This window comes from Sporosarcina sp. SAFN-015 (assembly GCF_051966875.1).
In the GTDB taxonomy this organism is placed as follows: domain Bacteria; phylum Bacillota; class Bacilli; order Bacillales_A; family Planococcaceae; genus Sporosarcina.
Genome location: NZ_JBQCKP010000001.1, coordinates 319,326 through 434,668, shown reverse-complemented (window position 1 = coordinate 434,668; position 115,343 = coordinate 319,326). Strand labels below are relative to the sequence as shown.

Annotated in this window: 112 protein-coding genes, 1 tRNA gene, 1 pseudogene and 1 riboswitch (1 of these 115 only partly in view); of the genes and pseudogenes, 84 read left to right on the top strand and 30 right to left on the bottom strand. The window is 47.2% G+C overall.

Features of this window, described 5'->3' with window-relative positions; genetic code table 11:
- The 6 genes from ACTHPA_RS01980 to ACTHPA_RS01955 all read left to right on the top strand — a co-directional run.
- Nucleotides 1-500: the end of a sensor histidine kinase gene (locus ACTHPA_RS01980; protein ID WP_440498379.1), read on the top strand. It extends 568 nt beyond the left edge of the window; only the last 500 of its 1,068 coding nucleotides appear in the window; its start codon lies off the left edge, out of view; the stop codon is at nucleotides 498-500.
- Nucleotides 497-1,144: a response regulator gene (locus ACTHPA_RS01975; protein ID WP_440498378.1), complete on the top strand. Its 648-nt coding sequence runs from the start codon at nucleotides 497-499 to the stop codon at nucleotides 1,142-1,144. The genes ACTHPA_RS01980 and ACTHPA_RS01975 overlap by 4 nt, the downstream gene beginning before the upstream one ends.
- A gap of 15 nt (nucleotides 1,145-1,159) precedes the next feature.
- A complete protein-coding gene (locus ACTHPA_RS01970; RefSeq protein WP_440498377.1) occupies nucleotides 1,160-1,687 on the top strand; it encodes a hemerythrin domain-containing protein in 528 nt (175 codons plus the stop codon).
- Nucleotides 1,688-1,752: 65 nt separating this feature from the next.
- The gene (locus ACTHPA_RS01965) at nucleotides 1,753-3,243 is read left to right on the top strand and encodes a nitrate/nitrite transporter (protein ID WP_440498376.1); all 1,491 of its coding nucleotides are present in this window, start codon (nucleotides 1,753-1,755) and stop codon (nucleotides 3,241-3,243) included.
- A 68-nt stretch (nucleotides 3,244-3,311) separates the two neighbouring features.
- Nucleotides 3,312-4,331: a ThiF family adenylyltransferase gene (locus tag ACTHPA_RS01960; RefSeq protein WP_440498375.1), complete on the top strand. Its 1,020-nt coding sequence runs from the start codon at nucleotides 3,312-3,314 to the stop codon at nucleotides 4,329-4,331.
- A 15-nt stretch (nucleotides 4,332-4,346) separates the two neighbouring features.
- Nucleotides 4,347-4,859, top strand: a complete 513-nt coding sequence (locus tag ACTHPA_RS01955) for a MogA/MoaB family molybdenum cofactor biosynthesis protein (protein ID WP_440498374.1) — start codon at nucleotides 4,347-4,349, stop codon at nucleotides 4,857-4,859.
- Between the two features lie 11 nt (nucleotides 4,860-4,870).
- Here ACTHPA_RS01955 and moaC read toward each other — a convergent pair whose 3' ends face one another.
- A complete protein-coding gene (gene moaC, locus ACTHPA_RS01950) occupies nucleotides 4,871-5,368 on the bottom strand; it encodes a cyclic pyranopterin monophosphate synthase MoaC (RefSeq protein ID WP_440498373.1) in 498 nt (165 codons plus the stop codon).
- A 61-nt stretch (nucleotides 5,369-5,429) separates the two neighbouring features.
- Here moaC and ACTHPA_RS01945 point away from each other — a divergent pair, with 61 nt between their 5' ends.
- From ACTHPA_RS01945 to ACTHPA_RS01895, 11 genes are all read left to right on the top strand, one after another.
- Nucleotides 5,430-6,686: a molybdopterin molybdotransferase MoeA gene (locus ACTHPA_RS01945; protein ID WP_440498372.1), complete on the top strand. Its 1,257-nt coding sequence runs from the start codon at nucleotides 5,430-5,432 to the stop codon at nucleotides 6,684-6,686.
- The gene (mobB, locus tag ACTHPA_RS01940) at nucleotides 6,674-7,195 is read left to right on the top strand and encodes a molybdopterin-guanine dinucleotide biosynthesis protein B (protein ID WP_440498371.1); all 522 of its coding nucleotides are present in this window, start codon (nucleotides 6,674-6,676) and stop codon (nucleotides 7,193-7,195) included. The genes ACTHPA_RS01945 and mobB overlap by 13 nt, the downstream gene beginning before the upstream one ends.
- Complete coding sequence (locus ACTHPA_RS01935) at nucleotides 7,182-7,628, top strand: molybdenum cofactor biosynthesis protein MoaE (RefSeq protein ID WP_440498370.1); 447 nt, start codon at nucleotides 7,182-7,184, stop codon at nucleotides 7,626-7,628. The genes mobB and ACTHPA_RS01935 overlap by 14 nt, the downstream gene beginning before the upstream one ends.
- Nucleotides 7,625-7,858 carry a molybdopterin converting factor subunit 1 gene (gene moaD / locus ACTHPA_RS01930; protein WP_440498369.1) on the top strand — a complete coding sequence of 78 codons (234 nt, stop codon included), beginning with the start codon at nucleotides 7,625-7,627 and terminating at the stop codon, nucleotides 7,856-7,858. The genes ACTHPA_RS01935 and moaD overlap by 4 nt, the downstream gene beginning before the upstream one ends.
- Nucleotides 7,858-8,430: a molybdenum cofactor guanylyltransferase gene (gene mobA / locus ACTHPA_RS01925; RefSeq protein WP_440498368.1), complete on the top strand. Its 573-nt coding sequence runs from the start codon at nucleotides 7,858-7,860 to the stop codon at nucleotides 8,428-8,430. The genes moaD and mobA overlap by 1 nt, the downstream gene beginning before the upstream one ends.
- 5 nt (nucleotides 8,431-8,435) lie before the next feature.
- On the top strand, nucleotides 8,436-9,446 hold the full coding sequence (gene moaA, locus ACTHPA_RS01920; RefSeq protein WP_440498367.1) for a GTP 3',8-cyclase MoaA: 1,011 nt from the start codon (nucleotides 8,436-8,438) through the stop codon (nucleotides 9,444-9,446).
- An 85-nt stretch (nucleotides 9,447-9,531) separates the two neighbouring features.
- Nucleotides 9,532-9,666 (top strand): hypothetical protein, encoded by a 135-nt coding sequence (locus ACTHPA_RS01915; protein WP_440498366.1) that lies wholly within the window; start codon nucleotides 9,532-9,534, stop codon nucleotides 9,664-9,666.
- Nucleotides 9,667-9,691: 25 nt separating this feature from the next.
- A complete protein-coding gene (locus tag ACTHPA_RS01910) occupies nucleotides 9,692-10,654 on the top strand; it encodes a 2-hydroxyacid dehydrogenase (RefSeq protein ID WP_440498365.1) in 963 nt (320 codons plus the stop codon).
- A 193-nt stretch (nucleotides 10,655-10,847) separates the two neighbouring features.
- Nucleotides 10,848-12,590 carry a carbon starvation CstA family protein gene (locus tag ACTHPA_RS01905; protein WP_440498364.1) on the top strand — a complete coding sequence of 581 codons (1,743 nt, stop codon included), beginning with the start codon at nucleotides 10,848-10,850 and terminating at the stop codon, nucleotides 12,588-12,590.
- A gap of 18 nt (nucleotides 12,591-12,608) precedes the next feature.
- Nucleotides 12,609-12,866, top strand: coding sequence for a cory-CC-star protein (locus ACTHPA_RS01900; RefSeq protein ID WP_440498363.1), 258 nt, complete (start codon nucleotides 12,609-12,611; stop codon nucleotides 12,864-12,866).
- 14 nt (nucleotides 12,867-12,880) lie between these two features.
- A complete protein-coding gene (locus ACTHPA_RS01895; protein WP_440498362.1) occupies nucleotides 12,881-13,807 on the top strand; it encodes an ArsA family ATPase in 927 nt (308 codons plus the stop codon).
- 58 nt (nucleotides 13,808-13,865) lie between these two features.
- Here ACTHPA_RS01895 and hutG read toward each other — a convergent pair whose 3' ends face one another.
- Complete coding sequence (hutG, locus tag ACTHPA_RS01890) at nucleotides 13,866-14,798, bottom strand: formimidoylglutamase (RefSeq protein ID WP_440498361.1); 933 nt, start codon at nucleotides 14,796-14,798, stop codon at nucleotides 13,866-13,868.
- 29 nt (nucleotides 14,799-14,827) lie between these two features.
- Here hutG and ACTHPA_RS01885 point away from each other — a divergent pair, with 29 nt between their 5' ends.
- Nucleotides 14,828-16,315, top strand: a complete 1,488-nt coding sequence (locus ACTHPA_RS01885; protein WP_440498360.1) for a helix-turn-helix transcriptional regulator — start codon at nucleotides 14,828-14,830, stop codon at nucleotides 16,313-16,315.
- A 53-nt stretch (nucleotides 16,316-16,368) separates the two neighbouring features.
- On the opposite strand, the gene ACTHPA_RS01880 is transcribed toward ACTHPA_RS01885, so the two are convergent.
- On the bottom strand, nucleotides 16,369-16,944 hold the full coding sequence (locus ACTHPA_RS01880) for an ECF transporter S component (protein ID WP_440498359.1): 576 nt from the start codon (nucleotides 16,942-16,944) through the stop codon (nucleotides 16,369-16,371).
- Nucleotides 16,945-17,147: 203 nt separating this feature from the next.
- Here ACTHPA_RS01880 and ACTHPA_RS01875 point away from each other — a divergent pair, with 203 nt between their 5' ends.
- From ACTHPA_RS01875 to ACTHPA_RS01855, 5 genes are all read left to right on the top strand, one after another.
- Complete coding sequence (locus ACTHPA_RS01875) at nucleotides 17,148-17,993, top strand: pyridoxamine kinase (RefSeq protein WP_440498358.1); 846 nt, start codon at nucleotides 17,148-17,150, stop codon at nucleotides 17,991-17,993.
- Between the two features lie 196 nt (nucleotides 17,994-18,189).
- A complete protein-coding gene (gene hutU, locus ACTHPA_RS01870; RefSeq protein WP_440498357.1) occupies nucleotides 18,190-19,854 on the top strand; it encodes a urocanate hydratase in 1,665 nt (554 codons plus the stop codon).
- A 5-nt stretch (nucleotides 19,855-19,859) separates the two neighbouring features.
- Nucleotides 19,860-21,113, top strand: a complete 1,254-nt coding sequence (hutI, locus tag ACTHPA_RS01865; protein WP_440498356.1) for an imidazolonepropionase — start codon at nucleotides 19,860-19,862, stop codon at nucleotides 21,111-21,113.
- Between the two features lie 89 nt (nucleotides 21,114-21,202).
- The gene (locus ACTHPA_RS01860) at nucleotides 21,203-22,522 is read left to right on the top strand and encodes a YjiH family protein (RefSeq protein ID WP_440498355.1); all 1,320 of its coding nucleotides are present in this window, start codon (nucleotides 21,203-21,205) and stop codon (nucleotides 22,520-22,522) included.
- 248 nt (nucleotides 22,523-22,770) lie between these two features.
- Nucleotides 22,771-24,594 carry a tetratricopeptide repeat protein gene (locus ACTHPA_RS01855; RefSeq protein WP_440498354.1) on the top strand — a complete coding sequence of 608 codons (1,824 nt, stop codon included), beginning with the start codon at nucleotides 22,771-22,773 and terminating at the stop codon, nucleotides 24,592-24,594.
- A gap of 152 nt (nucleotides 24,595-24,746) precedes the next feature.
- Here ACTHPA_RS01855 and ACTHPA_RS01850 read toward each other — a convergent pair whose 3' ends face one another.
- Both ACTHPA_RS01850 and ACTHPA_RS01845 read right to left on the bottom strand, forming a co-directional pair.
- On the bottom strand, nucleotides 24,747-25,544 hold the full coding sequence (locus ACTHPA_RS01850; protein WP_440498353.1) for a TIGR00266 family protein: 798 nt from the start codon (nucleotides 25,542-25,544) through the stop codon (nucleotides 24,747-24,749).
- 61 nt (nucleotides 25,545-25,605) lie between these two features.
- Nucleotides 25,606-26,481, bottom strand: coding sequence for a TetR/AcrR family transcriptional regulator (locus tag ACTHPA_RS01845; protein ID WP_440498352.1), 876 nt, complete (start codon nucleotides 26,479-26,481; stop codon nucleotides 25,606-25,608).
- A 197-nt stretch (nucleotides 26,482-26,678) separates the two neighbouring features.
- Here ACTHPA_RS01845 and ACTHPA_RS01840 point away from each other — a divergent pair, with 197 nt between their 5' ends.
- From ACTHPA_RS01840 to ACTHPA_RS01785, 12 genes are all read left to right on the top strand, one after another.
- Nucleotides 26,679-28,208 (top strand): DHA2 family efflux MFS transporter permease subunit, encoded by a 1,530-nt coding sequence (locus ACTHPA_RS01840; RefSeq protein ID WP_440498584.1) that lies wholly within the window; start codon nucleotides 26,679-26,681, stop codon nucleotides 28,206-28,208.
- A 170-nt stretch (nucleotides 28,209-28,378) separates the two neighbouring features.
- Nucleotides 28,379-29,857, top strand: coding sequence for an aldehyde dehydrogenase family protein (locus ACTHPA_RS01835; protein WP_440498351.1), 1,479 nt, complete (start codon nucleotides 28,379-28,381; stop codon nucleotides 29,855-29,857).
- Nucleotides 29,858-29,993: 136 nt separating this feature from the next.
- Complete coding sequence (locus tag ACTHPA_RS01830; protein ID WP_440498350.1) at nucleotides 29,994-31,160, top strand: saccharopine dehydrogenase C-terminal domain-containing protein; 1,167 nt, start codon at nucleotides 29,994-29,996, stop codon at nucleotides 31,158-31,160.
- Nucleotides 31,161-31,188: 28 nt separating this feature from the next.
- Complete coding sequence (locus tag ACTHPA_RS01825; RefSeq protein ID WP_440498349.1) at nucleotides 31,189-32,379, top strand: acyl-CoA dehydrogenase family protein; 1,191 nt, start codon at nucleotides 31,189-31,191, stop codon at nucleotides 32,377-32,379.
- 513 nt (nucleotides 32,380-32,892) lie between these two features.
- On the top strand, nucleotides 32,893-34,140 hold the full coding sequence (locus ACTHPA_RS01820; protein ID WP_440498348.1) for a serpin family protein: 1,248 nt from the start codon (nucleotides 32,893-32,895) through the stop codon (nucleotides 34,138-34,140).
- Between the two features lie 70 nt (nucleotides 34,141-34,210).
- Nucleotides 34,211-34,333 (top strand): RAxF-45 family protein, encoded by a 123-nt coding sequence (locus tag ACTHPA_RS01815; protein ID WP_440498347.1) that lies wholly within the window; start codon nucleotides 34,211-34,213, stop codon nucleotides 34,331-34,333.
- A 113-nt stretch (nucleotides 34,334-34,446) separates the two neighbouring features.
- Entirely contained in the window at nucleotides 34,447-36,309 is a 1,863-nt protein-coding gene (abc-f, locus tag ACTHPA_RS01810) for a ribosomal protection-like ABC-F family protein (RefSeq protein WP_440498346.1), read from the top strand.
- A 196-nt stretch (nucleotides 36,310-36,505) separates the two neighbouring features.
- Nucleotides 36,506-36,871 (top strand): DUF2089 domain-containing protein, encoded by a 366-nt coding sequence (locus ACTHPA_RS01805; protein ID WP_440498345.1) that lies wholly within the window; start codon nucleotides 36,506-36,508, stop codon nucleotides 36,869-36,871.
- A gap of 12 nt (nucleotides 36,872-36,883) precedes the next feature.
- Nucleotides 36,884-37,267: an SHOCT-like domain-containing protein gene (locus tag ACTHPA_RS01800; protein ID WP_440498344.1), complete on the top strand. Its 384-nt coding sequence runs from the start codon at nucleotides 36,884-36,886 to the stop codon at nucleotides 37,265-37,267.
- A 15-nt stretch (nucleotides 37,268-37,282) separates the two neighbouring features.
- A complete protein-coding gene (locus ACTHPA_RS01795; protein WP_440498343.1) occupies nucleotides 37,283-37,549 on the top strand; it encodes a hypothetical protein in 267 nt (88 codons plus the stop codon).
- Nucleotides 37,550-37,644: 95 nt separating this feature from the next.
- The gene (locus ACTHPA_RS01790) at nucleotides 37,645-38,217 is read left to right on the top strand and encodes a TetR/AcrR family transcriptional regulator (protein ID WP_440498342.1); all 573 of its coding nucleotides are present in this window, start codon (nucleotides 37,645-37,647) and stop codon (nucleotides 38,215-38,217) included.
- A 70-nt stretch (nucleotides 38,218-38,287) separates the two neighbouring features.
- On the top strand, nucleotides 38,288-40,489 hold the full coding sequence (locus tag ACTHPA_RS01785; protein ID WP_440498341.1) for a YhgE/Pip family protein: 2,202 nt from the start codon (nucleotides 38,288-38,290) through the stop codon (nucleotides 40,487-40,489).
- A 370-nt stretch (nucleotides 40,490-40,859) separates the two neighbouring features.
- Here the strand turns inward: ACTHPA_RS01785 and ACTHPA_RS01780 are convergent, their stop codons facing one another.
- Nucleotides 40,860-41,738, bottom strand: a complete 879-nt coding sequence (locus ACTHPA_RS01780) for an SDR family oxidoreductase (RefSeq protein WP_440498340.1) — start codon at nucleotides 41,736-41,738, stop codon at nucleotides 40,860-40,862.
- Nucleotides 41,739-41,868: 130 nt separating this feature from the next.
- On the opposite strand from ACTHPA_RS01780, the gene ACTHPA_RS01775 reads away from it, so the two are divergent.
- From ACTHPA_RS01775 to ACTHPA_RS01765, 3 genes are read left to right on the top strand one after another with little or no spacing between them, the layout of a single operon-like run.
- Complete coding sequence (locus tag ACTHPA_RS01775; RefSeq protein ID WP_440498339.1) at nucleotides 41,869-42,648, top strand: hypothetical protein; 780 nt, start codon at nucleotides 41,869-41,871, stop codon at nucleotides 42,646-42,648.
- Nucleotides 42,645-43,952, top strand: a complete 1,308-nt coding sequence (locus tag ACTHPA_RS01770) for a glycosyltransferase family 2 protein (protein WP_440498338.1) — start codon at nucleotides 42,645-42,647, stop codon at nucleotides 43,950-43,952. Before ACTHPA_RS01775 ends, ACTHPA_RS01770 begins: the two co-directional genes overlap by 4 nt.
- Before the next feature lie 36 nt (nucleotides 43,953-43,988).
- Nucleotides 43,989-44,591 (top strand): pyroglutamyl-peptidase I, encoded by a 603-nt coding sequence (locus ACTHPA_RS01765; RefSeq protein WP_440498337.1) that lies wholly within the window; start codon nucleotides 43,989-43,991, stop codon nucleotides 44,589-44,591.
- Nucleotides 44,592-44,637: 46 nt separating this feature from the next.
- Here ACTHPA_RS01765 and ACTHPA_RS01760 read toward each other — a convergent pair whose 3' ends face one another.
- Together ACTHPA_RS01760 and ACTHPA_RS01755 are read right to left on the bottom strand one after the other, a co-directional pair.
- The gene (locus ACTHPA_RS01760) at nucleotides 44,638-46,122 is read right to left on the bottom strand and encodes a DASS family sodium-coupled anion symporter (protein ID WP_440498336.1); all 1,485 of its coding nucleotides are present in this window, start codon (nucleotides 46,120-46,122) and stop codon (nucleotides 44,638-44,640) included.
- A gap of 162 nt (nucleotides 46,123-46,284) precedes the next feature.
- Entirely contained in the window at nucleotides 46,285-47,598 is a 1,314-nt protein-coding gene (locus tag ACTHPA_RS01755; protein ID WP_440498335.1) for a short-chain fatty acid transporter, read from the bottom strand.
- A gap of 138 nt (nucleotides 47,599-47,736) precedes the next feature.
- On the opposite strand from ACTHPA_RS01755, the gene ACTHPA_RS01750 reads away from it, so the two are divergent.
- Complete coding sequence (locus ACTHPA_RS01750) at nucleotides 47,737-49,893, top strand: beta-propeller domain-containing protein (RefSeq protein ID WP_440498334.1); 2,157 nt, start codon at nucleotides 47,737-47,739, stop codon at nucleotides 49,891-49,893.
- 181 nt (nucleotides 49,894-50,074) lie between these two features.
- On the opposite strand, the gene ACTHPA_RS01745 is transcribed toward ACTHPA_RS01750, so the two are convergent.
- Nucleotides 50,075-51,727 (bottom strand): EAL domain-containing protein, encoded by a 1,653-nt coding sequence (locus ACTHPA_RS01745; protein ID WP_440498333.1) that lies wholly within the window; start codon nucleotides 51,725-51,727, stop codon nucleotides 50,075-50,077.
- A 131-nt stretch (nucleotides 51,728-51,858) separates the two neighbouring features.
- Here ACTHPA_RS01745 and ACTHPA_RS01740 point away from each other — a divergent pair, with 131 nt between their 5' ends.
- The 3 genes from ACTHPA_RS01740 (at nucleotide 51,859) to ACTHPA_RS01730 (ending at nucleotide 56,477) form a co-directional block, all read left to right on the top strand.
- Nucleotides 51,859-52,779: a DMT family transporter gene (locus ACTHPA_RS01740; protein WP_440498332.1), complete on the top strand. Its 921-nt coding sequence runs from the start codon at nucleotides 51,859-51,861 to the stop codon at nucleotides 52,777-52,779.
- A 145-nt stretch (nucleotides 52,780-52,924) separates the two neighbouring features.
- Nucleotides 52,925-54,667, top strand: a complete 1,743-nt coding sequence (locus tag ACTHPA_RS01735; RefSeq protein ID WP_440498331.1) for an ABC transporter ATP-binding protein — start codon at nucleotides 52,925-52,927, stop codon at nucleotides 54,665-54,667.
- A complete protein-coding gene (locus ACTHPA_RS01730; RefSeq protein ID WP_440498330.1) occupies nucleotides 54,648-56,477 on the top strand; it encodes an ABC transporter ATP-binding protein in 1,830 nt (609 codons plus the stop codon). Before ACTHPA_RS01735 ends, ACTHPA_RS01730 begins: the two co-directional genes overlap by 20 nt.
- Before the next feature lie 49 nt (nucleotides 56,478-56,526).
- Here ACTHPA_RS01730 and ACTHPA_RS01725 read toward each other — a convergent pair whose 3' ends face one another.
- A complete protein-coding gene (locus ACTHPA_RS01725; protein ID WP_440498329.1) occupies nucleotides 56,527-56,997 on the bottom strand; it encodes a YusW family protein in 471 nt (156 codons plus the stop codon).
- A gap of 301 nt (nucleotides 56,998-57,298) precedes the next feature.
- A complete protein-coding gene (locus ACTHPA_RS01720) occupies nucleotides 57,299-58,318 on the bottom strand; it encodes a DUF2804 domain-containing protein (RefSeq protein WP_440498328.1) in 1,020 nt (339 codons plus the stop codon).
- Between the two features lie 67 nt (nucleotides 58,319-58,385).
- Between ACTHPA_RS01720 and ACTHPA_RS01715 the strand changes: the two genes are divergently transcribed.
- The 5 genes from ACTHPA_RS01715 (at nucleotide 58,386) to ACTHPA_RS01695 (ending at nucleotide 61,334) form a co-directional block, all read left to right on the top strand.
- Nucleotides 58,386-58,458 (top strand) — tRNA-Ala (locus ACTHPA_RS01715).
- A gap of 211 nt (nucleotides 58,459-58,669) precedes the next feature.
- Nucleotides 58,670-58,990: an ArsR/SmtB family transcription factor gene (locus tag ACTHPA_RS01710; RefSeq protein ID WP_440498327.1), complete on the top strand. Its 321-nt coding sequence runs from the start codon at nucleotides 58,670-58,672 to the stop codon at nucleotides 58,988-58,990.
- Nucleotides 58,991-58,993: 3 nt separating this feature from the next.
- The gene (locus ACTHPA_RS01705) at nucleotides 58,994-59,386 is read left to right on the top strand and encodes an SRPBCC family protein (protein WP_440498326.1); all 393 of its coding nucleotides are present in this window, start codon (nucleotides 58,994-58,996) and stop codon (nucleotides 59,384-59,386) included.
- The gene (locus ACTHPA_RS01700; protein ID WP_440498325.1) at nucleotides 59,387-60,094 is read left to right on the top strand and encodes an FAD-dependent oxidoreductase; all 708 of its coding nucleotides are present in this window, start codon (nucleotides 59,387-59,389) and stop codon (nucleotides 60,092-60,094) included. It abuts the gene before it with no gap.
- A 457-nt stretch (nucleotides 60,095-60,551) separates the two neighbouring features.
- Nucleotides 60,552-61,334: an alpha/beta fold hydrolase gene (locus ACTHPA_RS01695; RefSeq protein ID WP_440498583.1), complete on the top strand. Its 783-nt coding sequence runs from the start codon at nucleotides 60,552-60,554 to the stop codon at nucleotides 61,332-61,334.
- Between the two features lie 101 nt (nucleotides 61,335-61,435).
- Here ACTHPA_RS01695 and ACTHPA_RS01690 read toward each other — a convergent pair whose 3' ends face one another.
- Nucleotides 61,436-61,936 (bottom strand): c-type cytochrome, encoded by a 501-nt coding sequence (locus tag ACTHPA_RS01690; RefSeq protein ID WP_440498324.1) that lies wholly within the window; start codon nucleotides 61,934-61,936, stop codon nucleotides 61,436-61,438.
- A gap of 268 nt (nucleotides 61,937-62,204) precedes the next feature.
- Between ACTHPA_RS01690 and ACTHPA_RS01685 the strand changes: the two genes are divergently transcribed.
- The 3 genes from ACTHPA_RS01685 to ACTHPA_RS01675 all read left to right on the top strand — a co-directional run bounded on the left by ACTHPA_RS01685 (nucleotide 62,205) and on the right by ACTHPA_RS01675 (nucleotide 65,894).
- On the top strand, nucleotides 62,205-64,001 hold the full coding sequence (locus tag ACTHPA_RS01685; protein WP_440498323.1) for a diguanylate cyclase domain-containing protein: 1,797 nt from the start codon (nucleotides 62,205-62,207) through the stop codon (nucleotides 63,999-64,001).
- 17 nt (nucleotides 64,002-64,018) lie between these two features.
- Complete coding sequence (locus ACTHPA_RS01680; protein ID WP_440498322.1) at nucleotides 64,019-65,341, top strand: ABC transporter substrate-binding protein; 1,323 nt, start codon at nucleotides 64,019-64,021, stop codon at nucleotides 65,339-65,341.
- Between the two features lie 67 nt (nucleotides 65,342-65,408).
- On the top strand, nucleotides 65,409-65,894 hold the full coding sequence (locus ACTHPA_RS01675; protein WP_440498321.1) for an amidase domain-containing protein: 486 nt from the start codon (nucleotides 65,409-65,411) through the stop codon (nucleotides 65,892-65,894).
- Nucleotides 65,895-65,932: 38 nt separating this feature from the next.
- Here the strand turns inward: ACTHPA_RS01675 and ACTHPA_RS01670 are convergent, their stop codons facing one another.
- A complete protein-coding gene (locus tag ACTHPA_RS01670) occupies nucleotides 65,933-66,532 on the bottom strand; it encodes a class I SAM-dependent DNA methyltransferase (protein ID WP_440498320.1) in 600 nt (199 codons plus the stop codon).
- 86 nt (nucleotides 66,533-66,618) lie between these two features.
- Nucleotides 66,619-67,464: a DegV family protein gene (locus tag ACTHPA_RS01665; RefSeq protein WP_440498319.1), complete on the bottom strand. Its 846-nt coding sequence runs from the start codon at nucleotides 67,462-67,464 to the stop codon at nucleotides 66,619-66,621.
- 180 nt (nucleotides 67,465-67,644) lie between these two features.
- Between ACTHPA_RS01665 and ACTHPA_RS01660 the strand changes: the two genes are divergently transcribed.
- Nucleotides 67,645-68,238 (top strand): nitroreductase family protein, encoded by a 594-nt coding sequence (locus ACTHPA_RS01660; RefSeq protein ID WP_440498318.1) that lies wholly within the window; start codon nucleotides 67,645-67,647, stop codon nucleotides 68,236-68,238.
- Nucleotides 68,239-68,666: 428 nt separating this feature from the next.
- On the opposite strand, the gene ACTHPA_RS01655 is transcribed toward ACTHPA_RS01660, so the two are convergent.
- Nucleotides 68,667-70,064, bottom strand: a complete 1,398-nt coding sequence (locus ACTHPA_RS01655; protein ID WP_440498317.1) for a dipeptidase — start codon at nucleotides 70,062-70,064, stop codon at nucleotides 68,667-68,669.
- Nucleotides 70,065-70,229: 165 nt separating this feature from the next.
- Here ACTHPA_RS01655 and ACTHPA_RS01650 point away from each other — a divergent pair, with 165 nt between their 5' ends.
- From ACTHPA_RS01650 to ACTHPA_RS01640, 3 genes are all read left to right on the top strand, one after another.
- Nucleotides 70,230-71,483: a hemolysin family protein gene (locus ACTHPA_RS01650; RefSeq protein WP_440498316.1), complete on the top strand. Its 1,254-nt coding sequence runs from the start codon at nucleotides 70,230-70,232 to the stop codon at nucleotides 71,481-71,483.
- A gap of 270 nt (nucleotides 71,484-71,753) precedes the next feature.
- Nucleotides 71,754-72,299, top strand: coding sequence for an RNA polymerase sigma factor (locus tag ACTHPA_RS01645; protein WP_440498315.1), 546 nt, complete (start codon nucleotides 71,754-71,756; stop codon nucleotides 72,297-72,299).
- Between the two features lie 162 nt (nucleotides 72,300-72,461).
- Nucleotides 72,462-73,913: a phospholipase D family protein gene (locus ACTHPA_RS01640; protein ID WP_440498314.1), complete on the top strand. Its 1,452-nt coding sequence runs from the start codon at nucleotides 72,462-72,464 to the stop codon at nucleotides 73,911-73,913.
- 167 nt (nucleotides 73,914-74,080) lie between these two features.
- Here ACTHPA_RS01640 and ACTHPA_RS01635 read toward each other — a convergent pair whose 3' ends face one another.
- Together ACTHPA_RS01635 and ACTHPA_RS01630 are read right to left on the bottom strand one after the other, a co-directional pair.
- Nucleotides 74,081-74,263, bottom strand: coding sequence for an SE1832 family protein (locus tag ACTHPA_RS01635; protein ID WP_440498313.1), 183 nt, complete (start codon nucleotides 74,261-74,263; stop codon nucleotides 74,081-74,083).
- Nucleotides 74,264-74,287: 24 nt separating this feature from the next.
- Nucleotides 74,288-75,343 (bottom strand): PseG/SpsG family protein, encoded by a 1,056-nt coding sequence (locus tag ACTHPA_RS01630; RefSeq protein WP_440498312.1) that lies wholly within the window; start codon nucleotides 75,341-75,343, stop codon nucleotides 74,288-74,290.
- Between the two features lie 135 nt (nucleotides 75,344-75,478).
- Between ACTHPA_RS01630 and ACTHPA_RS01625 the strand changes: the two genes are divergently transcribed.
- From ACTHPA_RS01625 to ACTHPA_RS01585, 9 genes are all read left to right on the top strand, one after another.
- On the top strand, nucleotides 75,479-77,428 hold the full coding sequence (locus ACTHPA_RS01625; protein ID WP_440498311.1) for a cation:proton antiporter: 1,950 nt from the start codon (nucleotides 75,479-75,481) through the stop codon (nucleotides 77,426-77,428).
- A 93-nt stretch (nucleotides 77,429-77,521) separates the two neighbouring features.
- Complete coding sequence (locus ACTHPA_RS01620) at nucleotides 77,522-78,085, top strand: NADPH-dependent FMN reductase (protein ID WP_440498310.1); 564 nt, start codon at nucleotides 77,522-77,524, stop codon at nucleotides 78,083-78,085.
- A gap of 369 nt (nucleotides 78,086-78,454) precedes the next feature.
- A complete protein-coding gene (locus tag ACTHPA_RS01615) occupies nucleotides 78,455-80,623 on the top strand; it encodes a DNA topoisomerase III (RefSeq protein ID WP_440498309.1) in 2,169 nt (722 codons plus the stop codon).
- A 208-nt stretch (nucleotides 80,624-80,831) separates the two neighbouring features.
- The gene (locus ACTHPA_RS01610) at nucleotides 80,832-81,431 is read left to right on the top strand and encodes a hypothetical protein (RefSeq protein WP_440498308.1); all 600 of its coding nucleotides are present in this window, start codon (nucleotides 80,832-80,834) and stop codon (nucleotides 81,429-81,431) included.
- A 58-nt stretch (nucleotides 81,432-81,489) separates the two neighbouring features.
- A complete protein-coding gene (gene ybaK, locus ACTHPA_RS01605) occupies nucleotides 81,490-81,981 on the top strand; it encodes a Cys-tRNA(Pro) deacylase (protein ID WP_440498307.1) in 492 nt (163 codons plus the stop codon).
- Between the two features lie 93 nt (nucleotides 81,982-82,074).
- Nucleotides 82,075-82,713 carry a YczE/YyaS/YitT family protein gene (locus ACTHPA_RS01600; RefSeq protein ID WP_440498306.1) on the top strand — a complete coding sequence of 213 codons (639 nt, stop codon included), beginning with the start codon at nucleotides 82,075-82,077 and terminating at the stop codon, nucleotides 82,711-82,713.
- Nucleotides 82,710-83,882, top strand: coding sequence for a hypothetical protein (locus ACTHPA_RS01595; RefSeq protein ID WP_440498305.1), 1,173 nt, complete (start codon nucleotides 82,710-82,712; stop codon nucleotides 83,880-83,882). Before ACTHPA_RS01600 ends, ACTHPA_RS01595 begins: the two co-directional genes overlap by 4 nt.
- Before the next feature lie 72 nt (nucleotides 83,883-83,954).
- Nucleotides 83,955-85,145 carry a glycine C-acetyltransferase gene (locus ACTHPA_RS01590; RefSeq protein WP_440498304.1) on the top strand — a complete coding sequence of 397 codons (1,191 nt, stop codon included), beginning with the start codon at nucleotides 83,955-83,957 and terminating at the stop codon, nucleotides 85,143-85,145.
- Nucleotides 85,146-85,279: 134 nt separating this feature from the next.
- On the top strand, nucleotides 85,280-85,564 hold the full coding sequence (locus tag ACTHPA_RS01585; protein ID WP_440498303.1) for a DUF6958 family protein: 285 nt from the start codon (nucleotides 85,280-85,282) through the stop codon (nucleotides 85,562-85,564).
- Nucleotides 85,565-85,630: 66 nt separating this feature from the next.
- Here ACTHPA_RS01585 and ACTHPA_RS01580 read toward each other — a convergent pair whose 3' ends face one another.
- Both ACTHPA_RS01580 and ACTHPA_RS01575 read right to left on the bottom strand, forming a co-directional pair.
- A complete protein-coding gene (locus ACTHPA_RS01580) occupies nucleotides 85,631-85,801 on the bottom strand; it encodes a hypothetical protein (RefSeq protein WP_440498302.1) in 171 nt (56 codons plus the stop codon).
- A gap of 3 nt (nucleotides 85,802-85,804) precedes the next feature.
- Nucleotides 85,805-86,461: a hypothetical protein gene (locus ACTHPA_RS01575; protein WP_440498301.1), complete on the bottom strand. Its 657-nt coding sequence runs from the start codon at nucleotides 86,459-86,461 to the stop codon at nucleotides 85,805-85,807.
- 190 nt (nucleotides 86,462-86,651) lie between these two features.
- On the opposite strand from ACTHPA_RS01575, the gene ACTHPA_RS01570 reads away from it, so the two are divergent.
- Complete coding sequence (locus ACTHPA_RS01570) at nucleotides 86,652-87,596, top strand: L-threonine 3-dehydrogenase (protein WP_440498300.1); 945 nt, start codon at nucleotides 86,652-86,654, stop codon at nucleotides 87,594-87,596.
- Between the two features lie 109 nt (nucleotides 87,597-87,705).
- Here ACTHPA_RS01570 and ACTHPA_RS01565 read toward each other — a convergent pair whose 3' ends face one another.
- The 4 genes from ACTHPA_RS01565 to thiD form a co-directional block, all read right to left on the bottom strand.
- A complete protein-coding gene (locus tag ACTHPA_RS01565; RefSeq protein WP_440498299.1) occupies nucleotides 87,706-89,058 on the bottom strand; it encodes a YjiH family protein in 1,353 nt (450 codons plus the stop codon).
- A gap of 175 nt (nucleotides 89,059-89,233) precedes the next feature.
- Nucleotides 89,234-89,917 (bottom strand): bacillithiol biosynthesis deacetylase BshB2, encoded by a 684-nt coding sequence (gene bshB2 / locus ACTHPA_RS01560; RefSeq protein WP_440498298.1) that lies wholly within the window; start codon nucleotides 89,915-89,917, stop codon nucleotides 89,234-89,236.
- 28 nt (nucleotides 89,918-89,945) lie between these two features.
- Nucleotides 89,946-90,296, bottom strand: a complete 351-nt coding sequence (locus ACTHPA_RS01555) for a YojF family protein (protein ID WP_440498297.1) — start codon at nucleotides 90,294-90,296, stop codon at nucleotides 89,946-89,948.
- A 454-nt stretch (nucleotides 90,297-90,750) separates the two neighbouring features.
- Nucleotides 90,751-91,584, bottom strand: a complete 834-nt coding sequence (gene thiD / locus ACTHPA_RS01550; RefSeq protein WP_440498296.1) for a bifunctional hydroxymethylpyrimidine kinase/phosphomethylpyrimidine kinase — start codon at nucleotides 91,582-91,584, stop codon at nucleotides 90,751-90,753.
- 254 nt (nucleotides 91,585-91,838) lie between these two features.
- On the opposite strand from thiD, the gene ACTHPA_RS01545 reads away from it, so the two are divergent.
- From ACTHPA_RS01545 to ACTHPA_RS01520, 6 genes are all read left to right on the top strand, one after another.
- Nucleotides 91,839-92,597, top strand: a complete 759-nt coding sequence (locus tag ACTHPA_RS01545; RefSeq protein WP_440498295.1) for a DUF4230 domain-containing protein — start codon at nucleotides 91,839-91,841, stop codon at nucleotides 92,595-92,597.
- A 5-nt stretch (nucleotides 92,598-92,602) separates the two neighbouring features.
- Nucleotides 92,603-93,289 carry a uracil-DNA glycosylase gene (locus tag ACTHPA_RS01540; protein ID WP_440498294.1) on the top strand — a complete coding sequence of 229 codons (687 nt, stop codon included), beginning with the start codon at nucleotides 92,603-92,605 and terminating at the stop codon, nucleotides 93,287-93,289.
- A 16-nt stretch (nucleotides 93,290-93,305) separates the two neighbouring features.
- Nucleotides 93,306-93,482, top strand: coding sequence for a uracil-DNA glycosylase (locus tag ACTHPA_RS01535; protein ID WP_440498293.1), 177 nt, complete (start codon nucleotides 93,306-93,308; stop codon nucleotides 93,480-93,482).
- A complete protein-coding gene (locus ACTHPA_RS01530) occupies nucleotides 93,479-93,739 on the top strand; it encodes a YwdI family protein (protein ID WP_440498292.1) in 261 nt (86 codons plus the stop codon). Before ACTHPA_RS01535 ends, ACTHPA_RS01530 begins: the two co-directional genes overlap by 4 nt.
- Before the next feature lie 282 nt (nucleotides 93,740-94,021).
- Complete coding sequence (locus tag ACTHPA_RS01525; protein WP_440498291.1) at nucleotides 94,022-94,402, top strand: DUF423 domain-containing protein; 381 nt, start codon at nucleotides 94,022-94,024, stop codon at nucleotides 94,400-94,402.
- A gap of 283 nt (nucleotides 94,403-94,685) precedes the next feature.
- Nucleotides 94,686-95,732: a beta-carotene 15,15'-monooxygenase gene (locus ACTHPA_RS01520; RefSeq protein WP_440498290.1), complete on the top strand. Its 1,047-nt coding sequence runs from the start codon at nucleotides 94,686-94,688 to the stop codon at nucleotides 95,730-95,732.
- 50 nt (nucleotides 95,733-95,782) lie between these two features.
- Here ACTHPA_RS01520 and ACTHPA_RS01515 read toward each other — a convergent pair whose 3' ends face one another.
- On the bottom strand, nucleotides 95,783-96,133 hold the full coding sequence (locus ACTHPA_RS01515; protein WP_440498289.1) for a spore coat protein GerQ: 351 nt from the start codon (nucleotides 96,131-96,133) through the stop codon (nucleotides 95,783-95,785).
- A gap of 19 nt (nucleotides 96,134-96,152) precedes the next feature.
- A pseudogene (locus tag ACTHPA_RS01510) lies at nucleotides 96,153-96,466 on the bottom strand (cell wall hydrolase).
- A gap of 86 nt (nucleotides 96,467-96,552) precedes the next feature.
- Between ACTHPA_RS01510 and ACTHPA_RS01505 the strand changes: the two are divergent.
- Together ACTHPA_RS01505 and ACTHPA_RS01500 are read left to right on the top strand one after the other, a co-directional pair.
- Entirely contained in the window at nucleotides 96,553-97,404 is an 852-nt protein-coding gene (locus tag ACTHPA_RS01505) for an aminopeptidase (RefSeq protein WP_440498288.1), read from the top strand.
- A gap of 85 nt (nucleotides 97,405-97,489) precedes the next feature.
- A complete protein-coding gene (locus tag ACTHPA_RS01500) occupies nucleotides 97,490-98,263 on the top strand; it encodes an alpha/beta fold hydrolase (protein WP_440498287.1) in 774 nt (257 codons plus the stop codon).
- 147 nt (nucleotides 98,264-98,410) lie between these two features.
- Here the strand turns inward: ACTHPA_RS01500 and hemQ are convergent, their stop codons facing one another.
- A complete protein-coding gene (gene hemQ, locus ACTHPA_RS01495; protein WP_440498286.1) occupies nucleotides 98,411-99,160 on the bottom strand; it encodes a hydrogen peroxide-dependent heme synthase in 750 nt (249 codons plus the stop codon).
- Nucleotides 99,161-99,352: 192 nt separating this feature from the next.
- Here hemQ and ACTHPA_RS01490 point away from each other — a divergent pair, with 192 nt between their 5' ends.
- Nucleotides 99,353-100,186 (top strand): lipoate--protein ligase family protein, encoded by an 834-nt coding sequence (locus ACTHPA_RS01490; protein WP_440498285.1) that lies wholly within the window; start codon nucleotides 99,353-99,355, stop codon nucleotides 100,184-100,186.
- A 22-nt stretch (nucleotides 100,187-100,208) separates the two neighbouring features.
- Here ACTHPA_RS01490 and ACTHPA_RS01485 read toward each other — a convergent pair whose 3' ends face one another.
- Entirely contained in the window at nucleotides 100,209-100,844 is a 636-nt protein-coding gene (locus tag ACTHPA_RS01485; protein WP_440498284.1) for an RsfA family transcriptional regulator, read from the bottom strand.
- 186 nt (nucleotides 100,845-101,030) lie between these two features.
- Between ACTHPA_RS01485 and ACTHPA_RS01480 the strand changes: the two genes are divergently transcribed.
- Both ACTHPA_RS01480 and ACTHPA_RS01475 read left to right on the top strand, forming a co-directional pair.
- Nucleotides 101,031-102,326, top strand: coding sequence for an HD domain-containing protein (locus tag ACTHPA_RS01480; RefSeq protein ID WP_440498283.1), 1,296 nt, complete (start codon nucleotides 101,031-101,033; stop codon nucleotides 102,324-102,326).
- Between the two features lies 1 nt (nucleotide 102,327).
- Complete coding sequence (locus tag ACTHPA_RS01475) at nucleotides 102,328-102,837, top strand: YwgA family protein (protein ID WP_440498282.1); 510 nt, start codon at nucleotides 102,328-102,330, stop codon at nucleotides 102,835-102,837.
- A gap of 68 nt (nucleotides 102,838-102,905) precedes the next feature.
- On the opposite strand, the gene ACTHPA_RS01470 is transcribed toward ACTHPA_RS01475, so the two are convergent.
- Both ACTHPA_RS01470 and ACTHPA_RS01465 read right to left on the bottom strand, forming a co-directional pair.
- Nucleotides 102,906-103,241 carry a hypothetical protein gene (locus tag ACTHPA_RS01470; RefSeq protein WP_440498281.1) on the bottom strand — a complete coding sequence of 112 codons (336 nt, stop codon included), beginning with the start codon at nucleotides 103,239-103,241 and terminating at the stop codon, nucleotides 102,906-102,908.
- 60 nt (nucleotides 103,242-103,301) lie between these two features.
- Entirely contained in the window at nucleotides 103,302-103,487 is a 186-nt protein-coding gene (locus tag ACTHPA_RS01465; RefSeq protein ID WP_440498280.1) for a 2-hydroxymuconate tautomerase, read from the bottom strand.
- A gap of 68 nt (nucleotides 103,488-103,555) precedes the next feature.
- On the opposite strand from ACTHPA_RS01465, the gene ACTHPA_RS01460 reads away from it, so the two are divergent.
- Nucleotides 103,556-104,086, top strand: a complete 531-nt coding sequence (locus ACTHPA_RS01460) for a YwhD family protein (RefSeq protein ID WP_440498279.1) — start codon at nucleotides 103,556-103,558, stop codon at nucleotides 104,084-104,086.
- Between the two features lie 485 nt (nucleotides 104,087-104,571).
- On the opposite strand, the gene ACTHPA_RS01455 is transcribed toward ACTHPA_RS01460, so the two are convergent.
- Nucleotides 104,572-106,629, bottom strand: coding sequence for a transglycosylase domain-containing protein (locus tag ACTHPA_RS01455; RefSeq protein ID WP_440498278.1), 2,058 nt, complete (start codon nucleotides 106,627-106,629; stop codon nucleotides 104,572-104,574).
- 162 nt (nucleotides 106,630-106,791) lie between these two features.
- Here ACTHPA_RS01455 and ACTHPA_RS01450 point away from each other — a divergent pair, with 162 nt between their 5' ends.
- From ACTHPA_RS01450 to ACTHPA_RS01415, 8 genes are all read left to right on the top strand, one after another.
- Nucleotides 106,792-107,217: a DUF1934 domain-containing protein gene (locus tag ACTHPA_RS01450; protein WP_440498277.1), complete on the top strand. Its 426-nt coding sequence runs from the start codon at nucleotides 106,792-106,794 to the stop codon at nucleotides 107,215-107,217.
- Nucleotides 107,214-108,881, top strand: coding sequence for an arginine--tRNA ligase (gene argS / locus ACTHPA_RS01445; RefSeq protein WP_440498276.1), 1,668 nt, complete (start codon nucleotides 107,214-107,216; stop codon nucleotides 108,879-108,881). The genes ACTHPA_RS01450 and argS overlap by 4 nt, the downstream gene beginning before the upstream one ends.
- A 340-nt stretch (nucleotides 108,882-109,221) precedes the next feature.
- Nucleotides 109,222-109,404: riboswitch (cobalamin riboswitch) on the top strand.
- A 121-nt stretch (nucleotides 109,405-109,525) separates the two neighbouring features.
- Nucleotides 109,526-110,503 carry an ABC transporter substrate-binding protein gene (locus ACTHPA_RS01440; protein WP_440498275.1) on the top strand — a complete coding sequence of 326 codons (978 nt, stop codon included), beginning with the start codon at nucleotides 109,526-109,528 and terminating at the stop codon, nucleotides 110,501-110,503.
- On the top strand, nucleotides 110,496-111,488 hold the full coding sequence (locus ACTHPA_RS01435) for a FecCD family ABC transporter permease (protein ID WP_440498274.1): 993 nt from the start codon (nucleotides 110,496-110,498) through the stop codon (nucleotides 111,486-111,488). Before ACTHPA_RS01440 ends, ACTHPA_RS01435 begins: the two co-directional genes overlap by 8 nt.
- 1 nt (nucleotide 111,489) lies before the next feature.
- A complete protein-coding gene (locus ACTHPA_RS01430) occupies nucleotides 111,490-112,956 on the top strand; it encodes an adenosylcobinamide amidohydrolase (RefSeq protein WP_440498273.1) in 1,467 nt (488 codons plus the stop codon).
- Entirely contained in the window at nucleotides 112,956-113,912 is a 957-nt protein-coding gene (gene cbiB, locus ACTHPA_RS01425) for an adenosylcobinamide-phosphate synthase CbiB (RefSeq protein ID WP_440498272.1), read from the top strand. The genes ACTHPA_RS01430 and cbiB overlap by 1 nt, the downstream gene beginning before the upstream one ends.
- Nucleotides 113,899-114,969, top strand: a complete 1,071-nt coding sequence (gene cobD, locus ACTHPA_RS01420) for a threonine-phosphate decarboxylase CobD (protein ID WP_440498271.1) — start codon at nucleotides 113,899-113,901, stop codon at nucleotides 114,967-114,969. The genes cbiB and cobD overlap by 14 nt, the downstream gene beginning before the upstream one ends.
- Before the next feature lies 1 nt (nucleotide 114,970).
- On the top strand, nucleotides 114,971-115,343 hold a 373-nt coding region (locus ACTHPA_RS01415), incomplete at its 3' end, for a hypothetical protein (protein ID WP_440498270.1).

Sequence of the window (115,343 nt, the reverse complement as noted above, 5' to 3'; positions counted from 1 at the left end):
AAGTGCAGCAAACAGAAGGTTCGCTCATGCGGTTATTGGATGACATTCGCCACCTATCCGTCGAGCTGCGTCCTGCCACTCTGGATGATTTAGGGCTGGAGGCGGCTTTCCGTACTCATTTCAAATGGGTGGAAAAAAATTACGGACTCGTCATCCATTTTAATCCGGAGCTCGAATCAAAACGGTATGAAGGCGAAATCGAGACGGTCGTCTACCGGATCTGCCAGGAAGCTGTATTCAATGCGTTAAAATATGCAGATGTCGATGAAATGGTTGTCCGCTTGTACGAAACGGAAGGGTTGCTTCATTTATTGATCATGGATGAAGGAAAAGGATTCGAGCTGAAAAATACGGATCCGAAAGGTACGGGTTTAGGTCTCTATAGCATGAATGAGCGTGCAGAACTTGTTGAAGGGCGCCTTCAAATCCGTTCCGAGATCGGGAAAGGGACGGTCATCCAATTGGAAGTCCCGATTGCTAAAGGAGGGGTTGACGATTGAAGATCATCATTGCAGATGATCATGCGGTCGTCCGCAGCGGGTTCATGCACATTTTGAATTATCAAGACGATATGGAAGTCGTAGCGACCGCCGCTGATGGATTGGAAGCGTATGAACTAGTGGCGAAGCATCGCCCAGACATTTTGCTCATGGATTTGAGCATGCCTCCCGGGGAGAGTGGTTTGATTGCCACAGGGAAAATTAAAGAGGATTTTCCTGAAACGAAAGTCGTCATTCTGACAATGCACGATGACGAAGAATATCTTTTCCATGTATTGAAAAACGGAGCTTCCGGGTATGTATTAAAAAACTCTCCCGACGAAGAACTGCTTTCCGCGTTACGAACTGTATATGACGGGGGGACTTACATCCATCCTTCGATGGCGACCTCTCTCGTGCGTCAATTCGTAACAAAGGATTTCAATGAAGCCGAAACGGATCCTTATAAAATCCTTTCGAGAAGGGAAATCGAAGTCCTTCCGTTAGTCGCGAAAGGCTATGGGAATAAGGAGATTGCAGAAATGCTGTATATCTCCGTCAAGACAGTTGAGGCGCATAAATCGAAGATCATGGAAAAATTGGATTTGAAGAGCAGGCCGGAGCTTGTGGAATATGCATTACGCAAGAAGTTCCTGAACTTCTAACAGGAGGTGCAAAGTTTGACGACAGCGAAACAATTCAAATTTGAACTGCCTGCATTGCGGGTGCTCGAAAACGAACATAATTATTTGTCTTATTTAATGGATGGCTGGCATGCAATCGTCCTTGGTTTCGAGAGGGATATTTACAATGCGGAAGAAGCGAGGGAAGCTTTGCAGACGTTGCGAAAACTTATCATTGAATTTATCGATCCGCTAAAAAATCATACGGAGAAAGAAGAGGAGTTCCTTTTTCCGATGCTATCAAAATATATCGGAGATGAGCAAGGCCCAATCCTGGCGCTAGAAGAGGAACATGAAGAGATCGATGCGTATATCGGCCATTTCCTCCATCATACACGCGGGAATCTTGAAGAATTGTCCTTGCAGGAAATGAAGGACGTCGTCAAGGATGCCGGTGAAGCGTTTGAAGTGATTACGATCCACTTCGTAAAGGAACAGTCGATCGTCTTCCCGATGGTTATCAACACGCTTCGGATTACGGAGCAGGATCAGCTATTCAATGAACTGTACACATCCATCATTTGATTGTCGGTAAGCCTATGAGCCAATGGTTAAAGTAGTTCACTACTTTCAGAAATGGACTGATTTACATGAATAAAAAAATCCAATTACCTTTACAAACAGCTAACTTAGTAGTCGGTTTCATGGTATGGGTATTGATTTCCTCCCTCTTGCCATTCATTACAGAGGATATCTCCATTCCGCCTGAAAGACTGGCAATCGTAACAGCCGTCCCAGTAGTGTTGGGATCCATTTTACGGATTCCTCTAGGATACTATGCAAATATTTTCGGAGCAAGAATCATCTTCATGATCAGCTTCATCCTCCTTCTGTTCCCGGTGTTTTACATAAGTGAAACGTCTTCATTCACCGGGCTCATTATCGGGGGAACTTTCCTCGGAATCGGGGGAGCCGTATTCTCGGTAGGTGTAACATCCTTGCCGAAATATTATCCGAAAGAGAAGCACGGACTCGTCAACGGAATTTACGGGATGGGGAATATCGGTACAGCAGTATCGACGTTTGCCGCTCCCGTCATTGCGACGCAAATCGGATGGTCAATGACCGTTAAACTCTATTTGGTGCTATTGCTCATTTTTGCCGTCTTGAACTTCATTTTCGGCGATAAGCAAGAAACAAAGATTAAAACTCCGATTGTTGAACAGATCAAAGGCGTCTATAAGAATGAAAAGCTATGGTTCTTCTCTTTGTTCTACTTCATCACATTTGGCTCGTTCGTTGCATTTACAGTGTTCCTGCCGAATTTCCTTGTAACGTATTTTGGATTGGAAAAAGTCGATGCAGGTATGCGGACAGCAGGTTTCATTGTCGTGGCGACATTGCTTCGTCCTGTAGGCGGTTGGCTTGCGGATAGATTCCAGCCGTTGTTCCTATTGATGGGCGCTTTCGCAGGACTGACGTTGGCGGCGATCGTCTTGGCATTCTCGCCTGGCATCGGTCTCTATACAGTCGGCAGCATCTTAATTGCGGCTATGGCGGGGATCGGCAACGGTGTCATCTTCAAGCTCGTCCCATTCTATTTCAATAAACAAGCAGGGATTGTGAACGGGATTGTTTCCATGATGGGTGGACTCGGCGGATTTTTCCCTCCACTCTTGCTTGCAACAATCCATTCCATCACAGGTTCCTATTCGATCGGATTCATGGCTTTTTCCCAAGTCGCGCTAGTGAGCCTTGTCCTCGTCATCTGGCTGTATTATATGGATCGGTTGACGCTTGCAAAGGAAGTTTTTGATTCGACAGGACAAGGGATTCTTGTTACGAGTCCGAATGGTACAATATTGTCAGTAAATCCTGCATTTACACAACTTACAGGCTATACTGAAGAAGAGGTGATCGGCAGCAATCCGAATGTCCTCAGTTCCGGAAGGCAATCCAAGCAATTTTACACTACTATGTGGAGCATCATTGGTGAAGAGGGGTCTTGGCAAGGTGAAATTTGGAACAAGCGAAAAGACGGAACGGAATATTTGGAACTGTTGACAATCAATGCCGTTAAAAACGATGCGGGTGAAGTCGAGCGGTATGTCGGTACTTTCAGTGATATTACACCTTCATGATAAAAGGGCCGCCAAAGAAGGCGGCCTGCTTAAATTAGATATAGAGAATGTAAGGGAGTGAAGGGGAAGTGGGAACGAGATATTCACGCCAGACGCTTTTTAAGCCGATTGGCGAAGAAGGGCAAGAACGTTTGAAACATGCACACGTCATAGTCATCGGCTGCGGGGCGCTCGGATCCCCTATTTCCGAGACGCTAGTCAGAGCCGGAGTCGGCAAGCTGACGATAGCTGACCGCGATTATGTGGAAATGTCCAATTTGCAAAGGCAGCAAATGTTCACTGAACAGGACGCGCTAGACGGTGTCCCGAAAGTCGTCGCTGCGAAACGCAGATTAAAAGAGATTCGGCAAGACTGCGAAATACGGACTGTGCTTGATCATGTCGACGGTCCGTTGCTTGAACAGCTTACGGAAGATGCCGATTTGATCATGGATGCAACAGATAACTTTGAAACGAGACTACTTATGAATGATGTAGCCTGGAAGAAGGGAATTCCTTGGATTCATGGCGCGTGTGTCGGCAGTTCGGGAACTGTATTTCCATTCGTCCCGGGACGGTCGGCTTGTTTCCGTTGTCTGCTGCCAGTCCTCCCTTCGGTAAATGAAACTTGCGATACTGCTGGCATTATTGCACCTGCTGTCCAAATTGTAGCCGCTAGGCAGACCGCGGAGGCACTGAAGTGGCTGACGGGCAATAAGAATGCGATGATGACGAAACTGCTGCATTTCGATGTTTGGAATAACACACAAGTGGAAGCAGGCATTTCGCGGATCCGCAACGAACATTGCGAAACTTGCGGAGAATCACCTACATATCCTTCATTGAATCAACCGGAAGGAACGCATTATGCCATCCTATGCGGTAGAGAGACAGTCCAAATCATACCCGACAGCAGCCGGACGTTGTCTGTCGCGGACGGAGTGCAAGTGGCGGAACGACTGGGTTCAACATATCGGACAACGCCATTCTTCGTGGAATTCCATGCGGAAGGGTATCGATGTGTTTTATTCCAAAACGGTCGTTTGCTCATTCACGGGCTTAAAGATATGAAGCAAGGACGGAAGCTATACCATCAATTTTTCGGCTAATAGGGGGTGGATTGGATGTCGAATCTTACGGATAATGAAAAAAAGAAATCGATCGCCATCGCCGTCTTGACGGTGAGCGATACGCGGGATAAAGATACGGATAAAAGCGGGGGGACGATCATCCAGATGGCTGAGGATGCAGGTCACCATATTGAGGATTACCGGATTTGTACGGATGAATCGGTGGAAATCGCTCGAAACGTGGAGGAATGGCTAGGCAATTCCTCAATTGAAGCAATCATTATAACGGGTGGTTCAGGAATCGGCTTCCGCGATGTCACAATTGAGACGGTGACGCCGTATTTCACGAAGACGATCGATGGATTCGGGGAATTGTTCAGGTTCTTGAGCTACACGGAAGACGTGGGGTCAAAGGCGTTGCTGAGCCGAGCGACTGCGGGGTCGATCGACGAACATGTTTTATTCGCATTGCCGGGATCGTCGAAAGCGGTGAAATTGGCGATGGAAAAACTGATCCTTCCGGAGCTTCATCATATCGTGCATGAACTGACGAAGCATCGGAAGTAACCTAAAAGTTCTCATTCCATCGGAGATCGTTCGAAATCGCCGTTTTTTCCGCCGGTCTTTTTCAAAAGCATCGTCTGGCCGATGACCATCTCTTTGCCGGCCGCTTTACACATATCGTAAATCGTGAGGGCTGCTGCAGAAGCGGCGGTCAATGCTTCCATTTCAACGCCGGTCAGGCCTTTCGTCTTCACTTCGGCTTCGATGAGCACTTCGTAATGCGCCTTTGCTTCGTCGATTTGCCATTCAAAGCGGACGTCGACGCCGGTAAGGGCGAGCGGGTGGCACATCGGAATGATGGAAGATGTATTTTTCGCAGCCATAATTGCAGCGACTTGGGCGACGGCGAAGACATCGCCTTTTTTATTCGTCCCTTCCGTAATTTGGGAGTGGATCGTTTCATTCACGATGATGGAAGAAGCGGCGATGGCGGTTCTTGTCGTCACCGACTTATCGGAAACGTCAACCATCTTAGCGCGTCCCTGCTCGTTGAAATGCGTCAATTCGGACATTGGATTCAATCCCTTCAAACATAGTACATTTAGTATAGCAGAAGATAGGAGAGGAAACGTAATGGTGGAAATGAGAAAACCGATCCCCGTGGCAGAAGCTGTCAGGCTCGTAATGGAGCACGCAACACCTGTAGGGACAGAAATGATCGACCTCGAGCACGCATACGGAAGGATACTAGCTGAACCGATAATTGCAAAACACGATGTACCTCCTTTTGACCGATCACCTTATGATGGATTTGCAATTCGGTCGACCGATTCTGAAGGAGCATCTGGCGACAACCGGATTTCATTCAAAGTCATCGGGGAAATCGGCGCCGGTTATGTCGGAGACAAGCCGATCGGTGAAAAGGAAGCATATCGAATTATGACAGGCGCAAAAATTCCAGAAAATGCGGATGCTGTCATCATGCTTGAGCAGACAGTCGAAATGGAAGACGGATTTACGCTGCGGAAACCATTTGAGGCTGGCGAAAACATTTCGTACAAAGGCGAGGATGCGAAGGAAGGGGAGCTGCTAATCGAAGCAGGCTCACTCATCCATCCGGGGACTGTCGCATTGCTAGCAACGTTCGGGTATGCAAAAGTGGAAGTGGCGAAAAAGCCGGTTGCAGGAATATTGTCGACAGGGACAGAATTGTTAGAGGTGACGGATGAACTAGTGCCAGGAAAAATTCGGAATTCAAACGGTCCAATGATCCGCGCACAATTAACACGGATGGGCATCGAATGCCGCTCATATGGCATGATGGCGGACGACTTGGATGCATGTACGGCTGTCGTCGAGAAGGCGATTGCTGAAACCGATCTTCTGATTACGACGGGCGGTGTGTCGGTCGGTGATTATGATTATTTGCCCGCCATTTATGAACGGCTCGGCGCGAAGGTTTTATTCAACAAAGTCGCAATGCGTCCGGGCAGTGTAACGACTGTCGCAGTGCTTGGAAATAAATACTTATTCGGTCTTTCGGGCAATCCATCCGCTTGCTTCACAGGGTTTGAACTGTTTACTAGGCCTGCAATTCTTGGGATGATGGGAGGAGCAGCCCCTTATATGCCGAGAATGACGGCGAAATTGGGCGAGGACTTTACGAAGCCGAATCCATTTACGCGCTTCATCCGTGCGACTTGGAAATTGATGCCGGACGGAGTTGTTGCGGTGCCTGCGGGATTCAATAAATCAAATGCTGTATCGTCGATTGCACGAGGAAATTGCCTGATTGTCTTGCCTAGTGGAACGAGAGGATTTTCCGAAGGCGATGAAGTCGATATCCTGTTAATCGGCAGCGAACAAGGCGTCAGCGAATGGACGCTATGAAGACGTTGCACGTCGTCGGCTATAAAAATAGCGGAAAGACGACGTTGATTGCGAGATGGGTTTGTTTATTGAAAAAGAACGGTTTGTCTGTCGCGGTGCTGAAGCATCATGGGCATGGCGGGAAGCCGGATATGAGTGATTCCACAACCGACACAGCTCAGTTTTTAGCAAACGGAGCGGATGCGACGCTCGTAGCGGGTGGCGGAGCGATTCAATTCAGTTGGAATGAAGAGCCCGATTTTGAAAAACTTAAAGAATTAGCGACGATCGGAAAGCCGGATGTGTTATTAATTGAAGGATATAAAGGCGAGGTTGGAGATAAAGTAGTTTTGCTGCGGGATGAGGAAGATTGGGATACGCTCTGTCATTTGCAAGGGCGGCAGCTCGTGGTCGGGTGTCCGGAAATTTTAACGGATTACCCCCATATTCATTCGCGAGAGCAGATTGAACAGATTGACGAATGGTTTGTGAAGTGGATAGAAAGGGGAGATGGCGATGAAACAATATGAAATCGTAGAAACTCCGATAGAGGTTCAAAAATATATGGATTATGTGCTTCATCCTTCAGCCGGCGCAGTCACAGTTTTCACAGGCAATGTTCGGGAGTGGACGCACGGGGTAAAGACGCTTTACCTGTCGTATGAAGCCTACGTCCCGATGGCTGAAAAGAAAATGGCGGAAATCGGGGCGGAGATGGAAGAGAAATGGCCAGGTGTACGTGTCGCAATCGCACATCGAATCGGAGAACTACAAATATCAGATATTGCTGTCGTCATTGCTGTTTCTTCACCACACAGAAAAGCCGCTTACGAGGCGAATGAATATGCTATCGATCGCATCAAAGAAGTCGTGCCTATATGGAAGAAAGAAATTTGGGAAGACGGGGAAGAATGGATCGGTGCTCAGAAGAAATATCCTGAAAAGGGGGTAGAACAGTTATGATCAAAGTGAACTATTTTGCAAGGCTGCGGGAACTGACGGGAAAAGGTGAAGAGATGCTTAACCGTGATTCGATGACGGTATCTGAGTTGCTTGATTGGGCAGAAACGACTTACCCTGGCTTCGGAGCGGATAATGTCCAAGTGGCAGTGAATGAAGAATATGCATTGAAAGATGATGTCATAGAGTCAGGTGATGTTTGTGCATTCATTCCTCCGGTGAGCGGTGGCTGATGAAGACGGCTGGAATTGTTCTTGCTGGAGGTTTGTCAAGACGATTCGGTTCTCCAAAGGCATTTGCCGAGTGGGAGGGGCGTCCTTTCTATGAGTGGTCTCTGGAGGCTTTGTCTCCGTTTTGCGAAGATTGCATTGTCGTGACGCGCCCTGAATTGGTGGATCGTTTCCCTGAAAGCCTGCTTGTCACGACAGATAGGGAGCCTTTTGTGGGGCAAGGTCCGATTGCAGGAATTTTGTCTGGGATGGAAAGGCTGCCCGCCGAACGCTATCTCGTTCTTCCATGTGATATGCCTTTCATGACAGCTGACGTGATCAGGAGGTTGCTTGACTGTCATAGTTCTGGTGTGACTGCCGTCGTATTGGATGGAAAGCTTCACCCGCTCGTATCGGTGTGGGACGCTGTTGTCCTCCCGGATCTGCGCGAAGCGCTTGAAAATGGGAGGCGACGGGTAATGGATGTTCAAGAGAAACACGGTGTCCGGTGGATTGAAGGTGGATTGTTGACAGAAGACGACGCTAGTAAGGTTTTCATGAATGCGAACACTCCGGATGTCTTGGAAAGGAGTTGACGAGGATGAATCCGATTGTAGATAAATTAGGCCGGCCGATTCGAGATTTGCGAATTTCGGTGACAGACCGTTGTAATTTTAGATGCACATATTGCATGCCAAAAGAGATTTTCGGTGATGATTATATGTTCTTGCCAAAAAATGAGCTGTTATCATTTGAAGAAATGGAGCGATTCGCAAGGTTATTTGCGTCGCTCGGTGTGAAAAAGCTTCGATTAACAGGCGGAGAGCCTTTAATGCGGCGCGACCTTCCCGACTTGATTGGGAAGCTGACGAAGATTGAAGGAATCGAAGACATCGGATTGACGACGAATGGTGTTCTGCTCGGTCAATATGGGCAACCATTGTATGACGCGGGACTCCGTCGGTTGAATATGAGCCTTGACGCGATGGACCCCGAGCTGTTCGGGAAAATGAATGGGCGCGGCATTAAACCTGAGCTTATCTTAAAGAATATCGATCGCGCGAAGGAAATCGGCTTCACGATTAAAATGAATATGGTCGTGCAAAAAGGTGTGAATGAAAGCGAAATCCTTCCGATGGCGGCATATTTCAAGGAACGTGGCATTACATTGCGTTTCATCGAGTTCATGGACGTCGGCAATGACAACGGCTGGAGCTTCGAAAAGGTCGTGACGAAGAAGGAAATTTACGAAATGTTGCGCGTGGAATACGAAATGGAACCTGCCGAAGAGGAGTATTACGGCGAAGTGGCGAAACGGTACCGCTATTTGGACAACGGGGCTGAAGTCGGCTTTATTACATCGGTCTCGGAATCATTCTGCTCAACTTGTACGCGGGCACGGCTTTCATCGGATGGAAAGCTGTACACTTGCTTGTTCGCTTCATCCGGTTTTGATCTTCGGGAATTGATCCGCAGCGGCATGTCAGACGAAGAGTTGCTCGAAGCGATTACCGGCGTTTGGCAAGGCCGCGGCGACCGTTATTCTGACGAACGTACGGAACAGACGGTGAAAAATCGGAAGAAGATCAATATGAGTTATATTGGTGGATAAATGTAGGTGCTTCGCTGACGGCGGAGCACTTTTTGATTGTTTTCAAGTAGGTCTTAGGTCATGAAATGACAATAACTCTAGGGAAATGATCGATAACTGTTGGGAAATGAACGATAAGTCGGCTGAAATGACCGATAAAGATGTGAAAATGACCGATATCCGTCAAGAAATGACCGATAACTTTATGCAAGGCAAAAAAGAACTGACTGAATTATGCTAATATAAGTGAAAAAGGAGGGTTTGCGATGAAACCTACTATATTTATTACAAGAAAGCTGCCCGATGAGCTCGTGGCACCATTAAAAGAAAAGTTCACTGTCCGGATGTGGGATTCGGAAGATGTGGCGGTGCCTGCCGAGGTATTACGAGAAGAGATCGTGCAAGCCGATGCGCTTTGGACGATGCTTTCAGATACGATTGATCGCGATATGCTGGAAAGCGCAACTAACTTAAAAGTAATTTCCAACTTGGCGGTGGGCTTCAATAATATTGATATAAAAGCGGCTGAGGAGAAGGGCATCATCGTGACGAATACGCCTGATGTATTGACGGAAACGACTGCAGACCTTGCATTCGGCTTACTGCTTGCCACAGCGCGCCGCTTCAATTCAGCGGAAAAGGAATTGCGGGAAGGCGGCTGGCTTTCGTGGACGCCGATGGGCTATACCGGTATGGATGTGTACGGGACAACCATCGGCATTATCGGAATGGGGCGGATTGGCGAAGCGGTCGCACGCAGGGCAAAAGGGTTCAATATGCATGTGCTCTATCATAACCGTAGCCGAAAGCATGAAACTGAAGACAAGTTTGGCGTCAAATATGCTGAATTGGACGACCTATTAAAACGGGCCGATCATGTTGTGATTCTCGTGCCTCTTACCGAAGAGACGAAAGGGATGATCGGCGAACGGGAGCTGTCGCTTATGAAGAAAACGGCGACTCTCATCAGCGTCTCACGCGGAGGCATCGTCGATGAAATCGCCCTCTATGACGCGTTGAAAAATAATACGATCTTCGCAGCGGGGCTGGACGTTTTTGAAAAGGAGCCGATTCCTCTCGAGCATCCACTGCTCACCTTAGCGAATGTCACGGCAGTCCCCCATATTGGAAGCGCAAGCGTGCAGACGAGGCGGGCGATGATGGCATTGAACGCACAGGCGATCATTGATGTTTTGGAGGGAAATGAACCGAAGAACCGTGTAAATTGAATACAGTTCTGCAAGGCAGCTCGTTCCTGCCAACCATCCGTTACGTATATGCATTCCCGTCACAATCTTTTTGGAATGGTCATAAGCAGTTGTCCCTGACAATAGATTGTACTAGCTGATAATAAGGGAAATACCTTCGTTTTGAGCTACTCGGAACGAAGTGCAAATAGAAACGGAATGGAGGAAAGGGAAATTGAGTGCAATTGTAGTTGCAGTGGCAGGGATGATTGTTTTTGCGTTGGGATACCGGTTTTATTCAAAATTTGTCGCTGAAAAGATCTTCAGGTTAGATCCGAATTATGTGACGCCAGCGCATCGGTACAAAGATGGGGTCGACTTTGTGCCGACGAATAAGTTTGTCCTATGGGGGCATCATTTCACATCAGTCGCAGGTGCAGCTCCGATACTGGGGCCTGCAATCGCCGTCTATTGGGGCTGGTTGCCGGCTTTGCTATGGGTCGTTCTCGGAACTGTATTCGCTGCTGGTGTCCATGACTTCGGAACTTTGGTGTTATCCGTTCGCCATAAAGGCCAATCGGTTGGTACGTTAGCGAACCGCCTCATTGGACAACGGGCAAAAATTCTGTTCTTGTTCATTATCCTCATTTTAGTGTTGATGGTGAATGCGGTATTTGCTTGGGTCATCTCTAATTTGTTCATTAAATTCCCAGCAAGCGTTTTACCGGTTTTCATTCAAATTCCTCTGGCGATTTGGATTGGCACTGTCGTTTATAAGCGGCAGAAAAAGATGCTTGTTCCTTCGCTCATCGCTTTGGCTGTTATGTATATTGCAGCAGTTGTCTCCAGTAAAGTGGGATTCTTGCAGATTGATCTTGTGAAGTACATGGGCGGGGCGGAAGGAGCCGGTCTGTTCGGACTTGGTGCTGTATCAACGGCCTTCTTCATTTGGATTGTCATTTTGATGGTGTATGTCTATTTCGCTTCCACACTGCCGGTTTGGCGACTGTTGCAGCCGCGTGATTTCATCAACTCACACCAATTGGTAGTCGGACTTGGCATTCTCTACTTAGGCTTGCTTTTCGCAAATCCTACGATCACGGCTCCAATGACGAATGCAACATCTGACGTATCATGGTTCCCGCTTCTGTTCATTACAATTGCATGCGGAGCGATATCAGGTTTCCACGGACTCGTTTCGTCAGGAACTTCATCGAAGCAGTTGAATAAAGAGACGGATGCCCGATTTGTCGGCTATCTTGGAGCAGTCGGCGAAGGTATTTTAGCACTTGTCTCTATTATTGCGGTCATCACCTTCTTCCCGAACAAAGATGCATTCCTCGCAACCTACAGCAGCTTCGGTGCGGCAAATGGCTCCGGCCTGACTGTTTTCGTACAAGGGGCCAGTAAATTGGCGACAAGTTTGTATATACCGGCTGATGTGGCAACGACGATTGTATCGATTATAGTCATTAGCTTCGCAGCAACAACATTGGATACTTCGGTCCGGTTAATGCGATACATCATTGCGGAATTGGGCATGGAATACAACATGCCGAAGCTTTCAAAGAAACATGTGGCGACATCGGTTGCGGTTTTATCAAGTGCCGCGCTTGTGCTTTTGCCAGAAGGGCCGAATGGATTCGGATCGGGCGGATATTTGCTCTGGCCTTTGTTCGGAACGGCGAACCAGTTGTTGGCAGGCATCAGCTTGCTGCTGATTGCGGTTTGGCTCAAGCGGCTTGGCAGGAACTATCTTGTGGCCATCATTCCGATGATCTTCCTGCTTTTCATGACACTGTTGGCGATGTTTAAGCAAGTGGTCTATGAATGGTCATGGTTCGGGTCAAGCTCGAACTGGCTGCTCTTCATCTTCGGCGCAATCATTTTCGTCTTTGCGGTTTGGATCATATTGACTGCATTCTCCGCCTTGTCCGGCAAAAATAATCAGCACATATCAACGGACTTGGAAGAGTAGTAGGGGGAGAGAGTTACTATGATTGATTCCCTGAAAAAGCTGATTTCGTACTACGAAGAAGTCATTAGTTTGCCACACCGCCGGGAAATTGCTTCAGAATTGAGGGATGAGGAGGATCTCTTTTTCCTCCTCCTTTATTCCGAAATGATCGGCATTCCGAATCCGGCGTATTATTACACATTGGAACTCTATCCGCATATGATTGAAAAATTCCACGAATGGCATTTGCGCATGGGCATGGAGAAGTCTCCGATGCTTGGCATCCGCTGTTGCTGAAATGAGGGGAAACGATGGACGTATTGACGAAACAAATCATTTTTGTTGGCGGAAAGGGCGGAGTAGGCAAATCGACAACAGCCGCGGCCATTGCACACCGCTTATCCGCATCCGGGAACCGCACACTTTTAGTATCAACGGATCCAGCCCATAATGTCGGTGATATATTTGGCCGGATGATCGGCGGCAAACCGGTGGAGGTGGCGGATCGGTTAGTGGCACTGGAAATCGATCCACAGCTTGAGACGGAACGGTATATTGCTGGGGTGAAGGACAATATTAAGGGCGTCGTCCATTCCAGTATGATGGAGGAAGTGCATCGCCAGTTGGACACGGCAAAAGCATCGCCAGGAGCGGACGAGGCGGCCCTTTTCGATAAACTGATCACGATTATTTTGGAGGAACGCGAGCATTTTGACAAAATTGTGTTTGACACTGCGCCAACTGGTCATACAATCCGTTTGCTGTCGCTTCCTGACCTAATGGGTGTGTGGATTCATGGCTTATTGGAAAAACGAAAAAAGGCGAATGTTAATTACTCGCGTCTGCTTAATGACGGTGAACCGGTGGAAGATCCGATTTTTGAAGTGTTATCAGTGAGGCAGCAACGCTTTACCCGAGTCCGTGAACTATTAATGGATCAGCAGACGACAGGTTTTATTTTCGTTTTGAACCCGGAGCGGCTGCCAATTTTGGAAACGGAAAAAGCGATCCAATTGTTGAACCGGCATTCACTTCAAGTGAAGTCAATTGTCGTCAATAAGATGCTCCCTGCACAGGTCGAAGGTGAGTTTTGGAATGAACGGAAAGAGCATGAGCGGAAATATGTAGAGCTGATAGAGAGGACGTTCAAGAACCAAGACATCCTTTATGTCCCTCTTTTTCAGAGAGATATTACTAGCTTTGAGGACTTGGCTCAGTTTAGTGAACAATTAGCGTAGGAAAAGAAGGCAATCTTAGTGGGGAATTAACCTAAGATTGCCTTTTTGCTTAACGAAATTAATTTTTCATGAACCCCGCAATCGCTTCATTCACAAAATAAGCGCCGAGCTTCACGGTTTTTCCATTTTCGTCCAGTGCAGGATTTACTTCACAAATGTCGAAGGAATGCGTCTTCGTATGCCCTGCGACCTTTCGGATAATCGCGCGCACGGTCGACGGCTCAATACCGAACGGGGAAGGCGCGCTTACACCAGGGGCAAACGCCGCGTTCAAGACGTCAGTACATAATGTCAACATCACAGCATCATGCTTGTCCATGAAGGCATCCAATAAATCCATCAGGTTCTCGAGCTGGCCGGGTATCATTTCATCCTCATGCACGTATGTTACGCCAAGCAGTTCTGCGCGGTCAAACAGTTCCTGCGTATTCCCGTACCGCTGGATGCCCGCGACGAAATAGCTCGCATTCTCATCACTCTCCAAAATCTGCCTGAACATTGTGCCTGAAGAAGACTGTTCGTCGTATGGTCGCAGATCGAAATGAGCATCGATGTTGACGATGCCGAGAGAGGCGTCCGGACCTAAAAATTCACGCACGCCGAGATAATGGCCGTACAGCGTTTCATGCCCGCCTCCGAGAATGATCGGCGTTGCACCGTTTGAAAGGAGCATTCCTACCGTTTTTCCGAGTTCTTGCTGGGCCGTTTCCAATTCTTCGCCTGTACAAGCAACATTGCCGACATCGAATAGCCGAGCAGTTTCCCCGAACCTCCACGGCAGATTTGCTAGCCCAGTGCGCAATGCATCCGGTGCTTTAGCAGCACCGAGCCGCCCTTTATTCCGCCGGACGCCTTCCTCGCATTCAAATCCTATGATTACGCATCCGTCCTTCGCCGTCTGCAAATCTACCGCTTCGACAATCTGATGATAACGAAAAGCCGTGCGATTTACGGCATCATCGATCCTTCCTGTCCAAATGGATTCATTCATAACCCTCATCCCTTCCCAAAGAAGACTTCTTGCCTTCAGTATATAGCTGGATTATGATTATTCCAACTATCGATTGGGAAGAAGGCGAAATTATGAACATCCAACTGCTCATCAAAGACCCTCTCGAAGCGCAAGGGCTCAAATGGCTGCTCACCTCCCAGTGGACCGACATGGAAGTGGAGATTGCAAGGAAGGCGGAAGGGCTAGCCGACACATATCTCTACATCATCGACATGGATACCATCCTGCAGGATGAAATTGAGCTGCCCCCGCAAGCCATCTGGCTCGCCATCTCATCGGAAAGAACATTCCAAACCGTCTACAAAGCGCTCTCTCTGAAAGCGGAAGACATCCTTTTCAGACCGTTTCCGCCCGAGCGGCTCCTTAAACAAGTCCAGCAAATCCGCTTCAGGTGGCGCAACGAACAGGCGCAGCTCAAAAACCCTGTCCGGCAGAAGGAAGGCCGCGTCATCTATGAAAACCTTCTCCTCGGGGATGCGCGTACAGAACACCCAGTGCTTTTGAGTTTAATCGCGCCATCGCGGCCAGAAGATCTCGACCATCTTGTCCGCGAACTTGAATTGCATGATTTTCCGACGGCTTATGACATTTTTCCGTTTTCAGATTTTGTGTTAGTCGTCCATAAATTGCAAAATCTTCATGTTCTCCAAGAAGCATACTCGATGTTTTTCGCACAATGGAAGCGCCAGTCGGATGCGCTGTTGACGATTTATTTATATACAGCTGAAATCGGAGAGGGCTACCGGGTGCTGTATAAAAAGATGCGCCGTTTTCACGAGAAGATTTTCTATGACGGCTACGATATCGTGACAATAGAAAAAGAGGATCTCCATTGGAGGGATATGGATCCTTTCCTGTCACCGCTTGAGCAGCGGAAGTGGGTGGAGATGCTCGAGAAACAGCAGGTGTCGGAAATCCGAGATTGGATGGAGCAGGATTTTCTCACACTTGAATCACCATTCCCAGACCCCGAAATGGTCCGTGTGCGGTTGACAAGCATACTGGCGCAAATCCGCCGGTACATGACTGCGAAATCATTGAAGTCGCAACCGGTGGAGCAGGCTTACCATTCCCTCTTCGAAACGGTCATCCGCGAGCCGGTTATGTACCATATCATACAATCTTTCATCGGGTTCATCGTGGAATTGCTTCAGTCTTCCGTCGGCCGATCGAATCAGGTAGGCAGCTTAGTCGACAAAGTTCGGGAAAGGATTGCAGCAAATTATTGGGATGCTTCCTGGAGCTTGGCGGCATGCGCGGACGAGCTGAAGCTTCACAAAAGCACGTTGAGCCGCAAGTTTGCGAAGGAGGCGGGGCAGCCTTTCAGTGAAGCATTGCTGAAAATGCGGATAGAGGAAGCAAAGCGTTTATTGACAGAGACTGACTTGCCCGTTGCAGAAGTTTCACGGTCTGCCGGGTTTACGCATTCCACGTATTTCAGTCGGCGGTTCAAAGAGGAGACGGGCATGACGCCCTATCAATTTAGAATGAGATAGAGATATAAAAAAAGCAGTGAGGAATGAGATAGATTTTCCTCACTGCATATTATTTAAAATTTCTTCCGGAAAAACGGTGTCTTTTTCAAAGTGAGGCAAAGCGGTATGGCAATAAGCAGACCGACGACGCTTTGAATGAGGTCACCCGGTATGGATGCAAGTGGTGCCACCCAGTTGTTGTACATAATTCCTTGCCCGATGTAGTAGACTGCAAGCATGACAGGCGTCGAAGCAACGGCAGCCCAGATGTTGAGGTTGACGTTATCACCCCGGTGACCTTTCGACCAAGCGATTTTCCCGACGATATAGCCCTGCAAGGCGCGAGCGACGATGGTCGTTGGCGCCCAAATGGCCCAACCGCCAAAGATATCAAACAAGCCCATTCCGATGGCTCCTGCAAGTGCTCCCTTTTTCGGTCCAAATAAAATGGCGACGATAAACAGCATCGCTGTTCCTAGGTGAATCAAACCGCCTTGCCCAAATGGAAGTTTTATATTGATCATCGTTGCGATAAGTACAAATGCCGACAAAATAGCGGTAAGCACTAAATCGAAAGTTTTCGTACGCGTTTGGCGTTGTATAATTACTAAATTAGTATCCGGTTGTTTTTTACGCTGTATGATTTGCATTTGCGAATCCACTTCCTCACTTCATGGAATTTTGAGTACTTTCATTTTACTGGAGATCTGACCATCACAAAAGTGCCAGTTCGATGAAAGTAATAGGGGTCAGTTGAGTGAGGCAGAAATTGTCGGTCTCTGTATTCTTGCTTTTCCCTTCTTGTGGTACGATGGAGGAAATGCTAGTACCGACGAGGTAGGTGGGAAGTGTAATGAGAAAAGTTGCGGTGATCCAAGATATGTCATCCTTCGGAAAATGCTCGCTTACAGCGGCCATCCCGGTCTTATCCGTCATGGGAGTGCAAGCAGTGCCGCTGCCGACTGCCATTTTGACGTCACAGACAGAGTATCCGAGCTATTATTGTGAGGATTTGACGTCGAAGATGCATCATTTTATAGACGAGTGGAGCAAGTTGGGCGCTGCTTTTGACGGTATTCATACGGGGTTCGTGACAGGAAAAGAGCAGATTGAAAATATTTTTTCGTTTTTAGATACGTTTTACAAAGAAGAGACAACGTTGCTTGTCGACCCTGTCATGGGCGATCGGGGAGAGATGTATGAGGCTTTGTCAGGTGAGCTGATTGATTATATGAAAGAGCTGGCGAGGCGCGCGGATATTATCACGCCGAACGTTACGGAGTGCTGTCTACTGACGGGAGTGCCGTTTGAAAAGCTGCAAAGTTATCGGGCGAACGAAGATTATTTATCCGCGATTGAGGAGGCGGGCCGACAGTTGCAGTCAATGACCGGCGCGAAAGTCATCGTTACCGGCTTAAATCCGCCAGCCATATCGGAAACAAGACAAGTTGGCAATATGTATATCGACGATTTCCGAACGTTTCACAGTCTTCAGGAATATAACGGTATGAGCTATTCGGGGACAGGTGATTTATTTGCATCGGTCATCATGGGCGGAATGATGCGCGGCCAAGACGTTGCAGAGACAATGGAGCTTGCAGAGAAGTTTTTATCTTCCGCAATCGAAGCGACCGTGAAGGAACGAATTATAAGCCAGGACGGCGTGAATTTTGAAACATTTTTAGGGATGTTGCTTTAAAAGGGTGAACTGTTTCTTGATGCAGTCAAGGAATGGTTCGCTCTTTTATTTGGTAGCAACAGGAGTTATATTCATCAAAATTATTCAAAAGTTTATTATTTATTAGTCAATAAAGTGTAATATTATTATCATTTCATAAACAATTATCTGAAACTTCCCTATAGAATGATAGTAACGAAAGGGAGGTTGTTATAAAATGAAAGCGGATACAGTGGAGAAGGTCGTTCAATATACAGGTACAGAATTGAATACGAAGGGGTGGCAGCAGGAGGCGGCACTTCGGATGCTCATGAACAATTTGCATCCTGACGTAGCGGAGCATCCTGAGAAGCTCGTCGTTTATGGGGGAATTGGGAAGGCGGCGCGTAACTGGGAAAGCTTTGACGCCATCGTTCGTTCTTTGAAGGAACTTGAAAATGATGAAACATTATTGATTCAATCGGGTAAACCGGTTGCAATTTTCAAATCACATACAGATGCACCTCGCGTATTGATTGCCAATTCGAATATTGTCCCGGCTTACGCCAATTGGGACACATTCCATGAGCTCGACAAGAAGGGCTTGATGATGTATGGGCAAATGACAGCGGGCAGCTGGATTTATATCGGATCGCAAGGAATTGTGCAAGGGACGTATGAAACATTTGCGGAGCTTGCAAAGCAACATTTCGGGGATTCGTTGAAAGGGACGATCACATTGACGGCTGGCCTCGGCGGCATGGGCGGTGCGCAGCCATTGGCAGTTACGATGGCGGGTGGCGTGTGCATCGGCATCGAAGTCGATGAAACACGGATCGATCGCCGTATTGAAACACGTTATACGGATGTAAAAACGGACTCCTTGGATGAAGCGATTCGTCTGGCGGAAGAGGCGAAGGCGGAAGGGAAGGCGCTGTCGATCGGTCTTCTAGGGAATGCGGCGGATTTATTGCCAGAAATGATTGCACGTGGATTCAATCCGGATGTATTGACAGATCAGACATCTGCGCATGACCCACTGAATGGTTATATTCCATCCGGCATGTCGCTTGAGGAAGCTGCGGATCTTCGCGCTACAAATCCGGATGAGTACGTGAAACGGTCGAAAGCTTCCATGGCGAAGCATGTCGCGGCAATGATCGAGATGATGGATAAAGGCGCCATCACATTCGACTACGGAAACAACATCCGTCAAGTGGCGAAGGATGAAGGCGTTGAACGGGCATTTGAATTCCCGGGATTCGTTCCAGCGTATATCCGTCCGCAATTCTGCGAAGGGAAAGGACCTTTCCGCTGGGTGGCGCTTTCGGGAGACCCGGAAGATATCCGGAAGACGGACGAAGTCATCTTGCGTGAATTCAGCTATAATACACATCTTTGCAATTGGATCAGAATGGCGCAGGAGAAAATCCAATTCCAAGGGCTTCCTTCACGGATTTGCTGGTTAGGATACGGCGAGCGTGCGCGTTTTGGAAAAATCATCAATGATATGGTCGCAAGCGGTGAATTGAGTGCGCCGATCGTCATCGGACGCGATCACCTCGATTCAGGTTCAGTTGCATCTCCTAACCGTGAGACGGAAGCGATGAAGGATGGCTCGGATGTTGTTTCTGACTGGCCGATCTTAAATGCAATGATCAATGCGGTCGGCGGGGCGACTTGGGTATCTGTCCATCATGGCGGCGGCGTCGGGATGGGGTATTCACAGCATGCGGGCATGGTTATTGTCGCGGACGGAACGAAGGAAGCGGAAGCGCGTCTTGAGCGTGTGTTGACTTCGGATCCTGGAATGGGCATCGCTCGTCACGTCGACGCGGGCTATGATCTCGCTATTCAGACAGCGAAGGAAAAAGGGGTTAACATCCCGATGATGGAAGGATGAGATTCTTGAAACCAATTTGGATCAAACATGCAGCACAACTTGCGACAATCGCGGGCAAAAACGAGCCGCGTAAGCGTAAGGAAATGTCTGACCTAGGTATTATCGAAGACGGCAGTGTTTGGATTGAAAATGGCGTCATTGCAGCAATTGGGGCGACTGAGGAATTGGAGCGCGAGTACGGAGACCGGGCTTCAGAAGCGGACATCATTGATGCGACAGGACGACTCGTGACGCCTGGCCTCGTCGATCCGCATACGCATGTTGCTTATGGCGGAAGCCGCGAACGGGAATTCGAAATGCGTCTCGAAGGTGCGACGTATATGGAAATCATGAATGCGGGAGGCGGCATTCATGCGACGACACGAATGACGCGTGAAGCGACGGAAGATGAACTCGTGGAGCAGACGTTGCGCAGATTGGATTCATTCCTGAAGCATGGTGTGACGACAGTTGAAGGGAAAAGCGGTTATGGGCTCGATCTTGAAACGGAGCTGAAGCAGCTTCGGGCGATGAAGCGGTTGAATGACATCCATCCGATCGACCTTGTGCCGACATTCATGGGTGCGCATGCCGTCCCGCAAGAATATAAAGGCAATGAAGATGAATATATTGATAGCATTATTAATGACATGCTTCCTGTCGTGGCAGAAGAGAAGCTTGCAGTTTTCAACGATGTGTTCTGCGAAGTGGGCGTGTTTACCCCCGAGCAGTCCGAACGCATTTTGGAGGCGGGGAAGAAGTTTGGGTTGATTCCGAAAATCCATGCTGACGAAATTGAGTCATACGGAGGGGCGGAGCTTGCGGCGAAAGTCGGTGCCATATCGGCGGAGCATCTATTAAAGGCATCTGACGAAGGCATCAAACAGATGGCGGAAGCAGGCGTGATCGCTTGTTTATTGCCGGCAACTGCTTTGTACTTACGTGAGGAAGCTGCCAAGGGACGTCAAATGGTCGATGAAGGCGTAGCTGTCGCTATTTCGACGGACTGCAATCCAGGCTCGTCACCGACGACTTCAATGCCTCTCGTCATGAACTTGGCGTGCATTTCGATGCGTTTGACGCCTGCCGAAGCGCTTGTCGCGGCAACGATGAATGCAGCTTGCGCGATCAAGATGGAGGACAAAGTCGGGTCGCTCGAAGTCGGGAAGCAAGGGGATGTCGTCATATGGAACATCTCGAACTATCAGGAGCTTCAATATTTATTTGGCGTGAATCACGTCGATAAGGTTTGGAAAAAGGGAGAACAGGTCGTAGGGTAATGCTTTGCCGTGAATGAACAGATAGGGGCTTCATTCACGGTTTTCTTTCAATTGAAGTTATTGGAACATTAGGAGAAGGGGGAAAGTTTATGGCGCAAGTAGGGGAGAAAGTGAAAGCGCAATCAAATCCTGGCATGTGGAAGTTTTTTGTCTTTAGCGCAATCGGGGCATTCATGTTTTTCGTTCCGGTCACAATCGGCGGAAAGAATTCGATCATGCTGGATCATATTGTCACGTGGATTCAAACGTATGGCAGCGGGGCGCTGCCGTATTATGCGTTGCTCGTCATTTTAGCCGGTGCGGTCTATCCGTTCGTTTCAGGTACTTGGAAAAAATCGACCGTCAATATGGTTTTTTCGTTTTTTAAAGTAATCGGCTTGGTTGTCGGAATCATGCTTGTCTTCAATGTAGGACCTGGATGGCTTTTTGATCCAAGCATGGGGCCGTTCCTGTTGAATAAACTCGTTATACCTGTCGGGTTGTTAGTCCCGATCGGTGCAGTGTTTTTAGCTTTATTAGTCGGATACGGCCTATTGGAATTCATCGGCGTTCTCGTGCAGCCGATCATGCGCCCGATTTGGAAGACGCCGGGAAGGTCTGCAATCGATGCCGTCGCTTCATTTGTCGGTTCGTATTCGTTAGGACTGTTAATTACAAACCGTGTATATAAAGAAGGGAAATATACGGCGAAGGAAGCCGCTATCATCGCGACGGGATTCTCAACGGTTTCTGCGACTTTCATGGTTGTCGTTGCGAAGACGCTCGACTTAATGAGCATGTGGAATTTGTATTTCTGGGTGACGTTACTTGTCACGTTTATCGTCACGGCAATTACGGTGCATTTATGGCCGTTGCGTTCGATTAAAAATGAGTATTATGAAGGGTCGACGCCGCAGCCTGAAGTGAAACCGGAAGGGAAGCGCATCGCGACTGCGTGGGAAGAAGCAATGGAGACGGTTTCGAAAGCGCCGACGCTCGGACAAAATATCGTAATGAATGTTAAAGACGGACTCCTCATGGCAATGGCAATCCTGCCATCGATTTTATCCATCGGACTGTTAGGCCTTGTGTTGGCAGAGTTTACGCCTGTATTTGATTGGATCGGATATATTTTCTATCCGTTCACATGGGCATTGCAGCTGCCAGAGCCGATGTTAGTCGCAAAAGCGAGTGCGCTCGGTATCGCGGAGATGTTCTTGCCAGCATTGCTCGTTGTGGAATCGGCATTAGTCGTCAAGTTCGTCATCGCAGTCGTATCGGTTTCGTCGATCATCTTCTTCTCGGCGGTTGTGCCGTGTATCGTTTCGACGGAAATTCCTATTTCCATTCCGCAACTCATTGCAATTTGGGTGCAACGTGTCATTTTGACAATCATCATCGTGACGCCAATCGCGTATTTATTGCTATAGTTTGTGTGGAAACACCCGGGGGAGCCCTGGGTGTTTTTCTTATCGGTCATTTCCGGAGGTTTATCGGTCAGTTGGAACAAGTTATCGGTCACTTCTGAGAAGTTATCGTTCAGTTGGGGCGAGTTATCGATCGATTTCACAAAGTTATCGTCATTTCAGGACTTTCGACCCCTACAGAAGTAGAGCAAAGCGACAGCCACTCACCGTATTTGTTATGATGAAGGAAAGCATCAATAGGGGGTTGTATGATGATTGGCAGAAATGATCCTTGTACATGCGGAAGCGGGAAGAAATATAAGAAATGCTGTGGAAAGAAGGGTCCTGATTTAGTCGGTCTGCTTGTGAATGAAGAGCTGGATCAAATCCTTGGCAATTTCTTTGAGCTCTATCCAAAAGGGGAAGACCGGAAAGAGATGATCCGGATAATGCGGGAGTGGCTTCTTCGTCTTTCGGACAGCTGGACGAAGGACGATATTGAAGAGGCAGCAGGTGAATTTTATTTATTCGTATATAATCCGACAGGCTGGCATGAATACATAGAGGAGCAGATAAGGATAGCGAAGCGTGAAGCGGTCGTTTCAGTTTTGAAGGCGTGGGACGAGCCGTTTATGCTGCTCGCGGAAGTGGTTGGCGCAGAAACGAGCATGCTGAAAGTCCGTCAGCTGTTCACTGGAGAAGAATATTATGTCACCCGCAATGAAGGAATGCCGGTCGATGAAGGGACATTACTGTTCGGGGCGGTGCTGCGTGATCCGAGAAAAAGGGAAGACGCAATCGCGCCTGTTTCTTCGATGATGTTCCTCGCAAAGTGGAGCAAGCAGACGAAGCGGTCGTTGATGGAATTGCGCGAAGCTAATGAAGGGAAGACGTTGGAGGAATTTGTGCGTGCACATGCGCTCGATATTTATGAGCTTTTCATTAAACGGAGCCTAGCTTCACTGAATGAATTGGTTGAGGAAGTACTCGTCCCTTCGCAATTGGATGCATTGAAAGCGTTGGAAGTGGCGTTGCGCGAACTCGGACAAGACACGGATACAAGGGAAATTATGCATAAATTAGCGGTCGCGTACTTCATGAATATTCAGCAGGAGATTCCGTCGGTGAATGATTTTGTCTCGGCAGCCGTTTGGACGGGGGCGAAACACGGCGTCGTAAGAAATCTTAAAGATAGCGAGGAGGAAATTGCGTCCCGATACGAAGCATCTCTTGAAGGGATGAAACCGTTTGTGGATGATTTATCCTCTCTATATGAAGAAATGATGGGCAGCTTCGACGAACCGATGGCGAATGTTGTATTCGATATCGGAACGGATCCGCGGCCGACAGAAAAAGGACTTTGGGAAACGGCGATGACGACGGCTGGTGTCGTTGAGCCGGAACGGAAGCCTGATGTCGATGAAGGAAGGGCGCAAATGCTAGCGTATGAAGCGTATGCGGCGGAAAGCGAAGAGGAACGGCGGGACCTCGCTGAGAGAGCGTCAGCAATTTCATCCGAGCTTCCGGATGCGCTATTGCTTGAGGCGGAAGTAGAAGGCGATGTGAAGAATGCGTCCGCTCTATACGAAAAGGCAATTCGCAATGCAAGCAAGATGTTCGAGCCGGGTGAAAATCCGTGGATGAACCTCCCAAACCGGCCATTCATGCGTGCGGCTTTCGCGTATGGCGTCCATTTGTTCAAACAAAGAGAATTTGACGAAGCGGCAGATGTATTCAAGGATCTTGTCCGAATGAACCCGACGGATAATCAAGGTGCACGTTTTGAAGCGGTTGCTTGTTTGATTCATGCCGAGCGATTTAACGAAGCTGCTGAACTGATGGTTCGCTATGAAAAAGGTTCGCAAAATGATGCGACGTATTTATATCTTGACTGGAAATTGGAGCATGAAGCATCTGGCGGGAAATCGGAAGATGCTAGAGAAATGCTTGATAAAGCGGCGAAAGCGAATGGCCATGTCATGCATTTGATGACGTTCAAGGCGAAAACGATCGATTATCCGAAACAGATGAATATCCACCCGGGAAGTGAAGAGGAAGCGCGTTATATATGGCTGTTGTTGAATGGCGCAAATTAAGGTAATATGTCCGTTTATGCGCGAATAACGGCATTTATGAGCGATATGGGCGGTTTATGTTTCAATTTGGGGATTTATGCGTGATTTTACAACTTTATGAGTGGTTCGAGCATGAAAAAACCGGGACGCCGAGGCGTTCCGGTTTTACTTTCTTATTTTCCACCAAGCATATTGAACAATCCGCCTGCGATGCTTCCTTCGTCACGTGAACCGCCGCCTGGAGTTTGCGGTGCTGCTGCAAAGACGCGGCTTGCAAGTCTTGAGAACGGCAATGATTGGATCCATACTTTTCCCGGACCTTTCAATGTTGCGAAGAATAATCCCTCGCCGCCGAATAAAGCGGTTTTTACGCCTTTTACCATTTCAATATTGTAGTCGACGTCCTGTGTCATGGCGACGAGACATCCCGTATCGACGCGTAATGTTTCACCTGGAGAAAGAGTCTTCTCAATAATTGTTCCGCCGGCATGTACGAAAGCCATGCCATCCCCTTCAAGTTTCTGCATAATGAAGCCTTCGCCGCCGAAAAAGCCTACGCCGACTTTCCTTTGGAATTCAACCCCTACGGAAACGCCTTTTGCGGCTGCTAAAAATGCATCTTTCTGGCAGATGATCTTGCCGTTATATTCACTTAAATCCATCGGAATGATTTTGCCGGGATACGGAGCTGCGAAGGAAGCGTGCTTTTTACCTGAACCTTCATTCGTGAACGTCGTCATGAAGAGACTTTCCCCAGTTAATAGACGTTTGCCGGCCCCCATTAATTTGCCCATAATTCCACCGCCTGAGCTGCCTGAGCCGTCTCCGAAAATCGTCTCCATTTCAATTCCGTCCTCCATCATCATTAAGGAACCGGCCTCAGCGACGACTGTTTCGCCTGGATCGAGTTCGACCTCTACAAATTGCATATCGTCTCCGTACAGTTTGAAATCGATTTCGTGGTTGTTCATAAATAGCCTCCTCCAATTTAGTTGCTGATTAATTGTACGGCGGACGTCTTCAAAAGTTTCATTACTTTGTATTAATTGAATCGATATATTTCCATAGAAGATATAAGACTTCGTTCACACGATCAGCAAGCTTCGTGCCGTTGCCAGCTTCTCGGAATGAACGGCTGACAGCTTCCAAAAGGTACACCCTTGGTTTATCGGATTGCAATTCCGTTAATAGGAAGGTTGTATATTCCAAACTGCTGTCATCCAGCTCGGGCTCCTTTTTCAGTGCGAGAAGTTCGTCTTGAATTTTTACTTTCAGTTCTTTGGAAGAGAGCCTTAAAGGTGTAATCATATGATTTTCAAGTAAGACATCGTTCTGTTCAATCAAGTCGGACATAAGGGCGTCCATCCTCCGAAACGTGAAGTGGACAAGTTTTCCAATGTCCGGTTCCTTGGAGGAGCCAACTTTCCAAAAATGGTTCAGTTGTTGGATCATCCCAAGGGTCATGACCGAGCAGTCGAAAGCGTGGGGCTCCGCTTCCTTGCCATAAACATCGATGAGCCGACTGGCAATCCATTTCAACTCGTCAAGATGGTACCCCTTCACGAAATTACGGAGCTCTTCATCATTGGAATAGAAAACTGCCTCGTAAATCGGAAGTAAATTTAACTCGCGGTTTACTTGCATCCTGACGAGGATTTGCTCTGCCAATATGTCTTTATCTTTTTTATTCCGCCCGGCGAGAAGTTCGCGTCTCCGAATGACAGACTCGTTATGTGCAACTTCCAATATGGCCATGAGACACTCGTTTTTGGAAGTGAAATAATTATAAAATGTCCCTTTGGAGATTTTCGCCTCTTCTAGGATGTCTTGGATGGAAGTGGATGTGAATCCCTTCTCAATAAACAGCTTTTTCGCAGTCAACATGACTTGGTGTTTACGGTCATTCATCTATATCACCCTATATCATTATTTAATATTGGACTGTAAGTACAAATTTATTTTATCAAACAAAGAGCTGATATAACAGTGTTTAAAACTTTTTTTGTATGAAAACGTTTTCCTTCGTTGCGTATTTTGAACTAAGAGTATAAAATGTTTAATTGTGTATGGGAGATTAGAAATTGAATGGAGGAATTCTATTGGAAATGGATATAAAGAAAATGCACGAAAAGCCTCCTTATGGAATGATAGCGATTTTATTCTTCGGGGCGTTCGTCGCGATTTTAAACAATACATTATTGAATATTGCCTTGCCTTCTATTATGAATGAGTTTGCGGTGAAGCCGTCTGCGGTTCAATGGCTGACGACTGGTTATATGCTCGTGAACGGCATCATGATTCCGGCAAGTGCTTTCTTTGTCCAAAAGTTTACGAACCGTAGACTATTTTTAACGGCGATGACGTTATTTACGATTGGAACGGCTTTAGCCATCTTTGCGCCGACGTTCGGTCTGCTCGTTGCGTCGCGTATGATTCAAGCATCGGGTTCCGCATTGATGATGCCGTTATTAATGAACGTTATGCTTGTCGCGTTTCCGATTGAGAAAAGAGGATCGGCGATGGGGATGTTCGGGCTTGTCATGTTTACGGCGCCTGCAATCGGGCCGACATTGTCGGGTTGGATTGTCGAACATTATTCATGGCGTACACTTTTTGAAATCGTGTTGCCGTTTGCGATTGTTACGATCCTCTTTGCGCTTTGGAAGTTGAAAGATATTACGCCGAATACGTCTGTGAAACTAGATGTTTTCTCCCTCGCTTTGTCGAGCATCGGTTTCGGCGGTCTGCTGTATGGATTCAGCTCAGCGGGAGATAAAGGATGGGGCGCTCCTGTTGTTTACGGAACAATTGCAATTGGAGCGATCTCACTAATTGTCTTCATCCTTCGGCAATTACGTATGGAAGAACCTATGTTGGATTTTAGAATTTATAAGTACCCGATGTTTGCACTTGCATCGGTCATTTCGATTGTTTTGTCAGTAGCGATGTTCTCAGGGATGATCCTTACGCCGCTTTACGTTCAGGAAGTTCGAGGGATTTCGCCGTTTGAAGCAGGAATTTTGATGCTTCCTGGTGCGGTGCTCATGGGAATCATGTCGCCGATTACTGGCCGCTTGTTCGATAAATATGGTGCTCGAATCCTTGCGATCGTTGGACTGCTCATTACGGTTGTTACGACGTTTTATTTGAGCAAACTTGAATTGCATTCAGGATATTACTATTTGATGGCGCTTTATACAATCCGGATGTTCGGGATGTCCATGGTCATGATGCCGATTATGACAAACGGTTTGAATCAGTTACCGATGAAATCAAACCCGCACGGAACAGCGATGAATAATACGTTGCAACAAGTTTCCGGCGCGATCGGTTCGGCGATTCTGCTTACAATTATGACGAAGCGGATGGAAAAATCGGGGGAATCCCTATTTAAAGATGCAGCGGCAAGCGGAAACATACCTACGGATAAAGGCGGAATGGCGGCATTGGAGCATGAAATCGGCTTGAAGGCGATGCTGGACGGCATCAATTATTCCTTCTTCGTTGCTACCATTATTGCTGTTGTTGCCCTGATTCTCACATTGTTCATTAAAAGAGTACTACCTCCGAAATATGAAGACATGAATCCACCGACTGCGGAAAGTTCAATTGAAACGAAGACTGTAAAAGAATAAAAAAGGTGTAGACAACTCGTCTACGCTTTTTTTCATATTTTAAAAGCTTAGTTTTAGTGGATTTTTCCATATTTAATTTTAATAAAAGAAGGAATTCGGAAGGATAATGTCGAAATAGATAGACTGTAAGCGGTTTCAAAAAGTACGTGTTGGAAAGGGGAAATGAGGACATGCAATTAAACAACTTTATCGGAGGTTCCTGGCAAGATAGCGGGGGTGCGAAATATACGGCTGTCACGAATCCGGCAAATGGAGAAGAGCTGGCGCAAGTGCGTTTATCGACGAGTGAAGACGTGGATCTGGCTGTGAAGGCGGCGAAGGAAGCGCAAAAGAAGTGGGCGCTTGTACCGGCTCCGAAACGGGCGGATTACTTATATGCAATCGGCAATCTTATGAAGGAACGAAAAGAGCATTTGGCTCAAGTATTGACACGTGAAATGGGGAAAGTGATCGAAGAAGGCCGCGGCGAAGTGCAGGAAGGGATTGACATGGCTTTCTATATGGCGGGAGAAGGTCGGAGGCTGTTTGGGGAAACAGTTCCTTCTGAGCTGCAGGATAAATTCGCGATGAGCGTCCGTGCACCGATCGGGGTTGTCGGATTGATCACGCCTTGGAACTTCCCGGTGGCAATTGCGACGTGGAAGTCATTCCCGGCAATTGTCGCGGGGAATACATTCGTTTGGAAGCCAGCTACGGAAACACCGATGATGGCGTATGAAATGGCGAAAATCTTTGAAGAAGTAGGGCTTCCGGCAGGCGTTGCCAACATCGTTTTCGGCTCGGGGTCTGAAGTCGGGACGGCAATGATCGAGCATCCGGATGTCCGTGTCATTTCATTCACGGGATCGACGGAAACGGGCCGTCACGTAGCTGAAACAGGCGGGCGTCATTTGAAGAAAGTGTCGCTTGAAATGGGTGGAAAGAACGCGGTCATCGTCATGGATGATGCGGATATCGACTTGGCAGTGGAAGGGATCCTTTGGAGTGCATTTGGAACGGCGGGCCAACGATGCACCGCATGCAGCCGGGTCATCGTGCATAAAGATGTAAAGGAAGAGTTGGAAACGAAATTATTGGCGTCGATGAAGCATTTGACAATCGGGGACGGGTTGGACGAGTCTGTGAAAATCGGACCGGTTATCAACGGAAAGGCATTGGAGAAAATCCAAAGTTATGTTGAAATCGGGAAAGAGGAAGGCGCGAAACTGTTGGCAGGGGGAAGTGTGCGGACAGATGGCGACTTTGAGAAAGGTCATTACTTCGAGCCGACTTTATTCACAGACGTGAAATGGGATAGCCGATTGGCGCAGGAGGAAATCTTCGGCCCGGTCGTGTCGCTCATTGAAGTCGAAAGCTTGGACGAGGCGATTGAAGTGAACAACAGCGTCGTTTATGGCTTGTCCAGCTCCATCTTCTCGCAGGATGTGAATAAAGTATTCCGGGCTCAACGGGATCTTGATACGGGAATCGTTTATGTGAACGCTGGAACGACGGGAGCGGAAATCCATCTTCCATTCGGGGGGACGAAGGGAACTGGCAATGGACACCGCGATTCAGGTGTTGCTGCGCTTGACGTATTCACAGAGTGGAAGAGCATTTACGTCGATTTCAGTGGAAAACTGCAACGGGCACAAATCGACACGGACTAAAGTGCAACTTCAATCAGTGACGTTTTTCCACTGATTGTTAGTTGAACCAATCGGGCAATTACTGGCTGTTGCCCCCTAGCAGGGGGGCTTACAGCCAGTTAATGCGGGATAATCTTGGGTAAAAGGGGATGTTCATATGAAAGTGGTTGTACTTGGAGCAGGTTTAATGGGGAAAGAGGCAGTACGCGATCTAGTGAAAAGTGATGACGTGACAAAAGTGTATTTGGCGGACTTGCATCTAAGAGCGGCTGAAGATTTTGCAGAGCAGCTCATGTCCGACAAATTGGATCTGTTGCAGCTAGATGCGACGAATGACCTTCAGCTGCAGGAAGTGATGGCACTTGGGGATGTCGTCATCAATGCGCTGTTCTATACATTCAATGAAAAGGTTGCGAAAACTGCTGTTGATATCGGCGTCCATTCCATCGACCTTGGCGGACATATCGGCGGTGCGACTGATGCAGTATTGGAGTTGGCAGAAAAAGCTGAAGCGAAAGGCGTAACGATCATTCCGGATCTTGGAGTGGCGCCGGGAATGATCAATATTTTGTCAGGCTACGGGGCGAGCAAACTTGATAAGGTGGAAAGCATCAAGCTTTACGTAGGAGGGATACCTGTAAAGCCGGAGCCTCCGCTTAATTACAACGTAGTGTTCTCGTTGGAAGGGGTATTCGACCATTATACTGACCCGTCCCACGTAATTCGTGATGGACAGCTGCTGGAGGTTCCATCATTATCCGAAGTGGAAACGATCCATTTCGATGAATTCGGTGAACTCGAGGCATTCCATACATCAGGCGGCACATCTACATTGACGAAGACATTCCCGAACGTCCAAACATTGGAATATAAGACGATCCGTTATAAAGGACACGCCGAAAAGTTCCAACTGCTTGTCGATCTCGGCCTGTTGTCGCGCGACAATAAAGTAACAGTCGGCGATAAGCAAGTGAAAGTCCGTGATGTCATGCGCGAACAGCTTTCCCCGCAATTGCGACTGGGCGACAAGTCTGATGCCGTCCTTCTTCGAGTCATTGTGAGCGGCGAAGCGCACGGAATGCCAGCGACGTATGAATATAACTTAGTGACGAAAAAGGATCTGTCGGTGAATGAAACGGCGATGGCTCGGGCGACAGCAAATACAATCTCAATCGTCGCTCAAATGATTGGTAACGGGACAATTACGAAACGCGGTGTTCATCCGCCGGAAAAAATCGTTCCTGGGGCTGAATACATTGAAGAGATGAAAAAACGCGGAGTTGTCATTGAAGAAACAGTAAAAACACAGGAAGCACACGTGTAATAGCTAGTTAGGGAAAGGGGTTGGGGAAGTGGATTTTATGTTCACAGAAGAACAGCAAATGCTGCGCAAGACGGCACGCCAATTCGTAGATGAGGAGATCATGCCTCATATCCAGCGATGGGACGCAGAGGGCGGATTCGATCCGGCCATTTGGAAAAAGCTCGCGGACTTAGGGTTCATGGGTGTCTGCGTTCCTGAACAATACGGCGGCAGCGGGATGGATTATAACTCGCTCGCCATTCTTTGCGAGGAACTGGAACGCGGGGATACGGCATTCCGGACGGCGGTTTCTGTCCATATCGGCTTGAATTCCATGACGCTCATGCAATGGGGGACGGAAGAGCAGAAGCAGAAATATTTGGTTCCACAAGCGAAAGGCGAGAAAATCGGTGCATTCGGATTGACAGAACCTGGTGCGGGCTCTGATGTTGCAGCGATGGCAACAACTGCAGTGCGCGATGGGGATGAATATGTCATTAACGGACAAAAGACTTGGATTTCTCTTTGCGACGTTGCGGACCATTTCCTTGTGTTTGCTTACACGGATAAATCGAAGAAGCACCATGGCATCAGTGCGTTCATCGTCGAGCGAACGACGCCTGGCTTTTCATCAAAAGCGATCAAAGGGAAATACGGCATCCGTGCGGGCAATACGGGCGAATTGTTTTTCGAAGATATGCGCATCCCTGCAGAAAACTTGTTAGGCCAGGAAGGCGAAGGCTTTAAAATCGCGATGTCTGCGCTCGATAACGGTCGTTTCACCGTGGCGGCAGGCGCAGTCGGCTTGATAATGGGTTGCATCGAAGAAAGCGTAAAGTATTGCCACGAACGCGAAACGTTCGGCAAGCCGATCGGCAAGCACCAGCTCGTCCAGCAAATGCTCGCCAATATGGAAGCGGGATACCAAATGAGCCGCCTCCTCGTCTACCGAGCGGGTGAGTTGAAGAATAAAGGATTGCGTAACACGCGCGAAACATCCCTTGCTAAGTGGCAAGCATGCGATTTTGCCAATAAAGCTGCAGATGACGCTTTCCAAATCCACGGCGCGTACGGCTATTCGGATGAATATCCGGTCGCACGCTTCCTGCGTAACTCGAAAGCGCCGGTCATCTACGAAGGAACACGTGAAATCCATACGATCATGCAAGCGGAATATGTATTAGGCTACCGTGAAGATAAAAAGTTAAGCCATATGCTGCCGGAATGGCCGTTTGATTAATAAGGTAATGGGAAACGCCAAGAGCCATTGAGCTCTTGGCGTTTTTCGTAGGGAGGCGGATTTCGAGATTTATGAGCGGATTTCGAGATTTATGAGCGGATTTCGAGATTTATGAGCGGATTTCGAGATTTATGAGCGGTTTTCGAGATTTATGAGCGGTTTTCAGGATTTATGAGCGGATTTCGAGATTTATGAGCGGTTATCGAGATTTATGAGCGGTTATCGAGATTTATGAGCGGTTATCGAGATTTATGAGCGGTTTTCAGGATTTATGAGCGGTTCGTCAAATTTATGATCACATCCGATGTTCCATAAGCGAACTTGTAGAAGTTGAATTAGGTCAAGAGTCACGAGGTAATCATAACTAGGTCAAACTCGCGCATATCTCCCTCCAACTTGCTCATAACTCACAACTCGCGCAAATCACCGCTCAACTCGCGCATAACTCGCAAAACATTCGACTGTAACTTTTCCAATCGGATAAAGTCTAATGACCAAAGGATGGTGATCATCTTGAAACGAAAAATTACTGCCTCTCTTATGGGAATGAGCCTTCTGCTTCCTTTGACCGGCTGTGGAACGAGTACCCATCAAAACAATCTTCAAATTTCTGAAGGAGTTGAATTCGGAGAAATGGATTATGAAACAATCGTTGAACCGAATAATGAATTGGGATTCAAATTAATAAATGAAATTACCCCGGATGATAACGGAAATCTATTCATTTCCCCGACTAGTCTTTTAATGGCATTGGCAATGGTTTATAACGGAGCGGATGGCGTGACGAAGGAAGAAATCGCGCAAGCCTTGCAAATGGAAGGAGTCGACCCGTTGGATTTGAATAAAGCGAGCGCCTCCCTTATGACGATGTTAAATAAAGACACAAACGAAATCGAGCTTCAAGTCGCCAACTCTATATGGCTGAACGATCAATATAAGTTCCAAGATGAATTCGCCAATCAATCAAAGGATTATTTCAACGCAGAAATCGAGGAAATCAACATCACGAGCAATGATTCGCCGAAACGGATCAATGACTGGGTGGAAAAGGCGACAAACGGTAAAATCGATAAAATGGTTAACGGGCCGTTGGACGAAGATCTTGTAGCCATGCTGTTGAACGCTATTTATTTCAAAGGGGATTGGCAGCATCCGTTTAAAAAGAAAGATACGGAGAAGAAGGCTTTCCATCTCGATAATGGAAATGAAATAGACATTCCGTTCATGAAATTACAGGAGGAGTTGGCGTATACAGCAACGGACGACTATCAAGCCATCGGGCTGCCATATGCAGACGGCGAAATGAGCATGACGATCGTACTTCCGAATGAAGGACGTGGCGTAAAGAAATTTCAAGCCACCCTTTCCAATGACAAATGGAAAGCTATTCATTCGGAAATGAAGACCCAAAGAGGCACTATCCTTCTGCCGAAATTTAAACTTTCCTATGAAACAGAGCTAAACGGGGCGTTAAAAGCGCTCGGCATGACGGGCGCATTCAACGCGGACGCAGATTTCAGCAAGATGATTGAAGAAGACGAGCCCCTTCTGATCAACAAAGTAAAGCAAAAAACATACATCGATGTGAATGAAGAAGGAACCGAGGCAGCTGCAGTGACTGGCGTGCAAATGGATGCCGGGTCCGCCCCTCCTGACGACCCATTCGTCATGGAGGTGAACCGCCCATTTTTCTTTGCGATTACGGATGAGGAAACCGGGGCTGTCCTGTTCATGGGCCTTATCGCAAAACCTGAAATGTAGAAAAAATCAATTGTGGAAATGAACTAACCATGCTACACTATTCTTACTATTAATCGGACGGAGGTGAGGAATGATGTTGGACACTGTGAATGCACGTGAAGTTTTATTAGAATATTTAGCCACTTCATGTGCGATTACTCATGAAATTGCCGTCAACGGGATACGTATGCCCTTTTTTAGACAATTTCAGTAATCACACAGCTGTTTAGCACATCATTCCTTACATTATTTTTGGGGAAGGCTGCTTAAACGCAGTCTTTTTTTGTGCGCTTCTAGCTGTGAAATCAGAGAGGAAGCGGAAAAATTATGATTTGTACAATACAACAAGTAAGCAAAATGTTAGGTGGCAACACCATATTTGAAAATTTTTCATTGGAAATTAAAACAGGTGACAAGCTCGGCGTCGTCGGACGGAATGGAAGCGGGAAAACAACATTATTCAAACTCATTGCGGCTGTCGAACAACCGGATGCTGGACGCATTCATTTTAAAAAGGGAACCAAAATCGGATATTTATCGCAAATTCCTTCATTCGAACAGCCGATGACCGGATATGAAGTGCTCCGGAGCGCATTCGATGAACTAAGATCTATTCAGAAGCAGCTTTCCGAAATGGAACTGCAATTATCGAATCCGGATACTACGGATATGGATCGCCTGCTTCACCAATACGGCCAATTGCAAGATGAATTCGTCCGTCGTGACGGTTACGCGATGGATTCGGAAATTGAAAAGATCATCAACGGTCTTCAATTACGATCGTTTGTCGAACAGGAATTCAGCCAGATGAGCGGCGGTGAACAGACGAAAATTATGCTAGGCAAACTTCTGCTAACCCAACCTGATTTGCTTCTTTTGGATGAACCGACGAACCATTTGGACTTATTCGCTGTCGAGTGGCTAGAGGCCTATTTGATGGATTATTCAGGGACAGTCGTCATCATTTCGCATGATCGCTATTTTCTCGATAATGTCGTGAAAAGGATAGCGGATCTTGAAGATGGGGAGCTCTATTTGTATTTCGGTAATTACAGTTCATTTGTTCAACAAAAGGAAGAACGGCTACTGCGCGAATTCCAAGATTATGAAGAACAGCAGAAGAAGATCAAGAAGATGAAGGAAGCGATCAAACGGCTACGGATATGGGCGAATGAAGCAAATCCGCCGAATGCTGGTCTGCACCGGCAAGCAACAAATATGGAGCGGGCACTGGAGCGGATGGAGAAGCTTCGGAAGCCATTGATTGATCCACGGAAAATGGCATTGTCGTTTGAGGCGGCTCCGCGAAGCGGCAAGGAAGTCGTCATCATGCAAGAAGCTGTAAAATCATTCGGTGGAAATGAATTATTGCGCAGTGCGAATCTCCAAGTTCTTTGGAAAGACAGGGCGGCGATTGTCGGACGGAATGGAAGTGGGAAAACGACCGTACTGAAAATGCTTCTAGGCGAACTTACCCCCGACGAAGGTGTATGCAAATTGGGTGCAAGTGTAAAAGTGGGCTTCTTGTCGCAACACTTCGCGATTGATGAACCTAAAGCCCGTCTGATTGACGTTTTTCGTAAAGATATTGGCGTCGAGGAAGGCGAAGCACGGCATATACTCGCGAAATTCATGTTTTACGGACCGGATGTATTCAAAAGGATTGGCGATTTGAGCGGAGGAGAGCGTACAAGACTGCGGCTTGCGCAGCTAATGCATCAGGACGTGAACTTCCTCGTATTGGACGAACCGACGAATCATTTGGACATCGAATCACGGGAAGTGCTCGAAGACGCATTGGAAGATTTTCCAGGAACGCTTCTTGCTGTTTCACATGACCGGTATTTCCTGAATAAATTATTTTCCCGTACCGCGTGGCTTGAGGACGGAACGATAACAATGTTCGAAGGTCCTTTCGACTGGGCTCGGCAAAAATGGGTTGAAATGCAGGAGTCATTAGTCGCTGAATCTCCAAAGCAAATACCTGTTAATAAGAAGCCGAAGCTGAGTAAGGAAACAAACATAGAAGAGGAAATCGCTTCTTTGGAAATTCAAATAGATCGTTTGGAAAAGAATATAGCTATTGAAACCGACTGGAGTGATTACGAATCCAAGACGGCGAAAATTACTGCATTGCAGAAAAAGTTGGATGAGTACTATGAACAATGGCTGATTGAAAGCGAATCGTAAGCATAGATTTATCGACAAAGCAGGTGAAGGAGCTCGAGCTCCTTCACCTTTTTAAATACAGGATTAAAAATAACGGAGAAATCAAAGTTCGTGATTAACATTATTAATATTATAATTGAAATAATTAATTTTAAACTTGCTATTTGGAAATAGATGAGATATGATGAATTCAAATGAAAGGGGAATTCAGATAATTATGGCATATCCCGTTATAAGTCATTGTCCTGTTTGCGACGAAACGCTGAAAGTTACAAAACTTCATTGCAACCGATGCCATACGTCTATTGAAAATGAATTTGAGCTTTCCAAATTGGCTGCGTTGTCTGGGGAACAACTCCATTTTGTCGAAGTGTTTTTGGCATGCAGGGGCAATATTAAAGAAGTTGAAAAAGAGCTTGGAATTTCGTATCCGACTGTCCGAGGCAAGTTGAATGAAGTTGTCAGCTCGCTCGGCTATGAGATAAAAAAGAAAAGTGAGGTGGATGAGAAGAAAGTCGTTGCCATGCTAGAAAGCGGAGAAATCACTCCGGAAGAAGCGATTAAACTGTTAAAAGATGAATAGGGGGAATTCGTGATGAAAACGGAAATTGAAAAAGTGTTGACGCTTGTACAAGAGGGGAAAGTGGACGCGGAGAAAGCGTCAGAGCTAATTGAAGTATTGAAAAATAGGGATTCAGGAAGCGCATCATCTAAGCCGACTGCATATACAGATAAGACATTGAAAATCCGGGTCGTATCAGCGGATAACGACAATGTTTCTGTCAACTTGCCAATCAAGCTGATCAAAGTCCTCTTAAAGGCGGGACATAATATTGCGGGGAACATTCCTCAATCAGAGAAATACGTGAAAGACATTGATATCGAAGTGCTGATCGAAGCGATTGACAATGAATTGGACGGACAAATCGTTGACGTCAAATCGGCGGACGGCGATACGGTTTCCGTGTTTATCGAATAAATGATGCGAGTCAAAGTGAAGGCAGATAAGGTGCGCTTGTTCATCCCGATCCCGTATGTATTCCTGACAATCGGCATCATGATCCTATCTTCAGAACGGTTTCAGCAGCTCATTAATAAATGGATTGTCGATCATTCTGAAGACAAGGAAAAAGCGTTTGCAATTCCACCGTTGGATAAAAATGAACTAAGAAGTATTGTGTCAGAGTTGAAGAAACATAGAGGACTTGGATTAGTGAACGTCAAAGCGAAGGATGGCACAGAAGTTATCGTGAAACTATGATAACTTCTTTTTTTGTTGCAATCCGGCATACATGGGTGTAATATAATGACTGGATGACCAAAAGTGTATTTTGGTCAATGAAGCGAGGTGGGGAAGTGGATCGCAGACAAGAAATTTTGGAGGCAGCTGCCAAATCATTTTCGTTATTCGGCTATAAAGCGACGACGATGGACCAAGTCGCCAAAATAGCGAATGTAGGAAAAGGGACGATCTATACATTTTTCGCAAACAAAGAAGAACTGTTCAATGCAATCGTCCTGCAAATGGTCGAAGAAATGCGAGCGGCATCTGACGCGGCAACCGTCGAAGGTGCGTCCTTTGAACGAAATGCCCATGCACGGCTTATGCAAATGTTGAAATTCCGAGAGACGCATCAATTGTACGCCAAATTGATCGATGAAGGAAAAGAATTGCGCACACCTGCCGTCATTGAAGTGCTTGCTCAAATTGAAAATGAAATCGTCTCTTATATTAAAGCGAAAATTGAGCGGGCAGTCGACAAAGGCGAATTAAAGCCATGCGACAGTGAGCTTATCGCATTCCTTCTATTCAAATCGTATTTGGCGCTTGTCGTCGATTGGGGGAAAACCCATGAGGACGAAGAGTTGTCCGAAGAACGGATTGCAGGATTATTAAGCAACACTATTTTTACAAGTCTCTTAGCTTGAGACTCTTTTTTTATTCACGATTGACCATATGAGGATTTTGGTCAATTAGTACAAATGGAGGAATGAATGGATGAAAAAATCAATGATATTCGCGGAATGGAAACAGCTTCTCCGTACAAGAAAATTACTTGTACCGATGATCGCTATTCTTTTCATTCCAGTTTTATATGCAGGAATGTTCTTATGGGCATTTTGGGATCCATATGCCAATATGGATGCATTGCCTGTAGCGATCGTCAATTTGGATGAAGGTGCAGAGTTGGAAGGAAAACAGCTTGCGCTAGGCGATGAATTAGTCGATAAACTGTTGGATGGAAATAATTTTAACATCCAGGAAGTTTCCAAGGCGGACGCGGAAGCCGGCTTGAAAAATCAAGACTACTATATCGCGATTGAAATACCGGAGAACTTTTCGCAGCACGCTACGACATTGCTGGATGAAAATCCGGAAAAGTTGACGATCGTGTATAAGCCGAATGAGGGCTTTAACTTCTTGTCTGCCCAAATTGGGGAGACGGCGATGGAACGGATTCGTGCGGAAGTGAATGATAAAGTTGCTTCTACTTATGCTGAGCAGTTGTTTGACTCCATCAATGAGATGGGTACAGGCTTCGGCGATGCTGCGGATGGTGCGGGTGAATTGCATGATGGTGCAAGTGAGCTGGCAAAAGGCGCGGATGATTTGAAAGGGTATTTGGAAACGTTGGCGTCCAGCACAATCACGTTGAAGGACGGTTCCGACAAGTTGGCGCAAGGGACTACGGAAGCCGCGAAAGGTGCTGCGGATTTGAATAAAGGAATCGGTGCGCTTTCAACTGGTGTCGAAGATCTTCGCACGGGTGCAAGTAAAGCGAGTACGGGCGCATCCGATTTGCAGTCGGGGATCACAGATTATACGGCTGGTGTTGAGAAATTGAGAGCTAGCTATGCGCAAATTGCGGAAAAAGAAGCCGAGTTTGGAAAAGCGGTTGGAACAATCAAAGAAAAAACAGCTGCATTGAATGGGTCTGCTCAAAAACTTGCAGATGCTTCGAAAAATGTAAATGCGGGCATCAATGATCTATCCGAAAAATTGGCACCTGTATTAGCTTCATTGCCGGAGGATCAACAGGCCGGTTTGAAAGTGGCATTAAGCCAATTGCAACAAGGAAGTGCTGAACTATCGGGCGGTATGAGTGAGCTTTCCTCTGGAACTGCGGCGCTTAGCGATGGAACTGCCCAATTGAACAGCTCAGCTAGTCAGTTGCGCGACGGCCATGCGCAAGCACTTACAGGTCTGAATGAATTAAATGGATCTTCCGCTAAGCTCGTTGCAGGGTCTTCAGCTCTTACAGAAGGGAACGGTGCGTTAGCAGCCGGTCTTGATCAGCTGTCTGAAGGCGTTGTAAAAGCACAGAAAGGATCTTCTGATTTGGCTTCTGGCTTGAATGAATTGAATGCCGGCACGGGAACGTTGAAAGAAGGAACCGGTACGCTTGCTTCGAAATCGAAAGAGCTTGCGGACGGCTCGGCGAAGTTGACAGACGGCATGAATGAGTTGAATGAAGGAACAGTGACATTGCAAGAAAAACTAGCGGAGGCCAATGCAACCGCGGGCGAAGTGAATCCAAACGAGAAGACGTATGAAATGGCGGCATCTCCAGTTGATGTCCAAAAAGAGGGCATCAATGAAGTGCCGAACTATGGTACAGGATTCGCGCCGTACTTCCTGTCACTCGGCTTGTTTGTCGGGGCATTGTTAGTGTCAATTGTCTTCCCGCTCGTCGAACCGGCGATCAAACCGACAGGCGCATTCGGATGGATGGCGAGCAAGGTATCCGTCTTGGCGATCGTTGGACTTGTGCAAGCCTTAGTCGCAGTCGGCATCATTAAAGGAGCACTTGGAATGGAAACGGTCAATTTGCCGTTGTTCATTTTGACAGCGATTATTACGAGCTACACGTACATCGCAATCGTTCAGATGTTGGTGTCGTTGCTCGGAGATCCAGGCCGCTTCGTTGCGATTCTTGTATTGATATTGCAGTTGACAACGAGTGCAGGAACGTTCCCGTTGGAATTAATTCCTGAACCTCTTCAAGTGTTTAATACGTTGTTGCCGATGACATATTCCGTCCAAGCTTTCAAGGCGGCGATCTCCACTGGTGACATCGCGCATCTGTGGGCAAGCAACGGTGTGTTGATCGGCTTCATGGTCGCATGTTTGGCAATTACGTTCGGTTATTTTGCATTGGTGTTCAAAAAACGGTATTCAAGAGATACTGTAGAAGCATAAGAAAAAGCGATTTGCAGATGAATTTCTGCAAATCGCTTTTTTAATATGTGAGAGACTTTGGGCGCGCTCAAGAAATGAGTTTGGCGCTCAAGAATCGAGTTTTGCGCTCAAGCATCGAGTTTTGCGCTCAAGAATCGAGTTCTACGCTCAAGAATCGGAATCTGCGCTCAAGAATCAGGTTCTACGCTCAAGAATCAGGTTTCTGCGCTCAAGAATCAGGTTTGGCGCTCAAGAATCAGGTTTCGCGCCCAAGAATCGGGTTTGGCGCTCATGAAATGAGTTTTGCGCTCAAGAATTGGATTTCGCGCCCAAGAATCCGAATTCGCGCTCAAGATTCAAGCCCTGCACTCAAAGCGTCATCCCTTAACAATCAAGAACCTACATAATCCCCGCCATCAACATGGATCGTCTGGCCCGTCATATAGCTGGAATCGCTAGATGCAAGGAAGACATACGCCGGTGCGTTCTCCGCCGGCTGTCCTCGGCGCTTCACTGGTGTATCCGCTCCGTGCTGCTCTACTTTTTGTGCATCGAATGTCGCTGGAATCAATGGCGTCCATATTGGACCAGGGGCTACTGCGTTAACGCGAATGCCTTTGCCTGCCAAGTTTAATGCAAGTGAGCGGGTGAATGTTGTAATGGCGCCTTTCGTTGCCGAATAATCAATCAATCCCGGCGAGCCGTTATACGCCGTGACCGAAGATGTATTGATGATGCAATCGCCATCCTTCATATGAGCTAGCGCCGCTTTCGATAAATAGAACAAGCCGAAGAAATTGGTGTCGAACGTTTCGCGCAGTTGATCGCTTGAAATTTGAGAGATGTCGTCTTGCGGGAACTGCTTTCCGGCATTGTTCACGAGGATATTCAAACTGCCGAATTCCTGGACGACATCGTCAATCAGCTTCTCGCAATTTTCCTCTTCACTAATATCGATGCGAATTTTTTTTGCTTTTCCGCCGTATTGTTCAATCAACTCAACGGTTTTATTTGCATCGACATCTTCGGCTTCATCCAAGTATGCGATCGCCACGTTGGCGCCTTCTTTCGCAAAAGCCACGGCGACGGCGCGGCCGATTCCGCTATCCCCGCCAGTAATCAGGGCGTTTTTCCCTTTTAATTTACCGGACCCTTTATAGTTTTCATCGTCATAGAGGGGAGGTGGAGTCATTTCTGCTTCAATTCCCGGCTGATGATTTTGTGTCTGCGGTGTCACTTGTTCATCTTTTTTTTCATACTTGTCATTCATTGTCATATTCCTCCTCGAAAATATCGTTTACAATGAGATATTCCCTGTAAAGGAACCATTAAACTTTCGAGATGTGACTCGGTTTTTAATAAAAAAAACAGGGAATTAAGAGACCAGGGGGTGTGGGTATATGCACAGATCCACAATTTGGGATCAAATGAAATTGCCTGTCGTAGCAATTGTTTGGCTGATTTCAATGATTGTCCTTGTCATAGGAACCTACAATGCGATTTCAATTAGTACATATTCTATTTTTGCAGTGATTGCAATTTTATTTTTTATCGGGTCCGATCGTCTAGCCTTCTTCTTTTATATTATCTTGACTGTGGGGACGGTATTTGCCCTTTTAGTCATTGCGTTCAGGGATAATTGGAGCCCGCTTGATCAAGGGTTGGCAATTGTTTTGCATTTTCTGTTTCTTGTCCATTTATTTGCCCTATATAGCTTATCCAAGTATGTTTACCAGTTTCGAAGCGAGAATTATTTTTTGAAGGAACGGATTTTGCATTTGGAAGGTTTTATTACGGAAGAAGGTGTTTTGCCTCGGAAGGAATTTGAAAAACAGGCGGCATTCATTTTAGCGACGATGGCTAGACGGAACGAAACGGGCTATTTCGTGCAAATTGACTTGTCGGAATTGCCGAGGATGACGAAACGGACTGCATTATCGTTAGTAGGAAGCATTTTACATACGGAAAGTAGACAGCATTTTGATATTGTAGGAAAAACGGGTGAATTCAAGTTGACGATTCTTCTACAAAACACGGATGTCGACGGGGTGTCGGTTGTAAAAGGCCGAATTGAAAAGAAGTTGAAGGAGACGTTCCAAGAGAATGTGCTGGAGAAGATAGAGTGGACAGCAACACGGGTGGAGGGGCAGACGGCTTTGCCTGAAGGGGTGATGTCATGAGACGTCGAACAGTCCTCTTATTGCTAGTATTCCTCTTGTTTATAGCAGCCATTATTATAGGAGCGGTCTACAATATCGTCTACGTCTTATTGTTTACGACTGCCTTATTCTTATTGCTCCTATCCTATTATTCTCTATTGCTCGTTGCGGGTTTGTACAACCGTATTAAGATGGAAAGAGCGCCAACCCCGTCACTTGAATCCTATCCCGGAGTCGATATCCTCATTCCGGCTCATAATGAAGGGGTTGTCATGAAAGAAACGATCGAAGCGATGGTTAGCATAAAATATCCGGGTGATTTGCAAATATACGTATTGAACGATAATTCAACGGATGAAACGGCGGAAATTGCTCAAATTTTTGATGATACATATAAAAATGTGCATCATATTCAAGTGCCTCCCGGCGAACCCCGGGGCAAGTCACGAGTGCTGAACTATGGTTTAAGCATATCCTCGAATAAATATTATTGCGTCTATGATGCAGACAATCAACCAGAGCCTGATGCGCTGATCAAACTCGTTGCCACAGCCGAGCAGAACGAGCAATCGGCAGGAGCTGTTGGATATGTGCGTACGATGAATGAATCTGCAAACTGGCTGACCCGCATGATTTCAATTGAGTTTCAAGTATTCCAGCTCCTCATGCAATCAGGCAGATGGCAATTGTTTAAAACGGGTTCATTGACAGGGACAAATATGCTCGTCAAACGGTCCGTCATTGATGAGTTGGGCGGATATGACCCTTACGCCATCGCGGAAGATGCGGAATTGACGTTGCGAATCACCCAAAACGGGTATTACCTGCCGATCGTTCCCGATTCCATCACTTGGGAGCAGGAGCCTGAGACACTATCCGTTTACGTCAAACAACGTACACGCTGGCTACAGGGGAATCTGTATATCGTTGAGAAGACGCTATTGGAGCCAGGCTATTTCCGTGGGAAGTTGATTGTCCATTCCGTCCATCAGCTAATGGTTTACGTGATTTTTTGGCTATTTTTGATTGTGTCATATGTCTGGTTCATTCTCGGTATTCTCGATATTTTTGCTGTGCAATATAGCTATCCATTGCTGTTTATCTGGTATCTTTCCTATATTATCTATACGGCGCAGCTGTTTGCCGCACAGGCAACCCAACGGACATTTACGCCGATCAATGTATTTATTAGCGTCATCATGTATTTCACATATGCCCAACTGTTCACGTATTTATTTATACGAAGCTCGATTCGATATATAAAGGCGAAGAAAAATCAGCAAGTTATCGGCTGGGACAAAACTGCTAGATTTAAATCGAAATGATGTGCGTTATAATGGGGAAAAGGGGGATGTGTAGAAATGAAGAGATTGCTGTTAACGGGCTTTGAGCCATTTTTGAATTATCCCGTCAATCCAACCGCGCGGATTGTCGAAGAATTGCACGGGCTGGAAATCGGGAAATACCAGATTCATAGTGAAGTGCTGCCGGTCGATTTCAGTGTATCAGGCGATCGCATCATTTCTCATATTAAAAATGTGAAACCTGACGCAGTCCTGTCGCTCGGTTTATCCGGCGGTCGATTCAAAATTACGCCCGAACGGATCGCCATTAATGTGAACGATGGAGCGAAGGACAATAGTGGCCATGCCCCTGTTGATGAGCCAATTGTTGATGGAGGAGCGGACGGTTATTTCACGAATATGCCAATTAGGAAAATGGTCGATGCATTGAAGGGAGCCGGACTGCCTGCGGAAATTTCCAACACGGCTGGCGCTTATTTATGCAACCATGTCATGTACCGCGTCCTTCATTTTGTAAATGCACAACGTCCGGACATGCTTGCGGGTTTTATTCATATTCCTGCTTCCCATGAGCTCGCCGTCGAGCACGGACGAGTGCCAAGCTGGTCGCATGAAGACTTGAAACGGGCTATTGTGATGTGTATTGAAACGTTGGATTGAATGAAAAATGCTGGGAGAATGGATCTCCCAGCATTTTTTTGACACTTTACAATAATCCTATCCATTTCCAATACGTTGCACTGAACAAAAGAATGAGCAAATAGCCGATGACGGTGAGCGGTATGCCAGACTTCAGAAAATCCTTCACCGTAAATGCGCCTGTCCCATAAGCGAGCATGTTTTGCGGAGCGCTCACAGGGAGAAGGAAGCCAAAGCTAATGACGAATTGCTGGATCAGGACAAAACCAACATTGTTAGCATCAATTGCGATTGTCGTCGTCAAAGCGATGAAAATCGGGATGAGGGCGGACGACAAGCTTGTCGCGCTAGCAAATCCGAGATGTATTAAAATATTGAACAACGACAATAAAGCGATCGTCGCAAGCAGTGGCATATTTTCAAGCCCCATTGCGCCGAATACTTTGTCTGACAGCCATTGAGCACCGGTCGTATCGAGTAGGATCGTTCCAAGGGCGATGCCGACCGCAAAAACGATAATTGTCCCCCAAGGAATGAGTCGTTCAACCGTTTTCCAGTCGAAGACGCCGATTTTCGGCGATAATAGAATGGCGATCGCAACAAGTGTCACTGTTGTCGTATCAAGTGGATGCAGCTTTTCTTCTGTAGCCCACAGGAAAAGGAGAGCGACGGAAACGATGATGAGCCGTAGTTCCGAAGATTTCATCGGACCGAGTTCTTTCAACTGGTCTTTGATCAATTCCTTCCCGCCTTCAATTACTTGTGTTTCGGGTTTAATTAATTTCATCATGACGAAGTAAAGGACGACTGACATGATGATAGACCATGGTGCCGCGTATAAGAACCATGAGCTCCATGCCACAGAGACGCCGAATTCTTTTTCGATGAACCCTAAAGCGACCATATTTTGTGCAGCCCCGGTTTTGATACCGATATTCCAGATGGAGACGGATTGCACGGCAGTGATGACCAGTAGTGCGCCGAGGCGGCTGTTTGGCTGCAGACCGAATGCCGCCACCATTCCGAGTAAGATTGGTACAACCGCCCCTGCCCGGGCTGTTGCGCTCGGTACGAAAAAGGCGAGCACGATGGAAACAAGAATTGCTCCAAACACGATTGCCCCCGTTTTCACCCCGACTTTCGATAATATAAAGAGTGCGAGCCGCTTATGCAAATTGGTCGCCTGCATGGCAGATGCAAGGAACAAGGCGGCCGCAACGAGTGCCACGGCTGAATTGGAAAAGCCGCCAAGCGCCATCTTCAGCGCGGCTTTTGTACCAACAATCGTATCGGGATTCACCATATCCGGTGCAAAGCCGACCAGCAAGGCGACAAGTCCAATAATCATCGCAGCGCTGACAGGATAGGAAACCGCCTCCGTCACCCAAAGGATGACCGCAAAAGCCAATATGGCCAATGCCCGTTGACCTATCACAGGCAAGTCGTCCGGAGTCGGAAGTAGGACGATGGCAATCATAACGATAAAAGCTAACGCAATCCAAATAGGCTTTAAATTGCGTTTCGGAGTTTCCGCTTCAGATGCTTTAACCATTCCGATTCAATTCCTTCCTAGGTAATCTAGTTTTCCTTCATACTAGATTACCCCCGTGCCAAGCCCGCCAAACGGCCAAGAAAGATTGTCTAGCAAGGAGTGAAAAGGAGAAAAAAATATCCGGAGCCGCCAAATTGGCACTCCGGATGCTGCTTGTAGCAATTAGAAGAAAAAGAGCCCGATACTGACAACAATTCCGCTCAATATTAATACGAACACACAGTAGCCCATAATATCCTTTGCGCGCAATCCGGCAATCGCTAGCGCCGGCAATGCCCAGAATGGCTGAATCATATTCGTCCACGCGTCGCCCCATGCGATCGCCATAGCAGTTTTTGAGTAGCTGACGCCTAGTTCTTGAGCCGCTCCAAGCATGACCGGCGCTTGAACTGCCCATTGCCCTCCGCCTGACGGTACGAAGAAGTTAACGAGCCCCGCCGCATAGAAAGTGAAAAGTGGGAAAGTCGATTCAGTTGAAATGCTAACAAACCATTGGGACATAACCTTCGCTAATTCTGAATCCACCATCATGCCCATGATTCCTGCGTAAAACGGAAACTGGATAATAATCCCGCCCGACGTCTTCACAGCATTTGCAACTGCCGCAAGAAAACGCTTTGGAGTTCCGTGGAAAATGATGCCTAGAATAAAGAAAATCAGGTTGACAATATTCAAATTCAAATCGAAGCCTTTGCTGACAAAGTGCTGCACAAGATAAACGACACCTAATGCACCAATGAGCATTGATAAAATCACACTGTTTTCAAGGCGTGCCGCAGGCGTTTTTTCTTGTGCCTCGTCTACTTCAAATTCCTCTTCCAACAGCTTAGGGTCGACGGTGACCGTATCCTCCGGTTTTGGCATCATAAAACGATTCAACAACGGTAAAGTTATAAAAATGACAGCGATAATAAATAGATTATACGTTGAAAAAATCGTTTCGGACGTTGGAACGACACCCATCATTTTTTCGTATGGATGACCCTCCGTTGCAATTGACAACGGAATTGACCCGCCTAGCCCTCCGTGCCAAATGATAAATCCGGAATAAGCGCTTGCGATTAACAGCCGATAATCGACCGTCGTCACTTTCTTTGCAATCTCTTTAGCAAACAATGCTCCGATGACTAGACCAAATCCCCAGTTGATCCAACAAGCAATCAGCGATACGACTGTGACGAGTAGAATAGCCGTACCCGGTGACTTCGCCAATCCTGCCAGCGAACTTAATAATTTCTTGAAGAAAGGACTGCTTGCCAATACATGTCCTGCGACTAATACGATAACCATCTGCATCGTAAATGCAAGAAGACCCCAGAAACCATTCCCCCAGTGGGCCGTCATTTCGAGCGGACCCGAATCCGTTAGACCGATACCGAGCAAAAAGACGACAAGAGTCAGAATGGCAACGAATATGTATGGATCCGGCAAGTACCTTTCCATGATCGTGTTCGACCATCTTGTAAGTGTTTTCATTCCCATTACCCCCTATTTTTTCTCACACCCTATTAGACTACCATATTCAAATTAATGTGCAAAAATGTTTTTTCCGAAAAGTGAAACGTAATTGATTCCAAGAAGTCTACTTTGTAAAGAGGAATTTGAGGAAAGGTGATGAAATTGAGGAAACCGGTTATATGGTTTGCTGTTGCTATGATTATGGTCATGGTCGTTGCAGGAGTCACAATGTTCATGGAGAAGGTGAATGTTTTCGCAGCAGGTACAGCTCTTAGTGACAATGGATGGAAAGCGCATTTTTCCGAACCTTTGGCGAAAGGGGCCATTCATGATGGTTATGTTTATGTAACCGATCAAAATGGCGCGAAGGTGGAAGTGGGGTTGGAATTAATGAACGATGGCAGGACATTGCAAGTAGCAGGGCTTCAACCGGGCAACTATGCATTGCGGATGGAGCAAAAAGCGGTGAGCAGCCAATTCAAGTCGCTCAAGCGTAATAAAATCGAATTCACAATTTATGATTCAATTGAATCAATCAGCTCTGCAGCTGACTTGAAAGCGTATTTTGAGAGAGCGAAGGATATGCAGTCTGTAGCGGTATCCTATGAAGCGGTTGAAGAAGAATCATCTGCAAAAGCTTCGATGGATAGTGCGAAAACATCGAATGCGGTTGGCGGTGGCGACCATTCATCGACAAATATTCAAGTCGAAGGCGTGGACGAATCGGATATCGTAAAGACGGACGGCGATTATGTGTACTCCATTTTCGAGGGGACGTCCGTAAAAATCGTCGATATCCGAAATCCTAAAAAGATGAAAATCGCTGCTGAAATTAATCCGAAAGACGATTATTATCCATCACAGCTATTTTTACATGATGACTTGCTCATAGTGCTTGGCGAAAAAATGCAGCGCTATCCGGATAAAACGAATATGATGGATAAAATCATGCCGATGAACAGCTTGACGACTGTCCGTCTATACAATATTGCGAAGCCGGAAAAGCCGGTTTTCGTCCGCGAGCTTGGTGTGGAAGGCTATTTAAAGAGTGCGCGAAAGACAGATGGCATGCTGTATCTCGTGACAAATGTGTTTCCGGATTTCTGGGCGATGGAAGAAATCGAAGGGGATGCACTGCGTCCACGCGTGTTTGATTCGAATGAAAAAGAGAAGAAATTCATGGAATTCGGAGACATTGCCATTTTACCTGGCGCAACCGACCCTTCCTACTCCGTCATTACGGCAATCGACTTGACGTCTCCAAAAACTTCCGAACTTAAAACGAAAGGGTTTCTTGGAAGCAGCGACCAAATGTACATGACGAAGGACCATCTCTATTTGACGGCATTGAAATACGAAACAACAACAAATTCACGCAGTGCCGAAATTATGATTTGGAATCCGGGTAAAGCAAATACTGAAATCTTCAAGTTTACGCTCGACGGGGCTGATATCGAGTTTTACCGTTCGGCTGAGCTGGGCGGGACGATTTTGAATCAATTCTCCATGGATGAATACAAAGGGAATTTCCGCGTTGTCATGACGGAAGGAAATATGTGGGATGAGAAAAACCCTTCTAAAAACCATCTGTATATTTTGAATGAAAACATGAAAACGACTGGCTCGGTGAAAGGCCTCGCGAAAGGGGAACGCATCTATTCGGCGCGCTTCATGGGAGATAAAGCATATATGGTGACATTCAGGGAAACTGACCCGCTATTCGTTATAGATGTCGCTGATCCTGCCAAGCCGAAAGTGTTAGGCGAGTTGAAAATCCCAGGTTTCTCGAATTATTTGCATCCATTAGATGAAAATCATTTGATCGGCTTCGGATATGATACAGTGGCGAGGAAGAATCCGTCGGGAGGCGAGCCGCTGATTTTGACGCAAGGTATGAAAATCTCGTTGTTCGATGTAACGGATTTTCATAATCCGAAAGAGAAATTCACGGAAATCATTGGAGGGCGGGGAACGTATTCACCTCTCCAATACGATCATAAGGCGCTGTTCCAGCATAAACAGAGGAATCTCTACGGTTTCCCGATAAGCATCTATGAAGAGGGAAAAAAGGAGTTTGATGTGGACTATAAAGGTTCCGGAGCTCTCGTTTATGAAATCACTCCAGAAAGCGGAATTGTGCTGAAAGGCGATTTGGTGAATAAGAAAGCTTCTGGCGAACAGTATGAAGATTGGGAGAAGCAGATCCAGCGGCTGCTGTACAGCGGAGATAGCTTGTTTACATTGTCTATGAATGAAATGAAAAGCTATAAGCTCGACTCCTTTAAGGAAATCGACACGTTGAAGATGAAATAAAAAAGGAGCCGCACCCGTGCGGCTCCTTTCAGCCTGTTGACAAACGCTCGCATCCGTTGTTGCTCGTCTCGCTCGTCCGCTCATGAACTTTAGTTCTATTCGCGTCTTCGCTCGACTTCGCGCCTAGGCTGGCAAGCGTTTTCAATCAGTCTGAGGAAATTCCTGTCCATTGCCACTTGCTTTAAAATGAAATCTCATTCCCTTTTACAGGTTCTCCGATATAATAGCCTTGGATGGCATCAATGCCCATTTCTTTCAATGCCTCGAACTGCTCCTCAGTCTCGACGCCTTCCGCAATGACGTAGAGGCCCATCGATTTCCCGAAAAGAATCATCCCTTCGACGAGCTGCCGTGTTTTCGGCATCGTCAGCAAGGAATTAATGAACACTTTATCAATTTTCACTTTGGAAATTGGCAATTGCTGCATGTATCGGAAAGAGGCATATCCCGTACCGAAATCATCGAGGATGAATCGAATGCCTGTCTCTTCAAACGCTTTCATTTGTTTAATGATTGTCTGTTCCTGTTCAGCTTGGAACGCGAATTTTTCCGTTATCTCCAATTCAATCTTATCCGCAGGGCACTTCGTTTTCTCTAAAATGCCTGTCAGCTTTTCCTTCATCTGCGAAGAGTCGCCGAATTCCCGTACCGATGAATTGACGGAAATGCGGATATCGGGTTTATCGGCCATCAGCTTGACTGCAAGAGTAGCAGCTTCTTCGAGCACGTAAGCTCCGATAGCATGAATCAACCCATTCTCCTCCGCAATCGGTATCAGTTCATCCGGCTGAATATGCCCGATTTCTTCGTCCTCCCAACGGACAAGCGCTTCATACACAAGAACGTTGCCCGTCGCTATATCCAACTGCGGCTGATAGACGACTTGCAAGTTATTACGATCTAGCGCTGTCAGCATTTTCTTGTCGATGAGGGAACGACGATTCAATATTTTATGGGACTCTGCGGATAAGGAGGAAATACGCCCTCCGCCTTGCTCGGTAATCGCTTTCATCGCTGCTAACGCTGCTTTGTAAAGATGTGAATAGGAAAGCTGGTCTTCCGGATATCGGACGATGCCTCCACTTACCGATAACGGTAATGAATGGTTCTCGATGTAGATAGGCTGCTCTTTCAAAAACTCTAGAAAGCCTTGGACGAACCAATCCCCGAAAGACGTCAGAACGACAAATTGGCTGACGCCGACTCTTGCGATTGAGTCTCCTTGGAAATACCGTTTCAATCTGTTCGTAAATTCCTGGATCAAAACTGATTCTGAATCATACGATTGGAGATCTTTCAGTGTATAATAGTGATCGATTGCTATGTACACGAACGAAAAATGCCTATTCTCTTCAATATATTCATTGACAAGCGTCTCTAATTTGTGCCGACTCATCAGTCCGGTCTCAAAATCGATGAAGGCAATTTGCTGGAGCTTCTCCTTTAACTCGACGTCTTCTGTAATATCAAGCTCTAAAAAAGTACTAGATTCAAGCGTTCCGTTCGCATCTAACGTAGGGATAGCCATCATTTTTACATAATAAGGTTCGCCATGCCGTGTCATTTTTTCGGCTGTTCCGAACCAAGATTTCCCGCTTGATAGACGGTTCCAAATCGCGTGTGCTTGCGCCTGGCTATGTTCATCCTCGGAAAACATTTGCCAAAAGGATTTTCCGAGAATTCGTTTTGGTGTCCAATTGCTTGAAGCTAAGAAGTTATGATTCGTGTAAGTTATCAAGCCTTCACCATCCGTACGGGTCACCATTAAGAACTCTACAAGACTGTCCATGACAATCGGTAGTTCGGTTCTATCTGTTTGGTTTGCCGGTTTCATCTTTTTGTCCCCTTTCGGATGTCATATGTATTTTATTATATAGGAAGTTCAGTAAATATACAGTACATCTTTTATGACATAACAAGCACATCTAAGAAGTTATTACACAAAACAAAAGGTCGTGGATTAATATGGAAAGAGCAAAAGGGATTTTCATGATTATCACAGGAGCTATGCTCTGGGGTGCGACGGGACCGATGATGGAATGGATTCTGGATACTGGTAAAATGTCCGTCTCCTTCATGCTTATCGTCCGGCTGGTGCTAGCAGGACTCGGGCTCCTTCTCGTCTTAAAAATAAAAGGCGTACATATTACGCGCCCGCTCCGCCAAAAAGTATGGCTTCGTCAAATGGTCATTTTCGGCATCATTGGCATGCTCGGCGTGCAATTTTCATTCGCTGGATCGATTCATACGAGCAACGCAGTCATCGCGACACTATTTCAATTTCTAGCGCCAATTTATATCATCCTATTCGTCTCAATTAGGCAAAAGGAATACCCGCCAGCTGCTCAAGTGATCGGAATGGCTGTCACGATGGCGGGCCTTTATCTTCTTCTGACGAACGGAACGCTATCCGGCTTCGCTTTGACGAAGGAAGCACTTTTCTTCGGGCTTGCCGTCGGATTCACATTTGCCTTTTACACACTGTATCCTGTTCGGCTTATGAATGAATGGGGAGTCCTCCTCGTCGTCGGATGGGGCATGCTGATTGGGGGATTTACGCTTCTCTTTTTAAATATCTTGACGTTCAGACAAGAAATCGATGTACTTGCTGAGGTGAAATTATCCTCCATGCTGCTGCTAGTCATTATTGTCGGGACGGTCGCATTCCTTCTATTCCTCGGCAGCATGAAATATATTTCCCCGGTCGAAACGAGCATTCTTTCAAGCTTCGAACCGCTGACAGCGATGATTATTTCCGTCATCTGGTTCGGCAGTGTATTGGGCTTATGGCAAATAGTCGGCGGTGCCATTATGCTTGTTGGCGTCACGGGCCTTTCGATAGCGGGAAGCAAGGCGAAAGAAGAAGGTATACCACCGGAATCCTGAAGAAGGTTCCGGTTTTTTGACGTTCATCGATGTCAGAACTTCCGAACTACTCAATATACGCCCTATACAGAGATAGCGACCTGTGTCATAATGGTGACAATAAAAAATAATTCGTAAAACGAAACAGTTTTTGGGGGTCCGTAAGATGAAGACAGTTTTTTCATATGCAAAGCCGTATAAATGGCCGATTCTCATTGCCTTGTTCCTCATGCTGACAGAGCTGATGGTAGAGTTGATTCAGCCATTATTGATAGCGAAAATCATCGACGACGGCATATTAGCGGAAGATGTCAGTGTCATTTGGACATGGGGAAGTGTCATGATGGGTCTGGCGTTCGTCGCATTCTTTTCAGGTGCGATTAATTCTTACTTTGCTGCTCATGCCGCGCAAAGCTTTGCGTTTGACTTGCGCCAGGCGCTATTCCGCCAAGTGCAGTCATTCTCCATGGCTACCTTTTTACGATTTCCGACAGCGGGATTGATTACCCGCTTGACGAGTGACGTGACAATGGCGCAAAACGTCCTGTTCATGTCGCTCCGGATTATGCTACGGGCACCTTTGCTAGTGCTCGGCAGCTTGATTATGGCATTTCTCGTCAATGTGAAGCTAGCGCTCTACCTCGTCATCGGGGCACCGATCCTGTTAATTTTCCTGTTTATTATGGCGAGAAAAGGGGTCGGCTATTTTGCAACCGTGCAACGTAGGCTTGACCGGGTGAACCGTGTCATTCAAGAAAACTTGCAGGCGGTTCGTCTTATTAAAGCTTATTTACGTGGAATGTACGAAGCAAGCCGGTTTTCAAAAGTAGCAGGGGCACTCCGCAAGGATACCGTCAAGGCAATGCGCATGATGGAGCTCATTTTGCCCGTTCTGCTATTCGTCATGAATGTCAGTCTTATGGCTGTCCTTTGGTTTGGTTCCGTCGAGATTGGGAATGGAAACGCACAAGTCGGCGAGCTTGTCGCGATTGTCAACTATGCGATGCGGATGACAGGCGCATTTTCGATGTTTGCCTTCATTATAAGTGCATTCTCCCGCGCGAAAGCATCCTCTGAGCGGATGGAGGAAGTGCTGCTTGCGGATGAGGATTTGGAAAACCACGACATGGAAAGCTCGGGGCTGGGCAGCCTGGAAGGTGATCTCCGTTTCGAAAACGTTTCCTTCCATTATCCAGGGAAGCCGGAACCGATTTTGGATAAAGTGTCTTTCCACGTGTCTCCTGGCGAAAAGCTCGCCATCATGGGGGCGACCGGATCAGGAAAATCGACGCTTCTCAATCTTATACCAAGGATGTTCGAACCGACGGAGGGGAAAATCTACGTCGGCGGAATCGATGTGAAGGAGTGGGCGCTGAAAGATTTGCGTGATACGATCGGGCTCGTCCCTCAGCAGTCGATTCTTTTCACGGGGTCCATTTTGGAAAACCTTTCATGGGGAGACAGCGATGCGGAGCCGGATGAACTGATCGAAGCGGCTATGAAAGCACAAATCCACGAATCAATCGATTTATTCCCGCAGAAGTACGGAACGCGGGTCGGACAAAAAGGAGTCAACTTGTCGGGCGGACAAAAGCAACGGTTATCCATTGCGCGGGCGCTCGTCCGGAAACCTTCGATCCTCATCCTTGACGACAGTACGAGTGCATTGGACGTCAAAACGGAAAATGCCTTATGGGAAGCGCTGAAAGGAGAAGCGGCGACGATGCTTGTCGTTACGCAGAAAGTGCAGACGGCGAAAGGTGCGGATCAAATTCTTCTATTAGATGAAGGGAAGGTCGTCGGATACGGCAACCATGCAGATCTCATGAAGCAATCAGCATTGTACCGGAAAATAGCCGAATCCCAATCGGAAGAGGAGGTGGACGCTGATGTTGCGAACAATTCGTAAGCCATTCGGATATGAACCGATTATCAAGAAAGAAGACATTAAAGGTCCTGGCAGAAAGAAAGTAGAGCGGGCAAATGATTGGAAATCGGTATTGCTAAGAATTTGGAAGCTTGTCGATGAACAACGGGGGCTGCTTATACTCGTGCTCGCCCTCGTACTCGTCAGCTCGGGTCTCGCATTGCTCGGCCCATTCCTGATCGGGCAAATAATTGATACGCATATTATTCCGATGCAGTTTGACGGATTGGGATCCAAGATCGGCTTGCTGATCGCAATCTACGCGGGATTATCGCTTGCGACTTATTTCCAAAGCTTTTGGATGGTCGGCATCGCGCAACAAACGATTTTCAGGTTGCGGACGAGTCTGTTTACTCATCTTCAGAAGCTGCCTGTCACATTTTTCGATAAAAGGCAGCATGGAGAATTAATGAGCCGTGTGACGAATGACATTGAAAACGTCAGCCAGACGTTGAATTCATCATTCATCCAAGTGTTCTCAAGTATTTTGACATTGTCAGGAACACTTGCGGTCATGCTATATCTCAGCCCGATTTTGACATTGCTGACGATGATCATCGTTCCGGTCATGTTCATCGCAATTCGGTGGATTACCCGACGAACGGGATTGCTGTTCAAGGAGCAGCAGCAAGCGGTCGGACAATTGAATGGGATGATTGAAGAAACGATTTCAGGACAACGGATCATTAAAGCGTTCTCGCAAGAAGAGCGTGTCATGGAGGAATTCGCGGAAAAGAGCGATCGACTGCGCAGAACGGGGTTCTGGGCATTGACGTATTCCGGATTCATTCCCAAAGTGATGAATATGTTGAACAACGCGGCGTTTGCGATTGTCGCAGGTGTCGGCGGATTGCTTGCACTTAAAGGGGATGGCATTGTTACTATTGGAACAATCGTCATCTTCTCCGAGTATGCACGCCAATTCACACGACCGCTCAATGATCTGTCAAACCAATTCAATACCGTCCTTTCCGCGATTGCGGGGGCGGAACGGGTATTCAATATTATGAATGAGCCGATCGAGCAGGATGATGCGGTCGGACATAAGGACACCGTCTTAACAGGTGATGTCCAATTCAAAAATGTCTCATTTGGCTATGCGGTCGGTACGGACGGTTATACGGTTGAAGACATTTCCTTTCACGTAAAACCTGGCGAAACAGCGGCATTCGTCGGAGCGACCGGAGCAGGGAAGACGACGATTATGCAGCTGCTTGCCCGCTTCTATGAGGCGAATGAAGGGCAGATCCTCATTGACGGAATTCCGATTAAGGAACTGCCGCGCCAAACATTGCGGAGCCAGACAGCATTCGTCCTCCAAGATCCGTTTTTATTCGAAGCCACCGTCATGGAAAACATTCGGTACGGCAAGCTCGACGCCACGGATGAAGAAGTGATCGAGGCGGCGAAAAAGGCGAATGCACATAGCTTCATTTTGAGGCTTGAAAACGGATATGACACCGTTCTGACAGCGGATGGCGGCGAAATTTCACAAGGACAGAAACAGTTGCTCTCAATTGCAAGGGCACTCGTCGCAGACCCTGTATTGCTTCTACTCGATGAGGCGACAAGCAGCATCGATACCGTCACTGAACTCGAAATCCAAGAAGCGCTAGACCGGTTAATGGAAGGAAGAACGAGCTTCGTTATCGCCCATAGGCTGAATACGGTTCGAAAAGCCGACATCGTCTACGTCATGGGGCAAGGCAAGCTCATCGAATCCGGCAGCCAAGAGGAATTGATTGAAAAACAAGGGGTTTATTATACGATGTTGAAGGATTCGAAAATATAAGCACAAAAACAGGCGAGGAAAATGTTCCTCGCCTGTTTTATTCAAATCGTTATTTTCGATCTTCAATATCCAACTTCGTACCATCGTCGAAGTTCACTTCCAAATCGAACTTCGTATATGAGTCGAGTCCAAACCATTCCATAATTCTATTAGTAACATCTTCGTTCGACATATCATGCGTCAGCATAATTTTCGTGAAGAACTCATCCAGCTTATCGAACGCTTCCTGATCCTTCAAATTTAAATTCGCTAATCTATTCACATACTTTGCATCACTGGCTTCATTCACATCATACTCTGCATCAACGGCATCTTTCCCATCGACCTCAATCTCCAAATCGAACTCATTGAAGCCATAGCCGTCGCCCGTATTCATCGTGCCGCCTTCTTTTTCATCCTCGTAAATAATCGTCGCATCTTCCCGCGCCGGATCATCTGCATTTTTGCTTGCATTTCCACAAGCGCCAAGGACGAGAACAGCCATTAAAAGAAGCATGACGACCTTCATATTATCCCTCATGTTCGCAAACCTCCTGTTGTAGTCTCTATTTATTGATTTCCTACATTCTGCGAAATTAAACACAAAGACCATTTTTGGGAATCGCGTCAGCGAAAGTGGTAGGAATGGAATTGGCCCGCATTCATTTTATCGGGGAACGCGGGAATTTGTGCGAGTCGGTGATAACGGTCAGAGAGTCGGTGATAAACTCGTTTAAGTCGGTGATAAAGTGTCAAGAGCCGGTGATAACATCCACTAAGTCGGTGATAACAACATATTTGCGGCTAATAAAAAACAACCGGGCGCTTGCACCGGTTGTTTCTTACCATTTCGCGCGGTGATCTTCCGCGCTGCCAAGCATTTGACGGATTCGTAAAATCGAGCCGTCGTTCAGCTTGACACGGCCGTTGAAATAGCCGACGAGCTGATTGACGTTCGTTTGGACGAGCTGCGCATTCGTCTTGGAAACCCGCTCAAAGAAAGGGGAAAACGTCAAGTCGACTTGGTCAGAAAACTTTGTTCCGATATGCCAAGGATGCATGAAATTGTCCTTGTCATACGTGAAGATGACATCTTCATGCAGCTTCGTCATGACACCGTCTACGAATACTGCATTTTCCGTCATTCCCGTACCATCCGTCCATTTTCCGCCGAAATTCAGACCGATTCTCCGACCACCTAAACGTTGGGAAGCCATCGCCCAATTCCACTCCGCTTCGCGCGGCCAAATACCGCGTCCATAATCGAGCACGGCAAAGCTATAATCAGGATTGAAATTATACCGTTTCTCCCCGATCTTCACGAAGCCCGCTGTCGGCAATGTATGGTGCTTTGCTGTGAATTGGAACCGATCCCGGTTGCGGGGGATAACGACGTTCAACGAATCATCTTCGTCCGGATGCGCGATGTGAAGATCGGCATGAAGCACTTCATTATCAAAATCGGGTATCGTCACAGATAGATGGGTTTCTCCTTGTATATGCACGAGCTGGACGGACATCCGCTCGTTGACGAATTTCACACTGCCAAGAACATCCTCCGGCATCTTCACCTTTCGCCCAACCGGCAGCACGACTTGCTTCTCATAGAACCGCTGCGTTTCATAATCGAGCAAATAGACAAAGCAGACAGCCGCATAATCCAAATGGCTGATCGTCGCAGAAAATAGAAGATCCTCACCGAACACACACCAATAATTCCATTTCTTCTTCCGCATGAAATGGCCCTTTAAATTGCTTATAATGATAGGACGGCGGGCAAACCCAATTGCTTCGGGATTCAACATCCCTTTCTGATCGCACAGAAACACCGTGTCCTTCAGTTCTCTTTCAGCATGTTGCAAGGAGATCTCCCCCGATCTATTGTCTTTTTAATGTGACATGTTATAATCTATATTGTATCAGATATACGGGGCATTAGCTCAGCTGGGAGAGTGTCACGCTGGCAGTGTGAAGGTCACCGGTTCGAACCCGGTATGCTCCATCATTAGGAACCTCATCAAATTAACATTTGATGAGGTTTTTTATATAGGCACCTAGTAAATCCAGGAACGCAATAATAAAATTTAGCACGGGGATGGCATCGGTAAAAGTTCGATATCTTTTCCGTTTTTTTACGATTGACACGACACCAATTAGTGTCGTATTATAGTGACACCGAACAGTGTCCAATCTTTAGGAGAGGGGGAAGGATTTTGATTACGACTGACCAAGAGCGCGATGTTTTTGTAGCCATTGCAGATCCGACGAGACGAAAGTTGATATGGTTATTGGCAGGTTCCGATGAGTTGGCGCTTTACGAATTAACCCCTCATTTTCAGATGGGACGTACTGCAGTTTCTAAACATTTAGCAATTCTGAAAGAAGCTGATTTAGTGAAAAACCGTAAAATTGGCAGAGAAACAAGGTATCGGTTAAACGCAGCTCCCTTGCAGGAAGTTAAAGACTGGTTATCGTTTTATGAGGATTTTTGGACGGAAAGTGCGGCGAAACTAAAGAACTTATTGGAGGAATAGATGATGGCGGATTTATCATTGGATTTTCAATTTAAAAGTCCTATCAATAAAGTATGGGATGCATTAACGAACTCAGAAATTCTTGCGAAATGGGTGATGGAAAATAATTTCAAACCGATTGTCGGATACAAATGTCAGTTTCGGAATGAGGCAATCGGTTTAGTTGTAGAGAGTGAAGTATTGGTTGTTGATGAGCCTACTACATTATCGTACACATGGGTCGGTGGACCGATCGATACGATTGTCACATGGACATTAAAACAGGAAGGTGAAACAACCCACTTACATCTGGCTCACACTGGATTTGAAGAAGAAAATCGGGCTGCGTTCAATGGCGCGAAATATGGTTGGACAAGTATGGTTGACGAGTTGAATAAACTGGTAGGAGAAATGTAAATGGTTTTTTTTCAAGATGCAGTAGCAATCTTCAAAAAGAGAGACTTAGTATTCATTGAGAGCTACAAAGAATCAGATGGTGTATATACTTTTCGATTTGAAAAAGAGAAGAATTTAACGTGGAAAGCGGGACAACATGGGCTGTTTACGATTACTCATAAGAAAATAAAAAATGGTATACGTCCAATAAGTGTGGCATCTGCTCCTGCTGAGAATATTGTTCAACTAACGCTAGGAATTAGTGATGATCCAAGTGACTTTAAAATGGCGATGTTAGAATTAAAACAGGGCATGAAAGTAAAAATGAGCGGGCCAGTAGGGTCGTTTTATTTAACCGATAACGGTCCTTCCATCTTTATTGCGGGCGGTATTGGAATTACACCATTCCGGTCGATGCTAAAGCAGATTGAGGAGGAAGGGAACGTAGGCGGAAAGCAAATACATCTACTTTATATAGATAGCAAAAAGTCATTTGTATATAAAGATGAACTCGATGAAATTGCTAATAATACTGCGGCAACTGTAACGTACCTCGATCAGAGGAACGACTTACCTGAGGAAATAAATAAGCTGTCCAACTTATATCAGAACGATGGCAACTACTATATTGCAGGTCCTAAGGCGATGGTAGAATCCATTTCCGCTCATTTACAAAGTAATGATATTTCGAAGAAGAGTATTAAAAAGGATGTCTTTTTTGGTTATTAAAGAAACCCCATTCTATGGGGTTCAAGAGTGTAGACAAAGTCGTTTTTGGACTTTGTCTACACTCTTTTTTAAGGCAAGTGGCAATGGGCAGGAATTTCCTCAGCCTGATTGAAAACGCTTGCCAAGGAAGGCAACCTAAGATCGCCACGTCCTGTGGCAACGGTTGCATGACTCGCTTCCTGCGAGCCCGCGCGAAGTCGAGCGAAGACGCGAATAGAACTAAAGTTCATGAGCGGACGAGCGAGAAAGGAAGGCATCCTAAGTGCGCCGCGTCCTGCGGCAACGGATGCATGACCTACTTCCTGTAGGCCTCAACAACGGATGCGAGCGTTTGTCAACAGGCTGAAACCCCATTCTATGGGGTTTTTTTGAATTGCTTTGTTAATGGGAGGGGCACATATACATACAAAGTTGAATATCTTATAGGCGAAGTCATTATAACGACGGAGGAATCGTTATCGGTTATTTGGTTACTGTAGAGTCAGGTGTAAATCTGTATGTTGAAGATCTTAATCCGGAGGGCAGCAAGACCATTGTATTTATACATGGATGGCCGTTGAGTCATAAACAGTTCGAATATCAGTTTAATGTGCTTCCTACAATGGGGTATCGATGTATCGGCATAGACTGGAGAGGCTTTGGAAATTCGGATAAACCTCTCGATGGCTATAACTTAGATAGATTGGCTGATGATATCCATGTAATTGTCGGTACACTTCAATTAAAAGATTTTGTACTTGTAGGTCACTCGACGGGTGGGTCTATTGCGATTCGGTATATGACCAGGTATAACGGTTATGGGGTGTCTCGGCTTGTTCTTGTTGACGCCGCTGCCCCAATAGGCTTCTCAGAAGAGACAGCTAATCGGTATTTGGAACAATCGTTAAATGATCGCCCAAAGCTGATGCAGGAAGTAATAGACGGCTTTTTCTTTCAATATATATCGAGCCGATTCTCAGATTGGTTCTTTCAAATGGGAATGCAAGCTGCGGGATGGTCGACGGCTGCAATCATTGTTTTATTAAGAGAAATGAATTTGTCTGAGGATCTTCCGAAAATTGTTGCCCCAACGTTACTTATTCATGGTATCCATGATAAAGTTATTCCCTTTTCACAAGCTAAGGAAGTAAATAAATTAATCTCGAATTCGCAGCTAGTCCCCTTCAAATATAGCGGCCATGGTGCTTTTTGGGAAGAGCGTGATAAGTTTAACGAGTTATTAATTCAATTCATTCATTAATAAAACAAAAAAATTGCCCTACACTTAATTGTGAGGGCAATTTTCATTTTTATATCATTTATCCTTCCCAAGAACCTTCTCCCAATCAATTGTCCCGTCCTTCACTTGATCGCGAAGGGGATTGGGACGTCTTCCATTTCATTTTTACCAAGCCATTCAAGCTCTGCTCCAATTGGAATCCCTTCTGAAATATACGTCAAATAAGCGACCATGGCGTTCAGGTCCTCATCGCCTTCCTCAAAAGGCTCGCCGTTCATGCTGCGGACCATGCATCCATTAATACGATCTTCAAGAGTAAGCACTTTGTCTGCCCTCTCATTATATTGTGGATAAACGGCCGTAATGCCGACAAGAGAAGAGGTGTCTTGATCGAGTCCGTCTCCAGCGTGGCAGCTTGTACATGATAATTCATTCACAAGATGCTCACCGTCCTCCACAGAAGATGCCTTTGCGCGTATTGCGTTGGATGTGTCATTAATTAATTCGCGTCCTCTCAAAATCGCTTCTCCCATCGGTCCTTCAGGCACATCGTCGAGGGAAGGCGGATTATACGCAATCTCCTCTCCTTTTTCTTCTGTAACAGCTGGAGATTCCCCATCCATGAGGGCTTTATCGTTTTTCAGCTGATTCGCTAACAGGACGATGATTCCTAGAGATATAAGAAATAAGAATCCGATAGTTAGTGTAGTGATCTATTCACCTGTCTCCCTCTCTTTCTCTAACTATAGTATCCCTGTACCCTTTGTATATTTTGGTAAACGGGTGTAGACGGTGAGTAGTGTGTAGTAAAAAAGGTCCAATCTAAAGATTGATAAAATTAGAAACCTTCCTGTATACTTAGTAGGAGTTTGAGTGAGAGGTGAGGCTTTAATGAAAAAACAGAAATATTTGCCGATTGCTGTCTATGCAGCTCTTTTGGCTATGGCCATTGCGGCGAATATCCAACCTATATTATTGGATTTTGGTCTCACCTTCATTATTCCGACAATCTTTTTACTGCTCATTCTATCATTATATGGCTTTCCGATAGGGATCCTGTCAGCGTTCATAACGGCGGGAATCGGATTATATATTGACGGCTCCATCATCGGTGCAGTATTGCTTATGACGGAAATTGCGGCAGTAGGTCTATTGTTGAAATACCGCAAATGGGGCGTATTATATAGCGCACTTCTTTATTGGGCTGTCATCGGACTGCCGATGTATGCAATTTATGTATATATGCATAACGAATTGGACGGTTGGTTTGCCATATTGGCATTGATCAGCAAATTGATCAATAACATCCTTTGCGCGCTCGTCGCTGAAATACTTCTAACGTATATCCCTTTTAAAAGATGGATCTATGGGGATGAAAAGAATACATATTCATTCCACTACTTGATTTCGCACATCGTTCTTATGGCAATTGCGCTTCCGTATTTGATTTTTTTAATCGGTGACATTCATTACACAGAGAACCAAATTGAGCGATCGATGAGCAGCCAGCTGCAAGGGCGAGTGAAAATCATTACGAATGAACTGAGGGATTGGGATGAGTATTCTATTTTAGCATTGCGTCTTCAGGGCGTTTTGCAAGTTGCGAAAGTGGATTCATTGATAGGGAACATTGATGAGCAAAATATGCACATCTATGTATTGGATAAGGACAATCGTATGTTGTATTCGAATTCACAATCCACTTTGGACAGTACAATTGCGAAATTCAGCGGTGAAGGGCATTTCACGGAAATCGGGACAAATAGTTATCGATGGGTGCCAAGAGATCCGAATGGGATGGACGATGCCGCTATCATCGGACAGACAAGCTATTTATCCACCGTTGAATTTAATAAGAATTCGATGCGTGTCCTCGTTGAGGTGCCTTTGAGAATTATGTTCGAAGAGGAAGTTAAAGGATTTGCGTTGGAATATGCAAACCTCTTGTTGTTCATCGTCATCGGAATTGGTTTTACCGCAGTTTTGAAGGCATATATTGTGCGCACTTTCGGCAAGTTATCCGATACGACGACGGGCCTTCCGAGAAAGCTGAAGGAGTCGGCACATATTAAATGGCCGAAGACCCGGATGATTGAGTTCAACAAGCTGACGGAAAACTTCAAGGAAATGTCTTTTGAGTTGACGGATATGTTCGAGGAGTTGCAAGAGTCAAGGAACCGCCTGCATCATATGGCTTTCTATGATTCGCTTACCGGTGTGAAAAACCGATCCCATTTCATGGAGATTTTGAAAGAGTCGGTCGAGACGGCTGAAAAGGAAAGCCCGCACGCATTGATGTTCATGGATTTGAATGGCTTTAAAGGCGTTAATGACACATATGGGCATGACGCGGGGGATGCAGTCCTTCAACAGATTGCAAAGCGATTGACAGAGGTATGCGGTGAAGCGGGGTCACTCGCAAGGCTTGGTGGGGATGAATTCGTTGTACTGTTGCCGAATTCTTCAAGGGAAATGGCTGCCGAAATGGCCAAGTCCATTATGAAACAGATCGAAAAACCGGTTCATTTTAATGGTCATTTGCTACAAGTCGGCATTAGTATCGGCATCAGTTTGTATCTACACGATTCACATACCGTTGATGAAATGATGCATCATGGCGATATGGCGATGTATGCATCGAAGGCCTATGGAGGTAGTCGTTTCACCTTCTATGACACGATTTCGTAAGAAGGGCATGAAAATATATGAAGAAAATAGTTTACGTTTCTATTATGCTGATGCTTTCATGTATTCTCGCAGCGGCATGTGATTCTGCCGAGGAATCTGCGCCGTTCGATTTGAATGTGAAAACAACCGGGAATCCCGATCATGAACGGGAAAGTGACAATTTGATCGTTTGGTCTGATATTACGATCGGAGATGAGCTCATTCGGGAGTTTGAAAAGGTGAATCCGGGAGTATCTGTTGAAGTTGTAGAGAAGCCTTTGGAAGCACAGCTGAAAGGTTATATGGAAGCGATTGTCGACAACGAACCTGTAGATATATTTGTAATGGACAGCTCATTTCTTGGAAAGTTTTCGACATTGCAAGGCTTCGAGGACTTAAATGCGGAACCGTATCGGGCCGGGCGTTTTAAAGAAGGCATCTCGGAAGCAGTATGGAATAATTATATATCCAGAAACGATGAAGGGATGTTTGCGCTGCCTGTCGCCCTGAGTCCTACTGTCCTTTATTACCGAGCGGATTTGATGGAGAAATACGGATACCCTTCTGATTCGACAGCGTTGGGCGTTTATTTGGAATCGGAAAAAAATCTGTTTTCGCTTGCGGAAAATATGAAATCGCATGGCCATTCGATTTTCCTGTGGGATTCGTTTGCCATTGACTTATATATTTCGCAATTTGGCTTCCTCAATGATAACTATGAAAATAATATTCCGGCAGAAGAATTTACTAAGCTCACCCAACTTACGGACACAATCATCCGAAACCGTTTTGCGATCAATAAAGACATTTGGCTTGAGGAAGGGAAGCGAGCGATTCGGAATGATGAAGTCATCATGTTGGCGTTAGGGAGCTGGGGAGAGAAATATTTGCCGGAATTTGCACCCGGCCAATCGGGAAAGTGGAGAGCCACTAAGCTTCCACTAAGAATGAATGGCTGGTCGAGCAGTACAGCCCTTGCCATCCCATCACATAGCGAAAAGAAGGAGCTCGCCTGGAAATTTATCGAATTCACGATGGAGAAAGGGATGGATTTCAAGGAATGGCCGCTCATACCTGCCTATGAACCTGCCCGAATGGAAAAAAGGCGAAGTGAACAGGCCAATCCTTATTTCGGAAATCAAAAAACGTATGCCTTGTATGATGATCTGTTGAAAGAGACGGACATGCATGGAGTGACACCATTCGATGATGAACTATATGTAACAATGTATAATGTCATCCTCCCAGGGCTTGATAGGGGGCAGGAATCCGAAGATATCTATAAAAATTACATCAAAACAATAAATGAAAAATACGGAGAGCAGATAGAGGTTCTAAGAAATATTGACTCAACGAAGTAATCTTTCTTGTTCGGCATGACACCTACCCAATTTTCATACGATTGGAATACGGGGGTGTTTATGCAAATTGTATAACCGGGAAGCGGCGGTACGGTATGCGGATGAATGGTGGAATGGCAGGAACCCGGCATTCCCTTCATTTGATGTCGACTGCACAAGTTTTATTTCACAATGTTTGCTAGCTGGTGGGGCACCGATGTATGGATATCCGAACCGTGAACGGGGATGGTGGCTGCAAGGGGGGACGTGGAGCTTTAGTTGGTCGGTTGCCCATTCGATGCGGTGGTATTTGGCGGGCTCGAAGAGGGGTTTGACTGCACGGCAAGTCGGCTCGCCTGAGGAACTCGATCTCGGTGATGTCATTTGCTACGACTTCCAAGGGGACGGCAGGTTCGATCATACGACGATCGTCACGGCGAAGGACGGTGCGACGCCGCTCGTCAACGCCCATACGTATGATGCGTACCATAGGACGTGGGACTATAAGGATTCCTATGCATGGCGGGAAAATGCAAAGTATGTTTTCTTTAAAATTAATGATCAGTTCAGTTGAAAATGAGAAAAGACGGAGCCGTCAAGGCATTCCGTCTTTTACTTTTTTATGCTTGTTGAAATAAACATGGAGGCGTCTTGATGCATAAAAATACGTTCTCCGTGATGGAATGTCTTCATTTTAATTGATGTAAATCCAACTTCGGACAAACTATTTTTCAGTCCTTCATGCGAAAAGCCGTTATGAACTTTCGGGTGATTTACATTATCGTTCTTGTCAAAATCAACAATGATCAGCTTGCCGCCATCGTGTAATGTATTGTAAAGTTCTTGCAGGATTTTTTCAGTATCTGGTATATGAAGAAGGACGAGCGACAGTAAAATGATGTCTGCTTTCATTTCAGGAGTTTCTTGCGTGAAGTCTGAATAAAGCACTTTTGAATTGGCGATCCCTTTGTGGGAAATTTTAGCTTCCGCAACCTCCAGCATTTGTCTAGACGAATCAACGAGCAAAATAGAATCTACTACATCGGCTAACTCCAAACTGACTAAACCAGTTCCACTGCCGTAATCAAGTAAAGAGCTTGATTTGCTGTTTTGTAGTTCTTGTCTTACTTCCTTAACAATAACTTTTGCTAATTCAATTCTTTCTTCCGTGTCATACCGTTTTGCCATCTGCTCAAAAACGTTATTTTCCATATTCCGCTCCCTGTTCGTAAATTTCAGCTACATGGTGAACATTATAGCAAAATTGAAACAGGAAGGCATGATTGTGCTCTTAACCTTCAGTCATACCATAACACGGCTATCGTCCCTTCGCCTGCGTGGACGGCGAGAGTGGAACTGATGTCGCCGACTTCAACGCTAAGCCCTGGTACTTGGCTCAGGATCATCGTTTTTAATTCTTCGGCTTGCTCGGGAACATTGCCTTGCATTAGATAGATTTTCCCTTTTCCTTTCGGGTGTCCTTCCGCTACTTTATCGACCAAATATTGAAGTGCTTTCTTTTCGGAACGTACTTTTTCGATCGCTTCCAATTTTCCGTCGGACATAATTTGGATAATCGGCTTCACCTTCAATAGGCTGCCGAGGAAGAACTGGACACCATTCATCCGGCCGCCTTTGTACAACTGCTCCAATTGGCCAATGTAAATGAAGTTTTTCAGCTTTCCTGCCATTTTTTCAACAGTTTCTTTGATTTCCGGTACGGACACTCCTGCGTTTTGCAATTCCATTCCTTTTTCAATCAACCCGGTGATCCCATAGGAAACGGAGCGAGAGTCGATGAAAGTGATCGGGAAGCCTGAGATTTCTGCTCCGGCCATGGAAGAGGCAAGAGTACCGCTCAATTCGGCTGATACGTGAATGGCGATTGCCTGCTCATAGTCTTCCGCTATTTTCTTAAACTGCTCGGCGAACTCGCCGGCTGATGGTTGGGATGTTTTAGGGAACTCCGTTGCATTTTTTATGTTTTCATATAATTGGGTTGGCGTCAGATCAACACCATCAACAAATTGCTTTTCCCCGAAATGTATATTTAACGGGATTGAGAAGAAATCAGGGTGATTTTTCAACTCGTCTGTAATATAGGCAGTGCTGTCAGTTATCCATGCTATCGGCTTTTTCGTCATTTGTAAGTCATCCTTTTCTAAACATTCACTTCTTTCATTACTATACTACAGAAAGTAATCTCTTGAAATGCAAATCGGAAGAAATAGTTGGGAAGGCTGCTAAAATGATGGAGATGTCCACAGCTGACTGCTTTTCGTGTATAATGGTCGTCAGTACGATACAAAGGGGAGTTCGTTATTATGAATGAACAGGCACTTTCAGTAAGGGAAGCGATCATCGGTCGCCGCTCGGTTAAAAACTTTAATGGGCAGCCGGTTGACCTTGAAAATATATTATCGGTTTTGGAAGATGCTAGATGGGCACCGACTCATGGCTTACGTAATCCTTGGCGTTTCATCGTCGCGGCAAATAAGGAATATGTGAAATTCCAAGACGTTTTAAAAGAATATGGCATACCAAAGTGGAAAGAACTGTCCGAAGAGGAATTAGAGAAGCAAATGAAGAAATTCCGCACGCCGGGTGCTGTCGTATTTGTCGTCGTCCAAGAGGATGTCCGCCAGAAAGAACGGCTTGAGGACTATGCAGCGGCAAGCGCTTTGATTCAAAATGCAATGCTTCTCGCTTGGGATCAAGGAATCGGGACGTGCTGGAAAACACCACCTTTCATCGATAATCCGAAATTCCGAGAAGAACTAGGCGTGAAAACTGGAGAGCGAATCATCAGCATGCTGCAATTCGGTTATTACGATGACATTCCAAAAGGCCGGGTGCGCACGCCGCTTGAAGACATTGTCACATTTTATGGAATGGAAGACGAGCAAGAAGAGGAATAAGAAAAAGAACTGTCCGGAAAGTCGACACAATGACTTTCCGAGACAGTTCTTTTTTGTAATAAAGAAGGGCTGTGCTCAAGCAAGCTGCTTCGCGCTCAAGAAATCGGTCCCGCGCTCAAGAAATCGTCCCTCGCGCTCAAAAACTGAAATCCGCGCTCAAGAAGTCGCCCCTTGCGCTCAAGAAATCAAGTCCGCGCTCAAGAAATCGTCCCTCGCGCTCAAGAAATCAAATCCACGCTCAAGAAGTCGGTCCCCGCGCTCAAAAACTTGGATTCGCGCTCAAGAAATCGGTCCCGCGCTCAAGAAATCGTCCCTTGCGCTCAAAAACTGAAATCCGCGCTCAAGAAGTCGCCCCTTGCGCTCAAGAAATCAAGTCCACGCTCAAGAAGTCCATCCCCGCGCTCAAAGCAAGCTGCCGCACATCCAATTTACTTCTTCAAATCGTCTTTTGAAAACTGTGCAAGCTCGTTATAATAATCCCCAATTACACGCAAGCCTTTGTCGAAGTTCTCCAAATGGAAATGCTCGTTAGGCGCATGGAAATTCTCGCTGGAGAGGCCGAATCCCATAAGGACGACCGGTAAATTCAAAATTTCATCGAACGCTGCGACAATCGGAATTGAACCGCCCATACGAGTAAAAGCGGTAGGCACATCATATACTTTTTCATACGATTTTCCGGCAGCTTGAATAGCTGGGTGGTCGAAGGGTGTGATGAAAGGTTTTCCTTTATCGAATTCGCTAACCGTTACTGTGACTCCTGCTGGCTTATGTTCTTCGATATGGGCTTTCAATTTTTTCACGATATCCTCAGGATCTTGGTCGGGAACGAGACGGCAAGTGATTTTAGCGCCGGCTTCCGAAGGCAATACTGTTTTGATTCCTTCGCCTGAAAAGCCTCCGAAGACGCCGTTCACTTCAAGCGTAGGCCGTGTCCATGTCCGCTCCAAATACGAATAGCCTTTTTCGCCGAACAACTCGCCAACGCCGATTTCCTGCTTTAACGCATCCTCGTCGAAGTTGAGCGCTTCGTAGGCAGCACGCTCTTCGTCAGCTAATGGGCGCACGTCATCGTAAAATCCTTCGACCGCAATCGTCCCTTCTTTGTCATGGAAAGATGCTAGAATTTCAGAGATCGCATGGATCGGATTTTGTACACCGCCGCCATAAATGCCAGAATGCAAGTCGCCTTTCGCGCCTTTGACATCGATTTGAACGCCAGCGAGTCCTCGTAATCCGTAGCAGATGGCTGGTTTGCCTGGCCCATACATGCCCGTATCGGAAATGACGATAATATCAGCGGCCAATTTCTCTTTATTCTCTTCAATATACTTCTCAAGGTTCGGACTGCCGATTTCTTCTTCACCTTCAATGATGAATTTTACGTTCACCGGCAAGCTGCCGTTTTCATTCATCAATGCTTCGACTGCTTTGACATGCATGAAAACTTGGCCTTTGTCATCACTCGCGCCGCGTGCATACAATTTATTATCACGCACTTCCGGCTCGAACGGTCCGCTTTCCCACAGGTTCACCGGGTCGACGGGCTGAACGTCGTAATGGCCGTAAAATAGAATCGTCGGTTTTCCTTCTGCGTGCAGCCAGTCTCCGTAGACGACGGGATGTCCTTCCGTCTCGTCGATTGACAGGTTTTCAAGCCCCGCCTGGTGGAATGAATCCTTTAGCCATTCAGCTGCTTTCTGCATGTCCGGCTTATGCTCGGATAATGCGCTGATACTAGGGATGCGAAGGAAATCTTTCAGTTGCTCCAAATGCTCTTCCCGTTTGGATGTGAAATACGCGTCGAGTTTTTCCAAATGACTCAAAGTGAACCCCTCTTTTCAAAATTATTTCGTGAATAAAAGTATTATAGCATGTCGTTTGAGATTCAAGTTATTCAAAAGGACGGATTTGCTATGAGTATGTTATGATATGTAAAACTTGCTAAATGAACGAACAGTTGAAGTAAGAAATTCTGGGAGGAATCACTTTTGTTTATAGCACTAGGGTTCTTTTTGCTAATGTCGTTCTTCCTTTCGGGGAGTGAAACGGCACTTACCGCGGTGAACCGCATGAAAGTCCAGCTTCGCGCTGAACAAGGCGATTCAAAATCGATCAAGCTGAGAGATCTCATATCGAAGCCGGACAGGATGATCACGGCTATCCTCATCGGGAATAATATAGCGAATATTATGATGCCGACAATCGTCACAATGATTGCAATCGATAGGGGCTTGCAAGTAGGGGTCATGACAGGGATTTTGACGGTCGTACTCATCGTTTTCGGAGAAGTTTTGCCGAAGACGATTGCAGCGACATTTGCCGATCGTATCGCTTATTTTGTTGCACCGATCATATGGGTACTCGTAAAATTGTTAACGCCGTTGACAGCACTCCTCGCTTTATTCACAAACATCTTCATCCGTATTATTTCAAAAGGTGCCGTGACAGAAGCTACGTTGACGAAGGAAGAGCTTCGTTCTATGGTGGACATCGCTTCGACGGAAGGGACATTCGAACAGGAAGAATCACTCCGTCTGAAAGGCGTGCTCGATTTTCCTGATAAAGATGTCTCTGATGTGATGGAAACGCACCGTACCGATATTATCGGGTTGTCAATCGAGTCGACATACGAAGAAGTGCGCGATACGATCTTGGAATACTTCTATACACGTTATCCAATTTATGAGGAAAGCATAGACCGGGTCGTCGGAATTTTCTATTCAAAGATGTTGATAGAGTGGTCCATGCATCCTGAGAAGAAGCTTGCGGAATTGATGGATGATGAGCCTTTATTCGTCGTTCAGACGGCAAGCGTCGAAAAAGTGTTCAAACTAATGCTGGCGAATAAAAAACATATGGCCATCGTGTTGGATGAATACGGTGGAACGCTCGGTATCGTCACACAAGAGGATATTATCGAAGAAATGATAGGGCAGGATATCGAAGATGAAACAGACTTCGACGAAGAAGTGCTCGTTTACGAAAAGAACGAGGAACTGCTGATCTGTCATGGACGCCTTGAAATTGTCGATGCCGTCGACCTGCTCGATGTTGAATTGCCGACAGATCATGAAACAATCGGCGGATTCGTCATGCAAGAGCTCGGTCATGTACCCGAGGAAGGGGAACGTTTTACATACGAAAACCTGTACTTCGAAATCGAGGAAATGGACCGCAGCCGTATCGTCAAGATGAAGATTACGAAACGGCATGATCAGGAAATTGAACGCCCCGCAGATTGATTGCGGGGCGTTTTTTTAAGGTGATATGATGGGCCATACGTCCCGAAATGAGCATAACTTCCTGAGATTGCGCCATAACTCGTCCGAACTCACGCATAACTGAATCCAATTGCGCCATAACTCGTCAAGATTGCGCCAAAACACACCTGAACTCGCGCAAAACTTTCGAGGCTTACACAAATGTAAGTTTAGTGAAAGGCAAGTCGATAGTTTGTAATGGAAGATTCCTTGATAATGAGGACAACAGTTACAAAACGGAGGAGTTATCTTATGAAAATCGACTTGACTGAGCTATATGACGAATATGGCAGATACATATACCATTTATGTTTGAAACTAACACGCAATAAAGAGGAAGCCGAAGACCTCATGCAAGACGTGTGGGTCAAGGTTGTCCGCTATAGCGGGAAAATGGACAGCGTCGACCGGATGAAAGCATGGTTGACGACGATTTGCATGAACACATTCCGCGATCGCTACCGGAAAGATGTCAGAAGAAGCAAGCACGTTATGAACCAACCTGAAACATTGGACGTTCCGATACTCGATTTGGTTCCAAGCGACAATCCGACTCCAGTCGAAATGATTGAGCAAAACGATATTCAGCTTATGGTGCAACAGAAAATCGGCCAATTGGACGGCATTTACCGGACGACGATCGAATACTTCTACGTATATCAATATTCATTGATCGAAATCGCGGAAATGATGAAAGTTTCGATCGGTACAGTAAAATCGCGTCTATTCCGTGCGAAAAAGTATTTGAAGGAATTAATGATGGACGATACAACGGTGAGAGAATACGTCACTGCTTAATAAGGATAAATGAAAAATGCCTCTTACAGGAGGCGTTTTTTTGTTGGACGAAATTTATGCGTTTTTAAGGCAGCGGTGTAACACATTATTGTGAATTTGATAGTTTGCTATCAGCCAGTTAGGGGAATTTGTAAGTGGCAAGCAGAATACGGGGTTGATTGAATGGAAAAGTTGAGAAAATGGGTACGACCGAAATGGATCATTCTTATGGCCATCCTGCTATTTTTATTTCTATACGTCGGGGTGATTACTTGGCATACATACAAACCGCTTCCGGAAGGTGTCAACTATGAAGGCGACATCCATTGGACGGACGACGTAGAAATGCTCACCGATCTGACGTACGCCCAAAATAAAAAGGGTGACGGGATGGTGCATGAACTTTCCATCTTTGATGAAATCTACAACATGATCGACGAGGCGGAAGAGTTTATCGTCCTCGATTTTTTCCTCATGGATCATTATACGGATGAAGACATCGATTTTCCTAAAATCGCGGAAACTTTGACAGCGAAATTAATTCAAAAGAAAAAAGAGAATCCGGAAATGGAGATCATCTACATTACCGATCCTCTCAACACAGGGTACGGCTCATATGAATCGAAGTGGTTCAGCAAGCTGGAGGACGCCGGTATTGAAGTGGTATATACCGATCTCGATCAGTTGCGGGATTCGACGCCTATCTATTCTGGCCTCTATCGGACGATTTTCCGATGGGTTAATGTCGAAAAGGACGGCTGGATTGCAAACGCGATGTCGAGCAAAGCGCCGAAAATGACATTGAGGTCGTATTTGATCCTTTTAAATGTGAAAGCGAATCATCGGAAGACATTCGTGACGGACAAAGCGGCAATCGTGACGTCGGGGAATCCGCATAATGCGAGCGGCTTCCACGGAAATGTCGCCTTGAAAGTGAAAGGAAGCGTATTGAATGACATTTTAGAGGCGGAAGAGGCGGTCGTCCGCTATACGAATGGCGGTTCCTTGCCGCGTGTCGACGTGGGGGAAGGGCAAGGCGGCGAATACGCGGTTCAATATTTGACCGAAAAGAAAATCCACGATGCGCTTCTCAGCGATATTACGGCGGCCCAAGAAGGGGATGCGATTCGGATGGGCATGTTTTTCATAGCGATGCCCGATATCGTGCAGGCAATTGTCGACGCATCGAATCGTGGAGTTCACGTCAAAATGATTTTGGACCCGAATGAGAACTCGTTCGGCAATGAAAAGTCGGGCTTGCCGAATCGTCCCGTTCTGCAAAAGATGATGGATGAGACGGATGGGAAGCTCGATGTCCGGTGGTATAATACCGTCGTCGGTCAGTACCATACGAAGCTGGTCGTCGTGCAGACAAAGCAGGAAACGTATATTACGAACGGCTCGGCGAATTTGACCGACCGGACATTGAACAATTACAATCTCGAAGCAAATTTGAGGGTCATTGCCCCGAACGACAGCGAGCTGTCTAAAGAGATTGACGGTTATTTCGAAAGGCTCTGGAATAATGAAGATGCCCTTTATACGCTCGATTTTGAGGAATTCCAAGACGGCTTCACTTTCTTCCAGCGCGGCATCTACCGCCTTCAAGAATTATTGAAGTTGACCACGTACTAAAAAAGGCTGTCCACGAACACTGTTCGTCGGCAGCCTCTTCTTTATTAACGGCTAGACTCCGGGCGCTAGCAGCTCGGGGTCATAAGGCCAAGCTACTACGTGGCAAACCACCACTTCGTATCTTGTCTTATGCCTGTCGCTGCTGAACAAGCGCCCTGCGCTTTTGTCTAGAGCTCTGCAAGTTGTTTATTTAACTCAGCTAGTCTTTCTTCCATCGCGGCAAGGCGCTGCTCCGCTTTATGGACGGAATCGGCATGTCCGGTCGACTCCAACTTCTCGACATCGCCTTGTAAGCTAATATAATCCATTTTTAACTCCGCAATTGCGGATTCAATCTGCCGTTTATTCATAAGGAAAACCCCCGACGTTTTCCTTTAGTGTACCATATCGGACATTGCTTTTCCGCCCGCTCCGCGTTTCGGGAATTCCAATAAATAAAGGATCGTCTCGATGATTTTATCCTTCCCTTCCCCGAGGCCAAGTGCGAGCTGGCGCTCAATCGAACGTTTTCTCAACGATTCATGCAGCAACGGCTCCATGATCGCGTTCAATAAATTCGATTGCTTCACTTTCCTTCCGAGACCAAGATGGACAAAGCCGTGCTGCTCTTTCGGAAATGCAAGTCCCAATTCGAAATCATTTTGGGATAGCACGACGCACGGGATACCCATGACGGCGACTTCATAAGGCATATAGCCCGACGCGCATAAGACGACATCTGCAGTCGCGTAGATCTCGGGCACATTGTAAGGCGGCTGCTGGACAAGTGTGTTCCGTCTTCCTAGCGCCATCATGCGGAGCGTGCTGACGTCATGCGGGTAACGTTCTCCGACGAGGACAGTCACTTTGAGTGGGATCTGCAGCTGGGACACATGCCGAAGCGCACGGTATGTCAAGTTTCCCTCATCCTCTTCTCCGAATGAAATAACGAGATGGGGAAGTGGGCCAGGAGGGCTTTTCCGTAAACCGGCTTTTTCAAAATTCCTCATCGTCGGATCGGCAATGAAAAGCTGGCGATCAACGATTATATGCTCAGCATGTTCATCGACAGCTTCCTCGATAAGGGTCTGGAAGACGAAGTCCGCTTGTTTTCCACCGTCACCGAAATCATCGAAATGCAAAAGGGAAGGGACGACGGTGCGGATTTTTTCCACTTCTTCGGACACTGTCGGGCCTGTATCGCGGATGAGGAGGTCTGGACGGATAAGCATCAATGTCTGTATCAGATTGGCTTTTTTGCCGATTGTAATTGATTTGAAACCGTCCGGAGGTGATGGGGAGTTTTCACCGACGATGAATAGGACGTTCACTTCTTTTGCGATGTCCCGAGCGAGCACGGCAGCTCTTCTGGCAGGGTATGAGCCTTTTCCGTCCGACCTCGCGATGTAGAATGCAACAGTTTTCTTCTTTGAGTTTTCTATTGGAATCACCCTTTCTATTCCTGTGTATAAACTACTCTCCTTTTCACCCTATGTTTGGAAAAAACGAGTTATGTACAAATACGTGGAATGAAAAAGGAAATGTGGTAAACTATCATTTATTCTTTAGGAAACGGGGTATTTCCATTGTTCGATTCTTTATTGTTCGATTTGATGCTCGTCATCTTAATCGGGATGCTTTCCCAATGGGTTGCGTGGAAATACCGCATGCCTGCGATCGTCGTCATGGCGCTTGCAGGATTGCTCGTCGGACCGGTATTCGGCCTGATCAATCCGCAGGAAAGCATGGGGGAGCTGTTTGGCCCGATCATTACATTTGCGGTCGCAATCATCCTTTTTGAAGGAAGCTTGAATCTAGATATTCGCGAAATTAAAGGGTTCAGCAAGCCGGTCGGAAGGATAGTCACAATCGGGGCGTTCATCGCTTGGATAGCAGGATCTCTTGCGGCACATTATTTAGCGGGCCTTTCATGGGAAGTTGCTTTCATCATCGGCGGTCTGTTCATCGTAACTGGACCAACAGTGATTTTGCCTTTATTGCGGCAAGCGAGGTTGAAACCGCGGCCTGCGGCAATCTTAAAATGGGAAGGGATTGTCGTTGATCCGTTCGGGGCATTGCTCGCCGTATTTGCATTTGAATTCATTAAATTTATCAACGCCGAAGTGACATTGAAATCGCTATTGCTCTTCTTCGCAGCTTCTGCGTTCGCAGTCATTCTTGGGTGGTTTGCGGCAGTGATTATAGGAAACGCTTTTGAGCGGGGAAGCATCCCTGAGTTTTTAAAAGCACCGATTCTTTTCGTCGTCGTGCTGTTCACGTTTGTTTTTGCGGATGAAATCATGCATGAAACAGGCTTGCTTGCCGTTACGGCAATGGGGATGAAAATGGCGAATATGCGTCTGACGACGTTGAATGATGTGCGTCATTTCAAGGAGAATATTTCTGTACTGCTCATCTCGGGCATTTTCGTCATGCTAACCGCGTCACTTGATCCGAAAATATTAATTGAAATTTTCAACCCTGCGATCATGCTTTATGTGGCAGCAATGCTTTTTGTCGTTCGGCCGCTGTCGATTTGGATATCCACAATCGGGACGGACTTGAATGTGAGGGAGAAGCTGCTGATCGGATGGATTGCGCCGAGGGGAATCGTGGCGCTTACCGTGTCAGGATATTTTGCCGGCATATTGCTTGAAAATGGATATGAAGATGCAGAGCTGCTCACCGCTCTGACATTTGCGCTTGTTCTTTCAACGGTTGTTCTACACGGATTCTCCATCGGGTTTATTGCCAAGAAACTGAACTTGACGACGACAGATGAGTCTGGTGTCGCAATTATCGGCGGAACGCGGTTTGCGGCTGAGTTGGCACAATCGATTAAGGATACAGGCAATGAAGTGCTGCTTGTCGATCAGTCGTGGGCGGCACTTGCGGACGCGAGAAGGCGTGGACTGGATAGTTATGTAGGGGATATTTTGTCCGAACAGATCGAGTACCATATCGACTTGACGCCTTATCGGTACATGTTGGCGATGACGAAGATGGATTTGTATAACGCGCATGTTTGTGCAGATTTTGCACCGGATCTCGGGCGTGATCATTTATTCCAAACGGCATTCCACGTCGGGAATGATGTAGAGGCGTTTACAATTTTAGGTGGACAGACGCTGTTTTCTCCGTCAATCTCGATTTATAGCTTGGAAGAGCGGGTGCATGCAGGTCATGTCATCCGGAAGACTCTTATTACAAAGCAATATAGCTACACGCAATATTTGCGTGAACGTGATGATAAATCGATTCTGCTTTATATTCTTCGGTCGGATGGGGCGATTGAATTTTTCACGCCAAACGTTGAATTGCAGGCAAGTGCAGGGGATGCGATTATTGCACTGACATCTCCGGCGAAGACGATTGAACGGGTGAAGGAGCGTTTGGAAGGGGAAAATGGCGATACGGCAATCCCCTATGAAAAACTGGAAGAGTTGTTCACCGATGATTCCACTTCAGGCAAGCGGGACATTCCGGGAGAAGCGCCGAAGTCGAACGGGGACTCTAAAACAACCATCTCCGAGTGACAGCCGCTCGGGCCATAAGTCTGTTTATGGGCAATCGTACCAATCGTTATGGTACGATTGTCTTTGTGAAAACAGCTATTAGGAGGATGACCAGTGAAAGTTTTGTTTGTGGACGGGACCATTATCGGCAGCAAAACGGGCGCAGTGCTTGATACGGTCGAACAGTATGTAAGAGATAGTAGTGGGGATTTCCAAATTGAACGTATGAATATGGCGGATTATGATCATCAATTCGTCGATGGACGTCCGTCGGAACAATATAATAAGGACATGCAGGAAATGGTTCGAAAGTTTGAAGAGGCTGATGCGTATATTATTGCCACACCAATCTTCCAAGGCTCCATTCCGGGTGTGCTGAAAAATGCATTTGATATGCTGCATCCGCATGCGATGCGCTACAAGCCGGTTTCAATCGTAGCGAACGGCGGTACATACCAGCATCATCTTGTTCCTGAGAATCAGCTGAAGCCGATTTTAGATTACTTCCGCTGTCTCGTAACACCGAATTTCGTCTATACCCATTCGGGTCATTTCGATCAGGATAACCGGATCATCGATGAAGACGTGCACAATCGTTTGCGCGAATTGGCAAGAGTGTTCGCGAAGTATGCAGAGATGAGTCAAAATCTTTCGAAGGATATATTGGACGCGAACTGAACGTGAGCGATAAAGGGCTGTCCAGAAAGTCGGAAAACGACTTTCTGTGACAGCTTTTTTAGTGAGAGAGGTCTGCGTCCAAAGCGAGTCATCGCGCGTCCAAAGTGGGTCGCCGCGCGTCCAAAGCGAGTCATCGCGCGTCCAAAGCAATCCGCCGCGCGTCCAAAGCGATTCGCCGCGCGTCCAAAGTGGGTCGTCGCGCGTCCAAAGTGATTTGCTGCGCGTCCAAAGTGGGTCGCCGCGCGTCCAAAGCGATTCGCCGCGCGTCCAAAGCGAGGCATCGCGCGTCCAAAGCACATCAATTTCACTAGACATGCAACAGAAGACGTTCTCCCTTATAATAAAAATATGTAGAAAGGGGATTTAATCATGTCCAAATCAGTAGTGTTGGCCGAAAAGCCGTCCGTTGCGAGGGATATCGCGCGGGTGCTTGGCTGTAATAAAAAAGGCAATGGCTTTTTAGAAGGCCAAAAATATATTGTCACATGGGCGCTCGGCCATCTTGTGACACACGCAGATCCGGAAGGGTACGGCAATGAATACAAGGAATGGAAGATGGAATACTTGCCGATCATTCCAGATCCATTTAAGCTGACTCCGATCCGCCAGACAACGAAACAGTTCAATGCTGTAAAAGCACAGCTTCGACGGAATGATGTGAAGGACATCATCATCGCGACGGATGCAGGACGGGAAGGGGAGCTTGTCGCTCGATGGATCTTGGAAATGGCGAAGAACCGTAAGCCTGTGAAGCGTCTATGGATATCATCCGTTACCGATAAAGCGATAAAAGATGGATTCAACAATTTAAAAGACGGCCGCCAATACGAAAACTTATATGAAGCGGCGGTTGCGCGTGCAGAGGCGGACTGGGTCGTCGGCATTAACGCAACACGTGCGTTGACAGTGAAATACAATGCGCAATTATCGACAGGGCGTGTCCAGACGCCGACACTCGCCATGATTGCGGAGCGGGAAAAGCAAATTCGGGAATTCAAGCCGAAATCGTTTTATGGTTTGCAAGCGTTGACCGAAACAGCGAGATTCACATGGTCCGATAAGGCGGGGCAGACACAGTCGTTCAACAAAGACACAATTGAAAAATTGCTGGCACGTCTCGATGGGGTTCATTCCGGAAAAGTGAAGGATGTCAAAACGACTCCGAAGCAACAGCCGGCTCCTCCTTTATTCGACTTGACGGAGCTGCAGAAGGAAGCGCATCGGCGTTGGAGCTGGTCAGCGAAAGAGACGTTGTCGACATTACAAAATCTATATGAACGACATAAAGCAGTTACGTACCCGCGGACAGATTCGAAGCATTTAACGTCGGATATGGCGGGCACATTGAAAGAGCGCATCAAAGCGGTCGACATCGGGCCATACCGGAAGTCGGTCAATGTATTGTTGCGGTCGAATTCAGTCAAGCCGCAGAAGGGCGTCATTGACGACAAGCGCGTATCCGATCACCATGCGATCATCCCGACGGAGGAGACGCCGATCTATCAAAACTTGTCCGATAAGGAGCAACGCTTGTACGATTTAATTGTCAAGCGCTTCCTTGCCGTCTTCTTCGGCCCGTTCCGCTATGATCAAGTAACTGCAGAGCTTGAAGTAGGCGGAGAAATGTTCAAAGCGAAAGGAAGGACGGTCACGGACGAAGGGTGGAAAGCGGTTTATTCCACGGATGAGGAAGAGGAAGATACGGACCGGTTGCCAGCTTTCACGAAAGGTGCCGAAGTGAAGATTCGTGCCATCGTCATGACAGAAGGGCAGACAAAACCGCCAGCACGTTTCAATGAAGGGACATTGCTTGCGGCAATGGAAAACCCAGCGCAGTTCATGGCGGGTGAATCAAAAGATCTGATCAAGACGCTTGGCGACACAGGCGGCCTTGGAACGGTTGCGACGCGTGCTGATATTATCGAAAAGCTGTTCAGCTCATTCGTCATTGAAAAAAAGGGGAATGACATCTTCACGACTTCGAAAGGAAGACAACTGCTTGAACTCGTTCCGGAAGATTTGAAGTCCCCGGCTTTGACGGCTGAATGGGAGCAAAGCTTGACGAAGATTGCCAATGGCAAAATGAAAAAAGATGCGTTCATGAAAGAGATGGTGGCCTTTTCGAAGAAAACCGTCAAAGAAATCAAAACGGACGATAAAAAGTTCAAGCACGATAATGTGACGGGTAAGATGTGCCCGGATTGCGGAAAGCCGTTGCTTGAAGTGAACGGCAAACGCGGCAAGATGCTCGTATGTCAGGACAGGGAATGCGGCCATCGTCGCAATGTATCCCAATTGACGAATGCACGATGCCCAAACTGTAAGAAAAAGCTAGAGCTTCGTGGAGAAGGGGACGGAAGAATTTTCGTCTGCAAATGCGGCTACCGTGAAAAGCTTTCTGCTTTTGAAAAGCGACGCGCTCAATCCGGCGGCAAAAAGGCGGATAAACGCGACGTGCAAAAGTATATGAAAAAGCAGGAGGAAGAGCCTGTGAACACGGCATTGGCGGATGCATTGAAAAAGATGTTCGAGAAGTGATGATGCAGAGCGAAGGGAAAAACGCTAAACTGCTCTTTAAGTAATGGTCGGTAAAAGTGGAAAACTGTCGAAAAAGTAGGCCCAAACAACCAGTCGAAAATACCTTTCGAATAATCAGTCATTGAATCTTTTGCTGGATGTTTTGGTAAGCAATAAATGGCTATAATACTCATAACTGAAAGTGGACACGTATCAGGAGGTGAGTGACATGAATGCCATCATGACGTTTGCATCCGCTGCCGACCAAATGCAGCGGTACGACGCGGTGAGACGCAGGAATGCTGAACAAGCTTATCATCGCCAAGCGGATTACAATGGACGGAACCAAAAAATGCTCGATGACTTGGAAGCATTGCTGACAGGAAAAAAGGAACCGAAAGCTGCGCAAGACAATCGGGAGTTCAAAAAGCTGGATGCAGGACAGGTGAAGCAGATCGCCCTTCCTCTCGGGAAAACGTTAGAGGAGACGATCGATGCGTGGCGGGACGTCCGAAGAGAAGCGATATCAGTCCAGGAGCCGACGACAGCGGATCATCAGCTTGCAGCTACTGCTTCCGCTAAAATCATGGAAACAGAAGCAAGGCTTGCACTCCAAAAGAGGGAGCAATCCCAATTGGAAGCAGAAACGAACCGGGCAAAGACGGAAGTGTTCAAAGTGGCATCCATGGACCTTCCGACTGATTTGGAACGGGAAGTGCTATTGGAGCAAAAACGCTATGCAAAGGCAATTTCCGCTTACTCGATCCAAGTGGAAGCGAAGCGGAATGGGTTTATTGCCGAATGGCCGAATATTAATAGAACAGCCTAATAGGAAGGGTCGCCAGTTAATGGCGGCTTTTCTTCTATTTGCCGAAGGATGTGAATATATGGCGAAGCAAAAGAAATCCGTAAAGACAAATGCGGTAAGACTTTTGGAAAATGAACGAGTGACGTATGAATTGATGGAATATGATATTAATGATGGACAATTGGACGGCGTGTCTGTCGCTGCAAAAACAGGGCAGGCAGAGGAATCGGTCTATAAGACGCTTGTGACGATCGCTGGTCCGCGGGAGCTCTTCGTCTTCATCGTGCCCGTCGCGGAAGAGCTTGACTTAAAAAAAGCTGCGAAGGCGGCAGGCGTGAAGAAGCTCGATATGCTGCCGTTAAAGGATTTGACGAAAGAGACAGGGTACGTCCGTGGAGGTTGTTCGGCAATTGGCATGAAGAAAAAGTATCCGACCGTAATCGATGCTTCGGCTGAACGGCTTGAGCAGTTCGTCGTCAGTGCAGGGAAGCCGGGATTGCAAATGAAATTGTCCCCGGCCGATCTTGCAAGCGTTGCCGACGCGACCTTCAGCGATATTATCAAAGGCTAATCACAAATAACATACCTTCTTGACACATGCTACAATAGTGGAAACAGATAATGACCTATCCATGATAGAGTAGCGGGGGAAAGAAGAGTGCAGATGAGAAAAATTTTTGTATGGAGATGGACATTCTTCCTTGTCGGCGTGATCGTCTTGTCGCTAGGAATTACAATGACAATTAAAGGACACCGTCTCGGCGTTGGACCATGGGATGTTCTGCATATCGGACTGACTCGGAACTTCGGGTTGACGATCGGGACGTGGAGCATCATCCTTGGCTTGATCATCATTGGGGTGACCTCTGTCGTGTTGAAGCAATGGCCGAAAATCGGGACATGGCTGAACATGACCTTGCTTGGTCTTTTTATCGATTTGTTCAACTGGATGTTGCCTGAATTCAATTCAATGACAGGGCAAGTAATCATTTTCACGCTCGGTGTCATCGTCATGTCGTACGGCGTTGGCATTTACGTTGCACCGAATGTCGGTGCAGGTCCGCGCGACGGCCTGATGCTCATCCTTGTTGATAAGCTCGGAATTAGTGTGAAAAAGGTGCGGACGATGATCGAAATCATTGTCGCCGTTGTAGGATGGCTGTTAGGCGGTCCAATAGGTATCGGCACAGTCATCATCGCCTTCCTCATCGGCCAAATCGTCCACTACGCCCTCCCGCAATGTCGCAAACTCCTATTAAAAATTGCAGGGGAAGAAGACGAGCAGGTTTTGTTTATTAAATGAGTTTTATCGAAAGCATGGCAGACAAGCCGTGCTTTTTTTTATTCTTTGGGCATATGGTAGAAAGGCAAGTAGTCAATTGGGAAAGGATGGTCATCATATACGGGACAATAACGGAATACATGGGGACAGCCTATACAGGGCATGGGGTTGCGCATAAATACGACACTTTGATCGCCACCGCTGACAAAACAATCTTTTTAAAAGCGCCGCCGACAAATGCATTAACCAAAGTCTTGAACGATGCGGCAGCTCATTTCATTAAAAGAGGCTACGACGTGGATCGATTCAACAACCCCGTCCAGCCTGACAATACAGATGCCATATTTGTGAAAGATCTTAATTTATTCATTCTCCAAGCGTCCCACCCCGTTTCGCTTGAGCCGACCGAAATTGGCGGACGCCATCACGTCATCAGCTTCTACGATGCGTACGACGAAGAAAAACTGCAAAGCCGCGCCGCCGAAATGGCTGCCATTGCAGAGGAATCGAACGTCATGTTTACGAAAATGATGCAGTCTATGTCCGATGCATTGCGAATCCACGACGATTGGGAGCAAGTGAATATCGTACGGATGATGTGGCATGAACATGAGCAGCTCATTGAATCATTGAAAAATGAACTTTTCGGCACGATGAAGCTGCATAAGACATCGACAGTATCACATCGGATCGCCGGCTCTTTATCGCCAGGAGGGTCCCGTGATTACATTCCTTCCATTACGAGCTGGACGAAGAGAAGGATACTTATGAAAGGGTTGTCCGGAACGGGAAAATCGACGATGTTGAAAACGCTCGGCAAAGAGGCGGAGCGTAGGGGAGTTGACGTGCTTTACGGTTGGTGTGGCCTTGATCCTACAAGCGTCGACATCTTGTTGTTGCCGGAGCTGTCGGTTTGCTTGTTTGACGCGACCCAGCCGCATGAATACGACCCTGAGAGTCCGTTGGATGAAATACTTGATCTCGTTTCGTTATGTACGGAAGATGCGGAAGCAGAAGAGAAGATTGCCGAAATCAGCGGCCGATACAAAGAGAAAATTATGGACGCGACCGGTTATATGCATGCACATGCCCATAGTGAAAACAGGCTGCGCGAAGTTGTCGATCAGGCCATTATAAGGAAATCCTTCGAGGAAAAGACGAAACAACTTTCAAAATGGATTGACGTATAATGCGATTCCTTCTGCGATATGGGTCCTCTTATGCTAAAATGGGGGCATCAATCGTTTGAAAGGAAGATCATTTTGTCAAAAGTGCTCGATGCTTTTTTACAGGAAAATTTACAGGAACTGCGCGACCAAGGCCTTTACAATGTTATCGATCCGGTAGAAGGTCCGAACGGTCCCATCATTACAATTAAGGGGAAAGAGTTAATCAATCTATCCTCGAATAACTATTTAGGGCTTGCAACGAATGAAGATTTGAAAAAGCTCGCGATTGCGGCGACGGAAAAGTATGGCGTCGGTGCGGGAGCAGTACGAACGATTAACGGAACGCTCGATATTCATATTGAACTAGAGAAAAAACTTGCGGAATTCAAGGGGACGGAAGCAGCGATTTCCTACCAATCCGGATTCAACTGTAATATGGCGGCGATTTCTGCGGTCATGAACAAGCAGGACGCTATTCTTTCAGATGAATTGAACCACGCTTCAATCATTGATGGCTGCCGTCTATCCGGCGCAAAAATCATTCGGGTGAAGCACCAAGATATGGACGATTTACGTGCGAAAGCGAAAGAAGCGAAGGAGTCCGGACAATTCGGCAAGCTCATGTATATTACAGACGGCGTATTTTCAATGGATGGCAATATCGCGAAGCTTCCTGAAATTGTAGAGATCGCGAAAGAATTCGATTTGATCACGTATGTCGACGATGCGCACGGGTCAGGCGTAACAGGCAAAGGAAAAGGGACTGTTAAGCATTTCGGGCTTGAAAAAGAGATCGACTTCCAAATCGGTACATTGTCAAAAGCAATCGGCGTTGTCGGTGGCTATGTTGCTGGAACGCAGGCATTGATCGACTGGCTGAAAGTTCGCTCGCGGCCGTTTTTATTCTCCACTGCATTGCCGGCAGGCGACGTAGCTGCAATCATGGGCGCGCTAGATAAAATCACAGAATCTACTGAGCTGCATGATAAGCTATGGGAAAATGGAAACTATTTGAAAGAGGGCCTCAAGCGACTCGGCTTCGACATCGGTGTTTCTGAAACGCCGATCACGCCGTGCATCATCGGCGAAGAGAAATTGACACAACAATTTTCAAAACGGTTGATCGAAGAAGGCGTATATGCCAAGTCGATCGTCTTCCCGACTGTTCAGAAGGGCAAAGGCCGAGTGCGTAATATGCCGACCGCCGCTCACACGAAGGAAATGATCGATGAAGCGCTAGCTATTTACGAGAGAGTAGGAAAAGAGCTCGGCGTCATTTCATAATTTGAAAAATAACTGTCGTGTCGGCGCTTAGCCGATGCGGCAGTTTTTTTCTACAAATCTTTAATAAACGATGATTAACTTTCTACGAAAATGGGAATAGATATAAGTAGGTCACTTTGAAAAGGTGGGGCAATATGCGATACAATGAAAGCGTCCAACTTTTGCAATCAAACGGCAAAGCCGGTGCGTCGATTGTAAAGTATAGATATGACAAGATAAAAAAAGTGATGCTTATGATCATTCGTGAAGCAGGCATCATTTCATTTGAAGAATTATCGAACAGAACGTTACGAAGGTTGACGCCGTTCGATGGAAATAATCAGTGGTATATGGAAGCGATTGTGACGGATCTTGAAGCGAGGGGCCAGTTGGAATGCCCAATGCTCAACGGTCAATTATTCGTGAGAACTGTTCGATAAACGCTTTAAAAAATATGAAAACCCATCTTTGAAAAAGATGGGTTTTCTCTGCGTTCTCTGTTTCATCTACCTCGTCGGCAAGTGGACTTGTTTGGCAATTTCATCGTAGAAGACAGTCGTCAATTCTCCGTTTGGAAGTTCGACGTCATATTGCATCGGTTCATTCGGCCTCATTTCAACAATAAGCCCACGTCTTCCGTCCTTTAATTCTACGTAGGTCTCTTCCATGAAGTCCAATGTTCACACCTCCTCGGTCGAAAAAACTCCTTTCGCCAGTCTTTTCATCATATAATGCACGACATAGCGTTGCATGCCGACTGCATGTTTCGTTGCAAGAACTGTTTCGGAGTTAAATACATCCTCCTGTCCCTGCTTCAACGCCATGACGGCCTTCAAGGAGTGGACCATCCAGGGAGTTCGCACTTTCGACAAAGCTTCGGATGACTTCTCCTTATTATTACTCATTGTATACCCGATTCCCGCATAATAATCACGGTAGAAAGTTGTTGTCATCGATTTTGACGATTCTATCAATCCTCTCCAATCCTTTTGGAATACTAGCAAATTGGCATTATACACATCTTGCACTTCCGCTTGAGGGTAAGATTTCACGATTTTTTTCAATGACTCGATAATCTCTTTATCCGATCCATGAGCCAAAGTATACGCGTAGCTAAAAATCGGTTTACTCCGATGATTCGCCAAATAACGGTCAATCAGTTTCAAACTTTTCGTTTTGTAGATGATATAGAAGGGATAACCCATCGTTAAAATGAAAGTGAACACCATAACGATTGTGAAAACAAGCCACATTTGTAGGCCGGATAAAAATAAAGCAACCGCCAATAATGCGCCGATGATAATAACTAAAATGAGATTGGCATATTTACTGAACATTGTGCACCTCGACGTTTTTCCTCTAGTATACCAGATAAATAAAGGGAAAAGATGATAAGGAAGGAATAGATGTTGTGTTTTACAGGTGCACATAATATAATCTCTTTATATTGATGTGAAAGAGTTTATTATGTTCTGAGAAAAATATGTCCTTTCCATAAACACATTTGACCATTAGGAGGAGTCAGGATTGAAAAAAATCATGGTGACTGGTGCGCTTGGCCAGATCGGTTCAGAATTGATTGGCAAACTGCAAAATGAATATGGCGTGGATAATGTGCTATCGACAGATATACGTCAGCCGCTAGAGCCGATTGCTGGCCCATTTGAAGTACTCGATGTGACGGACGGCAAGAAGATGCACGAAGTGGCGAAAGATTTCGGCGCGGATACAATTATGCACATGGCGGCGCTTTTATCTGCCAAAGCGGAAGAGAATCCTTTGTTTGCATGGAACCTCAACATGGGCGGCCTTATGAATGCGCTTGAAACAGCACGCGAGCTCAATATGCAATTTTTCACGCCTAGCTCGATCGGGGCATTCGGTCCTTCAACTCCGAAGATGAACACTCCTCAAGACACTTTGCAACGGCCGACAACGATGTATGGCGTGAATAAAGTCTCGGGTGAGCTATTATGCGATTATTATTATCACCGATTCGGCGTCGACACGCGCGGCGTGCGTTTCCCGGGATTGATTTCCTATGTGGCGCAGCCGGGTGGGGGAACGACGGATTATGCGGTGGATATTTATTACAAGGCGATTACGGACGGGAAGTACGAGTCATTCATAGCGGAAGGCACATATATGGACATGATGTATATGCCGGATGCATTGCAGGCGATTGTCGATTTGATGGAGTCGAATCCTGCGAAATTGATGCACCGCAATGCCTTCAATGTGACAGCGATGAGCTTCGAGCCAAGTGAAATCGCAGCATCTATCCGCAAGCATATCCCGAATTTTGAAATGACGTATAATGTCGATCCGGTCCGCCAAGCGATTGCCGACAGCTGGCCGAATAGCATTGACCCGTCTGCAGCCGTCGCGGAATGGGGATTCCGAGCGACATACGATTTGGATGCAATGACAGCCGATATGCTGGAAAAATTGAAAAAGAAATTGAATGTTTGATATGAAAAAGACCGCTGATCCGGTAAATGGATCGGCGGTCTTTTTGTTATTGTCTAGCTTCAACGACCAGGCCTGACAGGCATAAGCGGTCGTTTCCGCTTTTCGTTAATTAAAACAGTAAATGTGCAACACCTGCAACAATCGGCAAGGCGATGAGTGTACGCAATAGGAAAATGATAATTAAATCTAGGATATTAATAGGAATTTTCGTCCCAAGAATCAAACCGCCGACTTCGGACATATAAATTAGCTGAACGACTGAAATCGTTGCGATTGTGAACAACGTAATCGGCGATGTAATGGAACCGTCAGCCAAAATGACTGGCAGGAACATATCTGCAAAACCGACGACCATCGTCTGTGCGGCTGCCGCAGCTTCCGGAATGCCCAACACGGAAAGAATCGGTTCAAAAGGTTTTCCTAAAAATGTGAACACACCAGTATATTCGGCCAACATAAGCGCCACCGTACCGAATGCCATAACAACCGGTGCGACGCCGATCCACATATCGAGCACGTTACGCATGCCATCAGTGAAGATCCTGCTGATGGAACGGTTCTTCGAAGCGGTATCCAATGCGTTCTCCAGCCCGTGATTGAATACGTTATAACCTTCAGGAAGTTGCTCATCTTCGCCCGTGAACTCCCGGCCGTCGATATACGCCTCTTTCTTGCTTCTAAGCGGATAAATCCGCGGCATGATGAGCGCTAAAATGACGCCAGTCACCAGTACTGTTGCGTAAAACGGAAGGAAGTAGTTGGACATGCCAACCGTATCGATAATGACGAGTGAAAACGTAATTGAAACGACTGAAAACGTTGTCGCAATGATTGCCGCTTCCCGTTGTGTATAATGGCCATCCTCATACTGCTTGCTCGTCAACAGTACGCCGATCGTACCATCGCCGATCCATGAAGCGAGCGCATCGATGGAGGAACGTCCTGGAAGTTTGAATAATGGACGCATCACCTTCACCATCATCGTACCGAAAAACTCCAAAAGACCAAAATTCAATAATAATGGCAATAAAAGTCCTGCGAAAAGGAAAATCGTAAATAAGAATGAAACAAGACCATCTGGTGCTAGAAGCAGACCACCCGTATTTTCATTCCAAATTGCCTCAGGTCCGATTTGGAAAGTAACCATGATGGCGAAAACAGCTCCGATAATTCGGGTGACGACCCAGAACGGAGTTACTTTGAACAAGCCTTCCATAAGAGAAGGTTTAGAACTGGAACGCGGGATGAATGCATAAACAAGCGATCCAATTGCCGCGATAACAATAATAATCATTGCGGTCATTGGCATAGCGGGTTCGAGCCAGCCGGATAGAATATCCGCAAGCTTTGCAATGGGAACTTTCCATTCTTCTCCGAATTTAAGCGGGATCATGAATAGGATGATACCGAGTATGGATGGAATTAGAAAGTAGAGCCAAGTGGATAAATGATGTTTTTTCAACTCTAGTTTGCTCCTTTATGAATAAAGTATCAATATTGTTGTATAATCATACATACTACCTATTTTTCTGCTAGTTGTAAATATACTGGAACAAAATCACTCTTTTCAGTTTTTTCGTTTTGCTATGTAAATGCCCCGTTTGCTATTGCGAACGGGGCATGATCAGTTGGGATGTTTATTCGAAATCCCGGTCCCATTTGTATGTGAAAAATTTCTCTTCGTGCAGCCATTTTAACGCTTCAGGATCTTTCTCAGCCAGCCTTTTCTCCATATCGCGCATCATCCATACGGTTTGGGAAGCATGCGCATTCAATGTGTTGAGCTTTTTTTGAGCCGCTCCTTCGACGTTATGGAAGACGTCAGGTGTGCCGATCATTTCCGCTGTATTATGTGCGAAAGCGAGCGTATACAGTGTCGGGCGCTCGGATTCTTTCATCCTCCTGACGGCACGGACGACGGCGCGTCCAGTTGCATCGTGGTCTGGGTGGACGGCGAGTCCCGGATAGAATGTGATGATGAGCGACGGATTCGTATCTTCAATTAAATCGGTGACGAGCTTGATCATCTTTTCGTCATCCTCAAATTCTATCGTCTTATCGCGCAAGCCCATCATCCGTAAATCTGTAAGTCCCATCGCGGCTGCGGCATTTTGCAATTCTTGCTTGCGAATTTGCGGCAGCGTTTCGCGGTTAGCGAAAGGGGGATTGCCGAGATTCCGGCCCATCTCGCCTAATGTCAGGCAAGCGTATGTGACGGGAACCCCCATTTCGATATACGTGGAAATCGTACCCGATACGCCGAAAGCTTCGTCGTCCGGGTGCGGGAAAATGACGAGTACGTGGCGTTCTTCTTTAATCATCGATAAGCCTCCTTAACAATCAAACAGCTTAATATGTAAACGGTGTTTCACTAATTTCGAGTGCGACGGCAAGTTTTCCATCAGGGTCGAGCCCAGCCATGAGCAGCCGATCGTGTTCATCGACCGTGTAGTGAGTGATCCCTTGCGCATAAATCCATCCTGACGGCAACTTCAAGCCGACCCGATGCGGCGATTCGCCCGCCACTTTCCCGAGCTCATATTTGACGACGACATTCCGGATGAATGCCCCCGCGTTGAAAAATCCTTCCTTGAAATGGGCTGCATACGCACCATTCGTCGTTTCAAGATGGATGTAAACGTCTTTATTCGCATAGGAATTCAGCAATTCCTGCAACTGATCCGGTTTCACAGGTTCCATGATAAATCCTCCTTCTTACAAAATCACATAACTTCAGTATATAGAAAAGTGAAAATGAATGCGATTGTGGTGCTTGAAACAAAAGCGGAGGGCGCTTGCTCAGGTGCGACAGGCATAAGGCGGACATGCGAAACGGCGCTTTTTGCCGTACAGCATGGCTGACTTATGACCCGAGCAAAACGAACTGCGAAGGGTTCGATTTGCCGTATTTCTGCGCTTTTGGCAGAAATTAAGGCACCCTAATAGCGCCCGGAGTCTAGACGGAACAAAATTACATGGGTCAAAGGTCATGAAATGACAATAAATATGTGAAATTGATCGATAAGTTCTGGGAAATGACCGATAACTTCACCGAATTGACCGATAACCTTCGGGAAATGATCGATATCCGCGGGGAAATGACCGATAACTAAAAAAGGTCAGAAGAGAAAACTCTCTTCTGACCTTCAAGCAATCAAATCTCCGATGCTGTAATATCCGGTGCGCCGATACGGTTTTTTGCGCCGTGCATGACGGGTCCTACATATTCATTCAACTTCCAGCCGTTCGCGATCGCCGCAGTAACGAATTTCTTCGCTTCGATGACGGATTCTTTCACGTCGAGGCCATTCGCGAGGTTTGCTGTAATCGCAGCGGCGAACGTGCAGCCCGCTCCATGATTATAATGCGTAGCCGTTTTTTCCGCTTCGAGCAGCGTGAATGTCTTGCCGTCATAAAATAGATCCGCCGCTTTTTCGTGCTGAAGCTGTTTGCCGCCTTTGATGACGACGTTGCGTGCGCCAAGTGAATGGATCTTTTCGGCTACCGATTTCATTTGCTCAATGGTAGATGGTGTTTTCATGCTCGCCAATTGTCCTGCTTCGAACAAGTTCGGCGTTACGATTTCGGCTTTTGGAAGCAAATATTGCACCATAGCGTCGACAGTTCCCGGATTGAGAACTTCGTCTTCGCCTTTACAAACCATGACGGGATCGATGACGACGTGGTTGAGTCCGGACTCCGCAATCGCCTCGCCCGCAGTTTGGATGACTTCCTCCGTACTAAGCATGCCTGTTTTAATCGCGTCGATGCCTGTCGAAAGGGCTGTTTTCAGTTGCGCTTTCAACACATCAATCGGAAGTGAATAGACGTTATGGCTCCAATTGTTGTCGGGATCCATCGTCACAACAACCGTCAAAGCTGTCATGCCGTATGTGCCGTGTTCTTGGAATGTTTTCAGGTCGGCTTGAATTCCCGCCCCGCCTGACGTATCTGATCCTGCAATGGTCAATGTCTTTTTCAAAGTCATAGCTGGAAGTCTCCTTTATGTTGGATTGCCTTCGCTTTTAATACTAATCAAATTGATGAAAAAATACAATTATTGCAATCGTATGGCGGTTTCTGCGGGATTATGGAGAATTATGCATGTTTACGAGTTTTCGAATGAAAAGCGGATGGCTCTATGCTTATCTGTTGTCCGCTGCGAAACTTTTAGATACGCTAAACGTACAACTATAAGTAAAAATGTGCGATTACAAGTGTCGAAGGAAGGTGAAAAAGGGTATGGAAGATAAAAAGAAATTGCAGGAAATTGAAAAACTGCTGAAAGAATTGAAGGCGTCAGATTCGGAGAGTGCGGTCACAGTGGAAGAGGCGCTCGGCCGCAAACGAAAATCTTGGCGTCCGCGCATGCCGTTCAGATTCCTTTCAATGTGGAAGCGATCGGCAATTTTGCTGGCCGTGCTTCTCCTGCTCGCCGTCATTTCCCTTCCGTTCATCGCTTTTCAATTTTTAAAACTAGGGAGCACCTTCACGGAACAGAAAGGTGTATTCCTCGAACAAATACAAGAGCTGAACGAAATGGCAACAGCGGAAGCGTATACGAAAGTCATCGTCGAACGACAGGACAATCAACTGTTTGGACAAAGCATCGGATTAAATGTGCCGGGGACAAAGCGGCAACTGCTCGTCGTCATACCGGGATCGGTGAAGGCGGGCGTTGACTTGTCCGAGCTAACAGAAAAAGATGTAATCATAGATGAAAAGAATAAGACGGCGAAGCTCATTTTGCCGCCTGCTACCTTCCTCGGGGGAGCGGAAATTTATTTTGATCAAGTCGAAGTCTATTCATACGAAGGCGTTTTCCGTCAAAAGGCAGATATAAAAGAAGCGTACGAGTTGGCAGCTGAGGCGAAAGAGCTTATCGTCGAGGAAGCGACCGGCCAAGGAGTTTTGAAGACGGCGCAATTCAATGCCGAAAAGACGTTATCGGAAATGTTCTCATTCGCGGGATATGACGTGACGATCGAATTCAAGGAGTGAGATGCTTGCAGAAAAAGAGGTTCGGCAATGATTGGGATGAAGTGCTTGCGGAGCAATTCCAGAAACCGTACTACTTGCAACTTCGCGATTTTCTAAAAAAAGAATATGAATGCCAGAATGTGTACCCACTCATGGAAGATATGTGGACAGCTTTCAAACTGACACCTTTCAAGAATGTGAAAGTTGTAATTTTAGGTCAGGATCCATATCATGGGCCTGGACAAGCGCATGGCCTCAGCTTTTCGGTTAAGCCTGGCGTCAAGATTCCGCCGAGCTTGCGGAATATGTTCAAGGAATTGCAGTCCGACATCGGATGCGATATTCCCGAAAATGGGACGTTGACTGGCTGGGCGAAGCAAGGCGTACTTATGTTGAACACTGTTCTGACAGTGAGGGAAGGGCAGGCGCATTCTCACCGGAAGCAAGGGTGGGAGCAATTCACCGACGAAGTGATCCGACGCTTATCCGAACGCGATGAGCCGGTCGTCTTTATCCTTTGGGGGCGCCCGGCGCAGGAGAAGAAGAAGCTGATCGATTTGCAAAAAAACGCCATCATTGAAGCCGTCCATCCGAGTCCGCTTAGCGCAAGCCGCGGCTTTTTCGGCAGTCAGCCCTATTCCAAGGCGAATGCCATTTTGGAAGGGTGGAATGAAACGCCGATCGACTGGTGCCGGACAGACGAAGGGATGTAAGGGAAGAGGTGGCCGCATGGCTGTAAATTGTTTTCGTTGTCAATACTTTTTCGTAACATGGGATCCGAAAAGCCCGCGTGGCTGCAAGGCATATGGTTTTAAAACAAGGGAACTGCCGTCAATCGTTGTCAGACGATCATCCGGCATGGAATGCATGAAATTCGAACCGAAGAAAGGGGATGCAAGAAGATGATTTCAACCGAACGGATCATTGAGGAAATGCAACGCCAGCTGAATTACGCAAAATCTGCAGAAGACGACCAAGCCGTCCGAGAGGCGTTGACGGCGATTCGGGCGCTCTGCCAAGTCGTTCTCGTCAGTGATCAGAAAGACGAACCGATTATTACGCCGAGAACGATGGCGATTTCCCATCAGCCGAGAATTTCTTCATTGGAAAGCAGGCCGCTTGAGGAAGAGGATGCAAACGGCGGCTCGATCTTCGACTTTTAATTGGTAATAAATCAATTACGCCTCGGCGTAATTGCGTCCGGATTTTTATTGAGCTTGCTCGATAAACTCCTTTAAAAATCTGTGGCATCCGCCGGAGGCTAACTTAATTCAGCCGGGGCAAGAATACCTGCTGAATCGTAGATATATCTGTATCCATCCTTCCGTGTTGGAAGTAGGATGACTTCGGTTGAATTAAGTTGCCGTCCTTTCACTGTGAATGGGCGGCAAAAATGTTTATCATAGAAGTAGAACTTTTATTTCAAGCGGAAAGTAGGAAACCATATGCCATTTTTCATTATCGCGGGTGCTGTCAATGCAGCCCTTGCCGTAGCTCTCGGCGCGTTCGGCGCGCATGCATTGAAAGAGCGTCTTTCTGAACGGTATCTCGCTATTTGGGAAACAGCCGTCCAATACCAAATGTTCCATGCAATCGGACTTATCGCAGTCGGCATCCTTATGAGCACATCGCTCTTCGGCCCGTCGACCACTTTGTCATGGGCAGGCTATCTATTGCTCGCCGGCATCATCATCTTCTCCGGCAGCCTATACGTTTTGAGCCTATCCGGCATCGGCATTTTAGGCGCTATCACCCCAATCGGCGGCGTCGCCTTTATCGTCGGCTGGATCATGCTTATCATTGCAACAGTAAAGTTCGGAAAGTGAATTGGAAACGGTCTGAAGAGCATCAGTTCTTCAGACCGTTTTTTTTGAATCGCGTCATAGGGAAGGGAGGGAGGAGGGGTGTCCCGCGTTCATAGAATCGGCTCGCGCGCTCAAGAACTCGAATCCGCGCTCAAGAATCCCACCCGAGCGCTCAAGAACTCGAATCCGCGCTCAAGAATCCGCCCGCGTGCTCAAGATCATAAAAACCTCCATAAATCTGTCAAAACTATCCTGTGATTGTATTCGCACTCTTTAGTAAACTAGTAGAAAAGGGGGAGATTCCATGGTATTGACCCGACTACGTTCAAAGCAAAGTTTGTTTGCTGCATTGCTGCTTCTCGTTCTTGTTAGTAATTATTTAGCGTACCGGCTGCCTGCGATTCCGATGCCGGACGATTCCCGGGCAGTTGTGATCGGTTCGCTGTTGGATTTGGCGATTGTTGCGCCGCTTCTAATTTTGGCGATGACGCGCAAGAAAGGCTTTACGCTGAAACGATTCATTACATTTATGGTGATTGGGCTTGTTGCAGCGAGGTTCATTATTCCTCATGAATATTTTGAGCCATTCAAATTCATCCCATATGCTGCAATTGGGCTTGAAGGATTGATTGTACTTGCGGAAATTGGGCTTCTTTTCCTGTTAGTCAAACATCTGCCTGGCATTGTAAGAGAGTTGAAACAGGGAAACAATAGTGGTTTATTCGCCTTTCCTTCGCTCGTCAAAGAAAGGGTGTCGTCCCATCCGCTCATTTCCATCATCGCTGCGGAATCGCTCATGTTCTACTATGCTTTCGCTTCTTGGAAAAGGAAACCACCCACAGGGGAGACGCTCTTTTCCTTGCACCAGAAAACGAGTATGCTCGCCTTCAACATTATGCTTATCCATGCCATCGTCATAGAAACGATCGGCATCCATTGGTGGCTTCATGGGAAATCAATGATTTTGTCCATCGTACTGCTCATCTTGAATATTTATTCGGTCATCTATTTTATTGCGGATATTCAAACTGTACGACTGAATCCATTGGCAGTGAAAGAAAATCGAATGCACATTTCCCTTGGACTCGGGAAACGTATGGAAATTCCTTTTGACGCGATTGATAAAATCGAATGGTTTGAAGATGCGGCAAAGTGCAACCTGAAGTCGAAAGGTCTGATCGAGTTCATTGCGCGGGATATGGAGGAAGCGAAGCCGAATTGTGTCCTTCATTTCAAGGAGCCGCTGAAGGCGACTTTGTTTATGGGAATGGAGAAGAAATTCAATATGGCTGCAATCCGTTTGGATGAACCGGATCGTTTCCGGGACGTGCTTGAGGAGAAGTTGGGATAATGAAAAAAGTCTTCCACTGCCGTGTTGGCAAGGGAAGACTTTTGTTCGGTTTAAAGTCCGGGTTGCTGATTAAAGTAATTCAATTCCTCGTTAAACTCCGCATAGTCGAAATAAATCATAGGCATCAAATAACGTTTGCCGGTAGCTGTGCTCAAGATAACGTGATCTCGACCTGCAGCTTCTACCACCCCCGGGATTGCTAGCGTATTCTTTCCGGGTTCGACGGCATGTTCGAAAGAGAAATGGAATATGCCGGGTTTGCCCCTGTTGAGGCGGAGGATATTTTCAATATACGACTCCTCCCTGAATGGTGGCCGACCTGCTGCAGGAATCTGTGGCGGCGTTGTAGGCATTTGCATTTGTGGTTGTTGAAAACCGGGATAATAATAATATTGGACCATTTTTTCATCCTTTCAATTTTTAGACTTGTGGACAATCTTGTTCGGTAGGGGAATAGAAGCAGTGCGCTTTGTATCTTCCAGTATTCCATTGATTGTGCCATTGGGCTGGGCAGGTTCCAGAAGGTTGGAAAAACCAAAGTGACCTCGTTGCCGGCTGAAACCGTTCGCCTTCAACATTGCTTCTCGCAAGCTTCACGTACTGATCGCGCGCGAGTTGATAAAAGTAGCATTTCCGACCATGAGCATCCCAAGCTGTCCATCGCCCTCTGCTTCAACCCGCATCAGCCTTGCTGACAAATCAATTTCACTGTTTGTGGCTTTTAATACTGCCACGACATAACCCCCTCGGTTCCACCTTATGCATTTCCACCTTCGTTGATGACTGAAAAATATGTATACTAGTAGTGGGGGGAGAGTATATGCATATTGAAAATGATATTCCGGTATTCCTTGATTTTTGGGAAGCCAAAGAACAGCCGACGCTATCGGATTTGGAATCATATCTAAATAGCAATGAAAAAGTGTACGAAAAATATTTTCCGATTCATTGTCCAAGGACGGAAGAGCGCTTGTCAGCTGCTTTACAGAAATACGAAGCCAAGATGGATGACATCCGTTCCACTTCTGCCAGTTTGCCAGGCATTATTCGGGAAGTGGATGAGACGTACGAGCAATCATTCGGGTTAGGCTTAGATCTTTCGTTAAAATTGATGGTCGGCACATTCGGTTCAAATGCCTTCGTTACGAGGGAAAATCGCCGCGAAATCTATTTTGCTGTCGAGAAGCTATCCGCCGAGCGAAATCATTTGAAAGTGATCACTGCGCATGAAATCGGTCATGTGGCACATTTTGCAATGGCCACACGCAATGGGCTGGATTGGTCAACCGTCGATTGGGGACATGGTTTGACGACGCTATTTACGGAAGGAGCCGCCACGTATTTATCGAAGCGGACAGTCCCGGGACTTCCGGAGCCGGTCTATTTTACATACGACGATGAAGGCGATCCGTGGGTGAAATGTTATGAGGACAATAAACTTGAGGTAAAGCGGCGATTTTTGGAAGACGCAGTCGGGGATTGGGACATGACGAAGGAAAAAGAATGGTTCCGTCTATCGGGCGGCAGCTATTTCGGTTACAACCGCCTTGGTTATTTACTCGGCACAGACTATGTTGAACAACTCGTTGAGCGGATTGGCGAAGATGCGGCATTGACGTTTTGGAATGGGAATGATTTGAAGGCGGATATGATGGAATGGTTGCGGAAATAAAAAGCGAAGAGCCGTCTAGGCTCTTTTTTTATTTATTGAAATAAGGGTATGGATAGGCAAAGTGCTTTTTCGGAGGAGTGGTATGATGCCTATATTGAACACGGATGGTATAGAGATTTATTATCAGGAGGAAGGGGATGGCTTTCCGCTTTTATTGTTGCACGGCTTGACGAGCAATAGTGAGATGTTTCGGCATGAAATCGATCAATTTAAAAATAACTACCGGGTCGTAGCGCCTGATGCCCGTGGACATGGGAATTCAGAGAAGCCGCCGCACTATGAATTGGAAGATCATATCCGGGATACAATCGCGCTCGTCGATCATCTTGGACTGGATTCGTTTTACATGATCGGCGTGTCGATGGGGAGTTACATAGCGCAAGGGGTTGCCATCGAATTGGGCAACCGGGTGAAGAAGCTCGTGCTTGTCGCAACGAAATCCCACGGCGAACAGGCTTCCATGGAAGAGCTTTACGATCGCCATGCTGATGAAATGAAAGGCATGACGCCGATCGATAAAATGGTTGCCGCCTCGAAATATATGTTTCATAACCAAAAGGCGGTCGGGAAATGGCTGCATGAAACTGCGGAGCATAGTGAACAATTGACGTTGCATGAACAAGCCATCGCATCGAAGGCGTTGGAAGGATTCGATTTCCGGAACGATTTGCATCGCATCAGTGCCGAGACACTCGTCATCGGCGGTCTGTACGACGGATTGAATCCTCCTGATTACGGAAAAGAGACTGCTGAACTTATTCCAGCAGGCGCATTCTTGGAATTCAAATTATCTGGCCATGCACCGAATGTCGAGCAGCCGCGCTTGTTCATGGAAGTCGTCACGAACTTTTTGGAATGATGGAATTGTCTGTTCAGGCGAATGAGCCATCAGTACGGGCGGTTGGTGAGCGATATCAGGCGTTCGTTTGATTCAATCAGGCGGTTAGCATACAACATCAGGCGATATAGAACATAAAAAAGAGCCTCTATTTAGAGGCTCTTTCCCTTATACTGTGAAAAACGACTTTTTCTTCTCTCCATCGAGCAATGTGCCGATGAAGAACGAACCGAACACGCCGTAGCGCGCGCTCACTTCATCGAAGCGCATTTCATAAACTAACTTCTTGAATTGGAGTACATCATCCGAGAATAATGTAACGCCCCATTCGAAATCATCGAAACCGACAGAACCGGAGATGATCTGTTTCACTTTGCCAGCGTATCCGCGGCCGATCATTCCGTGGCTGCGCATCAATGCCTTGCGATCGTCCATGCTAAGCATGTACCAGTTGTCTTCGCCTTCACGTTTTTTGTCCATCGGGTAGAAGCAGATGTATTGGTTGCGCGGAAGTTCTGGATATAGACGTCCTCGCACATACGGGTTTTGATACGGATCTTCATCAGACTCGCCTGCAAGATAATTGGACAATTCTACGACAGATACGTATGAGTAAGCTGGAACCGTGTAATCTGCGATCGTCAATTTATTGAATTCAGCTTCAAGCTCCTGCAGTTCGTCAATCGTCGGACGCAATGTCATAAGCATGAAATCCGCTTTTTGACCAACAACCGTGTAAAACGCATGGCTGCCTGTCTTCGCGTCATCCGCTTGCTGAAGTTTATCTAAATAGGCCATGAATTCCTCGACAGCTGCTTGACGTTCCTCTTTTGAAATCAACTTCCATGACGCCCAATCCATCGTGCGGAAATCATGGAGCACATACCATCCATCGAGTGTAATTGCTGCTTCGTTCATATGAATTCAAACTCCTTTATTCGTGAATTTAATTCTACCCCTAGTGTAGCATAATGAATGTGAAAACACGGTTCCTAAGCAAAGAAGTCATACAATCGACAAGAATGAATGACTGTTCCCGCCAATGGAACTGGTGTATGCTTATATCGGTAAAATTTTCAGCATGCAAAAAGATGACCAGGAGAATTTAAAATGTCCAATTTACAACTCCCAAAATGGCGTTTCATCGACGAATCGATGACCGCAAAAAATAGATCGGCCCTTGAATCGTTCGCGATGGACGATACGCTCTGCCATCTCGTCGGACAAATTAGGACGGTGCCGACCGTCCGCACGTGGGTGCATGATGAAACAGTCGTACTCGGGATCCAAGACCATCGGCTGCCCCATATTGAAGAAGCGTTGCCCCTCCTCCAAGAAGCCGGTTATAAAACGATTGTCCGGAATTCGGGTGGTCTCGCGGTCGTTCTGGATGAAGGCGTACTTAATATTTCCATCGTCCTTTCTGAACAGGAAGGGTCCATCGATATTCCGGAAGGGTACGAAGCGATGGTGGAATTTGTTCGCATGCTCTTCCCGGAAGTGGCTGAACAGATCGAAGCGTATGAAATTGTCGGTTCCTACTGCCCGGGTACGTATGATTTGAGCATCGGCGGCAGGAAGTTCGCGGGAATTTCGCAACGCCGATTGCGCCAAGGCGTCGCGATCCAAGTGTACTTGTGCGTGGAAGGCAGCGGTTCTGAGCGCGCCCGCCTCATTCGCGATTTATACGAAACGGGTCTTCAAGGTGAACAGACGAAGTTCGTCTATCCGGACATCCGACCGGAAGTGATGGCATCGCTGTCGGAATTGATCGGCGAGCCGTTGACGGTGAATGAAGTCGGCATCCGCGTCCAACTGTTGCTTCGGGCACTTTCCGAGAAGGAAGTGCAAGTGGGCGGCCTCACGCCGGAAGAGATGGAGCTTTATTTGTTTTATTTGAACCGAGTCGTTGAGCGGAACCAGAAAATGCTTGCGCGAGGTTGATGACAAATGAAAAACCGCCGGATCAGTGATTGATCGGCGGTTCTTTCGATACTAGATTTCCGTTTCGCTCCATCGTGAAGACGGGAGCCGTGCGCTCGGATTCATCTTCCAAAGTGACGAGGCGGCGTGCCCGGTTCATGATTTGGACGAATTGTTCGTAATCGTTGCGGAGTGTTTTATTCTCCTGCTGCAGTTTGTCGATCTCTTTTTGGAGAGATTCAACTTTGTCGTTTGCCATTTTAGCAGTCTGCTTCCATCTGAGTGATTCAGAGTCGCCTCCGCCTGTATGGTGTAAACGGATCAAATAAGCAATGACTGTATCGAGCGATAAAGCGGATAGAGGGATAGCTGTCCTTTCCTCTTGATCGACTCCTGGCGCAGGGCTATATAATTGCTGGCTGCGTCGTTTGAAGTCCGCGCCTAGTACGCGCATTGCCTGCTTCCGTTCTTTTTTCGCCTCTGCCAGTTCTTTCTCGTAATCGCGGCGGACGACTGCATTCCATCTGAAACCGCACGCGGCCGCGGTTCTGTTGAGCGCATCTCCGACCTCTTCGAATGCGCTTAGCTGTGTACTTCCTTCCCGGACGTGCCGCAGCACCGTCTCGGCTAATAAAATATCATTTTCCTCAAGCCAAGCATCCTGTCTAACTTTCACCATCTCCTTGCCTCCTGCCATGTTCATAGTCTCTTTCTTACGGTCAGTGTGCACAGTGTGTAAGCCTTTTATTCATCCAAACTGGAACAGAGATAAAAATAATTGCATTCATTTCAATGAAACCTTCCTTTTCTCTCGCTCACTTTTTGATATACTTAAGAAAATGCGTCGACGGAGGTGGATGAATAAGTGGACTATAAAAATGAAAAGCTTTTCGAAGAGAAAGTATTCAAGGATCCGGTCCACCGGTATATCCATGTGCGCGACAAAGTCATATGGGACGTCATCGGGACGCGGGAATTCCAAAGGCTCCGAAGGATCCGGCAGCTCGGGACAACGTATCTCGTTTTCCACGGAGCGGAACATAGCCGCTTCCAACACTCGCTCGGCGTCTATGAAATTGTGAGGCGGATCATTGACGACGGCTTCAGCGGACGTGAGGAATGGAATGACGAAGAGCGATTATTGACGCTGTGCGCTGCTTTGCTGCATGACCTCGGCCACGGCCCGTTTTCGCATGCATTTGAAAAGGTGTTCACGCTCGATCACGAGAAGTTCACGCAGGCGATTTTGACAGGAGATACGGAAGTGAATGAAGTGCTGCGCCGCGTCTCGCCTGATTTTCCGCAAAGGATCGCGGACGTCATCGGCAAGACATATCCGGACAAGCTCGTCGTCAGCCTTATTTCAAGCCAGATCGATGCCGACAGGATGGATTATTTGCAACGGGACGCCTATTACACTGGTGTTTCCTACGGACACTTCGATATGGAGCGGATTTTACGAGTCATGCGGCCTGCTGAAGAACAGGTAGTTATTAAGTTTAGCGGAATGCACGCAGTGGAAGATTATATAATGAGCCGCTACCAAATGTATTGGCAAGTCTATTTCCACCCTGTTTCGCGAAGCGCGGAAGTCATTCTCATGAAAATCCTGCATCGAGCAAGACATCTACATAACAGCGGTTATTCTTTTACGTACGAGCCTGTTCATTTCAAAGCGTTCTTCGATCGGACATTCGGTCTAGAGGAGTACATCATGTTGGATGAAGGTGTGCTTACGACGTATTTCCAATGGTGGCGCAAGGAAGAAGACGCCGTATTGGCGGATTTGTGCGACCGTTTCTTGAACCGAAGACTGTTCCAATATGCCGAGTTCGATCCGGCGACAGAATACCGGAAAATCGGCGAGCTTGAGAGGCTGTTCAAGGAAGCGGGCCTTGATCCGGAATATTATCTTGTGACAGATTCCTCGTCCGACTTACCGTATGATTTCTACAGGCCCGGTGAAGAAAATGAACGCGTGCCGATCTATTTGCAAATGCCGAACGGCGAGCTGAGCGAGCTGTCGCGATCATCGGAAATCGTCGATGCCATTTCAGGCAAACGGCGGACCGACCATAAAATATATTTCCCGGAAGACCTTTTGGAATCAAAGGAAAATCCTTTATATGATAAGATTTTACGAATGTTAAGAGGTGAATAAATTGCTGCAGGAACATGCAAGAATTGTGCAATTCATTGCCATGGCGGAAGAAGTGAACGGGCGGAAGAAATTGCAGAAGATGATTTATATCGCGAAGAAGATGGAATTTCCGTTCGCCGAAAAATACGAGTTGCATATGTACGGCCCCTATTCGGAGGAATTGACGCTCCGTGTCGAGGAGCTTTGCGAAATGGGCTTCCTATCGGAAAGCTGCACGGACAAGGGCTCGTACGTTCAATATAGCTACAATGTGACAGAAGAGGGCGGCCAGTTCCTCGAAACAGCTGATGCGCCGCATGAAAAACTTGCGGACTGCATCCGTCGGCTAAATGACAAAAGCTCTCGTTTTTTGGAGCTTGTGTCGACTTTGCTTTATTTCGATTACTTGCCGAAGGACGAGCAAATCGCCAAAGTGCATATTGTGAAAAATAAACTGAACTTCACCGAAGACGAAATGCAAGCCGCATTTGATTTCATTGCGGAGCTGCGGGCGTGCTCGAGTGTTGCATAAGTTACGGAAATCCCCTTTTGCCAAGGGGATTTTTTTGTTGGAATCGCGACATGGGGCAGGGGGTTAAATTAGGGCAAGCCCGCATCCAAAGCGTTCCCTCGCACGTCCAAAGCAAGTCTGCGCGCGTCCAAAGCAAGCCCCCGCGCGTCCAAACCGAGTCTCCGCGCGTCCAAAGCAAGACTCCGCACGTCCAAAGCAAGTCGTCGCGCGTCCAAAGTGAGCTGCCGCGCGTCCAAAGCAAGATGCCGCGCGTCCAAAGTGAGCCCCCGCGCGTCCAAAGCAAGTCGTCGCGCGTCCAAAGCAAGTCTCCGCGCGCCCAAAGCGAGTCTCCGTGCGTCCAAAGTGAACCCCCGCGCGTCCAAAGCAAGCCCCTGCGCGTCCAAAGCAAGTCGCCCCGCGCCCAAAGCCATTCCCCAGCAATAAAAAACGACGCGAGAATCTCGATTCTCGCGTCGCTCCAATTATTATTTATCGCTATAAAGCTTTCCGGCAACGCCGTAATGGTTTTTCGGCATATCCTCGATGAAAACTACAACGTTTTCAACAGGCGCGCCAGTCGTTTCTGCAACAGCGTCCGTCACTTTTTTAACCAAATTGCGCTTCTGTTCTTCCGTACGGCCTTCAAGCATTTTCACGGTTACATATGGCATACTAGTTCCCCCTTTCGCCTAAACTTATGTATAGTGTATATAATAGCAGAGTGGGAGGGGTTATAGGAATGACGAATGAGCAGAAACCGAAAAAGAAAATGGGATTCACCATCATAAAAGATGATCCGACTGATGGACATAAAGGGTTCGGCATCGGATCATTGTCACTCGAAAACGTCTCGCCGGTCATCGTCGATATCGAAGAAGGGGAGGCGCGCATCGAAATCGGGGCGATGCATGCTCGAAGCGATACGGAGCGCGGCGTGAAATTCACGACGAACCGCGAAGATTCGGAAGGCGGCAAACCGTACTGGCTCGTCTGGGTGACGATCGATTTCAAAGAGGACGGCCCCTATTATGCAGGTGTTACCGCATGCGAAATGGTCGTGAACCGCGAAAAGCGCAGAGGGTATAAAATTTTGGCGGATCATGTGAATAAAATGGACAAATCGATGAAGCGGAATATTATTGTAGATCATATGGACGACAAGTCGAAGCAGATTCTCGCGGACTTCCTGTCACGCCACAATCATGAAATGTGGGAGCGCAGCGAACCGAAACTACGTATCGATCTTGGTGTCGATTCACCTGAATTATGAACAAACTGTGAAATTTGGTGACTTCTGCGACTTATGAGGTTGAATGTCTTGGAAAAAGGAAGTACACTGAACTTACAGCTTGCAATTGTAAGCTAGGACAACCGAAGTATGCGGCGCTAGCCAATTTGATGGTTCTACATAACCCAAGCGAAGAGCCATGATGTGCGAAACCGTGTTCAACGGTAAAAAAGCTTTGCCTCACTGATTTAATTCAGAAGGCAAAGCTTTTTTGATTTTCTTCCTTTGCTTTTGTTCATCGTCCAGACTCCGGGCGCTAGCTCATAAGGCAAAGTTGCTATGCAAATCTTGATAGTGATTGTGCTCGCAAAAGCCGTTCTCCGTAACGGCTTTCGCTTTTGTCATCATCCAGCTCCGGACGCCAGAAGCTCGGGGTCATAAGTCAAAGCTGCTCTGTGGCAAAAGGCGCCACGCCCGCATCTTCGCCTTATGCCCGTCGCTTCTAGGCAGGCGCCCTTCGCTTTTGTTCATTCAAAAAACGAAAACGGGAAAAGTTCGAACGTGCCTGAATCATCGTCATCGCCGTTGCGCTCCTCGCGCAAGTTTTTGTCGGTGCAAAGCTTTTGCGGCATGTCTTTTTCCTTCAAATACATAAGCCGCTGTTTCGGACATTCGTTCACCGCGATGCCGCCGGTTTCGACGTCGACGATGACGCCGTTCACGCCTTTTGGAGGGATGAACGGTTCAGGGGTTTTGCCGGCATGCACCGTCTCCATGAAGTCGATCCATATTTTCTTCGTGGCGGATTTGTCTTCAAGCTCCGTCAATTGCTGCCCGACGTCGTATCCCGTCCAAATCCCCGCTGTCAGCGAAGGGGTGTAGCCGATCAAATACTGGTCGGAAATCGTCGTCCCCGATTTTGCGGCGTACGGCCTTTTCTGCTTCGAGCGCATCGACAGCCCCGTCGAAACGGAGTAGTCGTTGAAGACCGGGTCGAACATGCCTGTCATTAAATGGGTGAGCACGAATGCGTCCTGCTCGGTAATGACCCGTTTCGTGCTTTTCTTCGGCTGCTCGTACACTGTTTTCCCATCTGCATCGGTGATCGATAAGATCGTCGTCGGTTCCACTTCCAGCCCGCCCGAGGAAATCCGGTTATAGGCATTCGTCATTTCAAGCAGCGTAACGGTTGAAGTGCCTAACGCGACTGCCGGGGATTCTTGGAATTTGACATCAAGACCAAGCTTCTCCGCCATTTTATTGAACTTTTTATACCCTACATCTTCAAGCGTTTTCACAGCGTAAACATTATCCGAGATGGCGATCGCCTGGGCGAGGGAGATCGGATGGCCCGCAAACTTGCCGTTAATATTTTTCGGCTCATACGTCGAACGGCCTTCGTCATATGTGAAAATCGTCCGTTCCGTCGACATGAATGTGAGCGGATTATAGCCATCTTCGAGCGCAGCCGCATACAAAATCGGCTTCATTGCAGATCCTGGCTGCCGTTTCGCCTGCGTCACCCGGTTGAAGGGACTTTCTTTGTAATCAATCCCGCCGACGAGTGAAGTGATATTCCCAGTTTCAGGCTCCATTGACATGAAACCGACTTGCAGCCCGCTATCCGGCATCCATTTATCAATGTATTCCTCGGCTGTCTGCTGATGCTGCATATCGAGCGTCGTTCGGATCGTCCAGCCGCCTTCAGCTGGATAGCGGCCTTTTTTACTCAAAATCCGTTCCGCTTCCCGCCACACTTCATCCAAAAAGTATGGGGCGACACGCTTCATATCCTTCCAATCCTCTGTTTTGAGCGTCACTGCCACATCTTCCGCACGTTGTCGTTGTGCATTTGTTATGAACCCTTGATTTTCCATCAGGGAGAGGATCAGCAATTGACGATCACGGGAACGCTCAGGATTATCCAGAGGATCGTAAACGGACGGACCTTTCGCGATCGCCGTAATCACTGCGGCTTCCTCGAGCGTCAAGTCCTCCGCCGACTTTGCAAAATAAAACCTGCTCGCCGCCTCGACGCCATACATCCCATGACCGAAATAAACCGTATTCAAGTATCCTTCCAAAATGACGTCTTTATCGTAAAAAGTTTCCAACCGATACGCATAGAGCGCCTCTTTTATTTTTCGATTCCACGATTTTTCATGTGTCAAAAACAAATTCCGGGCATACTGCTGAGTAATGGAGCTTGCGCCTTCCGCTTTCCGCATCGTCTTTATGTCTTTCAACACGGCTCCGGCAATCCGTTTGTAATCAAACCCGTTATGTTCGTAAAAATTACGGTCTTCTGTCGCGATGACAGCATCGATCAGAAACGGAGAAATTTCATCAAGATTCACCCAATACCTGCGCTCCGCCGAAAACTTATCGCCGATCTGCTTCCCGTTCTTATCAAGGAACACACTCGCTTTCGGCACGCTCAACGAAGGGGCACCCGTAATTTGCGCGTAAAGCCGAAGACATAGAAACATAGTGAAAAGCGCAGTCAGTGCCGTTACGATCAACAGGGCGATCCGCCGAACGAAATTTTGTCTTTTCTTTTTCTTTATATAATCGACTCTTCTCATACAATCCCTTCTCCCACCGTACTTTCCATTCAGTATGGAACCGGTGCACAAAAGTTAAACGGCATATCGGCGAAAAGCACAGATTTATCGCGATCTATTGGAATAGTGCGGGGAAAAACGATATAATGAATAGATATTTTGAACGTCAAGGGCGGTGCAAGAGTGGAATCAAACATGGAAGGGCAAAACGTCGATGTCCGGCTCGAATCAACGATCCGTCACGTTGGACAGGCTGCTGATAAGCACGAGCTCCAAGCTTCTGGGACGTTGATTGAAAAAGCCGGAAAGACGTACTTGCGATTTGTGGAAGATCTGAAGGGCCAGCAAGTTCGGACGACGGTGAAGTTGGAGGACGGAGACGCGTTAATCATGCGGAGCGGGGCTGTTCAAATGCGCTTACCGTTTTCTCCAGGCGAAATGAGGCCGGGTACATACGGCAGCGGTCCAGCAACTTTCGATCTCCTCGTGAAAACGACGAAGCTCGAAGTTGGGGCGGACAAATTCACCGCTCATTATGAACTGCATGCGGAAGGTGCAATGCTAGGCAGGCACGAATTGACGATTTACTTTACGGAGGGACAAAAATGAACGCAGTTGAAAAGATACAACAGGAAATAAAAGACGCATTCCGCGAGGCAGTTCTCGCTTCAGGACTTGCTGATGAATCGGCAATGCCGGATATCATACTCGAGACGCCGAAAAACAAAGACAACGGGGATTATGCTACGAATATCGCGATGCAATTGACGAAGATCGCGAAAAAGCCGCCTCGTGCAATTGCAGAAGCGATTCTTGAAAAATTGGACACGTCCTCGACTTCCATCAAGGAATTGGAAATTGCGGGTCCAGGTTTCATTAACATCAAGCTGAAAAGCGATTACTTAGGGGAAGTCGTCAAAACGGTACTTGCCCAAGGAGCGGATTACGGTCGTTCGACATACGGCAAAAATGAAAAAGTCCAAGTCGAATTCGTCTCTGCAAATCCAACGGGGGACTTGCATTTAGGTCATGCGCGCGGCGCTTCAATCGGGGATTCATTGTGCAATATCCTCGATTTCGCAGGCTTTGACGTGTCACGGGAATATTACATCAATGACGCGGGCAATCAAGTGAATAACTTGGCCCTTTCAGTCGAGGCGCGATACTTCCAAGCATTAGGTCTTGAAAAAGAAATGCCGGAGGACGGCTACCATGGACAGGACATCATCGATATCGGTGAGAAGCTTGCGGAGGAATTCGGCGACAAGTACGTAAACGTCGGCGAAAAAGAGCGTCAGGAGTTTTTCCGGAAGTACGGCCTTGATTTCGAATTGGCAAAGTTGAAGAAGGACTTGGAAGACTTCCGTGTGCCGTTCGACAACTGGTTTTCGGAAACATCTCTCTACACAGACGGCAAAATCGGCATCGCTCTCGATAAATTGCGTTCGAATGGCCATGTATTTGAAGAAGACGGAGCAACTTGGTTCCGTTCGACGACATTTGGCGATGATAAAGACCGTGTCCTCATTAAAAATGACGGCTCGTACACGTATTTGACGCCGGACATCGCATACCATGAGGATAAATTGCGCCGCGGCTTCGATAAGCTCATCAATATTTGGGGAGCAGACCACCACGGCTACATTCCACGGATGAAAGCGGCGATCGAGGCACTTGGCTACGACCGCGATACGCTTGAAGTGGAAGTTGCGCAAATGGTGCAGCTATATAAAGACGGCGAGAAATTCAAAATGAGCAAGCGTACCGGAAAAGCGGTCACGCTGCGTGAACTCGTTGAAGAAGTCGGCTTGGACGCTGTCCGTTATTTCTTCGCGATGCGCTCCGCCGATTCACAAATGGACTTCGACTTGGATTTGGCGATTTCGCAGTCGAATGAAAACCCGGTTTACTATTCGCAATACGCGCATGCCCGCATTTCATCGATCCTTCGCCAAGCGGAGGAAAAGAATCTTGCCGCTTCAACGGATCATGTTGATTTATTGCAAGCAGAAAAGGAATTGTCGCTGTTGAAGAAAATCGGCGACTTCCCGCGTGCCGTCAGCGATGCAGCAAGACTCCGCTCGCCGCACCGGATTACGAACTATATCCAGGAGCTGGCCGCAGAATTCCACAGCTTCTACAATGCTGAAAAAGTTCTCGACCCGGATAACCGCGACCTGTCCGAAGCACGTCTCGCACTCATCACAGCAACACGCACGACAATTGCGAATGCGCTGAAACTCATCGGCGTTGCCGCACCGGAAAGAATGTAAAATGTTGCGCCCCTCTGAATGTGGAGGGGCGTTTTATTGTGCAACGCAATGAATGCGGATCGCAACGCAAACAAGTGGGATCGCAACGCAATCAATTCAGTGCGCAACGCAATCAAACGAGCGCAACACAAACAAATGGGATCGCAACGCAATGAACCGGAATCGCAACGCAATCAAACGAGCGCAACACAATCAACGGGACCCGCATCGCAACCAACCCGACCCGCAACACAATCAATCGGCCTCACAACACAACCAACTCGACCCGAAACACAATCACCCCCCGCAAAACCCCCTCGACATCGCACGAAACTGTAGTATAATTAATCCGAACATCAATTACATAACCAAACATGAAGGTGCCCCGCCGTCAACGCCGGGGTTAAAAGGGAAGCCGGTTTGATTCCGGCGCGGTCCCGCCACTGTAAGTGCTCGCAAGCCGCAACATGCCACTGGATTTTCCGGGAAGGCGCGGTACGCGATGAGCATAAGCCAGGAGACCTGCCTTCATGAGTCACCCGTACCCTACGAGGATAGGTTTGGTGGAAATCGGCGCGTCCTTTCGTAGCTGTATTTTTACTAAGCACATTCCTCCGTTCACAAAACGGGGGATTTTTATTTGGAACAAACAGGAGGAAATCAGAATGAAAAAGTTTTGGCAACTTTGGCTAACAGCAATCCTTGCGGCATTCTTGCTAACGGCATGCGGCACGGATGATGCAAAGAAAGATGACACACCGGTAAACGGCAGCTCGCAAACAGACGATCAAACGGCTGAGGAAGTAGCAGAATTCCCGGTCACATTAACAGATGCAGTCGGCAATGAGATTACAATCGAACAAGCACCTGAGACGATCGTCTCCATGATTCCGAGCAACACGGAAATCTTATTCGCACTCGGCTTGAATGATGAAATCGTCGGTGTCAACGATTGGGACAATTATCCAGAAGAAGCACTCGAAAAAGAGAAAATCGGCGGACAGGAATTCAACGTTGAAAAGATCGTCTCGATGACGCCGGATGTCGTCTTCGCGCATGAGTCCATGCTCGGCACAGGCGACGAAGGGCTACAGCAGCTCCGAGACGCAGGCATTAACGTATTCGTCGTGAAAAATGCCGCCGATTTTGAACAGACATACGAAACAATCGAAACGATCGGCAAAGCTACAGGTAAAACGGAAGAAGCCGCAACAATCGTAGAGGACATGAAAGCGAAAGTCGAAGAAGTCCTTGCAAAAACAGCAAACGTTGAGAATAAAAAACGCGTATTCATCGAAACATCTGATGCACCTGAAATTTATGCACCGGGTAAAAATACGTTCATGCAGCAAATCCTAGACATGATCGGAGCGGAAAACGTTGTGACAGAAGAAAACTGGGTTATGATCAGCCCGGAAGAAATCGTCAAGCAAAATCCTGACGTCATCATCGTCATGTACAGCTATGTGCCGGATATCGTCGAAAGCGTGAAAAACCGTGACGGCTTCAGCGACATTACTGCGGTGAAGGAAGACCAAGTCATCCAAGTCGACGAAAACTTGACGAGCCGTACAGGCCCGCGTCTAGCGCTCGGTCTTGAAGAAATAGCGAAGGCTATCTATCCAGAGGCATTCAGTGAATAAATCGGCAATTGCCTACATCGTGTCTGCCGCCACATTGATTGTGGCGGTATGGCTCGGTGTTTCGATTGGAAGCGTTAAAATTCCGATCAGCACGTTTTGGGATTCGTCGGATACGACAGCGACTAATATCTTATGGAAAATCCGGATGCCCCGTGTCATATTAGCAGGGCTCGTCGGTGCGGCGCTCGCAATTTCCGGAGCCGCTTTCCAAGGATTGCTGAAAAATCCGCTCGCAGACCCATACACACTCGGAGTGTCATCCGGCGCCTCGGTGGGTGCTGTCGTGACACTCTTTTTCGGTTTATCGATTCCAATTTTAGGCACATACACATTACCGGTGTTCAGCATGACAGGGGCGGCTTTGACGATGTTCCTCGTCATCGGATTCGCAAAGCTTGTCGACCGTTCGATGAAAATGGAGACGATCATCCTTACCGGAATCATCTTCGGTTCTTTTCTTGGCTCCGTCTTGTCGCTCATGATTGCGCTTACGGGTGAAGAACTGCGTCAAATTATCGGCTGGCTCCTCGGAAGCGTGTCGATGCGCGGCTGGAATTATATCGTTATGGTGCTGCCGTTCGTCGTCATCGGTTCCTTCATTCTCTGGGTGAACCGGAGGGAATTGAACGCCATGCTGTTCGGGGAGGAACGCGCCCATCATTTAGGCGTCAACGTGAAACGCCGGAAATTCATGATCCTTATCGGCGGCTCCATCCTGACGGGTTCGGCTGTCGCGGTATCCGGAACGATCGGCTTCGTTGGCCTTGTCGTCCCGCATATGACGCGCCTCATGTGGGGGTCCGACCACCGGCATCTGCTCACTTTGTCATTCATGAACGGCGCAAGTTTGCTCATCATTTGCGACCTGATCGCCCGGACGATCATCTCGCCATCGGAACTACCAGTCGGCGTCATTACGGCATTCATCGGAGCACCAGTGTTCGCGTACATTTTCTACAGACAGAGAAGGAAAGGGGCCATGTAACATGCTGCAAGTCGACAATCTCGCGGGAGGATACGGTAAAGAGCCGATCGTCAACAACATCTCATTCCGTGTGAATGAAGGAGAAATCCTCGGCATACTCGGCCCGAACGGCAGCGGCAAATCGACGTTGCTGAAAATCATTTCGGGCATCTTGCCGGCTAAAACTGGAACCGTCCTGATCGACGGGCAGGACGCCTCGGTTTATTCCCAAAAACAGTTCGCGAAAAAGGTGGCGGTCCTTCCGCAGCTCCATGCGCATGCCTTCTCGCATACCGTTAAAGACACCGTCGCGCTCGGCCGGTATCCGCACCAGACCGGGCTTTTTTCGTCCTGGTCCGATGAAGACGAGCGGGCGGTGACGGAAGCGCTCGAATACACAGGCGTTACACGCTACAAAGATACAGCGATCGAACTGCTTTCAGGGGGCGAACAACAACGGGTCTTCGTCGCACAAGCGCTCGCGCAAGAAGCGCCGATTCTATTGCTCGACGAACCGACGAATCATCTCGACATCGCCCACCAGCAGCAATTGCTCGACACGATCCGCAACCACGCCATCGAAAAGGGTGTCACCGTCATCTCCGTTTTCCATGACGTCAACCTTGCATCGCTTTATTGCGACAGACTGCTTCTCATGGAAAAAGGGGAAATCGCCATGATCGGCGACCCGCAAGACGTCATCCGAGAGACGACGATCGGCAAAGTGTATAACGCGAGAGTTAAAACGCAGCCCCATCCGGAACTGCCGAAGCCGCAAATGACGCTTCTCCCTCACAAAATCGAGGAAAACGACCCGTTCACTGTCAATAAAGGACACTTCACCGTCACTGCGGAACGCGTTTCATTACAAGTCAACCAACCATTGAAAACGGTATCGTCCGCTGTCGTGAACGCTGGTCTCGGCTGGTACCGCGCATTCGTCAACCGCCACGTAGACGTGAATTATAACTGCGACGACGTCAAAGCGGAAATGTCCGCCTATCTCGAACAGCACGGCTACTCATTAACCGACACTGTCGGCATGATGACCGCCGTTACGACAGAGCATGCGGAAATCGGGGAATACGAAGGCGACTTCGGCACAGTTCTCGTCATGGTGACGGCTGGCGTCGGCAATGCCGTCGACGTCTCGCAAGCTGTTGAAAGAGAACAACGAATCGGCACGATCAATACGTGGGTCATCGTCAACGGAGAGCTGCCCGAAGAAGCTTTCATCCAGGCGATGATCACCGCAACCGAAGCGAAAACGAAAGCGCTTCATACCGAAAACATCAAAGACCCGCTCACCGGAACAATCGCGACCGGCACATCGACCGACAGCCTCCTCGTAGCAGCGACGCAAGAAGGGGAGCATCTGCCGTACGCAGGCCCGATCACGCCGCTTGGCAAATTGATCGGCCACGGCGTCTACGACTGCACGATCCGCGCGATACAGGCGTACAAAAAAGCGAAAGGCTGGACGTCATAATGCAAGCCCATTTTGTTGCAATCGCGATCGGGTTCTTCCTCGACCGCATTATCGGGGATCCCCCGAACTGGCCGCATCCCGTCCGCTGGATCGGCACACTCATCTCGAAGCTCACCGCGGTCCTGAACAAAGGGCGCGCCCGCATACTTAAAGGCGCTGGAATGCTGTTCATTACTATGTTCCTCGTCACAGCGATCGTTCTTGCGATCGTCTGGTCAGCCTACCAACTACATATCGTTGTCGGGATCATCGTCGAAGCCGTTCTCATTGCAGTCGGACTCGCCCAGAAAAGCTTGAAGGACGCCGCGATCGACGTGTACGACCCGCTTGAAACTGGTAATCTGGAAGAAGCTCGGACGAAGCTTTCGTGGATCGTCGGCCGCGACACCGACAAGCTGCAAGAAAGCGGGATTGCCCGCGGCGCAATCGAAACGGTATCGGAAAATGCGGCAGACGGCGTTACATCTCCATTGTTTTGGGCATTTCTGTTCGGCGCACCGGGATTATGGATGTACAAAGCTGTGAACACGCTCGATTCAATGATTGGCTACAAAGATGATCGCTATCGTGAATTCGGCAAGTTTTCCGCGCGCGCCGATGATGTCATGAACTTCATCCCCGCAAGGATTACGGGATTCCTCATCCTCGTATTCACTCCGAATGAAGGGGGAATCCCTTTCCGGAAGCGGTTCATCGGCTGGAGCAAGGATGCGCGGAACCATCCGAGCCCGAACAGCGGTTTTCTGGAAGCGGCGACTGCGTGGCAGCTCGGCGTGAAATTGGGCGGGAAAAGTACATACCGGGGAATTGTTTCCGAACGGCCAGAAATCGGTCCGGGGCTGAAGTCGTTGAAAGCGGCGCATATCAAATCGGCGATCGCGCAAATGCATGCTGCATCTTTCGCCTTTTGGATACTTATGACGATTATTGGAGTGATTTTCTATGCAATTGCCTGAACATGGGGCGAATCCCCACCACGTTTACGAGAAGCTCGGCATGACACCGCCGGCGCGGATACTCGATTTTAGTGAGAACTGCAATCCGGCGGGACCTCCGCGGGCTATCATCGATCTATGGCCGAATCTTATGACGCGATTACACGCCTACCCAGACCCGGCTGGCGAGCCTTTCCTGTCGAGGGTGGCAGAATATCATGGTGTTCCGAAGGCATCGGTGTTTGCTGGCAACGGTGCGGCGGAAATCTTGTCGCTCATCGCAGAACGGTACCGAGGGAAGCAGGCAATCGTCGTCCACCCGACGTTTTCGGAATATGAAGCGACATTGCAGGCAAAAGGTGTGGAAATTGAACGGGTCATCGCCTCTGAGTCGGACGACTTCCGCTTGCCGGTAGAAGCCATTTTGGCTCGCCTGACGGAAGTGTCCGTCGTATACATATGCACGCCAAACAATCCGACGGGCATCATGCCGAAGCGGGAGGATTTACTTGAGGTCATTCGGAAGGCGAAGGAAGTGGAATGCGAAGTCGTTCTCGACGAGGCGTTCATCGATTTCATTGACGAAAGCAGGTCGTTCATTCAAGAGTTTAAGGATTTTCCACATGTCATTGTCGTGCGCTCAATGACCAAGATGTACGCAATTCCCGGCATCCGCCTCGGATATGTCGTTGCGCATCCGGATGTCATAGCGGGGCTGAAATCGGCGGCGCCGCATTGGAATGTCAATGGGATGGCGGCCGTGATCGGTGCGGTTTGTCTTGGCGAAGAAGCGTATCGTGAAGCGGCGATCCGACACGCTCAGGTGGAACGTGAGAAAATGACGATCTTCCTGAAAAAATTCGGTTGTACGGTGACTGAATCAGAAGCAAACTTTCTGTCGTTCAAACCGCATGATGCCGGAAAATTGTATAAGCATATGCTTGCAAAAGGCATCGTCCTCCGCCATTCTGAAAACTTCCACGGGATGGACGGACGCTGGCTGCGGATTGGGATGAAAAGTGGGGAGGAAATGGAAGAATTGCGGAAAGAGCTCGCAGGCGCGCTCATAAATAATTGACTTGTGCTCAAGAATTCGTTTCTGCGCTCAACACAAGCGGACACGCGCTCAAGAAACTGTTTCCGCGCTCAACAGAAGCGAACTCGCGCTCAAGAAACTGTTTCCGCGCTCAACAGAAGCGGATTCGCGCTCAAGAAACTTCTTCCGCGCTCAACAGAAGCGGATTCGCGCTCAACAATTCGTTTCCGCGCTCAACGCAAGCGGATTCGCGCTCAAGAAATCGTTTCCGCGCTCAACAGAAGCGGATTCGCGCTCAAGAAACCGCTTCCGCGCTCAACAGAAGCGGACTCGCGCTCAAGAAACTGTTTCTGCGCTCAACAGAAGCGAACTCGCGCTCAAGAAACTGTTTCCGCGCTCAACAGAAGCGGACTCGC

Bases quoted from the DNA above. Each gene is read 5' to 3' on its own strand.
- ACTHPA_RS01965 (WP_440498376.1), top strand. From the start codon at position 1,753: ATGAATAAAAAAATCCAATTACCTTTACAAACAGCTAACTTAGTAGTC.
- ACTHPA_RS01955 (WP_440498374.1), top strand. From the start codon at position 4,347: ATGTCGAATCTTACGGATAATGAAAAAAAGAAATCGATCGCCATCGCC.
- moaC (WP_440498373.1), bottom strand. From the start codon at position 5,368: ATGTCCGAATTGACGCATTTCAACGAGCAGGGACGCGCTAAGATGGTT.
- ACTHPA_RS01945 (WP_440498372.1), top strand. From the start codon at position 5,430: ATGGTGGAAATGAGAAAACCGATCCCCGTGGCAGAAGCTGTCAGGCTC.
- mobB (WP_440498371.1), top strand. From the start codon at position 6,674: ATGGACGCTATGAAGACGTTGCACGTCGTCGGCTATAAAAATAGCGGA.
- ACTHPA_RS01935 (WP_440498370.1), top strand. From the start codon at position 7,182: ATGAAACAATATGAAATCGTAGAAACTCCGATAGAGGTTCAAAAATAT.
- moaD (WP_440498369.1), top strand. From the start codon at position 7,625: ATGATCAAAGTGAACTATTTTGCAAGGCTGCGGGAACTGACGGGAAAA.
- mobA (WP_440498368.1), top strand. From the start codon at position 7,858: ATGAAGACGGCTGGAATTGTTCTTGCTGGAGGTTTGTCAAGACGATTC.
- moaA (WP_440498367.1), top strand. From the start codon at position 8,436: ATGAATCCGATTGTAGATAAATTAGGCCGGCCGATTCGAGATTTGCGA.
- ACTHPA_RS01915 (WP_440498366.1), top strand. From the start codon at position 9,532: ATGATCGATAACTGTTGGGAAATGAACGATAAGTCGGCTGAAATGACC.
- ACTHPA_RS01910 (WP_440498365.1), top strand. From the start codon at position 9,692: ATGAAACCTACTATATTTATTACAAGAAAGCTGCCCGATGAGCTCGTG.
- ACTHPA_RS01900 (WP_440498363.1), top strand. From the start codon at position 12,609: ATGATTGATTCCCTGAAAAAGCTGATTTCGTACTACGAAGAAGTCATT.
- ACTHPA_RS01895 (WP_440498362.1), top strand. From the start codon at position 12,881: ATGGACGTATTGACGAAACAAATCATTTTTGTTGGCGGAAAGGGCGGA.
- hutG (WP_440498361.1), bottom strand. From the start codon at position 14,798: ATGAATGAATCCATTTGGACAGGAAGGATCGATGATGCCGTAAATCGC.
- ACTHPA_RS01880 (WP_440498359.1), bottom strand. From the start codon at position 16,944: ATGCAAATCATACAGCGTAAAAAACAACCGGATACTAATTTAGTAATT.
- ACTHPA_RS01875 (WP_440498358.1), top strand. From the start codon at position 17,148: ATGAGAAAAGTTGCGGTGATCCAAGATATGTCATCCTTCGGAAAATGC.
- hutU (WP_440498357.1), top strand. From the start codon at position 18,190: ATGAAAGCGGATACAGTGGAGAAGGTCGTTCAATATACAGGTACAGAA.
- ACTHPA_RS01860 (WP_440498355.1), top strand. From the start codon at position 21,203: ATGGCGCAAGTAGGGGAGAAAGTGAAAGCGCAATCAAATCCTGGCATG.
- ACTHPA_RS01855 (WP_440498354.1), top strand. From the start codon at position 22,771: ATGATTGGCAGAAATGATCCTTGTACATGCGGAAGCGGGAAGAAATAT.
- ACTHPA_RS01850 (WP_440498353.1), bottom strand. From the start codon at position 25,544: ATGAACAACCACGAAATCGATTTCAAACTGTACGGAGACGATATGCAA.
- ACTHPA_RS01845 (WP_440498352.1), bottom strand. From the start codon at position 26,481: ATGAATGACCGTAAACACCAAGTCATGTTGACTGCGAAAAAGCTGTTT.
- ACTHPA_RS01840 (WP_440498584.1), top strand. From the start codon at position 26,679: ATGGATATAAAGAAAATGCACGAAAAGCCTCCTTATGGAATGATAGCG.
- ACTHPA_RS01835 (WP_440498351.1), top strand. From the start codon at position 28,379: ATGCAATTAAACAACTTTATCGGAGGTTCCTGGCAAGATAGCGGGGGT.
- ACTHPA_RS01830 (WP_440498350.1), top strand. From the start codon at position 29,994: ATGAAAGTGGTTGTACTTGGAGCAGGTTTAATGGGGAAAGAGGCAGTA.
- ACTHPA_RS01815 (WP_440498347.1), top strand. From the start codon at position 34,211: ATGATGTTGGACACTGTGAATGCACGTGAAGTTTTATTAGAATATTTA.
- abc-f (WP_440498346.1), top strand. From the start codon at position 34,447: ATGATTTGTACAATACAACAAGTAAGCAAAATGTTAGGTGGCAACACC.
- ACTHPA_RS01805 (WP_440498345.1), top strand. From the start codon at position 36,506: ATGGCATATCCCGTTATAAGTCATTGTCCTGTTTGCGACGAAACGCTG.
- ACTHPA_RS01800 (WP_440498344.1), top strand. From the start codon at position 36,884: ATGAAAACGGAAATTGAAAAAGTGTTGACGCTTGTACAAGAGGGGAAA.
- ACTHPA_RS01785 (WP_440498341.1), top strand. From the start codon at position 38,288: ATGAAAAAATCAATGATATTCGCGGAATGGAAACAGCTTCTCCGTACA.
- ACTHPA_RS01780 (WP_440498340.1), bottom strand. From the start codon at position 41,738: ATGAATGACAAGTATGAAAAAAAAGATGAACAAGTGACACCGCAGACA.
- ACTHPA_RS01775 (WP_440498339.1), top strand. From the start codon at position 41,869: ATGCACAGATCCACAATTTGGGATCAAATGAAATTGCCTGTCGTAGCA.
- ACTHPA_RS01770 (WP_440498338.1), top strand. From the start codon at position 42,645: ATGAGACGTCGAACAGTCCTCTTATTGCTAGTATTCCTCTTGTTTATA.
- ACTHPA_RS01765 (WP_440498337.1), top strand. From the start codon at position 43,989: ATGAAGAGATTGCTGTTAACGGGCTTTGAGCCATTTTTGAATTATCCC.
- ACTHPA_RS01760 (WP_440498336.1), bottom strand. From the start codon at position 46,122: ATGGTTAAAGCATCTGAAGCGGAAACTCCGAAACGCAATTTAAAGCCT.
- ACTHPA_RS01755 (WP_440498335.1), bottom strand. From the start codon at position 47,598: ATGAAAACACTTACAAGATGGTCGAACACGATCATGGAAAGGTACTTG.
- ACTHPA_RS01750 (WP_440498334.1), top strand. From the start codon at position 47,737: ATGAAATTGAGGAAACCGGTTATATGGTTTGCTGTTGCTATGATTATG.
- ACTHPA_RS01745 (WP_440498333.1), bottom strand. From the start codon at position 51,727: ATGAAACCGGCAAACCAAACAGATAGAACCGAACTACCGATTGTCATG.
- ACTHPA_RS01740 (WP_440498332.1), top strand. From the start codon at position 51,859: ATGGAAAGAGCAAAAGGGATTTTCATGATTATCACAGGAGCTATGCTC.
- ACTHPA_RS01735 (WP_440498331.1), top strand. From the start codon at position 52,925: ATGAAGACAGTTTTTTCATATGCAAAGCCGTATAAATGGCCGATTCTC.
- ACTHPA_RS01730 (WP_440498330.1), top strand. From the start codon at position 54,648: ATGTTGCGAACAATTCGTAAGCCATTCGGATATGAACCGATTATCAAG.
- ACTHPA_RS01725 (WP_440498329.1), bottom strand. From the start codon at position 56,997: ATGAGGGATAATATGAAGGTCGTCATGCTTCTTTTAATGGCTGTTCTC.
- ACTHPA_RS01705 (WP_440498326.1), top strand. From the start codon at position 58,994: ATGGCGGATTTATCATTGGATTTTCAATTTAAAAGTCCTATCAATAAA.
- ACTHPA_RS01700 (WP_440498325.1), top strand. From the start codon at position 59,387: ATGGTTTTTTTTCAAGATGCAGTAGCAATCTTCAAAAAGAGAGACTTA.
- ACTHPA_RS01690 (WP_440498324.1), bottom strand. From the start codon at position 61,936: ATGGATGGGGAATCTCCAGCTGTTACAGAAGAAAAAGGAGAGGAGATT.
- ACTHPA_RS01685 (WP_440498323.1), top strand. From the start codon at position 62,205: ATGAAAAAACAGAAATATTTGCCGATTGCTGTCTATGCAGCTCTTTTG.
- ACTHPA_RS01680 (WP_440498322.1), top strand. From the start codon at position 64,019: ATGAAGAAAATAGTTTACGTTTCTATTATGCTGATGCTTTCATGTATT.
- ACTHPA_RS01670 (WP_440498320.1), bottom strand. From the start codon at position 66,532: ATGGAAAATAACGTTTTTGAGCAGATGGCAAAACGGTATGACACGGAA.
- ACTHPA_RS01665 (WP_440498319.1), bottom strand. From the start codon at position 67,464: ATGACGAAAAAGCCGATAGCATGGATAACTGACAGCACTGCCTATATT.
- ACTHPA_RS01660 (WP_440498318.1), top strand. From the start codon at position 67,645: ATGAATGAACAGGCACTTTCAGTAAGGGAAGCGATCATCGGTCGCCGC.
- ACTHPA_RS01645 (WP_440498315.1), top strand. From the start codon at position 71,754: ATGAAAATCGACTTGACTGAGCTATATGACGAATATGGCAGATACATA.
- ACTHPA_RS01640 (WP_440498314.1), top strand. From the start codon at position 72,462: ATGGAAAAGTTGAGAAAATGGGTACGACCGAAATGGATCATTCTTATG.
- ACTHPA_RS01635 (WP_440498313.1), bottom strand. From the start codon at position 74,263: ATGAATAAACGGCAGATTGAATCCGCAATTGCGGAGTTAAAAATGGAT.
- ACTHPA_RS01615 (WP_440498309.1), top strand. From the start codon at position 78,455: ATGTCCAAATCAGTAGTGTTGGCCGAAAAGCCGTCCGTTGCGAGGGAT.
- ACTHPA_RS01610 (WP_440498308.1), top strand. From the start codon at position 80,832: ATGAATGCCATCATGACGTTTGCATCCGCTGCCGACCAAATGCAGCGG.
- ybaK (WP_440498307.1), top strand. From the start codon at position 81,490: ATGGCGAAGCAAAAGAAATCCGTAAAGACAAATGCGGTAAGACTTTTG.
- ACTHPA_RS01600 (WP_440498306.1), top strand. From the start codon at position 82,075: ATGAGAAAAATTTTTGTATGGAGATGGACATTCTTCCTTGTCGGCGTG.
- ACTHPA_RS01595 (WP_440498305.1), top strand. From the start codon at position 82,710: ATGAGTTTTATCGAAAGCATGGCAGACAAGCCGTGCTTTTTTTTATTC.
- ACTHPA_RS01585 (WP_440498303.1), top strand. From the start codon at position 85,280: ATGCGATACAATGAAAGCGTCCAACTTTTGCAATCAAACGGCAAAGCC.
- ACTHPA_RS01575 (WP_440498301.1), bottom strand. From the start codon at position 86,461: ATGTTCAGTAAATATGCCAATCTCATTTTAGTTATTATCATCGGCGCA.
- bshB2 (WP_440498298.1), bottom strand. From the start codon at position 89,917: ATGATTAAAGAAGAACGCCACGTACTCGTCATTTTCCCGCACCCGGAC.
- ACTHPA_RS01555 (WP_440498297.1), bottom strand. From the start codon at position 90,296: ATGGAACCTGTGAAACCGGATCAGTTGCAGGAATTGCTGAATTCCTAT.
- thiD (WP_440498296.1), bottom strand. From the start codon at position 91,584: ATGACTTTGAAAAAGACATTGACCATTGCAGGATCAGATACGTCAGGC.
- ACTHPA_RS01545 (WP_440498295.1), top strand. From the start codon at position 91,839: ATGGAAGATAAAAAGAAATTGCAGGAAATTGAAAAACTGCTGAAAGAA.
- ACTHPA_RS01535 (WP_440498293.1), top strand. From the start codon at position 93,306: ATGGCTGTAAATTGTTTTCGTTGTCAATACTTTTTCGTAACATGGGAT.
- ACTHPA_RS01530 (WP_440498292.1), top strand. From the start codon at position 93,479: ATGATTTCAACCGAACGGATCATTGAGGAAATGCAACGCCAGCTGAAT.
- ACTHPA_RS01525 (WP_440498291.1), top strand. From the start codon at position 94,022: ATGCCATTTTTCATTATCGCGGGTGCTGTCAATGCAGCCCTTGCCGTA.
- ACTHPA_RS01520 (WP_440498290.1), top strand. From the start codon at position 94,686: ATGGTATTGACCCGACTACGTTCAAAGCAAAGTTTGTTTGCTGCATTG.
- ACTHPA_RS01515 (WP_440498289.1), bottom strand. From the start codon at position 96,133: ATGGTCCAATATTATTATTATCCCGGTTTTCAACAACCACAAATGCAA.
- ACTHPA_RS01505 (WP_440498288.1), top strand. From the start codon at position 96,553: ATGCATATTGAAAATGATATTCCGGTATTCCTTGATTTTTGGGAAGCC.
- ACTHPA_RS01500 (WP_440498287.1), top strand. From the start codon at position 97,490: ATGCCTATATTGAACACGGATGGTATAGAGATTTATTATCAGGAGGAA.
- hemQ (WP_440498286.1), bottom strand. From the start codon at position 99,160: ATGAACGAAGCAGCAATTACACTCGATGGATGGTATGTGCTCCATGAT.
- ACTHPA_RS01490 (WP_440498285.1), top strand. From the start codon at position 99,353: ATGTCCAATTTACAACTCCCAAAATGGCGTTTCATCGACGAATCGATG.
- ACTHPA_RS01485 (WP_440498284.1), bottom strand. From the start codon at position 100,844: ATGGTGAAAGTTAGACAGGATGCTTGGCTTGAGGAAAATGATATTTTA.
- ACTHPA_RS01465 (WP_440498280.1), bottom strand. From the start codon at position 103,487: ATGCCATATGTAACCGTGAAAATGCTTGAAGGCCGTACGGAAGAACAG.
- ACTHPA_RS01460 (WP_440498279.1), top strand. From the start codon at position 103,556: ATGACGAATGAGCAGAAACCGAAAAAGAAAATGGGATTCACCATCATA.
- ACTHPA_RS01455 (WP_440498278.1), bottom strand. From the start codon at position 106,629: ATGAGAAGAGTCGATTATATAAAGAAAAAGAAAAGACAAAATTTCGTT.
- argS (WP_440498276.1), top strand. From the start codon at position 107,214: ATGAACGCAGTTGAAAAGATACAACAGGAAATAAAAGACGCATTCCGC.
- ACTHPA_RS01440 (WP_440498275.1), top strand. From the start codon at position 109,526: ATGAAAAAGTTTTGGCAACTTTGGCTAACAGCAATCCTTGCGGCATTC.
- ACTHPA_RS01430 (WP_440498273.1), top strand. From the start codon at position 111,490: ATGCTGCAAGTCGACAATCTCGCGGGAGGATACGGTAAAGAGCCGATC.
- cbiB (WP_440498272.1), top strand. From the start codon at position 112,956: ATGCAAGCCCATTTTGTTGCAATCGCGATCGGGTTCTTCCTCGACCGC.
- cobD (WP_440498271.1), top strand. From the start codon at position 113,899: ATGCAATTGCCTGAACATGGGGCGAATCCCCACCACGTTTACGAGAAG.